Source organism: Caulobacter sp. GW821-FHT11E11 (assembly GCF_058808315.1).
The window spans coordinates 145392-260734 of sequence record NZ_JBXARO010000006.1 but is presented as its reverse complement, the minus strand read 5'-3'; the positions used below and the strand labels follow the sequence as shown (position 1 = coordinate 260734).

Below are 115343 nucleotides of genomic sequence, written 5' to 3'. Positions count from 1 at the left end.
CTCTACGAGGCCGCGACCTTGGACGAGGTCTGGCCGGCCAAGCGGCCGCTGCCGACGCAGTGGTTCGAGAACGAGGCGCCGAAGGGCCACTGAGAGGCGCGCGACAGGGTGTGGGATGCTCGTGGCGTCCTGGCCTTGTAAAATACAAGCAGGATTGACTGTATAATTTCTCCTTCTATGGTTCTGGCCATCAGAACAAGAAGGGGAGGCGTCGATGGCGCTGCAGGATTTCGATCGCCGTGCGCTGTTGATGGGCGGTGTGCTGGGCGCGGGACTGGCGGCGGCCAAGGCGACGACAGCGGCCCCCAAGGCGGCCAAGGCTCCGGCCAAGTCCGGTTTCCTGTGGGGCACGGCGGGCGCGGCCTACCAGATCGAAGGCGGCAATGTCGCCAGCGACCTCTGGGTGATGGAGCACGCCAAGCCGACCATCTTCAAGGATCCCTCCGGCGACGCCGCCGACGCCTATAACCGCGTCTGGGGCGACATCGCCCTGGCCGCCTCGCTGGGCTTCAACACCCACCGCCTGTCGATCGAGTGGTCGAGGATCGAGCCCGAGCCGGGCCAGATCTCGCTGGCGGGCATCGCCTACTACCGCCGGGTGCTCGAAGCCGTGCGCAAGGCCGGCATGACGCCGTTCGTCACCTACAACCACTTCACCACGCCGCGCTGGTTCGCGGCGGCGGGCGGGTTCGAGACGCGCGACAACATCGACGTCTTCGTCCGCTACTGCACCCTGGTCACCCAGCACCTGGGCGACCTGATCGGCGTGGCCTCGACCTTCAACGAGCCGAACCTGGGCGCGCTGATGAGCTGGTCGCCAGCCATCCGGCCGCTGCGGCCCTATATCGAGATGTCCCGGAAGGCCGCTGCCGCCTCGATCGGCGCCAGCCGCTGGGCGCCGCCGGTGCTGGGCGACTTCCGCATCCAGCAGCCGATCATGATCGAGGCGCACGAGCGGGCCTATGAGGCGATCCGCAAGGCCTCGAACGACCGCTACCTGGTCGGCGTGACCCTGTCGCTGAACGACGACCGCGCGCCCGCTTCGGGTCCCAGCGGCGTCGAGGCCAAGCAGGCCCAGGTGATGCTGCCGTGGCTGGCCGCCCAGAGCGACTTCATCGGCGTGCAGAACTACACCTGGACCGAGGTCGGCCCCGACGCCGACCTGCCGGCCCTCAAGGGCGTCGAGCTGAGCCAGATGGGCTATCCCGCCGCCCCCGAGGCGCTGGAGGCGGTGATCCGCACCGTGGCGAAACACACCAACAAGCCGATCTACGTCACCGAAAACGGCGTCGCCACCGAGGACGACGCTCGCCGCGTGGCCTTCATCGACAAGGCCGTGCCGGGGGTCTTCGCCTGCCTGCGCGATGGCATCGACGTGCGCGGCTATATCCACTGGTCGCTGCTCGACAACTGGGAATGGTTCTCGGGCTACGGGCCAAAGTTCGGCCTGGTGTCGGTCGATCGCACAACCTTCCAGCGCACCCCCAAGCCCAGCGCCCGCCACCTGGGCGCGATCGCCCGCAAGGGCCTGCCCGCTGGCCTGAAGAGCCGTTGAGGAATCCCATGTTCAAGCGTTTCGTCGGACTCCTGCTGATGACCTCGACCCTGACGACGGCCGGCGCGGCGCTGGCCCAGGCGTCGGATCCGGACACCCGCGCCAAGGCCATGGTCGACGCCATGACTCTGGACGAACAGATCGGCCTGCTGCGCACCCAGGCCGGCTTTGGCCTGCTGTCGCTGGGCATTCCGCTGCCGCCGTCGGTGCCCGAGAGCATGCGAAAGTCGACCCCGCCCGGCGCCCTGGGCTCGGCCGGCTACGTGGCCGGCGTCGAACGGGTCGGCATGCCGGCCCAGCAGATGTCGGACGCCAGCCTGGGCGTCGGCAATCTGGGCGGCTTCCTGCGTCGGGGCGACGAGGCGACCTCGCTGCCTGCGACCCTGGCCCTGGCCGCGACCTTCGACCCGGAGCTGGCCCAGAAGGCCGGCGACATGCTGGGCGCCGAGGCCCACGCCAAGGGCTTCAACATCCAGCTGGCCGGCGGGGTGAACCTGACTCGCGAACCGCGCAACGGCCGCAACTTCGAATATGCCGGCGAGGACCCGCTGCTGGCCGGCCAGATCGTCGGAGCGCAGGTGGCCGGCATCCAGGGCCGCCACGTCGTCTCGACCGTCAAGCACTTCGCCCTCAACGCTCAGGAGACCGGCCGCTTCGTGCACGACGCGCTGCTGGACGAGGCGGCGCTGCGGGAAAGCGACCTGCTGGCCTTCGAGATCGCCATCGATCGCGGCCAGCCCGGCTCGGTCATGTGCGCCTACAACAAGATCAACGGCGTCTATGCCTGCGAGCATCCGTTCCTGCTGAACGAGGTGCTGAAGGGCGACTGGAAGTATCCGGGCTGGGTGATGTCGGACTGGGGCGCCTCGCATAGCCTGGCGCCGGCGCTGAAGGCGGGCCTGGACCAGGAGTCGCCGCAGGACGATCCCTATTTCGGCGGCCTGAAGGACGCCGTCGCCAAGGGCGAGGTCTCGGCCGATCGGGTGCGCGAGGCGGCGTTCCGTATCGTCCGCAGCCTCTACGCGGTCGGCGTCATGGACGATCCGGCCAAGCCGGGCGGCGCGATCGACAAGGACGCTCACGCCGACGTGGCCGAGAAGGTCGCGCTGTCAGGCATGGTGCTGCTGAAGAACGACGGCGTCCTGCCGCTGGCTGCCACCGCCAAGACGATCGTCGTCATCGGCGGCTTCGCCGACAAGGGCGTGCTGTCGGGCGGCGGTTCCTCGCAGGTCATGCCGTATGGCGGCCACTTCGCCGACCGGCGCGGGCGCGAAGGCATCGCCGCGATCCTGGCTCCGGTCTATGGCCTGTCGTCGCCTCTGGCGGCGCTGAAGGCCCTGCGGCCCGACGCCGACATCCAGTTCGACGACGGTAGCGACCCCGCCCGCGCGGCGGCTCTGGCCAAGGGCGCCGAAGTCGCCATTGTCTTCGCCACTCGGCCGGAGGAGGAGGGCATGGACGCCCTGGCGCCCGACCTGCCGTACGGCCAGGACGCCCTGATCGCCGCCGTCGGCGCGGCCAATCCGCATACAGCGGTGGTGCTGGAGACGGGCAATCCGATCCTGATGCCGTGGCTGTCCAAGGTCGGCGCGGTGCTGCAGGCCTGGTATCCGGGCCAGCGCGGCGGGCCGGCGATCGCCAAGATCCTGACCGGCGCCGTGTCGCCCTCGGGCCGCCTGCCGATGACCTTCCCGGCCAGCGTCGCGCAGCTGCCGCGTCCGGCGATCCCCGGCTTCGATCCGGCCAACCGCAAGCCGCTGGGCCTGGGGACCAAGGTCGCGCCGTTCGCCGTGCCGTTCCCGGAAGGCGCCGACGTCGGCTACCGCTGGTTCGAGAAGAAGCGCGCCAAGCCGTTGTTCGCCTTCGGCCACGGCCTGACCTACACGCGCTTCGGCTATTCCAAGCTGGCGGCGACGGGCGGGGAGGGGCTGACCGCCACCTTCACCCTGACCAACACCGGCCAGCGCGAAGGGACCGAGGTCGCCCAGCTCTATGTCGCCCCGCCCGGCAAGACCCATCGCCTGGCCGGCTGGGCTCGCGTGACCCTGAAGCCCGGCGAGAGCCGCCAGGTGACCCTCACCGCCGATCCGCGCCTGCTGGCCTCCTACGACGTCGCCGCCAAGGGCTGGCGTCGGGCGGCCGGGACCTACGACGTCTATGTCGGCAAGGCCGCCGGGTCGCGTGACCTGGCCGGTAAGGCCAGCTTGAAGGCCGGTAGCCGATGAGCGCCGTCGCGCTGATGGCGGCGGCGGCCCTGGCCGCGCCGGTCGCCAAGGTCGAGACCGGGTCGCTACAAGGGATCACCTCGGACGGCGTCACGGCCTTCAAGGGCATTCCCTATGCCGCCGCGCCGGTCGGCGACCTGCGCTGGCGTGCGCCCAAACCGGCCGCGGCGTGGCCTGGAACGCGCGACGCCTCCAAGCTGTCGCCCGACTGCGTACAGGGCCGCATGCCCGGCTCGCCGGAACCCGCGCCGCAGACCGAGGACTGCCTGTTCGCCAATGTCTGGCGACCGGCAGGTGCGACGAAGAAGCTCCCCGTCATGGTCTGGATCCATGGCGGCGCCTTCACCAATGGCGGCTCGTCCTCGCCCGAGACCTGGGGCGACGCCATGGCCAGGCGCGGCCTGGTTTTCGTGACCTTCAACTACCGTCTGGGCCGGTTCGGCTTCTTCGGTCATCCAGCCCTGAGCGCCGAGCATCCGGACGAGGCGACGGGCGACTACGGCCTGATGGACCAGATGGCCGCCCTGGCCTGGGTCCGGCGCAACATCGCCGCGTTCGGCGGGGACTCTAAGAACCTCACCGTCGTCGGCGGCTCGGCCGGCGGCATCTCGATCAACCTGTTATTGGGCGCGCCCAGCGCCAAGGGCCTGTTCGACAAGGCGATCATCCAGTCCGGAGCGGGCCGTCGGTTCCTGACCCCCGAACGGCGCCTGGCCCAGGACCTGCCGGGCAAGCCCTCGGCACAGAGCATTGGCGTCGCCTTCGCCAAGCGCCTGGGCGTCGAGGGAACCGACGCTGCGGCCCTGGTCGCGCTGCGCGCCATGCCGGCCGACAAGATCGCCGCCAACCTCAGCATGGCCACCCTGGTCTTCCAGGGCGAGGGCGCGCTCTATTCCGGCCCCGTGGTTGACGGCAAGCTGATCGTCGAGACGCCGGAGCAGACCTTCACCCACGGCCGCCAACCCAGGATCCCGGTGATCGTCGGGGCCACCAGCGCCGACCTCAGCCTGGACTTCTCGCCCAACACCGAAGCGGCCTACGCCAAGTTCGGGCCCGACGCGGCGGCCGCGAAGGCGGCCTACGACCCTGCCGGCAAGCTGCCGCTGAAGGCGCTGACCCAGGCGATCGGTAGCGACCGCAACATGGTTGAGCCGGCTCGTTTCGTCGCCCGCGCCGTCGCCGCCAAGGGCGCGCCGGCCTACCAATATCGTTTCGGCTATGTCGCGCCGGCGGCGCTGGCGGGATCACCGCACGGCGCCAACCACTCGACCGAGGTGGCCTATGTCTTCGACCGGCTGTCGGCGGTCTATGCCAGCGTGACGCCGGCCGACCAGGCGGTGGCCGGACGACTGGCCGACTACTGGGCCAATTTCGCGCGCACGGGCAATCCGAACGGCCCCGGCCTGCCGGCCTGGCCGCGCTACGACGCCAAGGGCGACAAGCTGATGGATATCCGTCCCGACGGCGCTTTCGTGGGCGAGGCCGATCCGTTGAAGGTGCGCCTCGACGTCGCCGAGCGCGCGGCCAGACCCTAGAGCCGCAGCGCCTTGGGATCCTCCAGGGCGACGGCGATCATGTGGCGCAGCAGGCGGACCGCGCGGTCGAGATCGGCCGTGGGATCCAGGGTCTTGGCCACGGACAGGCCGCGAATAGTCCAGACGATCAAACGCAGCAGCGGCCTCGTGGACGTCGGGCCAAACAGCTGGTCGGCGTGTCGCTCGGCCCAGGCGAAGGACTCGTTCTCGATCGTGCTCTGAAGGGGCAGCAGGCGCTCGGCGAGCTCCAGGTCGCTACGCGAGCCCTGCAGAACCTCAAGAACCGCCACGCCGGACGGTCGGCTAAGCACCTCCCAGCCGACATCGATCATGGCCAGCAGGCGTTCGCGCGGGTCGCGGATATGGCGCATGCGCGCGCCGTATTCGGCCGTTTCGCGGTCATAGACGGCGCGGACCACGAACAGCATCAAATCGACCTTGGTCGGAAACTGATGCAGCATCGCGCCGCGGCTGACCCCGGCCGCCTGGGCGACCAGCAGGGTCGTGGTCGCCGCATAGCCGTGCTGGTGCAGGCAGCGGATCGTCGCCTCCAGCAGCCGGGCGCGGGTCTCGTCGCTGCGCCCGGCCTGGGTGCGACGGGGCCTGGGGGCAGGGGTCTCCATGCCTAGCGCGCCGCCGTCACGAGGGCGCGGACGCCCGGCGTGATCTTGATGATCAGGTCGGCGGGCGGCTGCTTGCCCAGGAAGCTGAAGATCGGCCGGGCAGAGGCGGCGTCGAAGGTCTCGGCGCGGGCCAGCAGGGCCTCGATCCTGGCGCGATCGGCGAGCGGCTTGCCGGCCTCTATCGCATCTAGCGCCGCGAGACCGGCGCGCGCCATCTCGGCGATGTCGGCCGAGATCGGCAGAGCGGCCTCCAGCGCTGGACGGCCCTTGGCGATGGCCTGGAAGCGGGCGTCGTTGGCCTGCCAGACCGTCAGGTCGGCGCGCAGGGCGGCGGCCTCGTCGCGGGCGCCGCCGACATAGGCCTTGGCGCGGGCTTCGAAGCGGTGGGCGACCAGGCTGTCGACCGGGGCGGCGTCGGCCAGGCCGTTCAGGTCCTGGACGATCTTCTGGCCGCGCAGCATCGCCAGGATCCGCTGGTCGTGGGCCATGTTGCGGGTCGGACCGACCAGGTCGAGCAAGGTCAGCACCGGCTCGGACGCGCCAGGCGCCAGGCGGGCGGCCATGCGCACGCGGCTGGTCTCGTCCTGCAGGCCCTGGAGGCGCAGCTGGTCCTGGAGCACCGGCAGGCGGCGATAGATGTCATCGACATCCCTCACTGCGCGCGGCGACCAGAAACGCTCGGCCAGGGCGGCGGCGCGGGGCCAGAGGCGGGCGTCCAGCACCTCGTCGGTGGCGATCTCGGCCCACATCGGCGCCTCGCCGCCCAGCACCAGCTTTTCCTGCTCCGCTGTCAGGGGCGGCAGCGGCTTGGCGACCAGGGCGTCCTTCATCACCGCCGCCATCAGCGGGCTGAGCTTGCGGCCCTTCTCGACCTCGGCCGGGGTGAGGCCGGCCGTCGACGTATCCAACGGATCGTACTGGTAGTGGAACGAGGCTGGTTCCAGGAGGTCCAGGTAGTAGCCGGCCGAGACGATCGTGCGGTGACCCTTGGCGACCGCGTCGGCGGTGGCGTTCGAGGTCTGCCAGGCCTGGATCACCACGCCCTTGGGCGCGGTCCCGTCGGCGGCGACCTCTTCCCAGCCGATCATGGTCTTGCCGTGCTTCTTGAGGATCGCGGCGACCTTGCGATGGAAGTGGCTCTCCAGCGCCTGTTTCGAGGCGAGGCCCTGGGCCTTCATGAAGGCCTGGACGTGCGGATGGTCCAGCCAGACCGCATCGCTGACCTCGTCGCCGCCGGCGTGGAAATAGGCGTCGGGGAACAGGCCGGCCATCTCGCCGAACAAGGCGTCGAGGAAGCGATAGGTCTCGGTCTTGGTCGGGTCCAGCGCTCGGTCCATCGCCGCCAGCGGATTGGCGGGCTTGGCCGGGGCCAGGGCGAACTGCGGATAGGCCTGGGCGACCGCGCGGGTGTGCCCTGGCACGTCGAACTCCGGCACGATCCGCACGCCGCGTTCGGCGGCGTAGGTCACGAGCTCGCGCACCTGGGCCTGGGTGTAGAACTGCCCGTCGCCGGTGGCCTGCAGCTTGGGATAACGCTTGCTCTCGACCCGGAAGCCCTGGTCGTCGGAGAGGTGCAGATGCAGGACGTTGAGCTTGACCCGCTCCATGGCGTCGATCTGGCGCTTGACGGTGTCCAGGCTCATGAAGTGGCGGACCGTGTCGATCATCACCCCGCGCCAGACGAAGCGCGGGGCGTCGTCGATCGCCGCGTAGGGCAGGGCGGCGCCGGGCGGGTTGGTCTCGATCAACTGGCGCAGGGTGGCCAGGCCGCGCAGCACGCCTAGCGGGCCGTCGGCGTCCAGCGTCACGCCCTCGGCGGCGATGGCCAGGCGGTAACCCTCGGCGGCCGGATCGGCGCGGCAGGCGATGGTCAGCGCCGGCCCGGCCGAGCGCGAGAGATCCATGCCGGTCAATGCCGTCGCGTCACGCTGGAAGCGAACGAGCGCCAGCGTCATACGGGCGTCATGGCAATCACGCCAGTTTACCCGGAATGCGCCCTCCAGCTTCAATGCGCCGTCCGACCACACCGCCGACTTGGGTTGCGGCGTCAGGGACGGCTGCGCGGTGGCCGGAAGCGCGGCGAGAGCCAGTAGCGTCAGCGAAGCGCCAAGGGGGGCGAGAGGGCGCATGGGGGCTCCTGCAAACTTACAAGCGATCTTGACTGCATGTTAGTCATCGCCCTATCGTTTCGGCAACCAAAAGGTCCAAGCGACCTGAGAACGGGGAGAATTGAATGCGTATCGTGACGGCCTTGGCCCTGACCCTGATGATGGCCACGCCGGTCCTGGCCCAGACGGCGGCGGCGCCCGCGCCCGCCGCCGCCGCCGCGCCGGCCTTCTCGGCGGACACGCCGCTGGAGACGGTGGTGGCCAATCCCGCCGCCAAGGCGGTGCTGGACAAGGACCTGCCCAACATCTCCAAGCACCCGGCCTTCGACCAGTTCAAGGCGATGAGCCTGCGCCAGCTGCAGCCCTATGCCGAAGGCAAGATCACCGACGAGGCCATCGCCAAGGTCGACGCCGACCTGAAGGCCCTGCCGGCGAAGTAAGCCTCCCAACCGACGTCTGAATGATCGCGCGTCATCAGCGACGTCCCCGAGCGGGGCGCCGCCGATGGCGTGCGTTCGCATGTCTGGAATCCTCTCCAAGCGACGAAAAAGACACAGGAATTTATAAACAGTCAGTCCTGCTGGAATCTTCTTGCAAGTCATAAACAATCATAATTGACTGTAAGTGGGCGTCGCGAAGCACAATGAGCGCCCGGGGAAACCAACGAGGGGACTAGGGACATGAGACTGACTGTTGGCGCTTACCGCGCCGCCCTGATGGGATCGGCCGTCGTCGGCCTGCTCTGCGCCACGAGCGTGCACGCTCAGGAGAGCGCCGCGCCAGCGGTGACCAGCCTCAGCGAGATCATCGTGACGGCGACCAAGCGGGCCCAGCGCCTGCAGGACGTGCCCGTGGCCGTCACCGCCGTGTCGGGCGAGACGCTGGAGAAGTCGAACTTCCGCGAGGCCTCGGACATCCAGTACCTGGCGCCGAACGTCACCTTTTCGTCGACCAATCCGGTCGCCAACGGCGGCGGCTACCAGATCCGCGGCGTCGGCACCCAGACCTATGACAGCGGCGTCGAGCAGACCGTCGGCCTCGTCGTCGACGGCGTGATCATCGGCCTGCCGCGTGATCCGGGCGCGACCGGCTTCGCCGATGTCGAGCGGGTGGAAGTGCTGCGCGGCCCGCAAGGCACGCTGTTTGGCAAGAACGCCTCGGCCGGCGTCATCCAGATCGTCACCAAGGCCCCGCGCCTGGAGCAGACCTCAGGCGAAGTGAACCTGTCCTATGGCGAGCGCAACGAGCAGATCGCTCGCGGCGTCGTCAACCTGCCGCTGGGGACGACCGCCGCCGTGCGCCTGTCGGGCTTCTACAACAGCCAGGACGGCGCGATCCCCTATGCGGTGCGCAAGGGCGGCCATGTCGGCGACCGCGAGAACTCGGGCGTGCGCGGCAAGCTGCTTTGGAAGCCGTCGGACAACCTGTCGGTGACCGTGGCGGCCGACTACCAGAAGGGCTTCGCCCGCGACGCGCCGATCATCCACACGCTGGGCATCAATCCGCGCTACAATAACCTGTTCGCGGCCTATGCGCAGAAGCCCGGTCCCAATACCTATGTCAGCTACCAGGACGGTGACTGGCGCGCCGACACCAAGGTGCGCGGCGTCTCGGGCCAGGTCGACTACAAGCTCGGCGAGTTCACGCTGACCTCGATCACCGCCTTCCGCAAATCGCAGATGACGCAGCTGTCGGACATCGACCACGCGCCGATCGACATCTTCAACTTCAGCGACGGCGGCCTGGACAGCGACCAGTTCACCCAGGAACTGCGCGTCACCTCGCCCTCGGGCCAGAAGCTGGAATATGTCGCCGGGCTCTACTACCTCGACACCCATGTCGACGGCTGGACGACCCAGAAGGGCGACTTTCTGAAGTTCTCGACCGGCAGCGCCCTATATCCGCCGGCGGTGCTGTACGGCGAGCGCGTCCAGAGCAACCACACCAAGAGCTACGCCGCCTACGGCCAGGCGACCTACGCCATCACCGACGTGTTCAAGCTGATCGGCGGCCTGCGCTACACCAATGACGAGGTGTCGGGCTCGCTGGTCGTCAAGCCGGTGCCCGGCTACTTCACCTACGGCACGCTGCTGCCCTATTCGGGCCAGGTGTCGGCCGACGACGTCTCGGGCCGGGTGGGCGCGCAGTTCCAGCCCAGCCGCGACCTGATGGTCTACGCCACCTACGCCACCGGCTACAAAGGCCCGGCGATCGACAGCCTGAACGGCCAGATCAAGCGCGTGAAGCCCGAGACCGTCCAGAGCTACGAGGCCGGCGTGAAGTCGACCCTGTGGGAAGGGCGGATGATCCTGAACGCCTCGATCTATCGCTCGGACTTCACCGACTTCCAGGCCCAGGCCCTGGACCTGACCTCGGCGACGCCGCGTCTGGGCCTCACCAACGCCGGCCTGATGCGGGCGCAGGGGATCGAGGTCGAGACCACGATCAAGCTGGCCGAAGGCCTGACCGTCGGCGGCAGCGTCAGCTACAACGACGCCCAGTTCAAGGACTACATCGGCGCCTGCTACACGGGCCAGCCGACCTCCACGACCGTGGGGAAGGGCTGCTACGCCCTGCCGGGCTCGCCGGGCACGTTCGTCGCCAACTACGCCGGCGCCAGCCTGACCAACTCGCCCAAGTGGAGCTACAACCTCAACGCCGCCTACGAGCGGTCGCTGAGCGCGGAGCTCAAGCTGGACGCCAGCGTCAACTGGTCGTGGCGCGACGACAGCTACGCGATCACCGCCGATCCCAAGTCGATGGTGAAGGCGTACGGCATGCTCAACGCCAATATCGGCGTCGGCCGCGACAACGGCGCCTGGCGGCTGGGGCTCTACGCCCGCAACCTGCTGGATAAGCGCTTCTACGCGCCTTACCCCTCGCTGAACCTGATCAACGCCGGCGGCTACGAGAAGGTCGTCAGCCCCGATGCGTTTCGCACGGTCGGCGCCAAGCTGAGCCTGAGTTTCTAAGGCTCTGTCAGGACGGGCGGGGCAGTCTTCCCAGCCTCGCCCGTCCGCCCCAACGTCCAAGACGGCGGCGAACCATGGTCATCGCGATGATACTGGCCCTGGCGGCCGCGACACCTGTCGGCATGGTCGACGAGCCGTGCCCGCCGCCCCTGGCGGCGCCCGAGCCGGTGCGGGCCTTCAACGCGATGTTCCTGGCGCCGGGCAAGGTCGACATGCCGCGCCTGCTGGCCCTGACCAATGACCCGGCTTTCGTCGCCTACAGCGCCGAGAAGACCGCCCGTGAGGCGTCCGACTGGGCGGGGCTTTGCCGCTATCGCCGCGACAACGACGCGCTGGTCGCGTCCGGCCGCCGGCCCAGGGCGGTGTTCTTCGGCGACTCCATCACCGAGAACTGGGTCCTGGGCGATCCGGCGCTGTTTGGCGACGCGGTGGTCGGGCGCGGGATCGGCGGCCAGACCTCGGCCCAGATGCTGGTCCGCTTCCGCCAGGACGTGATCGACCTGAAGCCGCGCGTCGTCCAGATCCTGGCCGGGACCAACGACATCGCCGGCAATCGCGGGCCGACGAGCGAACGCGACTACCAGAGCAGCATCATGTCCATGGTCGAGCTGGCCAAGGCCCACCGCATCCGCGTGGTGCTGGCCAGCATCCCGCCGGCCGCCGCCTTCTTCTGGCGGCCCGAGGTGGCGCCGGGACCCCGGATCGTGCGGCTGAACGCCTGGCTGGCCGACTACGCCCGCCGCGAAGGGCTGACCTATCTCGACTATCACGCCGTCCTGGCCGATCCCGACGGGGCGATGCGCAAGGGCTGGTCGCTGGACGGTGTCCACCCCAATCGCGACGCCTATGTCGCCCTGCGGCCCCTGGCGGAGCGGGTGCGCTGAGCCGGGCGATGAAGAGGCTGGACCCAGGCGGCGGTTCCGCTGATCTTCGCGGCATGACTCAAGGTTTGCAGACCCGTCCCAAGCGCCGCACCCAGGCCGAGCGCAGCGCCGAGACCCGGCGGATCCTGCTGGAGACGACGATCGGCTGCCTGCATCAGCGTGGCTATGCGGCGACCACGACCCTGCTGGTGGCCGAGGAGGCGGGCCTGAGCCGGGGCGCGATGCTGCACCAGTTCCCGACCCGCGTGGATTTGATGATGTTCGTCGTCCAGTCGGTGTTCGAGGACGAGGTGGCCATCTATGACGAGCGGCTGTCGGCGATCCAGGACCCAAAGGAGCGCCTCTATGCCTTCCCGGAGATCGTCTGGGAGGTGCTGAGCCGTCCGTCGGGCGTGGCGGTGCTGGAGGTCCTGCAGGGCTCGCGCAGCGACCCGGACCTAGCCGCGCGCCTGGCGCCCCTCCAGGCCCAGATCGAGGAAAGCGCGCTCGTGTCGCTCCGCCACTGGTTCGGCGACACCGGGGCCAGCGCTAAGGCCGCCATGCGCCTGGTCGTCTGGGCCGCGCGAGGTCTGTCGATCGCCAAGGTCCTGGTCCCCGATCCCGAAGGCATCGAGAAGTCGGTGACCCTGCTGCGTCGCCTGTTCGAAGTCTATGCCGAGCGCCCCCGCCAAGGCCGGGACTGAGACCGGCCAGCGCCGTGACGAACAGGTTCACGCGCGGTCGACCGTTAGGCGCCCGTCAAAGAGGCTCCGACATGAACGAACGCTCCTCCCGAACCCGCGCACCTGGCGCGACGCGTCGCCAGGTGCTGGCCCTGGCCGGGACGAGCATGGCGGCGGCGACCACGCCGGGCTCGGCCAAGGGCGCCGCGACCACCCGACCTTGCGGATCTGGCTCCGAACAGGAGTGTGGTCTGGGTGCGAACGACTGGCGTTACGCCCGCTACGCCTGGAGCCTGATGAAGCTCTATTTCCTCTACGGCGCCAGCGCCTGGACCTACTGGAACATGGTCATGCCGACCGGCGGCATGAGCGGCTGGGGCGGGCCGCAGAACTCGCTGGTGACGGTCGCCCCCAAGACTCGCGCCTATCGCCTGAACTACGAGTTCCATCTGCTGAGGCGCCTGAGCGCATTCGTGGAGCCCGGCGCAGGCCTTATCCCGACCGACAGTTTCTTCTGGCGCACGGGCGCTGCTAGAAGCCTTTCGCGCCAACTTCTTCGAGGGTGTTGGCGAAACCCAAGGCGCGCATGCGGGCTCTGAGCGACGATAGGCGTGGGGGCGCCAGGCCGGGTGTCCGCGCCAGCAGGGCGACGAACTTGCCGTCTGAGGTGCTGGCGATCATCCAGCCGTAGTCGTCGCCGTGGTCGATCACCCAGTACTGGCGGCGGATCAACCCGCCGAAGAAGCTGGCCTCGAACTTGGCGTTGGTGGCCGGATCGACGATCCGGGCGGCGGTGTCGACATGGCGGGCGGGGCCGTCCCGATCGCCGAGGTGGCAGACCTGGTCGATGTCGAAGGCTCCATTGGCCTTGCGGCTCCAGACCTGATGAGCGGCGTGGCAGTTCTTCTGTCGGTTGTTGGGGGTGCGGAGGATCTCGTACCAGCGGCCCATGAAGCGGTCGATGTCGACGGACCGCCGGGGTTCGGGCGCGGTCTCGGCGCGGACGGGCGTCGCCGAGGCGATCATGGCGGAAAGGGCCAGGACGAGAACCGGAACACGTTGGCGCATGGTCATTGGCCTCGCACGATGGCCGCGCCGGATGTGATCGGGCGGTCGGGGGCGGGAGGGCGCGGGCGAAAGCCCACCCCCTTGGCGAAGATCTTCAGGGCTTCCCAGTGGATCGCGGCCATCACGCCGAAGCTGAGAAGGGGATGGCGCAGCCAGGCCGACAGCAGGCCCGCGTCGGTGAGCGGCGACCGGCGACCGGCGAAACCCGCGCTGAGCAGCAGGCCCTCCGCGTCGTGGACGTCGATCAGCACACGAACCTCGTCGCCGGGCGGGGCGACGGTGAAGCGGTAGGTCAGGTCCATGTCCATGAACGGCGAGACGTAGAAGCGCTTGGGCGCGGTCTGGCGCACGACACCGCCATCGTCTTCGGGCGTGGCGATCAGGTAGCCATGGCGCTGGCCGAAGGTGTTGCGCACCTCATACAGGATCGCGCTCAGCCCGCCGTCGCGGTCATGGCAGAAATAGAGGCTGAGCGGATTGAAGCCGTAGCCCAGGATGCGCGGCATGCAGAGCAGTTGCACTGGCCCGCCGCCTGCGATCCCCGCTTCGGCCAGGCGTTCGGCGACGTAGGCGCGCAGGTCGCCGCCTCGGCGGTCGCCATGGTCGGCGGCGTCGAACGAGATCAGTCCCCGGCGACCGGCGCGCAGGATCCGCGAGCGGCCCAGCAGGTCCGGCAACGCGTCCAGGTCTAGCAGCAGCATGAAGATCCGGTAGCGCAGGGCGTGCTGGCGAGGGCGCGAACGCTTGTGGAAGACAGGCCCCGAATAGATGGCCGACCCGGTCATCACGCCGCCCGCGCCGCGGTCTCGACGTCGAGGACGATGCGGCCGCTCTCGTTGGCGACCGTCCAGGGACGTCGCACGCCGCCCAGCTGCTCGGCCACGGCCAGACCCGACTGCAGGCCATCCTCGTGGAAGCCCGCGCCGAAATAGGCGCCGCAGAACCAGGTGCGGCGCGCGCCCTGCAGTGACCACAGGGACTTCTGGGCCGTCAGGGCGGCGGCGTCGAAGTGGGGGTGGTCGTAGGCCTGGACACGATAGGTGAGGGCGGGATCGGGTTCGATGTGCGGGTTCAGGGTGACGAACAGCGGCGGCGTTCGGGCCAGGCCCTGCAGGTGGTTCATCCAGTAGGTCACGCAGCCGCCGGCCGGGTCGTCGCGCCGGCCCAGATGGTTCCAGCTGGCCCAAGCCAGGCGACGGCGGGGCATCAGCCTAGGATCGCTATGCAACACCGCGGTGTTGGGCGTGTAGCGGAAGGCGCCCAGCAGGACCTGCTCGTCCCCTGAGGCTTCGTCCAGCATGGCCAGGGCGCGAGGGGCGTGGGCGGCGATCACCACCTGATCGAAGGTCTCGCATCCGCCGGCGGTGTCCTCGACCACGACATGGTCCGGCAGGCGTCGCACGCGGGCAACGGGCGCGTTCTGACGGACGCGGCCGGCGAACGCCTTGGTCAGGGCCTCGACATAGACCCGGCTGCCGCCGTCCACCGTGCGCCAGCCGCGCCGACCGATGAAGCGCAGCAGATCGTGGTTGTCGAAGAAGCGGATGAAGGCCGCCGCCGGATGGTCGCCGACGCCTTCGATGCTGGCCGACCAGATGGCCGCCGCCATCGGCATGAGGTGGTCCTGGCTGAGGGCCGCGCCATAGCCGTGGTCGCGCAGGTACTGGCTGAGCGACACCACCGGATCCAGCGTCGCCAGATGTCCCGGCGCGGTGCGGTAGAAGCGGTTGAGATCGCGCAGCATCGACCAGAAGCGGGGGCGAAGCACCACGCCCGGCTGGGCGAACAGCGAGGCCAGGCTCTTGCTGCCATACTCCAGCTCGCCGTCGTCCAGGGAGACGGCCAGCGACATGTCGGCCGGCTTGGTCGGCACGTCGAGGTGCGAAAACAGCGCCGTCAGGTTGGGATAGTTGACCTCGTTATAGACGATGAAGCCGGTGTCTACGGCGACGCCGGCCGCCTCGACCGTGTTGGCGTGACCGCCCAGGCGGCCCTCGGCCTCGTACAGAGTCACATCATGCCGGGCGCTCAGCAGCCAGGCGCAGGAGAGGCCCGAGATCCCCGCGCCGATCACCGCGATGCGGGAGCGTGGCGCGGGTGAGGTGGCGGTCGAGACGCTGTGCGGCATCGCGCGGGCTCCGGCTTTTCAAGGCGCGCAGCACCGCGCCGTCCAGGGCAGCTACGAGCGCGACCGATTTTCGGATGCGCGCCGCATCCGTCGTCGGCGCGTCGCCGTAGCTCTTTTCGCCTACACTCGAGCAAGGACGCCGCGCATGAGCCTTCTGGCCGCCTCGATCAACCGGCTGCAGGATGCGCCGTTTCCGGATTTCGTCGCCCGACCGGCGATCGCCGCCCTGGTCGCCAATGCCCGCCGCCAGCTGGCGGATACGCCCGCCGACGCGGAGGCCCGTTTCGCGGCCCACATGGCCGCGCGCCCCTTGGCCGAGCACGTCGAGGCCGCCAACACCCAGCACTACGAGTTGCCGCCGCGTTTCTTCGAACTCGTGCTGGGCCCGCGCCTGAAATATTCCAGCGCCTATTACGAGACCCCCGACACGACGCTGGCGGCCGCCGAGGACGCCGCGCTGCTGCGCACCTGCCAGCATGCCGACCTGGCCGACGGGCAATCGATATTGGAGCTGGGCTGCGGCTGGGGCTCGCTGTCGCTCTGGATGGCTTGCGCCTATCCCAGTTCGCGGATCACGGCGGTGTCAAACTCGCGCGGCCAGAAGGCCTTCATCGATCGGGAGGCGCGGGCGATGGGCCTGAGCAACCTGACGGTCGTCACCGCCGACATGAACGACTTCCAGACCAGCGCGTCCTTCGATCGCATCGTCTCGGTCGAGATGTTCGAGCACATGGCCAACTGGCGGGCCCTGCTGACGCGGATGCGCGGCTGGCTGACGTCCGAGGGGCGGGCGTTCATCCACGTCTTCTCGCACCGCAGCGCGCCGTACCGGTTCGAGGTCGAGGACCGCTCGGACTTCATCGCCCAGCACTTCTTCACCGGCGGGTTGATGCCCAGTCACGGCCTGATGCGGCAGTATCCCGACCTGTTCGAAGTCGAGGTCGACTGGCGGTGGAGCGGCGAGCACTACGCGCGCACCGCCAATGACTGGTTGGCCAATTTCGACCGCCACGAGGACGAGATCATGGGGCTGATGCGCGAGGTCTACGGGGCGGACGCCCGTCTGTGGGCCCGCCGCTGGCGGCGCTTCTTCCTGGCCACCGCCGGCTTGTTCGGCGATCGCGGCGGCGCTGAATGGGGCGTCAGCCACTACCGTCTCGCGCCGGTCTGAGGAGAAAACGATGTCCTATGTCGCCGCCTATATAAGCGGGATGCTTGTCTTCGTGGGCCTGGACGCCGTCTGGCTGACGGTAATGGGCAATCGGCTCTATCGGCCGGTGCTGGGTGATCTGCTGGCGGCCAAGCCCAATGCGCTCGCCGCGATCGCCTTCTATCTCATCTACGGCCTGGGCCTGACGATCCTGGCGATCGGCCCGGGGCTGAAGGAGGGTTCAAGCGGACGCGCGGCCATGAACGGCGCCGTCCTCGGGCTTGTCGCCTACGCCACCTACGACTTGACCAACCAGGCGACCTTGCGGGTCTGGTCGACGCGCCTGACCTTGGCCGACATCGCTTGGGGCACGGCGCTGACCGCCCTGGCGGCGTTCGCGGGCTGGCATGGCGCGCGCTGGATCGCGCGGTGACGGTTGCGTGTGTTCCGCCGCCGTGTTGCCATGAGCCGACCTGAGTGAGCCCGTCGCCGACCCATGACACCCGATTCCGGCCGCCAGGCCTTGCAAGACGCCTTGGGGCGCGTGGCCGCTGGCGACAGCGTGGCCCTGAAACAAGTCTACGACGCCACGTCCGCGAAGCTTTTCGGCGTGTGCCTTCGTATCTTGAATGACAGGAGCGAGGCCGAGGACGTGCTGCAAGAGGTCTACACCACCGTCTGGGCCAAGGCTGGCCAGTTCGAGGCGGGCAGGGCCAGTCCGATCACCTGGCTGGCGGCGCTGGCGCGCAATCGCGCCATCGATCGCCTGCGTCAGGTCGGGCGGCGGTCGTTCAGTCCGATCGACGACGCCGAGGCCGTTCCTGACGAGGGCGCCTCGGCCTTCGATCAGCTGTCGGCCAGCCAGGAGGCCCTTCGCCTCGACGGCTGCCTGTCGCAGCTGGAGGAGGCGCAGCAGAAGGCCGTTCGCGTCGCCTTCTTCGAGGGGCTCACCTATGAGGAGGTCGCGACCGCCTTCGCGGTGCCGCTTGGCACCATGAAGAGCTGGATCCGGCGCTCCCTGCAGAAGCTGAAGGCTTGTCTGGAAGCATGAGCACGCCCGACCTTTCCCCCGATGACCTGATCGCCGCCGAATATGTGCTGGGAGTCCTGACCGCGTCCGAGCGCGCCGAGGTCGAGCAGCGGATGGCGTCCGAACCCGCCTTGAAGGCCGAGGTGGCCGCCTGGGAGGCGCGCCTGACGCCGCTGATCGAGGCGGTGCCTCCGGAAACGCCGCCGGCCGTGGTCTGGCGCCGGATCGCCGCCCAGGTCGGCCTGCCGCCCGCGCCGCGCCGCCAGCGAGACTTGTGGAACAGCCTGGGCTTCTGGCGCGGGGCCGCCGGAACGGCCGGCTTGGCCGCCGCGGCCAGCGTCGCCGCCCTGGTCCTGACGCCACGCGTGGCGCCGCCGGTCGCGACCCCGCCGATCGCTTCGAACCAGGCCGATTTGACCTCCGTCGCGCTGCTGAAGCCCGAAGCCGGTCCGGCGGCCTTCGCCGTCGCCTACGACCGTCAACGTCAGGTGCTGATCATCACGCCGGTCTCGGCCGAGGGGCGTGTCGACCGGTCGCTGCAGCTGTGGCTGATGCCGGATGGCACGCCGCCGGTGTCGCTGGGCCTGCTGGATCCCAGCAAGCCATTGGTGCTGCGGGTGGATCAACTGGCCGGACCCGAGGGGCCGCGGGCGACGCTCGGCGTGTCGCTCGAGCCGCTGGGCGGCGCGCCGGGCGGCCAACCGACCGGCCCCGTGGTGGCGACGGGACGTTTGGCGCCGGTCTAGGCATCCATTCGGCCCGTTCATGCGTAGCTGAAATCGAACCTGAACAAGAAGGTCCGATCACGACATGAGCGATATCTCCCTGCAGGTCCGCGCCGCGGGCGCACCCAGGCTCCCGGCGGTGTTCGAGCTGGTGGTGAGGCTGCTGGCGGCTGACTGGACCTGGGGCGAGTTGACGGTCGTGGCGCCGAACGGCGCGCGCCGATGCCTGACCGGCCGTCAGCCCGGCCCGGCGGCGACCCTCGTGGTCCGCGACGCCCGCTTCGCGGGTCGGGTCCTGGCCAATGGCGACATCGGTTTCGCCGAGGGTTTCATGGCCGGGGAGTGGGACAGCCCGGATCTGGCCGCCCTTCTGGAGGTCCTGGTCCGCAACTACGATCACATCCGCCGGCTGTTCGACGGCGGCTGGCCGATGAAGGCGGCCAACTGGATCTTCCACCGGCTGCGGCCCAACGACAAGGCGGGCGCGCGGCGGAACATCCACGCCCACTACGATCTGGGCAACGCGTTCTACGAAGCCTGGCTCGACGAGACGATGACTTACTCGTCCGCCCGGTTCGAACACGCCGGGCAGTCGCTGGAGGCCGCCCAGCGCGCCAAGTACGCCGCGCTCGCGCGCTTGATGGACCTGCGGGCCGGTCATTCGGTCGTGGAGATCGGCTGTGGCTGGGGCGGCTTCGCGCTGTTCGCCGCGGGCGAGGTGGGCGCCAAGGTGACCGGCGTGACGATCTCGCGCGAACAGCATGACTTCGCCCGCCGCCGGGTGTTCGAGGCCGGCCTGGCCGAGCGGGTCGACATCCAGCTTCGTGACTATCGCGATCTCGACGGGCAGTTCGACCGGCTGGCCTCGATCGAGATGTTCGAGGCGGTCGGGCGCGCCTACTGGGGCGTCTATTTCGACAAGGTCCGCAGCCTTCTGAAGCCTGGTGGCAAGGCTGGCTTGCAGGTCATCACCATCCAGGACGCGCTGTTCGAAGACTACGAAGCCCGGACCGACTTTATCCAGCGCTACGTGTTCCCGGGCGGCTCCCTGCCATCGGAAGCTCGCCTGGCGCCGCTGATCGCCGAGCGTGGTTTGCGCTGGGGCCAGACGGAGCGCTTCGGCGCTGACTACGCCGCCACCCTGGCTCACTGGACGCGCCGCTTCGAGTCCGCCTACGAGGCCATCGCGCAAACCGACTCGCGGTTCGACGCCCGGTTCGGTCGGTTGTGGCGGTTCTATCTCGCCTATTGCGAGGCCGGCTTTCGATCAGGTCGAACCGATGTCGTCCAGATGAGCATCGACCGGGGCGCGTAGGGGCGAGGTCCAAGCGGCGACCGGCGGCGGGGGCAAACTGTCACAAAGCCATGCTAGGCGCCGGCTATGCCTAGCATGGTTCGTCAGCGTCACAGCGTGCGAGCGGCGGCGGGAGCGGGACGATGACCGACCTGACCAGCCTGCGCGCCCAGCGGCGCGACCTCTACCAGTTCATCGTCCGCCGCACGCGCGACCCGGCGGCGGCGGAGGATCTGGTGCAGGAGACGTTCGAGCGTCTTCTGGCCTATGAGCGCGCCCGCACGATCGTCGACCGGGCCGCTCTCGGCTATCGCATCGCGCTGAACTTGGTTCGCGACCACTTCCGGCGCGCCCAACGGCGACCGGTCGAAGAACTGCACGACGAGATCCCGTGCGAGGCCCCGGCCGCGGAGCAGATCCTGATGCATCGCCAAAAGGTCGAGGTCTTCGGCAAGGTCCTCGACTCCATGCCGCCCCTGCGCCGTGAGGTGTTCATCCGTCGTCAGTTGCACGGCCAGGCATATCGGGAGATCGCCGAAGCGCTCAGCCTCAGTGAGACGGCGGCCGAAAAGCACGTGGTCCGCGCGCTGGAGCAGGTGCGTCGTGAAGTCGCCAAGGCCGAGCGTCGCACCGTCGGAGGCCGCCGATGAGCCGCCTTCGCCAGCAGGCCGCCCGCTGGGCCGCCCGTCACCGCGACGTCGACCCGCGCGAGGCCGCCGCCTTCGAGGCGTGGAAGTCGGCGGACACCGCCCACGCGGAGGCCTTCGACCAGGTCTGGCGCACCAGCCAGGACCCGGCCCTGGCCGAGGCCATGCGGTTGAGCGAGCAGCGCCGGGCGGTCCGTCCCCGCCGCGCGGGACCGATCGCGGCCCTGGCCGGCAGCTTGGTCGCCGCGAGCCTGGCGGTGGTCTTCGCCTGGCCGCAGCTGCAGTTGATGACGGTCGCGCCGATCCCGCTGGAAACCGCGCCGGGTCAGCATCGCGATGTCACCCTGGCCGACGGCACCCATGTCACCTTGGACGGGGCCACGCGGCTGGAGGTGCGACTGGGCGCTCGGCGGCGCCAGGTCGAACTGGTGCGCGGCGAAGCCTTCTTCGATGTCGCCCACGACACCCGGCGGCCGTTCCTGGTCAAGGCCGACGCCGGCTCGGCCCGCGTGCTGGGCACGGCCTTCGATCTCGAGCGCGCCGATGGTCGGCTGGAGCTGTCGGTGCATCGCGGCCGTGTGCGCCTGGCCCCGAGCGGTCTGATCCACCGCACCGTCGAGCTGACCGTCGGCCAGCGCGCCTTCGCCAAGGAAGGCCGGCTGTCGGCCGTCAAGGCGTTCGACCCGGCCGCCGAGGACTGGCGTTCGGGCTGGCTGGAGACCGACGGCCTGACGCTCGAGCGGCTGGTCGAGCGGCTAAACCGGGCCTCGCCGACGCGGATCGTCATCGCCGACCACGCCTTGGGACGCCAGCGCGTGGCCGGCCGTTTCCGCCTCGACCAACCCAAGGCCCTGGTCGAGAACCTGGCCCTGATGCACGGCTTCGAAGTTCGTCAGACATCGGACGGCTTGGTGCTGGATCGCTGACGGCGTCGCCGAAACTTCACAAATATCCCTGTCCTGGAAAGGCGGCCGCCGGCGTCTTCCCGCCGAAGCGCGACGTGGACGCCGCGCGAAATCGGGGATGACATCATGACTGCGAAGACCTGGATGTGGTGGAGCACGGCCTCGGCCGCCGCCCTGCTGGTCGCGACCTCGGCCGTGGCCGCGCCGCCGGAGAAGCCGACCCTGGCCATCCCCGCCGGTGACCTGGCCTCGGCCCTGCCGAGCTTCTCGCGCGCCACGGGCCTGCAGGTCCTGGCCGACCCGGCCCTGCTGAACGGCAAGCACACGGAGGGCGTTCGCGGCCAGTTCGACGCCGAGCGCGGCCTGGCTCAGCTGCTGCGCGGCACCGGCCTGACCTTCGTGCGCAACGGCGGCGCGGCGATCCTGCGCCCGGCCGCCCAGAAGGTCTCGACCGCGCCGCGCCCGGTCGCCGCCGCCGCCGCGCCCCGCACCGACGCCGGCCCAGCCCAGCCCGAAGAGCCGGCCACGGTCGAGGAAGTGGTCGTCACGGGCGGCTTCGCCAACTCGCTGGCCCGCGCCCTAGCCGACAAGCGCAAGGCCGCCAACGTCGTCGACGCCATCTCGGCCGAGGACATCGGCAAGTTTCCGTCCAACAACATCGCCGAAGCCCTGCAGCGCGTGCCCGGCGTGGCCATTACCCGCGATCGCGGCGAGGGCCTGTTCATCCGCGTCCGGGGACTTGGTCCCAACTTCCAGGTTGTGACCCTGAACGGCCGCAGCGCCGCGGTGAACGAGAACATGCGCGACAGCGGCCAGAGCGGCCGTCAGTTCCGCTTCGACACCCTGCCGTCAGAACTGGTCGCCGGCGTCGAGGTCAACAAGACCCCGCTGGCCTCGACCGACGAAGGCGCGATCGGCGGCGTGGTGGACATCAAGACCTTCCGCCCGCTGGACCTGGGCCGGACCACCCTGGCCCTGTCGGCCACCGCCAGCCGCCCGGAACTGGCCGGCGCGACCGACCCTCGAGTGTCGGGCCTGGCCAGCTGGACCAACGCCGCCGGCACGTTCGGGCTGCTGGCCGCGGCGGTCTACGACCAACGCACCCTGCGCCAGGACCGCATCACCGGCGTGGGCTGGAGCTATTCGGACCCGACTACGACCCTCGGCAAGACGTTGATCGCCCAGGGGATCAACCTCTATCCGAACGCGATCCGTCCGACGCTGGAGCGCGAGGACCGGGAGCGTAAGGGTCTGGTGCTGTCGGCCCAGTACCGCCCCAGCGAAGAGACCGAGATCACGCTGGACGCCAGCTATACCAAGCTGGACGACCACTATGACGAGCTGACCTATTCGGCCGACCAGACGGCCTCGACCCTGGTCGCGGGCTCGGCGGTCGTCCGGGAAGGGGTCCTGGTCGGCGGCACGGTGACCTCGACCTCGCAGATCGGGCGCGAGGTCAGCGACCTGGCGCACGACAACCTGATGGTCGCGGGCCGGATCCGCCAAAAACTGGAGGATTGGATCCTGACCGCGGACTTGGCTTATGCCCGGGCCTTTTCGGAGACCTCCAAGCCGATCACCCGCACGCGCCTGCAAGGCGCGATCGGCCAGACGACGTTCACGATGACGCGGGCCGGAGACGCCGTTCCGAGCGTCAAGCTGCTGACCACCGACTTCAACAACCCGTCGCTGCTGCCGTTCCGGCGCATCGAATGGCGTGTCAACGACGCGACGGACGACGAGACCGCCTTGCAGTTCGACGCCGAGCGTCCGGTCGCCTGGGGACCGGTCAGCCGCGTCCAGTTCGGCGTGAAATACCGAGAGCGTTCGCGTAGCTACAACCGCGCGGACATCAACTACACCACCAACCTGGCGGGAAAGTTCTTCGGGGCTGAGTACTTCGACGCGTTCCCCGTCAGCGATTTCCTGGGCGATGTCGACGGAACCCTGCCCACGACCTGGGCCATGCCCGATCCGGCCGCGTTCTGGACCCTGGCCGACAAGTCTCAGAAGGGCACGCAGCGCGCCGACCAGCGCAACTCCTACCACGTCTCCGAGGACATCGCGGCGGGCTATGGCCTAGCCGACCTCGACACCAGCCTGTTTGGCGCGCCGTTGCGCGGGCAGGTGGGCGTTCGCGTGGCCAACACCAAGCAGGTCTCCGCCGGCCATGCCGACAACGGCTCGGCGGCGCTGCCGGTCCGCTACGTGAAGACCTATACCGACGTCCTGCCGACGGCCAACTTCACCCTGGAGCTGTCGAACACCCTGCAGGCCCGCGTCGCCGCTGCCAAGGTGATCACCCGGCCGTCGCTGGCCGACCTGGCCCCGCGCCTGACGCTCAACTCCTCGGGCGTGCAGCTGACCGCGGTGGGCGGCAATCCTCAGCTGCAGCCGTTCGAGGCCTGGCAGTACGACGCGACGCTGGAGTGGTACTTCGCCCCGGGCAGCGCCTTGATCGCCGGCGCCTTCTACAAGGACATCACCAGCTTCGTTTATAGCCAGACGACGAACATCGTGGTCGACGGCCTCACCTACCAGCTGACCTCGCCGACCAACGGCGGCCAAGCCAGCATCAAGGGCGTGGAACTGGCCTATCAGCACCTGTTCAAGGGTCTGCCGGCGCCGTTCGACGGCCTCGGTTTCCTGGCCAACTACACCTACACCGACACCGAGGCGACCTATTCGCCGACGCTGAAGGACGCGATGGTCAACGTCGCCAAGAACAGCTTCAACCTGACGGGCTTCTACGAGAAGGGGCCGTTCGCGGCCCGGGCCAGCTACAGCTGGATAGACGACGTGCTGCAGGACGTGGGCGGCGCGGGTCTGTCGGCCTTGAACGACAAGGCGTTCGGCTCGCTGGACGCCAGCGTCAGCTACAAGGTCACGCCACAGATCACCGCCGTGATCGAGGGGCAGAACCTGACCAAGGCGGCCCAGTGGCAGTTCGTGAAGGGCGGCTGGTTCGGCGGCTACACCCAGTACGGCCGCACCTTGAGCTTTGGTGTCCGGGCGAAGTTCTAACGGTCGTATTGATCCTCTAGTGTGACCCGCGCGGCATCGCGCGGGTCGCCTTCTTGCTGGAATACCCCATGCGCAAGCTTCTTCCCTACGCGGCGGCCCTGGCCGTCTTCGGCCAGGTCGCGGGGAGCACGCCGACCGCATTCGCCCACCCTGGTCACGCGGTCCAACCGGTCGGGCCAAAGCAGGGCCGCGCGCGCGCGGTCAAGCCGTCGGAGCGGCGATGGCTGGCGGGGGATCACCATGTCCACAGCTGGTTCAGCGTCTCGGTGAAGCCGTCACCGGAACCCGGCCAGCCGCCCGTGCTGGTCAAGGCCGGTGACGCCAGCAATCCCATCGTCGTCAATGGGCGCATGGCCGCCAAGCACGGCCTGGCCTGGATGGTCGCCACCGACCACGGCGGGCCAAACCATTCCAAGCTGAACCGCAACGAGGCCTATCCGGAATTGCTGCGCTCGCGCCGCGAGACGCCTGGCGTGCTGCAGTTCTGGGGCATGGAGCTGGATACGCCGGCGGCGGAGCATTCCAGCCTCATCCTGCTGCGGTCGCCGGCTGAACGCGACGCGCTGTTCGGCATCGAGCGCCGCTACAATCGACGTGAGCCCTGGCCCGCCGATCCCGCCCGCGACCAGGAGGCCTTCATGCTGGACGCCCTGCGCCACATGCAGGCCTTGCCCCAACCGCCGGTGGTGATCGCCAACCATCCCTCGCGCACCGCCACGGCGACGGGGCGCTATGGCTTGGTCTCGCCGTCGGAACTTCGCGCCTGGAACGACACCGCGCCCGAGGTCGCCGTAGGCATGGAGGGCGCGCCGGGCCACCAGGCCGCCAGCCTCAAGCCGGATGGGACGATCGATCCCAAGGGCGACCGGGGCGGCTATTCGCGCGCGCCGACCCTGGGCGGCTTCGACCAGATGACCGCGCGCCTGGGCGGCTTCTGGGACTCGATGCTGGGCGAGGGGCGACGCTGGTGGATCACCTCGACCTCGGACTCGCACCGCCACTACACCGACGGCGGCGCCGACTTCTGGCCCGGCGAATATTCCAAGACCTATGTGAAGGCCGCCCGGACCTATGACGACGTGCTGGACGGCCTGCGCAACGGCCGGGTGTTCGTGACGCTCGGCGACCTGGTCTCGGAGGTCGACGTCACGGCCATCACTGCCGACGGCGCCCGCAAGGCCGAGATCGGCGGCCAGCTGACGGTTCCCGCCGGCGCCGATGTGACCGTGGTCATCCGGGTGCGCGATCCGGCCGGCGAGAACTTCGGCGGCTTCTCGCCAGCAGTCGCGCGCATCGACCTGATCCAGGGCGAGGTCGTCGGTCCGGCGAGTGACCAGACCCTGGACGTCAACCCCACCACCCGGGTGGTGCGCAGCTTCACGCCGGCGACCTGGACGCGCGAAGGGGAGGTGCTGTCCATGGTCCACGTCTTCAAGGACATCCGGACGGCCAGCTACATTCGCGTGCGCGGCACGAGTGGCGCGGAGCTCGAGCCCCAGCCCGATCCGCTCGGTGAAGACCCCTGGTCGGACCTGTGGTTCTACGCCAATCCGGTCTTTCTCTCGGTGAAGGCCGGCGCGTAGGTCTGGCAATCGTCTGGGTTCTTTGAGCGCCCACGGCATGGTGGCGCCTGCACCGATGCCCGGATCCGCGGCGGCCATGGCCGCGCAGAACCGCCACGCGTTTGGAGCGATCACCGAGATTTCGGCAGGGGATCCCACGAGCGCCTTCCCTGCACTGGCGCGGTCGGCGCCGCCTGGCCGAAAATCAGGCACGCGGGTGCTATATTCAAGGCGCTACCCCAAATTGCACTTGCCTGAACAGAATCCACAATGCAAAGGTTAATGGACTTGTCGGGGGAGTAGTCGACAAGCCTCAAGTACATGGTGTCGCTGGTGGCTCGACCATCGGCCTTTCGTATCCTCGCGTATCGCCGAGGTGGACGAGCATTCGTGCGCTCGCATAGTGCGGAATACTGCTGCGTGGCAGCTTTTGGCTGAGGGTTTCACCGCTCGGCGCTGGATCTTCATGCCTCGGCGTTTGCCTTCAATTCGCCGCTGATCGGACCTGAGGGGTGGGGACATGTCGGATCCGCAGATCGCCTTCATCGTCGTCCGCGCCGGCGCCAGGGAGGCCGGCGGTCCCTATGAGGCGGTCGTCATAGGTGCGGCCGGTCAGGCCGGCGACATATGGCGCTACGCGCGCTTCCCGCTCGACGACCTCGACCGGCTTCTCCGCGACCTTGGCGATGGCAAGGCGGTCCCGCATCCGCTCGCGGATAGGACCGACGCCAAGGTCGCCGAGGCGCTCAAGACCTATGGCGTCATCGCCCATGATTTCGGCGGTGGCGCCGACGCCCCGTTCATGCTGCGTGACGTGGTGCGCTGCACGTTCTACCGCTACGGCCACGACGCGGTTGACCATCAGATTTCGCGCCAAACGCGCGCGCCCGACACGCCCGGCGGGCCGAAGCCGGACGCCGAAGCCACCAAGCCGCTGGCGGTGTTCGATACCTGTCGATGGGCTCAGTCGGACGGCGACGCCAGCCCCGGACCGCCGTCCGATCCGGCGCAAGAGCCTCTCTGGCTGGGGTCGCGTCTCCTGATCACGCCTAAACCGGGCATGCCAGCGGAGATCACCGGCTTTGAGCTTCATCTCCAGGTCCGCACGCTGATCGGCGCTCACAGGCTGTTTAGCCATCGGCCCGACGCGCTCGACGCGCGCGCGTTGTTGACGATGAAGGCCCAGCAGGGGGGCGCGAGGAAATCCTCCAGTCTTTGGGATAGCCGCACGCTCGGTCCCAATCCCATTCCCATTCCTAATCCAAGCCCCAATCCCGCGCGCGGGGCGCTCTACGACCTGCTCCGCGTCGGGATCACCGTCGGAGCCTACGTCAATGCCGGCGAGACCCGGCGGCGCACCAAGGAATGGAAAGGGGAGGATCTCGGGTTCCTGGGGCGCAAGACTGCCGAGCGGCTGACCTGGGAGGTCGGAAACGCCGACGACGTCGCCTGGCCGCCCGGTCTCGTACCCTGGGCCGAGACCAAGGCGGACCTGCCGGCCTTGGCGGCGATCAAGGGTGAATTTGGTCTTCGAGCCGCCGCGCTCGACGGGAAAGAAGTCGTCAGCCTGATCGCCCGCTACGAACTCACCATTTCCAACACCCTGACGGGGCTGGGTAAGGCGGCCGAGGCGATCCTGCCGCTTTCGATCAAGAGCCTGGGCGAGGGCGAGGACACCCCGCTCATTGTTTCTCAAGAGCAGCGGGCCATCGCCGTCGACTGGACGCTCTCTCCACCCGCGACGGTGCGCTGGCTGCTCGCGGTGCGGACCGATCGCGTCAAGCGGTCTGACAAAGGCGGGCGGATCACCGCGGGCGTCGTCGAGCAGGTCACCGAGCTCTCTGACCGCTTGGCTGGGGACCTCAGGGGGGTGCGCGACGCCGCGCCGCTGAGCCTGGCGCCCCGGCTAACCAAGGCGGACAAGGCCTGGCCCTGGCACGCGGTCGGCTTCCTCATTGACCAGCGGCCGCGCAGCCGTCTTCTGCTCACCGCAGACGACTGGCACAATTCCAACCTCAAGGAGCGACTGGCGCGGCTCAAGCGCCGCTTCTGCGCGGAATTCTCAACCAGCCTGCTGACGTTCGAGCCGCGGGCCGTTGACGACTATTGGAAGGCTTCAGAAAAAGAGACCGCCCAAACCCTTGCCGCCAAGGTGGAATTCCCAAGGCTGCGGCTGGCGGACGATACGTGGCCGAAAGGCGCGGCCGAATTGTCGGCCTACGGCCGCATCGGCGCTGACGCGGCCAAGCCTTCATACAGTTCGGCCAAGCCGCTATTTCAGCCGGCGATCGCCGACGTAGCCAATCTCGAGGACGCGCCAATCGGGACGCTCTTCGGCCTCACCGTGAGCCTGCAAGCCGAGCGAGACGCCACTCTCGACTTCGACGTCGGCGCGCTCAGCTTCAGCCTCCAGCGAGGACCAGCCATTGGGAAGGCATCCGACTGGCAGGGATTGGTCCACATCCGACCTATGCGGCGTCAGAACGATCCTAGCGATGATCGGCTGTCACACGCCCTGGACGTGGCGATCCTTTTGCCGGTCGAGGCGGTATCCCCGGCCGGAGAGGACGATCTACTAGAGGCCCAACGCATCACAGCCCTGGACCGCATCGAGGGTCTGAGAGATCAGAGCGCCCCTTCTCCGGACGCCCCCTTGTTCCTACCAATGGGCCGCGCCGACCCCAGCGGCGCGATCTACAAGCTCGTGGCGCGTGAGACAGTCACCCGCGCAGCCAACCATACGGTTACGCTCGCGCTCGAGGCCACCCCGGTCGAAAGCCAAACCTTGCCGGGCGAGCCGCTCACGCCCCCGGTCGTTGAAAAGGACCGCCAGGTCCTGGTGATCGACCCATCGCCCTTCCGCGTCGCCTTGGTGGAATACACCGAACCTTCCAAGACGGCCTCGAACGAAAACAATCAGGTGGCGGTCTGGAACGCCGCCGGGGAGGGGGGGCTGTCGTGGCGGATCGCCGACGAGAGCCAGACCGTCAGGATCGCCTTGCCGCCACAGGTTATCGGCGAGGCAATGGAGAAGAATCCGGCGGCGGAACCGGGCGCGCCGCTGTCCGGACGGCCGCCCGATATCCAGCCCGGCCGGCCGGCCGCCGCCCGCTTCGGGAGCGCCACGCGCCTCGACTTCGACCCGACCTACTTCGACACCCGCTTTCGCGAGCCCGGCTGGAACCTCTCGCGCATCCTCGGCTTCGCCGGTCAGCGCGCGCCAGGCGCGCGCCTGCGTGATCTGCGGCTGGAGCTGATCTATGGCATGATCACACGCGTCACCCCGCGCGAGCCGGTCTTCGTCACAGAGATCAGCGGCGCGATCGGCGTTCCGGCCCCGCCGCTCAAGGAGGCCGTCGCCTCCGATCGCGCCGCCTATCCGGACTATCTGCGGCTCGCCAACCGCATGCTCCGCATCGAGCAAAGCCGTGTCGCGGTAGAGAAGCTGTGGCGTGACACGCCCGACGAGCTCCTGAGCCTGGACGTGGGGGTGCGTTTCGAACTGCGGCGCAGGACGGCGGAAGGCGGTCCGCTGACACCGCTTCGCTGGCCCGCGCCCGGCGCCTTGCCGCGCGATGCGACCCCGGAACTAACCGAGACCTTCTCCACCGGCGCTGACGACCTGGAAAGCTTCCCCGGCGGGGTCGCCTGGGCGTTCGAGAGCCCCAATATCCTGATGTCGGTTTATGGCGTCCCGGTGGCCGATGGCGGACGCGTACAGGGAATCCACCTCTCGGCCCTGGGCGGCTGGGGTGGGCAACGCGCGCTATTCGACGAGAAGAGGACCACCATCGAGACGGAGACCGCCCAGGGACGTGTCCATCGCTACGCGCTCGAGCGCATCGGACGCATCGGCGGCCTTTGGCACCGGGCCAAGCATGTGATCGTCTTTGAACGAACTGTGGTCCCCTCAGCCCAGTTCTATAACGGCCCACCGATCGGAAAAGAGCAGGACGCCCATGTCGGGCGGCCGATCCTGCGCAAGGTCGAGGAGTATGTCGAACTACTCGAGCCAACCCGGCGCTATCCCGAGGATGGCGCGTCCGTGGCGGCGGCCGGTTGCCTGGTCGGCGCCGAGTTCAGGTCCCGCCGTATCCGCGTCGACAGCCGGTGGGGCGCCGACGTGCGCCGCGAGGGCTGGAAGGTGCCTCTCTGGGACAAGGCGTTCGCCGACCTCGAACCCCTTCCGCCCAATAACCCCGACTCGCCCGCGCTGATCTACCCAAAGCCCCAAATCCGGTTGATCATGGCGGCCGAAGGCGGTGGCGAGGTCGGCCTTGAGGTCGATGAACCCGAAAAGCTCGTCTTCTACACCTCGGTCGTCCGTGGCGAGAGCGGCGACGACACGGATACGTGGCGTCCCGTCCGAGACGTCGACTTTATCGATCTCCCGCCGCCGACGGCCGCAAAGATCAAGCCGCGGTCGCAGGACCTGACCGACGCGACCTTGCCGGGCGAACCGCCGTACGCGGCCGGCTTCGAGCCCATGACCTTGAGTCTGTCGCCGACCTCGGACCGCGTGGCCATCACTCACGGCCGCGCTGAGCAAGGCCCCGCGGCGGTGCTGCGCAACATCACCATCGCCCGGGCGCGACCGCTTGTTGGCCGCCAGGAGACGGCTCCTGCGGAAGGCGCGCGCGCGCTCGCCCAGCACACCGCCGATCTGCGCGCCGAACTCGATCGCGCGGTCGGTCAGGTGCTGGCGGGCCTGTCCAAACCCGACCTGGGCGACCTGAAGGATCTGTCGCGGCTGAAGGCGCGGGCCAAGCGGGCGGTCGACGAAGCGCTCGACGCAGTCGAGACGCCTAAGGTCATCACTGAAATATTTGATCAGGCCGGCAAGATACAGGGCCTGCCGGTCCCGCGGGCCTGCGATCACCTCAAGCAGCAGGTCGACGCCCAGGTCGCGGCCCAGGCTGACCGCCTGCAGGTGGTGGCTCATGCCCTGCTCGACGATCTGGAAACGCGGCTGACGAAGCCGCTCGACGAGGGTGTGGCGTCCATCCACGACAGCCTCCTGGCGCTCAAGGCGGCCTACCAACAGGGCGAGGACCAGTTCAAGTTGGTCAAAGCCGAGGCGCTGAAGGTCATCGCTGGTCCGGGCGCGGTGATCGCGCGAGCGCGGGAGGACGCCCGCACCGTCACCGAGACGACGCGCGTGCGCCTGACCCAATTGGCCGACCAGCTCGGCGGCGGGCTCGACGATGTCTCGACCAGTCTCCGCAAACAGCTCGACGCGGTGTCGACTCGCTTGGCGACGGCCCAGGCGGCCGTGGCGGGCGGCGCGTGGGAAGACGCTCTGGCCAAGACCGCCGAGGCGGCCGCAGCCGTTCGTGACAATATCCGGATCCTGACCCGGTCTCCGCCGCCCCAACTGCGCGCCATCGTGGTTCAGTTGGGCAAGCTGATCGATGACGTCGAAGCCAGTCTCGCCGAGGTAATCTTAAAGGAGAGCGCGCCCTCCGGTCCCGTCCGCGCGGCCCTGGCTGATGCGATCGGCCGAGCGAGCGCGGCGCTGACAAGCTTGCGGACCGGGCTTGAGGGGCGGCTGCAGGGACTGGCGCTGACGATCGCGCCGATCGAGGCGGCTCTGGATGAGTTGCTGGTCACGACCCACGCAGACCTTGAGATGGTGCTTGCGCCGGCCGCTGCCTTGACCGCCCAGCTCTGCGCGGCGGTCAAGGCGGTGGAATTTTCCCACCCCGACTGGGCCCCAGTCGACAGGCTCGAGAGCCAAGTCAAGGTGGCGACCGATGAGCTGAAGGTCGGCGTGGCTGGACAGCGCGCGGCAGCGGCGACCCTGGCCAGCGCCTATGTCGGCAAGGCCCGCCAGGCGGTCGACGCGCTCACGGCCGTCCTCGAGGCCCACTGCGAGGCGCTGGAGGCGGCCTATCTCAAGTCGGGCATCACCGACGCGGCCACTTGGGTCGACACCAACCTCAACTTCAAGCGCTACAAGGCCGAATTGCGGACCGAGGCTCACGCGCTCATTGACAAGCTTAGCGGAGAAGCCGAGGCGGCGCTGGAGACGCTTCGGCGCCAGGCCACTGCTCGCACCGCGGAGATCGCCCGAGACTGGGAGAATAAGGCCCAGCAGTTCGCCGCTGCGGCGCAGGATAAGGTCCGCGAGGTCCTGGGGGTGGATCCCGTCGCCTTGGGCGACCGGGCCGAGCGCCTCTATCAACAGGGCGCCCAGACCCTGCAGGTCCTGCGCGCGCTCTCGGACGGGCCCAAGACCGATGTGAGCCAGGTCCTGAACCGGCCAGAAGTTGCGCTTGTCTACAACGAGCTCAGCCGGGTGGTGGACATGACCCCGGCCATTGCGCTGGCCAACCGGGCCGGAGACCTGGCGCGCGGCGTCGAACAGGTCAACGAGCTCCTGCAGTCCTTTGGCGTGCGCTCGCCCATCAGCCGCATCGGCGAACAGCTCATACCCGACGCCCTCAAGGGGCTGTCGGTCGCCAATCTCATTCCCGACATCGGCGGCATCGATCTAAAGGGGCTGTTGCAGCGCGCTCAATTTCCCGATCTCGACGCGGGCAAGGCGATCGACATCCGGCACGGCTTCGACAAGGGGCAGATGCGCGCCTGGCTGGAGGCGGAGATCAACATCCCCTTCAGCGAGACCACGACGCTGCTAGAGTTCGGGCCGGTGCAGATCGTCATCGACGACGCGCGGTTCTACGCTTCGGCGCGAGTCACACTGGGCAAGGACGGCGCCAAGCACACCAGCCAGGGGCGGATCGCCGGCGACTGGCGGGTGATGGCCGCTGGCCAGACGGTGCTCACCTTCCGCCAAACGGGCCTGTTGTTCGACGAGAGCGGCAAGCTCGACTTCCGCACCTCCCCGGAGAAGGTGGAGGTGGCCGAGGTTCTCCGCTTCGTCACCGACCTGATGGCCAAGGCTGGCCAGGGAGGGGGACTGAAGGTCGGCCCTCTGATGCGCGGGGCGATACCGACGGGCGTGGCGGCCACCCTCGACCTCAAGCTGCCCAACCTCCAGACGGGCGCCTTCGGCATCTCCGATCTGTGGCTGCACCTCCTGTTCGGGGTCTCGGCTATTCCGGAGTTCGAGCTGCTCTGCGACCTGTCGATCGGGTCGCGGATGGCGCCGTTCAGCCTGAACGTCTGGATCCTCAACGGCGGCGGATACCTGACCCAGCGCCTGTCCTTCCTGCCGGCGGCGCGGCCCAAGCCGGTGATGACCTATGTGCTCGACATCGCCGTGGCGGCGGGCGTGGGCCTGGGCTTCTCGTTCGGGGTCGTCTCCGGCGGCGTATGGCTCCAGGTCGGTTGCGGCGTGGCCATCACCTGGACGACCGCCGAGGGCGGCGGCTCGACGGCCGTGCGGGTGTTCATCCTGGCGCGCGGCAATGTCGACGTCGCGGGCCTGATTACCGCCTCGATCGCGCTGCTGCTCGAGGTCTCCTACGACGGCGACCTGATGCTCGGCACGGGAACCCTGTCGATCAAGGTCAAGATCAGCATGTTCTACACGCTCAACGTCAATCAGCGTGTCGAATACAAGTTCGCAGGCAAGAAAAAGCAGCAGCAGAACGGCTCCTACAGCGAAGCATACGAGTAGAGACCGACGAATGACGAAATCTCTCAAGGTCAACGTCCAGGTCGATCGCTGGCCCAGTTCTCTGGGTGACCAGGCGCTGATCGGGATGCGACTGAGCGCAGCGATCCTCGGCGAGAACGCCGCGCCGGCCCAGCCGAACGACATCGGATCGGTGACGCCGTGGACCTGGACGGCTCAGCCCCTGGACGACGGCTCGCCGGCGGACACGGCGTTCCCGCATGGCGCCGCCCATTGGCGGATCTGGCGCATCCGCGAGGGCGTCGCCGGCCTCGTCGAGGTCACGGCCGACGCGGTGCTGGCGCTCGACGCCGCGCCCAACCTTGATCCGGCCTTCGGAGGCAAACTCACTGCGCTCGCCAAGGCGATCGTCGACGAGGTCGGCGCCAGGATCGCCCTCGAGGAGCCGGCGGCCGGGCAGATCGGCGGCCGCACCGTGCCAGGCCTCGTGGACGGGCTGGGGGCGCTGCCCCATCCGGTCCCGGCGGGACTGGCGGTCTGGACGGCGTTTCACATTCCAGGCGACGAAAACGGCGACCGCTACCTCGCCGCGCCCCGCTTCAGTTGCGACCTGGCGAACGCCCAGGAACCTCAACTACCTGTGGCGTCGCCTACGGATGATCGCTTCGTCGCCGACTACGCGCCCGCAGCCGCCACCGCCCACATCACCCCATCACCGCCGGCCGCCGCGCCGCGCGCGCTGAAGGCCGACCAGCTGATCGACATCGCCACCCTGTCCATCCGGCCGGCGGAAAAGTCGGCGGTGGACGCCCCTGCGCCGCCACCGGCCAAAGTGACGCTCCGCGACGACGCCGTCGACCTTCCCAACCGGCTGGCTGAAGTGATCGATCCCTGGCCGCACATCCTGGCGGTCATGGACCGCGCCGTCATGGAATGGCTGCAACCCCCGGCGGCGGCAGGCGGCCTCGACGAGCCGCTGGCGCGTCAGCGCCGCAAAGCCCTGCGTCAAGACCTTGAGACGCCAACGGACGGCCCGACACGCCCGACCTTGACCTGGTTACTCGACACCGTCGCCTGGCCGCAGCTGCGCCGCCGGGCCTATATGACCGAGGCTGGCCCCTCACCGGCAGTGTCGCTTCTCAAACAAGGCTGGGCCTTGGCGCGTCCGGGGGCGGCGGCCCTCAACGTCCTGGTCGACATTCTCGAAGCCCAGGATGGCGCGGCGGCGCGTCTGGCCGCCCCGACCTGGTTCTCGTCGGTGGCCCCCGAGCGCCTGGCCGCGCTCGTCGATCTGGCGCCGGACCTGGTGGACAGCCCCAAACCCGGATCCGCACCGACCAGCGCCGTGGAGCCGGGTCGTCTACGCATCGCCTCCCTCGAGACCGATCCGGGTCTGAAGGCCTGGCTGGCCCTGCACTGGTCGGCGGGCGCGTACGACGCCCTGGCGACGGCGCCATCGCAGCCGGCCCGCAAGCTCGACGCGGGACAGTCACGTGTCAGTTTGCGTCTGCCGGGCCTTGGCCGTGACGGCGACTCGAAATTGCCAGGGGAGGTCACCGCATTCGACCGGCCCCTGCTTGATATCGATGACCTGCAGCGCACAGGCGGGGCCGTCATACCGGTGGGGGTCAAGGGCGTCGCCGGAGGGCGGCTGAGGATCCATGTGCGCAACGCCGGCGAACCGGTCGCGCGGTTCCTCCTGGAGCTCACGGCCGGCGCCGCGTCACTAGGCGTCGACGGGGCGGCAGGTCCGTCGGCGGACTGGGCGGATCAGCGCCTCGAAGGCGAACTGATCCTCGAACGGGCTGCGGACTCGACCGTGAGGCTCACGCTCTGGCTCGGTTGGGCGGGTCCCGGCGGACTGATCAGGGTCCAGGCCCCAACCGTGACGCTGTCGCTCCATACGCTCAGGGCCGGTTTCGACCTGGAGACGACGGCAGAGAACGCCGATTTCGATGATGTCCGCTATGGGGCCAACGCCAGCGACCAGGCCGACGTGCGGGCTTGGCTTGGCGGGCGTCGCGACGAGCCCTCGGCCGTGCGCGCCGCGATCGGGCTGGCGATGGCGGCCCCGTTCCTCGAGAAACTCGCCGAAGGCGAGTCAGGAGGGGATGACCTTCCCCAGCGACTGCGAGGCGAGGTGAAGATCTTCCTCGAGCAACGATATGAGGAGATCGAGAGGACGACGGTCGACTTGGTGAAGCCTCCGGCCGAGATGAAGGCGCTGTTCAAAGCGATCCTGGCCGCAGCCAAGGCCGCCGCGCTGGCCCGACTATCAAGCCTGTTCGGGGATGCCGACACGGCGCCGCGCACGACCGCGCGGGCGGCGCCGATCGTCATGCAGATCGATCAGTTCCAAGGTATGCCCGGCGCGGAAGACCTCTGGCGCCGCCTGGCCGGGGTCGGGGTGCTGGTCAGTCGCTCTCCTGATGGCGTCGCGCCCTCGCGATGGTGGAGCGCCAATGCCGCCGAGCTTTGCGCGCCGTCGTCCGAGAAAGGCCATCGCCAGCCCTTGAACCCCGCGCCCGGGGGAAACGGCGTCGAAACCGGGCTCTCTGCCGATCATCCCTATCGCGTGGACCCCGTGCCCCTGCAGGTCACCGAAACTGCGGGGGTTCGAGCCGCCAATCTCAGCTATGAGAACCGGTCCCTGGTGGCCGAGATGCCCGGCGAGGCGGGCCTCGACACGGCCGACGCCGACACGCCTGGCTCGGACGCGTCCCGGCGCGTCGAGGCCTACGCGTTTCCCGTCAAGGGCGGACGTGGCGGCAAGTTGCCCCAGCTCACCTTCGGCCGCCACTATCACTTCCTGCCCTATGTGATCGGGCTGGGCGGCGTCCTCCCTGTATTCCTGAGGCAGGGCAATGATCCAACCATTCCCATAGCGACCTCGAACGCCAGCTTCACGCTGACGATCGACGAGACCACCCGGCCCCTGGTGCGGAACGTCCATTACCTGCGCACGACGCCGGTGGGCGCGCCAAGGCTCGCCGACAAGGTTCCCGGCGTGCCCGAAGGCGTCGCGCCCCTGGCGGCCGAACTGCCCATCCGCCCACCGCCCGTCACCCTGCGCGAAGGCCATCCGACCTGGTTCTACCGCGATCCGCGCGAGGCTGGCGGCATCCTCACCTTCGGCGGCCTGATCCCAGGCCGATCCCGACTGGCGCGGATCGACATCGCGGCTCCGCCGCGGGTGGGCGACCTCCTCTTGCGGGTGGTGGATCTGGAAAACCCGCTCGACAAGCCGCTGCTCTCGGTCAAGGTCAGAGCCGCCGACTTGGCGGGCAGAGGGCTGCGCCTCGACGTCTCTGGCCAGAAGGCGGTGCTGCTGGCGACGGATCCTGTGGTCTGGGCCGAAGACGAACCGACCACCACGCCTATCCGCCCGCCATTCACCTGCCAGCACACTGACGCCTGGCGCAACTTCGCCGTGACCCTGACCCTCGAGGGCGCGGCGACCGACGATGTCGACCCGCCGGTGGTCTCGATCGGGCTGCGTTCGAGCGAGGTCCTGTCCGACCAGGGCGCGTCGTGGGACGAGGCGCGTGGCCTGACGCGGCAACTACCGCCGGAGACGGCGCACCAGGGGCGCGCGACCGTGCTGCTGGACGGCTTTAAAAACCCGACCGGCGGCGCGCCGACCAAGGCCACGCTGAGGTTTCGCCCGCCGGCGGTCGACTTCTGGACTTTCGACCGCTGGATCAACGAAGGCTCTCACGCGACGTCGATCAACGAAGGCGGCTATAAGACGCTGATCAACGACGCCCACACCCATGCCACGGACGTCGATCCGACACGCCCCGTCGATCGCAGTCTCGACGACCCGTGCGTCAAGAAAATTTGGGTCGAGCTCGTCGAGATCTTCCCGACCATCAGGACCATCGACGGAGTTTATCTGGCTTCTGAGTTTAAGCTTTGGCCGAAAGCAGGCCTGGCCGAGCTCGAGGTCAGGGTTGGCAAGTCCGCCAGCCTGCGAGCCGAGGGCGCGGTGCTCGAGGCAGGCAAGCTGTACGAGCTGCGCGCCTATGCCGTGGCGCCGGCCAACCAAGCCGATCTGAGCAATATTCCAACGCTCGCGCGGCTCTCCCCGGCGGTCCTTGAAGCCTTGCGCGAAAAGGACGGCGCCCTGCTTGGACAGCCGCTGGTCCTCACCTTCGAGGCTGCCACGGAAGAGTTCGGCACGGCCGAGCAGTGGTTCAAGAGCCAGATCCTGGACGCATCCACGGTGCTACGCCCTGCGCCGGTGCTCGACGGCGCGCCGATCGGACCTGCGCGCGAGGACCGGGCGATCATGAAGCTGAAGGGTGTGGAGACTGTCCTTCAGGATGGCGCCAAACAATCCCTCTATCCCGCCATCAGGTATGCCGACCGCGTCTCGCTCTATTGTCAGCGGTGGAGCTGGCGCGGCCGGCCGCTGAGCGACGAGATCACGGCCGCCGGCCTGCCTCCGGGTGGGATCGAGGGCTGGGCGGAGATCGGCGGGGAGGCCGAACAGATCGCCTTCGCTGGCCGCCGTGACGATGACGTGGGGGCGATCTCCGAACGACGCCTGACTAAGGCGCACGTCTATGCGGGCCGCGCCAGGCTTTCCGACGCTCCGGTCCTTGAGGCCGCGCCGAGCCTGTTCGAGCGCGATCTCGACTATCGGTTGGGGGCGAACCTTTGGCGCTTTGGCATGAAGGTCACCAGCCGCTACATGGCGCTGAGGCCAAGCAGCGCTCTTGAGTGCTACACCCATCGCCATCCGGCGTCGCCGGCGGCCTGGCAGGCGCGCCTCCTGGGCGACCGGCCTAAGGCGCGTGTGCTGCGTCGCCCCGGCCTTGCCCTCGTCCTGCCGTTGACCGAGCCCCTGATGGCCGCCGGCAGCGTGCCGCCCCTGCTGGCGCTCATGAACGAGTCCTCGTTCGCCAACTTCAACATAGGCGAGGGGATGGAGGCGGTCATCGACGTCGGTCGCCACCCCGCACCTGAGCCTGGTGCGCCGAAGTTCCTTCAACAGTGGGGACCCGATCCCATCCGGACTGGCGCGGGCGCACCGGCCGAGGCGATGGCCCTGCGCCTGGACGGGCCGATCGGCTATACCTTCGACGCGGAAACTGAAGCCGGGCGGTTCGATCACTCCGGCTGGCTGGTAAGCCCCGTCGGCGGCAAAGCCCCACCCTGGTCGTTGATCCGTCTTCGCTTCCGACGCTGGGAAGAGCCGCGCTTCATCGACCAAGCCCCCGCACAATCCCCGAACGCGCGGGGCGGCGTCGGGCCAGGCTCGCCGCGCCTGTCGGCGTCAATCGCCGGCGACGCCGGTTGCGGCAAGACGATCTATCGGCTCAGCAGCCCCGGGCCGACGGCCGAGCCCGCTCCATCCGGCGCCGCCTTCGTCTTCAACACTCAGTATGATGGCCTATCGCTGGACCTGGGCCAGATTCCCCGCGCCGGGGCGGTCGAGACCGTAGTGGCCTTCCTGAAGGCGACGCGGGACGACATCGAAGGCCTCGAGCACCTGAAAGTGTCCGCCGTCATCGTGAAGGACGAACGTAGCGCGGCGCTGGTGATCGAAGCGGGGAGTTCACTGGGCCAGTCCACGCCGCTGAGGCTGCCGATCGGTCTGGACGCGAGCGCTGAGCTGCGGCTCGTCGTCTCGCCGCGCGAGCCGCCCCAGTCGGGCAACAGCGCCTATCAGCCCGCGGGCGACGTCTCCGTTCGCGTGCGGATCACCCGCCGGGATGGACAAGACAGCGTCGAGCGTCCCGAAGAAGGGCGCTGGCTCAATGTGACCTGCCTGCCGCTCATGGCCGGCCCTGACCAGACCTTCCTGCCCGGCGAACCGCTGACGATCGGCGTCGGGCGAGCCCGCGCGCCATCCGAGGCGCTGATGCGGCCGATCCGACTCTCGGCGTTCACCCCGCCGATCTGGTGCCAGTTCGCCGAAGCAATGTCGGCGGTGAGGGCCACGCTTGCAGACGGAACATCGGAACCGGCGCAGGTCGAGGACCTGACCGTGACCCTGACGTCCAGCGCCGTGACCCTGGGCCTGCGCGATGGGAGGGCGCTGTCGAGACTAGCGCCGCTAGGTTTGACCGACGCCGACGCCCAGGTTGAGGAGATCCTGCTCGCCGTGGTCACGATCTACAGGACCGACGCCTTCGCGCGACTGCGCGAGCGGCCCGTGTTCGTGGGAGAGATACCAACGGCTTCCGTCGAAATGCCGCTGAACAAATGGCTGTGGCGCGACGAGCGCCTGGTTTCATCGCTTGCCCTGGCCGGGGCGCGAGGGCGCGTGCGGCTGATGCGCATGCTCAGGCTCAAGTCGCAAGTCGGCCACCGGGACGGCGAGACCCTCAAGAACACCCTTTTCGGGGCTCAGCCTATAGAGGCTCTGGATAAGCCGATGTCGATGCACCCGTTTGACACCACCGGGATGCTGTTGGGGGTGTCGCGGCCCATCGAGTGGGGTGATCGATGAGCCTGGTGCAAAATCCAGCCCGTCTCGCGGCGTGCGCGAAGCCGCTAATCAGGCTCCCGCCGCGGAGGGCTCGGCGATGATCTCGTCCGCAGGTCTAGGCGCCCTTAGCCTTGGTGCGGTCGTCGGCGTATTGATCGCCGCGCGCGGCCGTTACGCTGTCCGCGGCCCCCGCAGCGCGGCCGCGCGCCTGGCGCAGGCCGCCTGGATGGTCGTCGCGGCCGCAGGCCCCGTGGCGGCGGCCTGGATCATGGATTCGGCGGCGAGCGTTGCATGGGCCGTCGGCGGCGAGCTCGTCGGCGGATTGATCGCCTGGGCCATGCCCGCGATGATCGCCGCGCGCAGCGCGACACAGAAATTTGTCACAGGGAGGGAACTATGAGGAGCTTCGTCTTCGACTGGCAGATCGCCGGCGCTTTCGGGTTTGGTCTCCTGATCGGCTGGTATGTCTACTATGTGAACCGTTACCGGAAAGGCGATATCCAGTTCGGGGATATCCTGACCCTGCTGGGCGCGATCGGCGGAACCGCGGTCCTGACGCTCTTCCAGCGCGCGACAGACCTCTTCGGCGCGTATGGCGTTGGCTTGGCGGTCGGCTTCTTCGCCTATTTCATCGTCCTGCTCATCCTCGTGCGGATGTCGCCGAACTTCGACGTCGACTGGTTCCTGGACGGGCGCCGTAAGGACCCGCTTCCCGGCTGGGGCTATGCGGCCGACGCGCGCGCCACCGTCTCGGCGATGGCGGTCAATCCAGATGCTGGCCGAGCGCTGGTGAACTTCTACGGCGTCAACCCAGGGGAGATGAGCCAGGCGCTACGCCCCCTCGACCCGGACCTGTCGCGCTCGGGCGCCGACACCCTGTCGGCGCCAAATCCCGACGCCCTACGGATCGAGCAGATTTGCAAGGACGTCTGGAATGCCTCGGGCCCTCAGGGGCCCTACAAGAATGCCTGCAACTTCTATGTCATCGAGGTGGCCCACCGATTGGGCTTCTCGCTTTCCGGCGTCGCCGACCAGCTCATCGACAAGATCCAGACCCCGGGATGGCAGCCGCTGGCGGACGGACCGGCGGCGCGCGCCGCCGCCCAGCAGGGCAAGCTGGTGATCGCTGGCGTCAAGTCGACGGCGTATGATCCGCCGCGGTTGGAGGGTCATGTGACCATCGTCACACCGGGAAACATGAACCCCGGGGGCTGGGCGCCGGCCGGCTACTGGGGAAGCACTGAGCCGACGATCAGGGATCTTGGCGGCTCGGGATTGCCGATCAGCCGTTGCTTCACCGCTGCCGTCAAGAACGAGCTCGTCTACGCGTGCCGCGATCTGTAGGGGCCGCACCATGAGCGAGCACACACACCAATTTTGCTCGACGCTCGAGGAGGTCGACCACCAGCCCGGCGCGTCCGGCTTCACGCCGCGCGCCGCGTTGCTGAACGCCGCCTTCTGGGGGCGCGGCGTGAGGCTGCGCGTGGCGTTCCTCGAGGGCGCCCCTGAGCTTCATCGCCGGGTCGCGGACCTGGCCCGGATCTGGCTTCAGGAGACGCGCGCCAACTTCGATTTCGAGTTCTGGATCGACGATGGCCGCGACCCGGGCCAGGCCGATATCCGCGTCGCGTTCAATCCCGCCCTCGGCTCCTTCTCCAAGCTTGGCCGATATGCCCGGACGGTGGAGGTGCCTGGCCCTACCATGAACCTGGGCTGGATGACGCTGGAGCTCGCCGAAGACAAGGCGCGGGCGGTCGTGCTTCATGAGTTCGGCCACGCCCTGGGCCTGGTGCACGAGCACATGAATCCGGCCCAGCAGATCCAGTGGGACGTCAAGCGGGTGCGCGCAGATCTTCAGCGCTCCCAGGGTTGGGACAACGCCAAGATCGACGCCAACATGTTCGTGCGCTACGCGCCCGACCAGATCTTCGGCACAGACGTCGATAAGGGCTCGATCATGATGTATCCGATCCCCCCCGAATGGACGACGGACGGCTTCACCGTGGGCTTCAACACCACGCTCACCGAGGTCGACAAGTCGCTGATCCGGGCCGCCTACGGCTTACGCCCGACCTTCGGGGGCTGAGGGTGGCGGCGGGCGACCAGGCGATCGTCGTCGGTATCGGCCGCTACCCGACCTTCGGGGCCGACGGTCAAAGCTCCAACGACCTGGCCGGCGCGGTCGAGGACGCCCGGGACATGGCCGCATGGCTTGTGAAAGACGCCAGGGCGAACGTCACTCTGGTGACTTCCGCGGGCGGGCACGGTCAGGTCTGGAGCACCACGCAGCTCCGGCCCACCGAGACCGACGTCAAACACGCCTTCCGCCCCTACCTGGCGCCGAGCAGCTTCCCCGTGGCCCGCCGCCTTTATGTTTACATGGCCGGGCACGGCTTCGCGCCCGAACCCAGGTCGCGATGCCTAATCCTGGCCGATGCGCTGGGGACGACAGATGTTCCTAACTTCGAGGCTCCGGCCTGGATCGACTGGTTCGCCCAGCAGTATCACTTCGATGAACTGGTGCTGTGGATGGATTGCTGCGCCATCCAGACCTATGACTACGCGCCGGGAAGGCCCACCCTGGTCAAGCAGGTTGCCAGGGCCGGAGACCCAGCCAAGGTGGTGATGGCGTTCGGGTCGGCGGCGAACCGCGCGGCCTATGAGGGCCCGGTGGGGCCCGCCGGGGAGATCCGTGGCCTGTTCACCGAAAAACTGCTGCGCGGCCTTCGGGGCGCAGCGGCCGATGAGAAGGGCGAAGTCCGCACCGCCTCCCTAAAGCGGTTCCTGCTGAACGGCAGTGAAAGCCTGGAGAAGGGGCCCCGTGCGGCCGAAGCGTCGGGCGCGATGTTTCCCCAGGAAGACGACCTGCTATTCGCCACGGTGGCGAGCGCGCGATTGCCGACCTACAGGATTCGCGCTGAGGCCGATGACGGAGGCAAGCTCGCCGAAGGTCTCAGCGTCCAGTTGCTCGACGGCTCGCTCCAGCTGCGGGCCTCGGCGCTGGTGACGAACGGCTGGCTGTCCTTCCGGTTGGGCCTTGGCCTCTACAAGCTGTCGGCGCCGGGGCTGAGCCGGTTCGTCGAGATCGGCGCGGCCACACCGTCTGACATCGGTTAGGAGGCGACCATGCCCATGATCACGGTCTCCACCCATGGCGACGCTGAGATCTTCCTCCTCGACGGCGCCCTGGGGCTCGTGCAACGGGAGGTCGGCGCGCTTAACGGCAACTTTCCCGCAGGGCTCTACAAGATACGCGTCGAGCGTGGCGGCGCTGTGCGCGAACAGATCGTGATGCTCGACAAGGACCTTCCCTCGATCGACCTGCGCGTGCCGGTGTATCCCGCCGTCGCGCCCACCGGCTCGATGTTCCCCGACACCGCTCAAGATCTCGAGGACCTCGCGCGCGAGGTCCTCGACGACCTGGACGGCGGGCATGATGACCACAAGTTGCTGGTGATGAGCCATTGGCCGGTCGAGGGCCGGCCGACCAGCCATCCGTTCGCCGGGGTGCGCCTGATCCCTTGGCGCGAGGCGGCCCGTGGCGTGGATCTGGGCAAACGCGGTTGCCGCTCCCGTATCATCAACGATCGAGCGTGGGCGGCGGTCGCCATCCGGGTCGGTCCGGGCCTTGGCGCCCACATCCTAGAAACGCGGGCAGGGCGCGTGGTGACGCGGCAATCGATCCTGCTGGCCGCGGGCTGGCAGACTCGGATCTTCATCCGCGGCGAGCCGTGCGCGAGCGAGGTGGCCGGGGAAGCGCCATCCACGTCTCCGCATCCAAATGGGCCAGACGCTTTGAGCCGATCGGAACGGCGCGCGCCGTCGACCAGTCCCGCGACCGTAGACGTCTCCGTGCAGATGGCCCTCCCGTCGCGCCCGATCGTTTATCACGGTCATCTGGAGACGGTAGAAACTGCCCGTATCGCTCTCGGGAAGGGGCGAGCGATCTTTGTCACCACGGATCTGATCAACAACCTGCTGACGAACAAGTTCGACAATCCCATCGCGGGACTGATTGGGCTGCATCTGTTTCTCGACGCCGTCGAGCGTCGCGACGGCAGAGATCGGTCCTCAGGCGCCCCCCAGATTACCGATGAGCGCGACCCGAAGGCCATCGCGCGCGATGTACTCAAAAACCTGTCAGGTCTCCTGTCTCTTTCCCGCTCGCTCGCGCCGCCCGCCGACATTCTGGCGCTGCAGGCCCGCGCGGGCCTCCTGCGCGGCGCGCGCCAACGGGTCCGGGCCCCGCCGATGTTCTGGGCGAGCTGGGACGCCCTGCGCGCCGCCGCCGGTCCACAAGGCAAGGTCACCCTTGGCCGCGACCTGTGGCAGAGCGCCGGTGACGGCGCGCCCGCCGGCCCCTATCTGGCCTGGTCGCCGCGGCGCCAATCGGTAGAGCGCACGTTGGAAAAGGCAATGTCGAGGGGCGAGGGCCTGGTGGCCGAATGGCTCGGCGGGGACGCGCCGAATCGCGAACAACTAGCCGAGGCGCTGGGCGTGCCCTATTCAGCCGCGTGGCCCAACCGGCTGAGGCGCTCTGATCGACCGGCCAACGCGCGCCGGCCTGCCGCACCAAAGGCGCCGCTGCGCCGGTCCGACGGATGATCGCGGCGGCCGCGCGTGTCAGTCACATCTGGCCCTGATCAAACTGACGCGAACATCCTTTCACGATCAAGCGCTCCTCGGCCTCGTCGCTCATCGCATAGCGCCATCGGCGCAAGGACCTCGCCGGAAGGATAAAAAGGCTCGGGTGCAATAGGCCGTCTCGTCCGTCACTCCGCTCGGACCTGCGCCTGGAAAGGTCGGACGCCAGCCGATCGAAGAGGCGCGCAAGGCCTGGCCGGAAGACCTCAGCTCCTATGTCGACAGCGGGCGACTACTGGTCGAGCCGCTGGCGAGCGCGAACGGGGGCGGCCGCTAGGCGGCGCCCGATTGTACGGACAGCTTGAAGCGGTCGCGGTGCTGTAGCGCCTTCCTGCGCAATTGTACGATCGCTTCGGTTTCTTCCGCTGCGAGCATGGCTTCGAAGAGGCGGCTGAAGTGTTCCCGCATCGCCAAGCGGGCCGCGTTCGGATCGCGATTGCGGATGGCGTCGTACACGGCTCGGTGTTCCTCGATCCGGTCCTCGAAACCGCTCTTGCACACATTGCTGTAGACTTGGACGACGCGCGGCGCCTCGTTGCGCATCCGCCAGAGGGTGCGCACGAAATGCTCGATGATCGGGCTGCCGCTGTGCTCGGCGATGATGAGGTGGAAGCGTTCGTCGGCCTCTTCGGCCGCATCGTCGTTGCCGGCCATCACCCGCATGGTGTCTTCCAGCAGGGCCAGGGCTTCGGAGCCCATGTTGAGCGCCGCCAGGGCCGCGGATTCGGCTTCGACGACCGCGCGGACGGTCGTCAGCTCGAAGGCGTCGACCTCGGTCAGCGGCGACAGGCCAGCTGGTGGGCGGGGGCGGATATAGACGCCCGAGCCGGTCTTGACGGCGATATAGCCCTGCGCCTCGAGCGCGATCTCGGCTTCCCGCACGGTGACGCGCGAGACGCCCAGCCGTTCGGCCAGTTCGCGCTCGCCGGGCAGGCGGCTGCCAGGCGCGAACTCACCCGACTCGATCAGCTCGATGATCTGCTTTGCGACCTGCTGGTAGCGCCTATCCATGGTCATCCGCCGCTGCTCTGCTGCCTCTCGTCCGGATCGCCATGAGACGACTCGGCGTCCCACCTCAGTCTGATGAGATCTAACGTGTTCTATCAGGGGTACACCAAAGTGGTATACCCCTGACGAACAAGCCTAGTTTCTGAACCGGAAGCCGATCGTGAACTGCCGGCCGGGCGAGCCGTAGAGCGCCGCCACCGGATTGTCGGCGTAGTAGTATCGGCTGGTGGCCTGGTTGGTCATGTTCAGGCCCTCGATCGAGAACGAGGCCCGGTCCGAGATCTTGTAGCTGAAGGCGAAGTCGACGTTCAGCGTGTCCTTGGATCCGCCGAAGTCGTTGATCAGCGGCGTATCGCACGCCACGCCGCCGACGACGCCCGGCGCGCAAGCGCCGGCCACCAGCGGGTAGGTGGTATAGTAGCCGTCGCGCTGAGCCAGGGAGACGCGCGTGTTGATGCGCTTGTCTTCGTAATAGAGCGTCAGGTTGACCGCGTTGGGTGACGCGCCCAGCCACGGCGCCTTGCCCATGACCGCCGGCGTCGTCTCCGAGCCCGGATCCAGGATGTAGGTGAGTTCGGACTCGATGTGGGTGGCGTTGAGCTGGATGCCCGTGTTCTTCAGCAGGCCCGGTAGGAAGGTGAAGGCCTGCTGATAGTTGATCTCCCAGCCTTTCAGCTCGCCACCGGGGGCGTCGCGGAACTGGCGGGCGGTCGCATCGTAGTCGCCGCGGATATAGGCGGCCTGGTCACTGCTTGTGCCGTACTGTTCGATCAGGCTTTGCAGCCCCTCGGCGTCGAGGAAGGTCGACAGCGGCGCGGCGAAGCGCACCGTCTGCGGATAGGAGCCGATCTTCTTCTTGAACGCGGCGATCGAGATAAGACCGCCTTCGGCGTAGTACCATTCCACGGCGGCGTCGAAATTGTTGGCGCGGAACGGCGAGAGCTTGGGGTTGCCGATCGTCAGGGTGGCGCCGGACGTCATGCCGCCCTCCGGGATCGTCAGCTGGGTAATGGTCGGGGCCAGCTGCTGCAGAGTCGGGCGCGACATGGTCTGGGCCGCGCCGAAGCGGAAGTAGAGATTGTCACGCGGACGAATGGCGATGTTGAATGAGGGCAGGACGTCCGAATAGGAGTTCTCGCCCTTCACGCTGCGGCCGCCGGTCGAGCGACCGGTCGAGTCGACATCGGTCGTGGCGTAGCGGACGCCGAGATTGCCGAAGGTGTTCCAACCGTCCAGGAAGTCATAGTTGAAGTTGACCTGGCCGTAGGCGCCGGCGGTCTTCTCGCTCACGTTAAAGGTCTCGCGACCCTGCTGGCGGAACTGGGTCAGGCGCCAGTCGCCCCACTTGTTGATGCACTCGCAGGTGAAGCCGAACAGGGCATCGAACTTCTCGATGTCCGGGCCGAACCACGACGTCGTGGTGCCGGCGGGCACGTCCAAGCCCTGGCCGAAGTTGATGACCTTGCCGAGGCTGGCGATCGAGACACCCGCTTCCTTTTCGGTCGGGTTGATCTGGACGTTCTGGCGCTCGGTCTGCGAGGTCGAGAAGCGATAGTCGCGCTGGGTGCCGCCGAACTTCAGGGTCAGGTTGTCGTTGAGCTCCCAGGTGAAGTCGGCCTTCCACGAGTTGTAGCGATTTTCGACGACCTTCTTGTGGTAGCGCAGGAACGAGACGCCCTTGAGGATCGTCCACTGGGTGGGATCGGCGGCGTTGAAGCCGGCGTCGAACAGGGGCATGTCGCCGCCGCCGCGCTCGTCATAGGTGAAGGTGGCCGGCTGATCGAACTGACCCCACTCGGCCATCTTGCCGTAGGAGTTCAGCTTTGAGCGCGACGCGCCATAGGTGAAGTCGGCCTTGAAGCGGTCGCTGAACTCGTGGGTCAGGTTGAAGGACAGCTGGTCGAAGGTGGTGTTGTAGCTGCCCTGGTCGGCGCGAGCGGCCCAGTCCAGGTTGCGCAGCTTCAGATAGTCGGCGACCCCGTTGGTGACGTTGGCGGCCAGCACGTCCGTCGCCGGGCGACCGATCTGTTGGGCGCGCATGGCCAGGCCGTCCGCCGACGGGACATAGCCGGGCGAGACGGGCGAATTGTAGTAGTCGTAAACGTCCAGATTGTTGGGGTTGTACGAGAAGCTCGTACCGGCCACGAGCGCGCCGCCATAGGTCGCTTGGCCGCAGTCGATCGGCGAGGCATAGGCGCCGCCGGCCGTATATGTGCAGGTCCCCGGATACAGCCCGCGCTTGGAGTTCAGCGCGGTGGCGGCGTTAGCCGTGGCGTAGGTCGCGTTGGTGTTGTTGCGGTTCAGGCCGAACGGCAACAGCTGGTTCAGCGTCGAGGTGCTCTTCTGGTTCGAGTGCAGCCCGTCGATCGTGAGGCGCGTGCGGGATGAGATATCCCACTGATAGGACGAGGTGATGCCCAGGCGCTTCTGGTGCAGATCCTGCTGCTCGGGACCGGCCAGGGCCGGGAAGATGATCTGCGAGCCGTCCAGCGACGGGTGGAGCAGGGCGTAGGCGGCGGGATCCGAGCCGGTCACCGCATCGATATAGGACGGGTTGGTGATGGCGGCCGTGGACGACACCGTGCCGCCGGGGTTGGTCGCGGTCGGATTGGAGACGCGGTTGGTGAACAGCGTGCCGACGGGCGCGGAGAAGCCGGCGCGGCGCGGGTTCTCCAGCGTCGCCCAGGTGGCCGAGCGATAGACATATTCGCCCGTCACGATCTGACGGCGGTATTGGTCGGTCTCGGAGTCCTTCTCCGAATAGGCGACCGAGGCCAGGAAGCCCATCTTGCCGTCGGCGAAGCGCTTGGAGAACAGGCCCGCCAGGCGCGGATTGTGGTGCTTGCCGTTCTGGTAATAGGCGTCCTCGACCGAGATCGCGTAGCGGTCCTTGCGATAGTCGAACGGACGGCCCGTCTGCAGGTCGACCGTGGCGCCCAGCGAGCCTTCGTCGGTCTCGGCCGAGGCGGTCTTGCGGACCTTCAGGCTGTTGAACAGCTCCGAGGCGAAGACGTTGAAGTCGAAGGTCCGGGTCGAGTTGATCGCGGTCGAGTTGGTATCGTTGGTGCCCGCCGTCGACAGCGCCTCGAGATTGTTGATGCGCACGCGGGTGAAGTCGCCGCCCAGGCCGCGCACTGTAATCGTGCGGCCTTCGCCGTTGTCGCGGTCGATCGAGATGCCGGGGATGCGCTGCAGCGACTCGGCGAGGTTGGCGTCGGGGAAGTCGGCGATGTCTTCGGCGTTGATGGCGTCGACCATCACGTCGGACTGGCGCTTCACGTTCAGTGCGCTTTGCAGCGAGGCGCGGTAGCCGGTGACGACCACGGCTTCGACCGTCTCGCTATCGGCCGCATCCTTCGCGGCGGGCGTTTCCTGCGCCACAGCCTGGCCAAAGCCAAGGCCGAAGACCAAGCAGGTCGACGCCAACAGCATGGTGCGCACATCACGGCGCTCAGGACGTTTGTCCATGTTTCTAGCCTCCCCAGTACCAATTTTCTAAATTTGGCTTACCTATTTGGTTGACCCCTAACGAGCGGATGTCAACACCCTGGTGCGATTAAATCGCATCTCAGGCGGCGACTCTGACGTGGATTCTCACGTTTTCATGGCCCCCTAGGGCCTTGCAGTGGGGCGATTGCGACGCGTCCTGCGTGTCTAGCCAACGATCTGCGACGATGAGGCGGTATTTATTGTTGGCCTAAAATTGGTCGACAAATTGGTTGACACCTTTGTGCCCGGGTGGTCCGATCGGGGTGTTCTCGCGTCGTCAGATGGCGTTCGGGGCATGAGGAAGCGGTCACAGCTTCGCGGGGAGAGCGTCAATTGAGAGGCCTGCGCGTTTCGAGCATTGCCGCCCTGTGGGCGTTCGGCGCGATGGCGGGCTCGGTTCACGCTTATGCGGCCGACCGCCTGGTCAGCACGCCCGACGCCTACAGCGTGGCGGTGCGCGCCTCGATCGCCGGCGACACGGTCATCCTGGCCGATGGCGTCTGGCGCGACTTCGAGATTCTGTTCACGGGCGAGGGGACAGCGGCCAAACCGATCACCCTGCGCGCCCAGACGCCCGGCAAGGTCGTCCTCTCGGGCAAGTCCAACCTGCGCCTGGCCGGTCGCCACCTGATCGTCTCGGGCCTGACCTTCAAGGACGGCTACAGCCCGTCGCCCGAGGTCATCGCGTTCCGAAAAGACAGCAAGACCCTGGCGTTCGACTCGCGTGTCACCGAGACGGTGATCGACGGTTTCAACAAGCCCGAGCGCGCCGCCGCCGACTATTGGATCGGCCTCTACGGCCAGAACAACCGCGTTGATCACAGCCACCTGCAGGGCAAGCTGAACCAGGGTGTGACCCTGGCCGTGGTGCTGAGCGGGGCCGAGAGCCAGCAGAACCATCACCGCATCGACCACAACTATTTCGGCCCGCGCCCGCCGCTGGGCTCGAACGGCGGTGAGACCATCCGGGTCGGCACCAGCGAGTTCTCGCTGACCAATTCCCTGACCGTGGTCGAGGACAACTATTTCGAGGAATGCAGCGGCGAGGTCGAGATCATCTCGAACAAGTCGGGCGGCAACATCTATCGCCGGAACGTCTTCGTCCGCTCGCAGGGCGCGCTGGTGCTGCGCCACGGCAATGGCAATCTGGTCGAGGACAATGTCTTCCTGGGTGGCAGCGTCCCGCACACCGGCGGCGTGCGGGTGATCAACGCCGACCAGACGGTGCGCAACAACTACTTCCAGGGCCTGGGCGGCGACGACTTCACCAGCGCCCTGGTGCTGATGAACGGCGTGCCGAACTCGCCGCTCAACCGCTACAATCAGGTGCTCAACGCCCGCATCGAGAACAACGTCTTCGTCGATGTGAAGCAGGTGCTGTTCGGCGCCGGCGCGGACCAGGAGCGCACCCTGGCGCCGGCCCACAGCACGCTGTCCGGCAATGTCTTCCTCGGCTCTGGCGGCAAGACTGTCTTTAAGGCCACAGCGCCGACCGACGGCCTGACCTTTACGGCCAATGTGGTCGACGGCGTCGCGCCGCTGGACGGCGTCTCTGGCTTTGAAGCCACGACTATTGGTCGCGAGACCCTGCCGGACGGCCGTGTCTATCCGGACGCCGCAGCGCGCAAGGCGCTGGGCCTGAAGGCACCGGTCAAGCTGCTGGCTCGCGAGGAGACCGGCGTGGCCTGGTACCCGAAGGGCGATCAGACCGTCGCCTTCGACTCCGGCCGGGTCCTGAAGATCAAGCCGGGCAAGGACCAGCTGTCGACCGCCGCCGCCAAGGCCGGGGCCGGCGACGTCATCGAACTGGCCGCCGGCGACTACGCCGAGGGGCGGGTCGTCGAGATCCGCCAGCCTCTGACCTTTCGCGCCGAGACGGGCGCGAAGCCGGTCGTGACCTTCGATCGGTCGACGCTGTTTAGCCTGACGGGACGCGGCTCTCTGAAGCTGCAGGGCCTCAAACTATCGGGCTCCAAGGCTCCAGAGGAGGCCGACAACGCCCTGATCCGCGCCAGCGCCGGTTCTCCGCTGCACAACTACGCCGTCGAGCTGATCGACAGCGAGGTCGCTGACCTGAAGGGCGGCGCGCTGAAGGGCGAGAAGGGGACCTTCGCCGATCATGTGACGATCCGGGGTTCTAGCTTCACGGGGATCAGCGGCGCGGTGCTGCGGATCGCGGGTGAGACGGAGTCGGGCGTCTATGGCGTCGAGCGGCTCGACGTGACCGCCAGCCAATTCGCCCAGCTTGGCTCGCCCATCTTCGACATCCTGCGAGGTGGGACCGACGAAAGCACCTTCGGCCCGCAGGCCCGCGTCAGCGGCTCGACCTTTCGCGACGTCGCGCTGGGGCAGCCGTCGATGAAGCTGGACGGCGTGCAGGTCGTAAAGCTCGACGCCAACGTCTTCGAGCGCGCGGCTCCGCCCCGCGTCACCATCCATGTCGGCAAGCCCGATCTCAGCCCGGCGCTCGAGATCATCGACCAGCGCAAATAGGCCAGTCATGTCCAAGTTTCGCCTTCACCTCTGCGCCGGCCTTGCGGTCCTGGCCCTGGCCGGCCAGGCCGCCGCCGCGACGCCGCCCAAGGTCTCTCCGGCCTCCGCCGCTCAGGTCCCGCCGCTGTTCGCCGCCACCCTGGCCAAGAGCCACGCCTTCGTCGATCCGCAACTGCGCAAGACCATCGACGTGCCGGTCCCGGCCGACGCCGGCGGCGGCTACACGCACGAGCGGCACAAGGACAACTATCGCCTGATCTACGAGGCGGGGATGCTGTACCGGCAGACCGGCGACCAAGCCTATGCCGATCTCGTGAAACGGGTGCTTCTGGACTACGCCAAGCTCTACCCGTCGCTGCCGCCGCATCCCAAACGCGCCAACCAGAAGCCGGGCCGGCTGTTCTGGCAGGTGCTGAACGACAGTGTCTGGCTGGTCAATTCGATCCAGGGCTACGAGGCGGTCAAGGACGCCATTCCCGCCGCCGACCGCGCGACGATCGAGGCGGGCGTGTTCCGACCGATGGCCGCATTCCTATCGACCGGCTCGGCCTCGACCTTCGACAGCATCCACAACCACGGCACCTGGGCGCTCGCGGCGGTCGGCATGACGGGCTACGCGATCGGCGACCAGGGGCTGGTCAAGCAGGCGCTGTACGGCTTGGACGTCTCGGGCAAGTCGGGCTTCTACAAGCAGCTGGACGAGCTGTTCTCGCCCGACGGCTACTATGCAGAGGGGCCATACTACCAGCGCTACGCCCTGTCGCCGTTCCTGCTGTTCGCCCAATCGATCCAGAGCCACGAGCCGTCGCGCAAGATCCTCGACTACCGCGATGGCGTGCTGCGCAAGGCCGTCTACGCCAACATCCAGCAGAGCTATGCCGGCCTGCTGTTTCCGATCAACGACGCCATGAGGGACAAGGGCATCGACACGCCCGAGCTGGTCCATGGCGTGGCGGTGACCTACGCCGCGACCCACGACCCGGCGCTGTTGTCGATCGCAATCCAGCAGGACGCTGTCGTTCTGAGCCCCGAAGGCCTGGAGGTCGCCGCCGCCATCGCCCGAGGAGAGGCAAAGCCGTTCCCGTTCGCCTCGATGAAGCTGCGCGACGGGGCCAAGGGCGATAAGGGCGCGCTGGTCGTCCTGCGTTCAGGCCCGAAGGCCAAGGACCAGGCGCTGGTGTTTAAGGCCACGTCCCAGGGCATGGGCCACGGCCATTTCGACAAGCTGTCCTGGCAGTTCTACGACGCCGGACGCGAGGTGCTGACCGATTACGGCGCGGCCCGCTTCCTGAACGTCGAGGCCAAGGCGGGCGGGCGCTATCTGCCGGAGAACGACAGCTGGGCCCAGCAGACGGTGGCCCACAACACCCTGGTGGTCGACGAGAAGAGCCAGTTCGGCGCCGACGCCGATGTCGGCGAGGCGCACTGGCCGACCATCCTGGCGTTCGACGCCAAGGACGGGATCCAGATGACCGCCGCGACCATCGACGACGCCTGGCCCGGCGTTCGCTACCGCCGCGCCATGGCCCTGATCAATCGACCGGAGACCGGACGGCCGATCGTGCTGGACCTTGTCCGCGCCGAAGGCGGTGGCAAGCATCGCTTCGACTTGCCGCTGCACTATGCCGGTCAGCTCGTCGACTCCGGCCTGAAGTTCCAGGGCGGGACCAGCGAGCTGAAGCCGCTGGGCAAGGCCTACGGCTACCAGCACCTGTGGGACCGCGGCCGGGCGCCGGTGAAAGGGACAGGGCGCGTGGCCTGGTTCAACGAGGGCCGGTTCTACGACTACGTCTTCGCCTCGGCCGATGTCGATCAGGCGGTGCTGACCGAGCTGGGCGCCAACGACCCGGACTACAACCTCCGCAACGAGCGGGCCGTCATCCTGCGCGGGGACGACCGCGACGGCTTCGTGCTGGCCGGGGTCCTGGAGGCGCACGGTTCGTACAGCGCCGCCGAGGAATACGCCCGCGACACAATCGCCGCCGTGAAGGGTGTGGAGCGCGCGTCCGAGAACGGCGCCGATCTCGTCACCATCCGCCTGTCGTCGGGCAAGACCCTGACCATCGGCGTCTCCTGGGATCCCGATGCCGCCAAGCGTCACCGGGTCACCACCCCGACCGGCGCCTATGCCTGGACCGGCTTCTCCGGCCTGGCCGTTCGCGAACAATGAGGCGCGCCGTGAAGATCAAGGGACTTCGCTGGCTGATCGTCGGGCTAGTCGGGCTGGCCACGGTGATCAACTACATCGATCGCAACGCGCTGGCCGTGATGTGGCCGCAGATTTCCAAGGACATGGGCGTCGGCAAGGAAGAGTACGCGCTCATCCTGACCTGCTTCATGCTGTCGTACGCCGCCGGCCAGACCATCTTCGGCAAGATCTTCGACGCCTTGGGCACGCGGCTTGGCTTCATGCTGTCGATCCTGGCCTGGTCGGCCTCGATCGCGCTGCATTCGGTGGCGCGATCGGTGCTGACCCTGGGCGTCCTGCGCGCGGCGCTGGGCGTCAGCGAGGCGGGCAACTGGCCCGGCGCGGCCAAGGCCAATGCCGAGTGGTTCCCGGTGCGTGAGCGCGCCTTTGCCCAAGGCATCTTCAACGCCGGCGCCTCGGTCGGGGCGATCATCTCGGCGCCGCTGATCGCCTGGCTTTTCCTGACCTTCGGCTGGCGGGCGACCTTCCTGGTCATCGGCGTGCTGGGCGTGCTCTGGGTCGTGCCGTGGGCCATCGTCTGCCGCGCCGCGCCCGAGGATCATCCTTGGCTGTCGGACGAGGAGCGCCAGCACATCCTGACGGGCCAACGTCCGACGGCGGGCGAGGCCGAGGTCGAGTACAAGCCGACGTGGTCGGGTCTGCTGCGCCATCGCGAGGCCTGGGGCCTGATCCTGGCGCGCTTCTTCATCGATCCGGTCTGGTGGCTGTTCGTCTCGTGGCTGCCGATCTATCTGGCCGAGCGCTTCGGCTTCGACATCAAGCAGATCGGCCTGTTCGGCTGGGTGCCCTATGTCGGGGCGGCGGCGGGCAGCCTGTTCGGCGGCTGGATCTCCGGCTGGCTGATCGGTCGCGGCTGGCGCCCGGTCAAGGCGCGCAAGTGGGCGATCACCCTGGGCGGCGTCTTCATGTTGCCGGCCTTGCTGCTGACCATCGGCGCCTCCACGCCGCTGCACGCGGTGCTGCTGATCGCCGTGATCCTGTTCGGCTTCCAGATCGCCATCAACAACATACAGACCCTGCCCAGCGACTACCTGCCCCGATCGGTCGGTTCGCTGGCCGGGATCAGCGGCACCGCCGCCGTGGCCGGGGTGCTGATCACCACCTGGATCGTCCCGGTCGCCACCAAGGTCAGCTACGCCCCCGTCTTCATCATGGGCGCCAGCCTGGTTCCTCTTTCCATCCTGTCCATCTGGCTCTTGGGCGGCCGGGGCGAACGCCTCGTCGATCCCGCCCTCGCGGCCCGCGCTACCAACGGAGTGAATTCCTGATGCCCCTCACCAACAAGACCGTCATCGTCACCGGCGGCGCGCGCGATATCGGCAAGGCCGTCTCGCTGAAGCTGGCGGCGGAAGGGGCCAATGTCGCCATCAACTATTTCGGCAGCGAGGAGGGCGCCAAGGCGACCCTGGCCGAGATCGAGGCGGCCGGCGGCCGGGCGCTCATCCTGAAGGGGGACATGACCTCCGCCGCCGACGTCCAGGCGTTGGTCGATGCGGCTTTGTCGACCTTCGGCGGCCCCATCGGCGCGCTGGTCAACGTCGCCGGCGGCATGGTCGCCCGCAAGACGCTGGGCGAGATGGACGAGACCTTCTTCGACCACGTCCTGCGGCTGAACCTGAGCTCGGTATTCCTGGCGACCAAGGCGGTTGTGCCGCACATGGCCGAGGGCTCGGCGATCGTGAACCTGTCCTCCCAGGCCGGCAAGGACGGCGGTGGTCCGGGGGCCACGGCCTACGCCACGGCCAAGGGCGCGATCATGACCTTCACCAAGGCCATGGCCAAGGAACTGGGCCCGCAGGGGATCCGCGTGAACGCCCTGTGTCCGGGCATGATCGGCACCAGCTTCCACGACACCTTCTCCAAGGACGAGGTCCGCGCCCGCGTCGCCGCCAGCACCCCGCTGCGCCGAGAGGGCCGCGCGCCCGAGATCGCCGACGCCGTGGCCTATCTGGCCAGCGACGCGTCCAGCTTCCTGACCGGGGTCAATCTGGACATCAACGGCGGCCTGTTGATGAGCTGACGGGAGAGACGTGATGATCGCCAAGACCCTCGCCGCCGTCCTGCTGCTGGGCGCGACTCCCGTCGCCGCCCAGACCTGGACCGATCCCGCCGCCTGGGCGTCCGTGAAGACGCCCGAGACCACCAAGGACGTGGTCTACCTCCAGGCCAGCGGCAAGGATCTGCATCTGGACGTCTATCGCAACACGGCCTTCGAAGGGCCGCGCCCGGTGCTGGTCTACATCCACGGCGGCGCCTGGTGGAAAGGCGAGAAGCCCGCCGGCTGGGGCGGTTTCCGCGCCTATCTGGCGGCGGGCTTCTCGGTCGTCACCGTCGAGTACCGCCTGACCGACGTCGCGCCCGCCCCGGCGGCGGTACAGGACGTCCGCTGCGCCCTGTCGTGGGTGAAGGCCAACGCCAAGACCTACGGCTTCGACGCCAAGCGGGTCGTGCCCTACGGCACCTCGGCGGGCGGGCACCTGGCCTTGATGGCCGGCATGCTACCCAAGACGAACGACATCGATCTGCCGGCCTGCCGCGACCAGCCGAAGGTGGCGGCGATCCTCGACTTCTACGGCCCCTATCACCTTCGAGCCGATCTGCCGGGCGCCTTCAAGAGCCCGTCGACGGCGCGCTGGATCGCTGGCGGTCCCGAGGCGCTGTGGACCTCGATGTCGCCGGCCGCCTATGTCCGCAAGGGCCAGCCGCCGGTGTTCATCGTCCATGGCGACGCCGATCCAACGGTGCCCTACGAAGCCTCGACGTCGCTCAAGGCCGATCTCGACAAGGCAGGTGTCCTCAATCGCTTCCACCCTGTCTCGGGCGGCGTGCACGGCAAGTTCCCGAAGGAGGAGCAGATCAAGGTCGAGCAAGATGCGCTGCAGTTCTTGACGACGACCGCCGTGCTCAGCGCTCGCTAGGCTTACCGCAAGCTCGGCGGCTCGGGTCGTTTACGCGCTTTCGAACCACAGGAACGACCAGTCGGTCATCATCTCGGGGAAGTCCGGCTTGATGACTAAGACCCCGGGCGCGATGCCGCCGGGAATGAAGCCGTAGTCGGCCCGGTTGTGACCATAGCCGTTCAGCTTCGAGCGCGTCCCCACGGTCGAGACCAGGGACAGGTTGTTGGCCGGGTGGCGGCCCAGCAGCGATGTTCGCCGGCAAGGACTGCGCGCTCTGCGCTTGTTCCGGCTGGCGCGTCGAAAGCAAGGGCGTGAACTAGGGCGTCTCGCCCAGTTCGGCCATGACTTCGGAGGCTTCTGTGAAGGCGGTGTTGGCGGCGGGTACCCCCGCGTAGATCGCCGTCTGCATCAGCACCTCCTTCAGCTCGTCGACCGTGAAGCCGCCTTGCTCTAGCCCCGCCCGGACGTGCAGGCGGAACTCCTCCCAGCGCGCGAGGCTGGCGCAGATGGCCAGCACCAGCAGGCGCCGGGTGCGGTGGTCCAGGCCCGGCCGACCCCAGACTTCGTTCCAGGCGTAGCGGGTGATCATGGCCTGGTAGTCGGCGGTGAAGGCCGTGCGCCTGGCCAGGGACTTGTCGACCCAGGCGTCGCCCAGGACCTTGCGGCGGGTCGTCAGGCCGGCCTCGAACAGCGCATCCTTGGCGTCGCGGACGGCGGTCCCGCGCAGGACCTCGCCGACGAAGTCGCCGATGGCGCCGGCGAAGGCGGTCGGGGCTTCCAGGCTGGGCAGGTGGGCGCCGTCGATCTCCAGATGGCGCGCGCCGGGCACGGCGGCGACGATGCGCTCCGCATGGCCCTCGAACGGCGTGGCGACGTCCTTGGCGCCGGTCAGCACCAGGGTCGGGGCGGTGATGCCGGGCAGGCCTTCCAGCAGGGCCATGTCACGGATCGCCGCGCCGCAGCCGCAATAACCGTTGGGGTTCTGGGCCAGCATGCCGGCGCTCACCGTCTCGACGACCTCGGGGTGTTGAGCGCGGAAGCCTTCCGAGAAGAACCGGCCCATCACCGGCTCGACCAGTGACGCCATGCCTTCGGCCCGGATCAGGGCCAGGCGCTGGTCCCAGGTCGACGGATCCATGGCCGGCGAGGTGCAGGCCAGGATCAGGGCGGTGACGCGCTCAGGAGCCTTCGGCGCGAGCGCCATGGCGATCATGCCGCCCAGCGAGGTGCCGGCGATGCTGGCCGTCTGGGCGCCCGCCGCGTCCATCACCGCCAGCACGTCGTCGGCCAGCAGGTCGAGACTATAGTCGCCCGCCGGCGCGTCCGAGGCGCCGTGGCCGCGCGTGTCCATCCGCAACACCCGGAAGTCCGGCGTCAGCAGCGGCACGACGGGATCGTACAGTGACAGGTCCGTGCCAATCGAGGTCAGCAACACCAAGGCCGGCCTGTCGGCCGCGCCGTCTGCGCGCCAGTAGATCCTGGCGCCGTGCGAGGTCGCGAAGGGCATCAGCGGTCCTTTCGGTAGGCGGCGAGGGCGCGCGAGGTCAGGGCTTCGGACTCGCCGATATCGGCGCCGACCTGGGCGGCCGCAAGATTGGCGGCCATGCGGTCGGTGTCGACCTCCAGGCCTTCGATCACCGGCGCCATGGCGGCCAGGGCGCCGTGGGTCAGCTGGAACAGATCGGCCAGCACCGGCGCCTCGGCCTGCCAGCCGCCCAGGCCGCGCTCGTGCTGCTGGGGCAGGGCGGCGGTAATCGTGGCGGCCAGGTGCGGTGCGCGGATCGCGGCGGAGAGGGCGACCTGGCAGCTGGTCGGGTTGCGCTTGTGGGCCATGGCCGAGGAGCCGCCCCGACCCTCGACGCGCGGTTCGAAGGTCTCGGCGACCTCGCCTTGGGCCAGCAGGGCGATGTCGCCGGCGATCTTGCCGACCGCGCCGGTCAGGATGGCGAGGCTGGAGGCCAGACCGGCCAGACCTTCGCGGCGGGCGTGCCAAGGCGTGTCGGCGGCGGGGAGGTCGAGCAGTTCGGCGAGACGTTCGACAACCGCCTGCGCCTGGCCATCGAGCCCGGCGAGCGAGCCCGCGGCGCCGCCCAGTTGCAGCTGGATGGCGCTGGTCTCGCGCTCGAACCGGGCCAGGGCGCCCGCGACGCCTTGCAGCCAGCCGGCGACCTTGAGGCCGAAGGTGATCGGCAGGGCGCCTTGCAGCAGGGTGCGGCCGAGCATCGGCGTGGCCGCGTGCGTCTCGGCCAGACGCGCCAGGGCGTCGGCGAGGCGACGGGCGTCCTTGACCACCAGAGCCGCGCCGGCCTTGGCCTGCAGCATCAGAGCGGTGTCGGCCAGGTCCTGGCTGGTCGCGGCCTTGTGGACGAGTTTGGCAATGGCCGGGTCGGTGATCCGTTTGCGGATGATCTCGACCAGGGGGATGGCCAGGGTTCCGGCGTGGGCCGCGGCCTCGGCCAGAAGATCGACGTCGGGGCGTTCGACGCAGGCCGCGCGGATGCAAGCGGCGCTGGCCTGGTCGATCACCCCGACGTCCGCCTGCGCCTGAGCCAGGGAGGCCTCGAAGCGCAGGGCCGCGTCCAGCAGGGCCTCGTCGCCGAAGACGGCAAGCATGGCGGCGGAGGAGGCCGAGCGGTCGCGGATCAGGGAAGGCAAGGGCGACTCCGTCTTCGTCAGATGTCGAAGAAGACGGTTTCGCGCTCGCCTTGCAAGACGATGTCGAAGCGCCAGGCGCCGTCCTGCTGGCGGGCGATCAGGGTGTCGCGGCGTTCGGGCGGAACCAGGGCCAGGATCGGGTCGGCGGCGTTCTGAGGCGCGCCCTCGAAATAGACGCGGGTGGCCAGGCGCTTGATCACACCACGGCCGAAGACGCTGACGGCGATATGCGGGGCCTGCTGGGTGTTTCCGGGACCGGGCGCCGGACCAGGACGCACGGTCTTGAAGCGATAGAGGCCGTCTTCGCTGGTCGAGGCGCGGCCAAAGCCGATGAAGCCGTCGTCGGGGCTGGCGTAGCGGCCAGCGGCGTTGGCCTGCCAGATCTCGATCATGGCGTCAGGCACGGGCTTGCCGTCGGCGTCGGTGACGAGGCCTTCCAGGATGATCATCTCACCACTGACCGCGCCGCGCGGCGGCGAGACGTTCAGCACGTAGTGCTCTTCGGAGAAGAGTTCCGGGCGGGCGCCCATGTCCGATTGGCCGACCAGGTCCGCGCCGCCTTTCCAGGGCAGGCCGTAGTGGAAGAATGGGCCGACGGTCTGGGACGGAGTCTGGCCGAACAGGGCCGGGTCCTGGTTGTCGAGACGCGGGGCCGGATTGACCTGGTCAGTCATGATGATCGTCCTCGAAAGGCGTCTCGTCGCGGCCGCGCAGCACCACGTCGAACAGGTAGCCCAGCGCCCAGTTGGGCCGGGTGGTCTCGATGTCGAACCGCGAGACCATGCGCTGGCGGTAGGGCAGGGGCACGGCGTTGGCGATCGGGTCGATCTCGATCAGCGGATCGTCCGGGAAGTACATCTGGGTGACCAGGCGCGTGGCGAAGGCCGGGCCCAGCAGCGACAGGTGGATGTGCGACGGCCGCCAAGCGTTGTGGTGGTTGCCCCACGGATAGGCGCCGGGGCGCACCGTGACATAGCTGTAGCGGCCCTCGGTGTCGGTGATCACCCGGCCCGCGCCAGTGAAGTTCGGGTCGTGCGGGGCGTCCCACTGGTCCTTGGAATGGATGTAGCGGCCGGCGGCGTTGGCCTGCCAGATCTCCATCACGGTGTTGGGGACGGGGCGGCCGTTCTCGTCCAGCACGCGGCCGGAGACGACGATGCGCTGGCCTTGCGGCGCGCCCTTGTGCTGGGTGGTCAAGTCGGCCAGCGACGCGCCCATCAGGTTTTCCCAGCCGCTGGCCGGGCCGGTGGTCTCGGTCAGGGTGTGGGGGATCTTGACCAGCGGCTGGCGCGGCGAGCGCGCGACGGTCGAGCCATAGGCCGGACAGAGTGACGGCGGTTGGCCGGCGTCTTCGCGGGCATAGGGCAGGATCAGGCTCATGGCGGTCTCCTAGACGCGTTCGAAGGCCAGAGCGGCGCCCTGGCCGACGCCGATGCACAGTGTGGCCAGGCCGCGCTTGCCGCCAGTGGCTTCCAACTGGCGCAAGGCGGTCAGCACAAGCCGTGCGCCGGACGCGCCGAGCGGGTGGCCTAGCGCAATCGCGCCGCCGTTCGGGTTCACGTGCGCGCCGTCGTCGGGCAGGCCGAGCTGGCGGAGGACGGCGAGGCCCTGGGCGGCGAAGGCCTCGTTCAGCTCGACCGTGTCGAAGTCGCCGATGGCGAGGCCGGTCCTGGCGAGGAGCTTCTGAACCGCCGGGACCGGACCGATGCCCATCACGCGCGGCGGCACGCCGGCCGTGGCGTAGCCGGTGATGCGGGCGCGGGGCGTCAGGCCGTGGCGCTTCACGGCGTCCTCCGAGGCGACGATCAGGGTCACCGCGCCGTCATTGACGCCGGAGGCGTTGCCGGCGGTGACCGTGCCGCCTTCGCGGACGACCGGCTTTAGCTTCGTGAGCGCTTCGATCGTGGTCTCGCGCGGATGTTCGTCGCGGTCGACGATCGTCGGGCCGGTCTTGCCAGGGATCTCGACCGGGGTGATCTCGCCAGCCAGGAAGCCGTTGGCTTGGGCTGCGGCCGCCCGCTGCTGGCTACGCAGGGCGAAGGCGTCCTGATCCTCGCGGTTCACATCGTAGTCGGCAGCGACGTTCTCGGCAGTCTCCGGCATCGAGTCGACGCCGTAAGCCTTGCGCATCGCCGGATTGACGAAGCGCCAGCCGATGGTGGTGTCGAAGATCTCGGCGTTGCGGGCGAAGGCGCTGTCGGCCTTGCCCATCACGAAAGGGGCGCGGCTCATGCTCTCGACACCGCCGGCGATGACCAGGTCGTTGTGGCCCGACAGGATGGCGCGGGCGGCGTAGCCGATGGCCTCCAGGCCCGAGGCGCACAGGCGGTTGACGGTGACGCCCGGGACCTCGACCGGGAAGCCGGCCAGCAGCAGGCCCATGCGCGCGACGTTGCGGTTGTCCTCGCCAGCTTGGTTGGCGCAGCCGAGAACGACTTCGTCGATGGCCGACAGGTCGAGGCCGGCGTTGCGCGCGGCTAGGGCCTTCAGCGGGATCGCCGCCAGGTCGTCCGCGCGGACCTTGGATAGCGCGCCGCCATAGCGGCCGATCGGCGTGCGGATCCCGTCACACAGATAGGCCGCGCTCATGCGAAGGCCCCCGCATCGAAGTCGGCTTCGGTCTTGGCCTTGACCTCGTCCAGCGTGACGCCCGGCGCCAGCTCGACCAGCGTCAGGCCGCCGCCTTTGCGATCCAGGTCGAAGACGCAGAGGTCGGTGATCACCATGTCGACGCAGGCCGCGCCGGTCACGGGCAGGGCGCAGCGCTTGAGCACCTTGCTCTGGCCGGCCTTGTTGGCGTGATCCATGACTACGATCACCCGCTTGACGCCGGCCACCAGGTCCATGGCCCCGCCCATGCCCTTCACCATCTTGCCGGGGATGGTCCAGTTGGCGATGTCGCCGTTCTGGGCCACTTCCATCGCGCCCAGCACCGTCAGGTCGATGTGGCCGCCCCGGATCATCGCGAAGCTCTGGGCGCTGTCGAAGAAGCTGGAGGTCGGCAGCTTGGTGATCGTCTGCTTGCCGGCGTTGATCAGGTCCGGATCGGCCTCGCCCTCGTAGGGGAAGGGGCCCATGCCCAGCATGCCGTTCTCGGACTGCAGGGTGACGTGCACGCCGTCGGGGATGTGGTTGGCCACCAGGGTCGGGATGCCGATGCCCAGGTTGACGTAGAAGCCATCCTTCAGCTCACGGGCGGCGCGGGCCGCCATCTCGTCGCGGGTCCAGGCCATTACGCTTGCTCCTTCGGACGCGTCGTCAGTTTCTCGATGCGCTTCTCGTTGATCGTGCTGAGGATGATGCGATCGACATAGATGCCCGGCGTATGGATGCTGTTGGCGTCCAATTCGCCGGCCTCGACGATCTCCTCGACCTCGACGATCGTCACCTTGCCGGCCGTAGCCATCACCGGGTTGAAGTTGCGGGCGGTCATCCGAAACATCAGATTGCCTTCCGGATCGGCCTTCCATGCCTTCACGATGGCCAGGTCGGCGCGCAGCCAGGTCTCGCGGACGTAAGGCTCGCCCTCGAAGGTCTCGACCGGCTTGCCCTCGGCCACCACCGTGCCGACGCCGGTCTTGGTGTAGAAGGCCGGGATGCCCGCGCCGCCGGCCCGGATGCGTTCGGCCAGGGTGCCTTGCGGGTTCAGTTCCAGCTCCAGCTCGCCCGACAGATAGAGCTGCTCGAACAGCTTGTTCTCGCCGACGTAGCTGGAGATCATCTTCTTGATCTGGCCGTTGTTGAGCAGCATCCACAACCCGAAGCCGTCGGCTCCGCAGTTGTTGCTGATCACGGTCAGGCCCTTGACGCCCGTGTCCTTCAGGGCCGGGATCAGGGTCTCGGGATTGCCCGAGAGGCCAAAGCCGCCGGACATCAGGGTCATGCCGTCGAAGGCGACGCCTTCCAGCGCCGCGGCGGCGCTCTCGTAGATCTTGCTCTTCACGGAATGCTCCTAGACCAGCGGGAGGCCGACATAGTTCTCGGCGAGAGTGACCTGGGCGGCGCGGGAGCCGCGGATGTAGGCGAGCTCGGCCACCTGCATCTTGCGGTCGAAGCCGTCGCGGTCGGGGAAGCGGTGGGTGAGGCCGGTGAACCACCACGAGAAACGCTCGGCCTTCCAGACCCTGGCCAGGGCGCGGGCCGAGTAGCCATCGATGCCGGCGCTGGAGCGCTCGCCGTAGTATTCGGTCAGGGCCTCGGACAGCATGATCACGTCCGATACGGCCAGGTTCATGCCCTTGGCGCCGGTGGGCGGCACGATGTGGGCCGCGTCGCCGGCCAGGAATAGACGGCCATGGCGCATGGGCTCGGTGACGAAGCTGCGCAGCGGGGCGATCGACTTCTCGAACGACGGGCCACGGGTGATCCGCGCGGCGGCTTCCGGGCCCAGGCGGATCGAAAGCTCATCCCAGAAGCGCGCGTCGTCCCAGTCCTCGATCCGCTCGTCCAGGGCGCACTGGATGTAGTAACGGCTGCGGGTGGGCGAGCGCATCGAGGCCAGGGCGAAGCCGCGCTCATGGTTGGAATAGATCAGCTCGTGATCGCACGGCGGCACGTCCGCCAGGATGCCCAGCCAGCCGAACGGGTAGACCCGCTCGAAGGTCTTGAGCACGGCCTCCGGGATCGCGGCGCGGCTGACGCCATGATAGCCGTCGCATCCCATGATGAAGTCGCAGTCGATCCGGCGCTCCACACCGTATTGGCGGAAGGTCACGCTGGGCGCGTCGGTGTCGATGTCGTGCGGGGCGACCTCGTCGGCGTCGAAGATAATCGACAGGCCGCGCGGCTCGGCCGCGTCGAACAGGTCCTTCATCACCTCCTGCTGGCCATAAACCATCACGGTGGAGCCGCCGGTCAGTTCGGCCATGTCGACGCGGAACAGCTCGCCGTCGGCGGCGAGGTTGGCGCCGCCGTGCACCAGGCCCTCGCGGCGCATCCGCTGGCCAAGGCCCAGGCGGTCCATCAGGTCGACGGTGATCTGCTCCAGCACGCCGGCGCGGACACGGCCTTCGACATAGGCCCGGTCACGGCGCTCCAGAACGACGGCGTCGATGCCGGCGGCGGCCAGGAGGTGCGCCAGGAACATGCCCGCCGGGCCCGCGCCGATGATGGCGATCTGAGTGCGCATGGGCGTCATGTCCTCCCGCCGCAGTGTCTGCGATCTTGGAAGCAGACTAGACCTCGCCCAGCCGGTGGCGATGGATGTGTCGGGGGAATAGTTGGACTTTTCGTGGATGGGGTGAGACGGTCCTGTCGCGCCAGGAGGGCGCGCGCGTGGCCTCACAATCCAAAATTCCCAGCTTTTTCCTGTTCGGCGAGCCGCCTCGGGTGGCCGAGGGCAAGTTCCTGCATCTGGAGGCCTTGGACGATCGCTCGCGGCCCAATGACTGGAACATCCGGCCGCACGCCCACGCCGACCTCAACCACGTCTTCCACATCGCCCAGGGAGGCGGCCGCATGTCGGCGGACGGCAAGGCGGTGGAGTTTGCCGCGCCCTGCCTGCTGATCGCCCCGGCGCGCGTGGTGCATGGCTTCGTCTTCGAGGCCGAGACCACAGGCTCGGTGCTGACGATCGCCGACAGCTATCTGCGCGAGCTGGTTGGACGCGAGCCGGCTTTCGAGGTTGTCTTCCAGCAGGCTGTCGCCCTGGCGCTAAGCCCTGAACATGGCGCGGCCCAGAGCCTGAAGCGCCTGGCCAAGGAGTTGACCTGGGCGGCGCCCGGCCACGGGGCGGCGGTCGAGGCGCATCTGCTGACCATCCTGGTGGACGTGCTGCGCTTGCGCGCCCACGTCGATGCGCCGGAGAATGCGCGGCCCAACACTCATGCCGCCCTGGTCGCTAGGTTCCGCGAGCGGGTCGAGGCCGGCTATCGCACCAACCGCGCACTGGAGGCCTATGCCTCCGACCTGGGCGTATCGGTCTGGACCCTGGGGGCGGCGTGTCGAAGCGTCGCCTCGGCCTCGCCGCTCAGCCTGGTGCAGGATCGCAAGATGCTCGAGGCCCGGCGGGCCTTGCTCTATTCCAACATGACGGTGGCTGAGATCGCCTACTACCTCGGCTTCGACGACCCAGCCTATTTCACGCGGGTCTTCACCAAGCACGCGGGGGTCTCGCCGCGAGGCTTCCGCGACGGCGCTCCATAACAAAATCGCCGCCGACATCGCCCGGGGGAGGGACGATCTCGGCGGCGACACCCTGGCGCCGGTGGCCAATGCGACGCGGCTGCGCGAGGCGCTGCTGACCTGAGGCTTGCACTCTTGGTTCTCGATGACCGGAACTATACGAACCGCGAAGATTGATCCGTGCGTTCGTCCAGATCGCGCCACCGCGACGGCAAGGCGCCGAAGGCGCCCGCACTGTATGGCGGCCCGGTGGACGCTTTGAGGGGGCTGTGGTTCGCCTCGAAGCAAGTTTCTCGCTCAGCGCGCGGCTTTTAAGAGCGATGACGGCTCAACATCCATGCGAGTGCGACATTTTCAGTAAAATGTCACACGCCGAACCTCGCTGCCGGACCAGACAGGCGGATGATCGTTTCGAGGCCTCGACCTGGGGATAACCGCCGCAGGCGGTGGGCGCGATGGCCTCGAAAGAGGACCGCATGTCGACCTATCGACTTTTGATGGCGGGTTGTTCCGCCCTAGTCCTGCTGGCGCACTCGCAGGCTGCTTTTGCTGACGAAACCACCACGCCGGCCGATACCGTCGACGAGGTCATCGTCAAGGCGCGCGACAAGGCCGGGCTGATCGAGAAACAGCCCAACAACACCGTCTTCGGCATCGACAAGCCGCTGCTGGAGACGCCGCGTTCGGCAAGCTTCGTCAGCGACGTGACGCTGCAACGCTACGGCATCGAGACGATCGACGGCCTGACCGCCGTCTCGCCCGGCACCTACACCGCCAGCTTCTACGGCGTGCCCGGGGCACTGAACATTCGTGGCACCCTGGCCGAGAACTACTTCCGCGGCTTCAAGCGCATCGAGAACCGGGGGACCTACTCGACCCCGATCGGCGCGGCCGACCAGATCCAGATCGTGCGCGGTCCGCCGACCCCGATCTACGGCTCGGGCAAGGTGGGCGGCATGCTCAACTTCATTCCGAAGTCGGGCAAGAACGAGGGCGGCTATCTTACCGAGCCCACCGGCGAGGTCACCCTGACCTACGGCTCGTACAACAAGAAGAACGCCACGGCCCAACTGGGCCTGCCGGCCAACTTCGGTTCGGTCACCGGCGGGGTCTACCTCTATGGCGAGGTCGAGGATTCCCACAGCTACTACAAGGGGATCTACCCGCGCCGGCAGACCGGCGAGGTCTCGGCCGATTTCGACCTGGGCAACGGCTGGACGACGGCCTTCGGCGGCATGCTGTACCACTCGGACGGCGATGTTCAGACGCCGGGCTGGAACCGCCTGACCCAGAACCTGATCGACAACCAGACCTATTTCACCGGCCGCGACACGACGCTGAAGGACACCGACGGCAACGGCCGCCTGACGCCGAACGAGATCGGCTTCTATCCGTATTCCAGCGCCATGTACCAGGCGTACTACGGGTTCCCGTCGACGGACGCTCTGCACACGCTGGACGTTGGCGTCGGCACGACCAAGCTGGACCCGCGCACCGTCTATATCAGCGGGGCCGACTTCTCGAAGACCAACACCAACACCTTCTATTTCGACCTGGCCAAGGCGCTGACACCCGACAGCGCCCTGAAGCTGCAGCTGTTCTATGACGACCAGGAGAACAAGCGCTTCGTCAGCTACGGCTATCCGGCTTGGTTCGACAGCAAGGTGTGGGAGGCGCGCGCCACCTACAACTTCGCCTACGACGCGGGGATCATCACCTCCAAGTCATTCGTCGGCGCGTCCTACCGCAGCTTCGAGGGCCGTCGTCGCGAGAGCTACAACAGCGGCCTGATCGCCCTGGACCGTCGCGACATCAGCTTCGGCGCCACGCCGACCGACATCATCGACAGCCCGTTCTCGACTGAGACCGCCGCTGGCGTGCAGGGCCTGCAGTGGGAGAACGACAACAAGAGCACGTGGCAGCAGGCCGGCGTCTTCGCGATGACCGACATCATGGTCGGCGAGAAGCTGAACCTGATGCTGGGCGGCCGCTACGACGACTACGACGTCAAGTCCAAGGACTCGGGCTTCCTCAGCTACCAGATCGCCGGCCAGCAGAAGGCCAGCAAGGGCAAGTTCACCTACAGCGCCAGCGCTACCTACAAGGCGCCGGCCGGGATCATGCCCTACATCACCTATGCCAAGGCCTCGGCCCTGGAGATGAGCCAGGCGGGCGACATCGCGCCGGGCCTGGTGGCCGACGCCAGCGACGCCTGGCTGTCAAACAGCGACCTAGCCGAGGCGGGTCTCAAGTTCCAGTGGCTGAAGGGTACGCTGGTCGGCTCGATAGCGGGCTACCGCCAGAACCGCACGCAGCTGACCGGCATCACCGGCACGCCGACGGGCACCCGCGCCAAGGGCGTGGAACTGGAAGTCCGCTGGCTGGCCAGTGAGAACTTCAGCTTCACCTTCTCGGGCAACACCCAGCACACGACCGTGAAGGGTCCCGACAACTCGTTCCAGTACATTCCGGCCTATACCGCCGGCGTGCCGGGCGCCCAGGCCTATGGCGGCACCTATGTGGTGTGGGCGTTCAGCAGCCTGCCAGGCCGCGCGGGCGACTACGACTACACCCTGATCCCCAAGTCGGTGGTCAGCCTGTACGGCGCCTATACCAGCGACGAGCATGAGTGGGGCAAGGCCGGCGGCACGCTGGGCGTGACCCACGTGACCAAGACCGCGGGCACCGTCCAGAACGCCGTGACCTATCCCGCCTATTGGGTGGCCAGCGGCAGCGTCTACTACGAGTACGGTCCGTACACGGCCACGCTCAACGTCGATAACCTGTTCGACAAGCTCTACTTCACGCCCGACGCCGACAGCTACGCCAACCTCGGTGCGCTGCCCAGCAAGGGCCGCGAGTGGCGCCTGACCCTGTCCCGTAAATTCTAGTTCCCCCGCGCGGCGCGCCCCGCGAGGGACGCGTCGCGAGCTTGCATGGAGGCTCGATGGCGATGTCGACGATCCAATGGCGCTCCTGGACCCTCCTGGGCGCTCTTTCCCTTCTGTTGTTCCTGATCACGGCCTCGACCTTCTCGTCGCTGGGCGTGGTCCTGCCGGCCATGATCAAGGACCAGCAGTGGAGCTTCGCCTCGGCCTTCCTGGGCTTCACCCTGCTGGGCGCGTTCTGTGGCGGCTCGTCGTGGCTGCCGGCCCTGTTGATCCGCAAGATCGGCGTACGGGCCACGATCATCGCCGGCTCGGCCGTGATGATCGCCGGCTTCCTCTGCCTGACGATGGCCCACGGGCTGCCGGTCTATCTGACTGGCACGGCCCTGTTGGGCGTCGGCTACCAGATGATGGCGCTGATCCCGGGCACGCACCTGCTGTCGATGCTGTTCAAGAAGCGGGCCCTGCCGTTCGGGATCTACTTCACGATCGGTTCGCTGGGCGGGGTCGTCGGCCCCTGGATGGCGCTGGTCGGCATGGAGATGGCCGGCGGCGCCTGGCGCCCGTACTGGGCCTGGCAGGCTGTCGCTTCGGCGGTGGTCGGCGCCCTGGCCGCGTCCCTGGTGGGCGGCAAGGCTTGGCTGGAGAGCGCGGCGGTCGAGACCGACAAGGCCGTGGCCGAGGACGCCGCCGCCCAGCCGGCCGGCGCTCGCGTCTATCGCACCCAGGTCGACTGGACGATCAAGGAAGCGATCCGCACGCCGCAGTTCTACGTCATCGTCGCGGCCTATTTCGCCCACCTGCTGGGCGGGGTGACCGCCGTCAGCCTGGCGCCCAGCCACTTCAGCGAAATGGGCGTGGCCTCGGCCGTGGCGGTTGCGGCGCTGAGCCTGGAATCCCTGATGCAGGTCGTGGCCCGGATGAGCGGGGGGCTGCTGGGCGATCGTATCGACCCGCGCTGGCTGCTGGCCGGCGCGCAAGGGATGATGGCCGCCGGCCTGCTGGCCCTGGCCAATGCCGCGACCTGGCCGATGATGGTGATCTTCGCCCTCGGCGTAGGCGTCGGCTTCGGCATGACCGTGCTGGCCGTCAGCATCCTGCTGCTCAACTACTACGGCCGGAAGAACAATCTCGAGCTCTTCTCGATGGTCTGCCTGGTCGGCGCCGTCTCGGCCCTGGGCCCGGTGATCGGCGGGTTCATGCGTGACCGCATGGGCGGCTTCGCGCCCACCTTCCAGGTCTTCGCCGCCGTGATCGGCGTGATCTTCGTGGCGGCGCTGTTCATGCGTCCGCCGCGCAAGAGCACCGAGGAAAGCACGCTCGCGCCGGTCCCGGCGCCCACGCCCGTCCTGCTGCGCGACGCGGCCTAAGACAGTTCAGGGAGTACCGCCATGTTCCACCGTCCTTCCCAGCACAAGGATTTCGGGGTCTTCCTGCCGGTCGCCAACGGCGGCTGGATCATCTCCAAGACCGCCCCGGTCCTCGACGGCCTCTACGAAACGAACCGCGCGGCGGCCGTGAAGGCCGACGAGGTCGGCATGGACTTCGTCATGTCGATGGGCAAGTTCCGCGGCTTCGGCGGCGAGACCGACCACTGGGGCACGGCGCTGGAGTCCGTCACCATGATGGCCGGCATCGCCGAGGCCACCAAGAACGTGAAGATCTGGGCGACCATCCACCCGCTGCTGCAGAACCCGGCCGTGGCGGCCAAGATGATCGCCACCCTGGACCATATCAGCGGCGGTCGCGCGGGCCTCAACATCGTGGCCGGCGCCTATCGCGGCGAGTTCGACCAGATGGGCGCGTGGGACGACAGCCTGTCCCACGACGACCGCTACGCCCTGACCGAGGAATGGACCACGATCGTCAAGCGGCTGTGGGCCGAGGACAGCGTCGACTTCGACGGCAAGTACTTCCAGATGAAGGACTGCCAGTCCAAGCCCAAGCCGCTGTCCAAGCCGCGTCCGGACCTGGTCTGCGCCGGCATGAGCGACCGGGGCTTCCAGTTCTCGGTGCGCGAGGCCGACATCTGCTTCATCGGCGGCCGCACGCCCGATGAGCGCCGCGACGCTTCCGTGCGCGCCAAGCAGGCCGCCGAAGGCATGGGCAAGACCATCAAGACCTTCGCCATGTGCACGGTCGTGCATGGCGATACCGACGCGGACGCCGAGGCCAAGGTCGAGCACTACAAGGACGGCGCCGACATGGGCGCGATCCTGGCCATGCTGGAAAGCTGGGGCGTGCCGGCCGAGAAGCTCTCGACCGTCGCCAAGGCCCAGGGCGCGTTCATGACCCACACCGTGGTCGGCTCGCCCAAGACCTGCAGCGCGCAGATCGAGGAATATCTGCGCTACTGCGAACTGGACGGCCTGATGATGATCTTCCCCGACTATGTCGAGGGGCTGACCATGTTCGGGGCCGAGATCCTGCCGGGTCTACGGGCGGTGTTCTCGTGAATGCGATGACCGTGGAGCGTGATGGCCTGGCGGCCTGGATCGCACCCGCGCGGACGGCGGTGGTGGTGATCGACATCCAGGTCGACTTCGCCTCACCGGAGGGGGCGCTGGGGGCCTATGTCGACATGGCCGTCGTCCAGCCGGCGGTCGTCGCCGCCGAGCGCCTGGTCGAGGCCGCGCGCGGGGCAGGGGTCCCGGTGGTCTTCGTGGGTCTCTTCACCGCGCCGGAGACGGACTCGCCCAGCTGGAAGGAGCGCATGCGCCGTCGTGGCGGGGATCCCGACAACGAGAGCGCCCTTTGCCGTGAGGGCGAGGTCGGTTCGGACTTCTACGGACCCACGCCGCTGCCCGACGACCTGGTGGTGAAGAAGGCCCGCTACAGCGGCTTCGTCGGCACCAATCTCGACGCGCGCTTGAACGCGCTGGGCGTCGACACCCTGGTAGTGGCGGGCCTGACCACCGAGTGCTGCGTCGACAGCACCGTCCGCGACGCCTTCAGCCTGGACTACCACGTGTTCGTCGCCGCCGACGCCTGCGCCGCCTACGAGCCCGAGATCCACGCCGCCTCGCTGAAGGTGATGGAACTGAACAGCGCGATCCTGACCGACACGGCCGCGATCGCCCACGCCTGGAGCGCCTGACCATGGCAGACGGATTCGCCAATCTCGGCGCGACCGCGCCCTACACCGTCACCGAGGCCGACCGCGCGGCGATCGCCGCCGCGATCAGCGAGGACGAGATCGTCGAGCTGGCCCTGACCCTGGGCAACATTCCCGCGCCGTCCGGCAAGGAACTGGAGGTCGCCAACTACGTCCATGACTGGATGGCGCGCGAAGGTTTCTCGCCGCGCAAGGTTGGGGCCACGCCCGAGCGGCCCAACATCATCGGCACGCACGGCGGCAAGGGCGTCGGCAAGAACCTGCTGTTCACCGCCCACCTCGACACCGAGGCGCCGACCTGGAACCCTGACCTCGACGCGTACAAGTACAGCCCCGAGACCCTGGCCAATCCCGAATGGGAGAAGTGCTGGCTGGAGGACGGCAAGCTCTACGGCTACCCGATCGCCAACGATCGCGGGCCGATGAGCTGCTTCCTGATCGCGGCCAAGGCGCTGAAGAAGGCCGGCTACGAGCTGGCCGGCAAGATGTACCTGACCGCCTGTCCCGGCGAGATCGGCCCCGAGCCGATCGAGGAGCACCGAGGTGTGGCCTATATGGGCAAGGACATCGGGGCCCACTACCTGTTCCACCACGGCGGCGTCGCCCCCGACTACGCCATCGCCGCCGAGGGCTGCGACTTCGGCCTGACCTGGGTCGGCTGCGGCTATGCGGTGTTCCGCTTCCAGGTCTGGGGGGAGGGTGTCTTCACCCCGCTGCTGGAGCATCCGGCGACGTCGGCCCAGCACCCGAACCCGATCTACAAGCTGGGCAAGCTGACCGACGCCATCCACGCCTGGAGCGGTGAGTGGGAGAAGAAGAGCCGCTACGTCAGCCCGGGCGGGATCGCCAACCCGAAGTCGCAGATCGGTTCGGTGCGCGGCGGCATCCCCTACGCCTTCGGGGCGGGGACCGAGCTGGTGAACCTCTATCTGGAAGTGGGTCTCAGCCCCAAGCAGCGCGTGGCCGACATCCAGCACGCGCTGGAGGCCATGGTCCGCGAGGCGGGCCTGGGTCGGATCGACATCGAGCCGGTCGTGGTGCGCCACGGCTTCGAGGCCGACGCCGCCGAGGTCGCGCCGTTGGTCGGGGCCGTGGACGTCGCCACCCAGCTGGGTCTCGGCCATCCCGTCGCCCTGGCCAACCCGGTCTATTCCAGCATGTGGCGCGACCACAACGTCTTCAACATGCACCGGATTCCGGCCATCACCACCGGCTTCCGCCGCTGGCGGCCGACGCCGAAGGACCTGGTTGACAGCGCCCTGATCTACGCCCTGACGGCCCTGGCCATATGCGGTCGCGCCAGCCCCGAGGAGGGCGCCAAGCGTCCGGCCTCGGCGGTCTATCCCGACAATCCGTTCGGGAACGAGTGATGGGCGCCGCCGCTCAACATCACGCCCCGGAGCCGGCGGATTTCCGCAAGGCCATGGGCAGTTTCGCGGCCGGCGTGACGGTGGTCACCGCCTGTCATGACGGCCGGCTGGTCGGCACGACGGTCAGCGCCTTCAGCTCGGTGTCAATGGATCCGCCGCTGGTCATGGTCTGCCTCAAGCGTGACAGCCGCACGCTGGCGGCGCTGAGCCAGGCCAAGACCTTCTGCGTCAACATCCTAGCGCAAGAGCAGGGCGACCTGGCCTACCGCTTCGCCAAGAGCGGGGCCGACGATCGCTTCGCCCTGACGGCCGTCGAGGCCGGGGTCTGCGGCGCGCCGCTGCTGGCCGGCTGTGTGGCGGCGGTCGAGTGCGAACTTCGCGCCGCCCATGACGGCGGCGATCACGAGATCCTGGTCGGACGCGTCCTGCGCGTCGTGACCGACGAAACCAAGACGCCGCTCGTCTATGTGCGCGGCGCTTTTCTGAACGCTTAGGGAAACGGCCAGATGAGCTACGACGTGCTCGACGTGAAGCCCATGACCCGCCGGATCGGCGCGGAGATCTTCGGCGTCGACCTGGGCAAGCCACTTTCGAACCGGCAGTTCGAGGAGATCCACCAGGCCCTGACCCAGCATCAGGTGATCTTCTTCCGCGACCAGGAGATGTCGCACGACGCCCACAAGGACTTCGGCCGCAAGTTCGGCAACCTGGCCATCCACTCGGGCGTGCCGGGCCTGGCCGACCATCCCGAGATCGTGGCCATCCACGCCGACGCCAATTCCAAGTTCGTGGCCGGCGAGAACTGGCATTCGGACCTGACCTGCGATCCCGAGCCGCCGCTGGGCAGCATCCTCTACATGAAGGTCCTGCCCGACGACGGCGGCGACACCTGCTTTGCCAGCATGTACTGGGCCTATGACACCCTGTCGGACCGGATGAAGGCCTATCTGGAAGGCCTGCACGCGGTGCACGACGCCAACCCGGTCTACAAGGCGATCTTCCCGGACATCGACCGAAAGTACAATTGCTCGACCCATCCGATCGTGCGCACCCACCCGGTCAGCGGTCGCAAGAGCCTGTTCGTCAATCCGTCCTACACGACCCACATCGCGGGCGTGTCCAAGGCCGAGAGCACGGCGATCCTGAACTTCCTCTACCAGCACGCTCAGAACCCCGACTTCCAGGTGCGCTTCCGCTGGAAGCAGAACTCGGTGGCCTTCTGGGACAACCGCTGCACCTGGCACCAGGCGATCTGGGACTATTTCCCCGACACCCGCACGGGCTATCGGGTGACGGTCGCCGGCGACAAGCCGGTTTGAAAGTCCTCCTGCTGGGCGCGGCCGGCGGCATCGGCTCGGCGATCCGCGAGGGGCTAGCCGGCCGTTACGCCCTGGTGCGCTTGGCCGACATCGCGCCGCTGACGCCGGCGGGGCAGGGCGAGGAGTGCGTCCGCGTCGACCTGCTGGACATGGCCTCGCTGGCGGCGGCGATGGACGGGATCGACTGCGTCGTCCACATGGCCGGCGTGCCGGTCGAGCCGGAGGCCAACGCCTGGGAACAGGTGCTGCCGGCCAATATCGTCGGCGTCCACAACCTGTTCGAGGCCGCGCGGATCGCCGGGGTGAAGCGGGTGCTGTTCGCCTCGTCGCATCACGCCGCCGGCTTCCATCGGCGCGAGGCGCCGACGCTTGAGACCCTGGTCCCGCGTCCCGACAGCTACTACGGCGTCAGCAAGGTGTTCGGTGAAGCGATGGGCCGGATGTACGCCGACAAGTTCGGCCTGCAGGTGCTCAGCTTGCGCATTGGCGCGTATCGCGAGCGGCCGTCGGACCGGCGGCAGCTGGCCGTCTGGATCAGTCCGCGCGACATGGTCGAGCTAGTGCGATGCGGGATCGAGGCGCCGGATTTCGGCTACGCGACCGTGTACGGAGTTTCTGCCAACACGCGGAACTTCTGGGACAATTCGGCCGCTGCTTTTCTGGGCTACGCGCCGCGCGACAATGCCGAGGATTGGGCGGCCGAGGTGTTGGCCGGGCCGCCCGAGGATCCCATCGCCGCCCCGTTCCAGGGCGGCTGGTACTGCGCCAAGGACTTCGTCGGCGAGCCCTCGCGCGTCGACTGACTACTCCCGCGTGAAGTCCGCCGGGACCTGGGGATCGGCGCCGGCCTTGCCCCACAGCACGATCTCGTTGCCCCAAGGGTCGCGGAAGGCGTGGTTGTAGCCGTTGAATTCCTTCCAGTAGTGGTCCTTCCAGAGGACCGTGGCGCCCAGCTCTTCGGCCGCCCCGAGGATGCGCTCGGCGCTGTCGTCGTCGCTGATCAGCACCCAGATGCGCGGCTTGCGGCCGTCGGTGCTGAGCGCGCGCGGCTCGACGCCCTCGGGCTCAGGATGAGGGCGGGCGTTGGCAGCCTTGAAGATCCCCAGGTGCAGGTTGCCGATCTGGCTGTCGGTCCCGTCGGGCTGCTTGAAGAAGCCGCCCGGCACCATGCGGTGATAGACGCCCTCGGGGCGGGCGTCGTTCTGCCAGCCGAACACCTTGGCGTAGAAGTCACCGGCCTTGGACGGGTCTTCGGAGGCCAGGTCGACGAAGATCAGGGTGTTGGTCACGGATGTCGCTCGCGGTTCAAAAGCCGATGGAGAGGGAGAGGTCTTTCCAGGCGTCGATGTCGGCCGACAGGCCCTGGGCGGCGTAGCCGGCGTACTTCAGGGCGTCCTCGCCCAGCAGCAGATGCATCGGCGGGTTCTCGGCATCGGCGATGGTCAGGATCGCCTGGGCTGCCTTGGCCGGATCGCCGGGCTCCTGGCCGGCGTGGTCGGCCATGATCCGCTCAGCGTCGCGCGCCAGGCCGTCGTAGTCGGACAGCTTGTCGGCCACGATGGCCTTGGAGCCGGCAGCGAAGTCGGTGCGCAGCCCGCCGGGGGCGACGTTGACGACCTTGATCCCGAGCTCGGCGACCTCCTGGGCCAGGGTCTGGGTCAGGCCCTCCAGCGCCCATTTGCTAGCGCAATAGACGCCGGTGCCGGCCCAGACGGCGAGGCCCGAGACCGAGGTGATGTTGATGATCCGGCCCGCGCGACGGGCGCGCATGGCTGGCAGGACAGCCTTCAAGACCGCCAGTGGGCCAAAGACATTGACCTCGAACTGCTTGCGAACCTCGTCCATCGAAGCCTCCTCGACCGCGCCGACCAGGCCGTAGCCGGCGTTGTTGACCAGGACGTCGACCTGGCCGGTCACGGTTTCGGCCTTGGCCACGGCTGCTTTCACCGCCGCCTCATCGGTGACGTCAAGAATGAGGGCGTGACCGCCCAGGGCCTCGAGCGCGGCCGCGGCCTCGGGCTTGCGCACCGTGCCGACGACGGTGTCGCCGCGCGCCAGGGCGGCGCGGGCGATATCGCGGCCCAGGCCGCCGGAGACGCCGGTGATCATCCAGGTCTTGGTCATGAAGAACCTCAGTAGGGCTTGTCGCCCTTCACCCACAGGCGGTGCATGGTCCGCGTGTACTTGGTGTCGTCGTACAGCGTGCCGGTGTGCAGGGTGCAGCGGTTGTCCCACATCAGGAGGTCGCCGACCTTCCACTTGTGGCGATAGACGAACCGCTCCTCGGTCATGAACTCGACCAGCTCGTCCAGCAGCGCCAGGCCCGCCGGACCCGGCATGCCGATCACCTCGGTCACCGTGCCGGTCGAGGGCCACAGCGCCTTGCGGCCGTCGGCGGGGTGAGTGCGGATCAACGGGTGCTCGACGTCGGGATTGGCCGCTTCCAGCTCGGGCGACAGGTTCTGCTGCTGGCCGAACTGCCGAGTGGCCATGAAGTGCTTGTAGCTGTGGTGCAGCCGCAGGCTCTCCAGCATGGCCTGTTTGTCGGCGGGCAGGGCATTCCAAGCCGCGCAGCCATCGGCCAGCAGGGTGTCGGAACCCTCGTCCGGGACCTCGACCGCATAGAGCATGGTCAGCATGACCGGCTCGGGCTTGTAGCTGTAGTCGGTGTGCCAGCCCACGCCGTCGTTGTGGGCGCCGATCGGCTTGCCGTCCACGACGCGGTTGCTGAGGATGAAGATCTTCGGATAGCCCGGCAGGGTGAAGCGGGTCTGGGTGTGGTCCTCCGGATCGCCGAACCGGCCGATAAAGCGCATCAGGTCGTCGGGCGTCATCTTCTGGTCGCGCAGGGCGATGGCGCCGTGGCGGTGGAAGGTGTCGACCACCTGGTCCAGGGCCGCGTCCGAGGCCGAGGCCAGGTCGATGCCGGAGATCTCGGCCCCGAAGCCCGGCTTCAGATCCTTGATGGCGATGTCTGCGGTCAGCGTCATGGCGTCCTCCGTGGCACGACATGACCCTAGGCGCGGCGACCGCCTCGGTCTTGTCTCAGCGCGCACGACAGCTTTCTCGTCGGCGCGGACTGTGATCTCGGATTGGGCGCCGGACGCGTCGCCAGGGCGCCCAGCGCCTGCAAATCCGGCGTCGCGCTCTCGGAAGCAGTTGCTGACCAACTCTTCGTGCGCGCTGAGGCAAGACCGGCTCACGGTGCGGTCCTAGCGTGATGGTCGACTTCCGCCCTTGCAGAGCGCTTCCCGATGAACCCGCGCCCGCCCTTCCTCAGTGACGTCTTCTTCGAGGGCCTCTCGCGCTCGATGGAGAACGTCGAGACCGCGCAGACCCTGCCGCCGTCCTGCTATGTCGACGCCGACTTCTACGAATTCGAGAAGGAGGCGCTGTTCAATCACGAATGGCTGTGCGTGGGCCGGACGGACTGGGTCAAGGAGCCCGGCGACTACTTCACCACCCGCATCATCGGCGAGCCGATCGTGGTGGCCCGCAACCGCGACAACCAGATCAAGGCGATGTCGGCGGTCTGCCAGCACCGCGCCATGCTGGTGGCCGAGGGCAGGGGCAATACGCGCGGCTTCGTCTGCCCCTATCACCACTGGGTCTATTCTCTGAACGGCGACCTGGTGAACGCCCCGGCCATGGAGCGCACCTGCGAGTTCGACAAGAAGGCCATCAAGCTGCCGACCTTCAAGGTCGAGGTCTGGCTGGGCTTCATCTTCATCAATTTCGACGCCGAGGCCCCGCCACTGGCGCCGCGCCTCACCGCCGTCGAAGCGGCCGTGGCCAACTACGACCTCAGCAATGCCGACGGTCTGTCCCCGCCGATGACCGGCCAGTTCGCCTGGAACTGGAAGGTGATGTTCGAGAACAACAACGACGGGTACCACGCCAGCAAGCTGCATCGCGGTCCGCTGCACGACTTCATTCCCAGCGAGCTGTGCAGCTTCCCGGAAGCCGAGCCGGGCGACGCCGGCTTTCTGCGCTACAACGGCACCCTGCACGCCGACGCCAGCTTCAATCCGACCCAGAAGGCGGTGCTGCCGCTGTTCCCGAACCTGACGGACGAAGACCGCAACCGCGCCACCTTCGCCAACATCCCGCCGACGCTGTCGCTGGTGATGACCAGCGACATGGTCATCTACCTGATCCTGCGCCCCACCGGTCCCGAGACCATGGAGCAGGACACCGGCATCCTGGTCGCGCCCGGCGCCATCGAGAGCCCAGGTTTCGAGGAGCGCCTCGAGATGATCATGACCTCGGCCGGCAAGATCATCGCCCAGGACATGCATGTCGACGAGCTGGTGCAGCAGGGCCTGCGCTCGCGCTTCGCCATCCGTGGCCGCTACTCCTGGCAGGAGGGCGCGCAGGTGCAGTTCAACCGCTGGCTGGCGCCGCGCTACCAGCAGGCCTGGGCGGCGATGAAGCCGGCCGGAACGCCGGCGCCCGCCAACGAGGAGGCCGCCGCATGAGCCGTCTGCCCGTCATCTTCTTTGGTCACGGCAGCCCGATGATCGCGCTGGAGAGCAACGACACCACGCGCGCCTGGAAGGCCATGGGCGACGCGGTCGGCAAGCCCAAGGCCATCCTCTGCGTCTCGGCGCACTGGCTGACGCGTGGCGTCGCCGTGACGGCCATGACCAAGCCGAGGACGATCCATGACTTTGGAGCTTCGTTTCCCAAGGCCCTGTTCGATCAGCAGTATCCGGCGCCGGGTTCGCCCGAACTGGCCGCGCGGGTAGGGGAGATCCTGTCGCCGACGCCGGTGACGATGGATAAGCAAGCCTGGGGTCTGGACCACGGGACCTGGTCGGTGCTGGGCAAGGCCTTCCCGGATGCCGACGTGCCGGTCGTTCAGTTGAGCATGGACGCGAGCAAGCCGCCGGCCTGGCACTTCGAGATCGGCCAGCGCCTGGCGCCCCTGCGCGACGAGGGCGTGCTGATCGTCGGCACCGGCAACATCGTCCACAACCTGCCGGCCATGGACTGGGGCGACCGCCACTGCGCGCCCTATGACTGGTCGCAACGGTTCAACGAACACATCAAGACCGCCATCGCCGAGGACGTCCCGCAACGCGCCGTCGACTTCGAAAGCCAGGGCCAGGACGCGACGCGCGCGGTCCCAACGCCCGAGCACTACTGGCCGCTGCTCTACGTGCTGGGCGCGCGCTTGCCCGGCGACGTCGCTGCCTTCGCCCCCGACCACATCGAGCACGGCTCGCTGAGCATGACCTCGGTCACGCTCTCTACGCCCCATTTGGCCAGCGCCTGAGGACCCCGATGCCCTTCATCTGCGAACCCGGCCAGACCCGTCCGGACGTCATCCCCGGCGCCCTGCACACCCTTAAGGCCACGCCCCAGACCGTGCATTGGGGCTATTTCGATCCCTCGACCCCGCCGTCGCTGCGCATCAAGAGCGGCGACCTGGTCCAGGCCGAGGCCATCACCCACCACGCCGGCGACGCGCCCGAGCTGATGATGGACGAGGGCGTCACGCGGATCTTCAAGGAGATCCCCGAGGACGACCGCAACCCCGGCGTCCACATCATGACCGGCCCGATCTATGTCGAGGACGCCAAGCCCGGCGACGTGCTGGAGGTGCGCTATCTGCGCATGGTCCCGCGCAACAACTACGGCTCCAACCTCGCGGCCAACTGGGGATATCTCTACAAGGAGTTCGGCGAGAAGGAGCGGGTGACGATCTACGAGCTGGATCAGAACACCAACACCGCCAGCGCCCTCTATGCCTATGACTTCGAGGGCAAGTACCTGATCCCGGGCACGATCACCAACTGCCCCGAATGCGACCGCCAGCCGGCCCTGAAGGGGATCCGGATACCGGCCCGCCCACACCTGGGCACCGCTGGCGTCGCGCCCGCCGTCGACGGCCGCGTCAGCACCATCCCGCCCGGCGAGCACGGTGGCAACATCGACAACTGGCGCATCGGGGCGGGGGCCACGATGTACTACACGGTGCAGGTCGAAGGCGGCCTGTTCTCGATCGGCGATCCCCACGTCAGCCAGGGCGACGGCGAGCTGTCGGGCACGGCCATCGAGAGCTCATTGAACGTCCTGATGCAGATCGTGCTGCGCAAGGACATCCAGACCCCCGGACCGCTGCTGGAGACCCCCAAGTGGTGGATCGTCCACGGCTTCAACGAGGATCTCAACCTGGCCATGCGCGACGCCTCGACCAAGATGTTGAGCCTGCTCAGCGATCAGGTCGGCCTGTCGAAGAACGACGCCTACTCATTGATGAGCGTGGCGGCCGACTTCGGCGTCACCCAGGTGGTCGACGGCACCCAGGGCTGCCACGTGCGCATCCCGCGCGACATCTTTCCCAAGCTCAAGGTGTGATCCATGAAGGCCTGGTCGTTCAGCACCGAAAGCCACCCTCGCGCCGAACGCGCCGAGGCCTGGCGCGAAGCGATGAGCCGCCTGGGCCTGCCGATCGAGGGGCTTTCGGACCACGAGCCGGCCGCCGCCTCGGTGGCCTGCCTGACCTCGCCGCTCGGGATCGAGTTCGCCCTGGTCGAGGCCGGGGCCCAGACGATCGCCGGCCGCCTTACGTCGCAGCCGGCGGCGATCTGGCTGGCGGTCCTGCTGCACGGCGAGGCGACCTTGGTCACCGACGACCTGGCGGTCAGCGTCGGCGCGGGCGACATCGCCTTCGGTCCCACGGGTCAGGCGGCGGCCCTGCGGCTCGACACCCGTTCGCGTCTGCTGTTCGTGCGCGCCCCGCGCGTGGCGCTGGATCACCGCCTGATCCGGCCCTTCAACCTCCGGGTTGGCTGGCTGGATGGCTCCAAGGGCGTGCCACGCATTCTCTCCGACCTCCTGCGCGCCACGGCGGAGGAGTTGGAGAACCTGTCCGTCGATCAACTGCGTCCCGTCGACCTGGCCTTCACTGAATTCCTGGCTCAATGCCTGCTCGAGCAGGGGGCGGCGATCTCCGACGCTCTCGATACGTCGACGCCGACGGCGCACTTGCAGCGCCTTTGCCAGACCATCGAGACCCTGTTGCCCGACGCGGAGCTGTCGCTGCGGCGTGTCGCCAACGAAGAAGGGGTCTCGCCCCGCTACGTTCAGAAGCTGTTCGCCTCGGCCAACGAGACCTTCAGCCACTATCTGCGGTCCCGCCGGCTGGAGCGCTGCCGGATCGACCTCGCCAGCCCCCAGCACGCCCGCCTATCGATCTCGGAAATCTGCTTTCGTTGGGGCTTCAATGGCTCGGCGCACTTCAGCAGGGCCTTTCGCGAGCAATACGGCCTGTCCCCCCGCGAATTCAGACAGGGTCGCGAGCCCGCGGGCGGCGGGGTCTTGAACTGAGATCGCCTATGCACGGCGTCTGCACCGGATGGTGGTCATTTCGTACGAAGCGGCGACTGTCCAGGTCCTGAAGGTGCGCCAATGGCCAACGCATAGCTTCAGGCCATGATGGTCTCCTGTCTCTGGCAGGACCAAGTCGGCGCGATCACCTACAGGCTGTTCGTCCAACCCGCTTCGGAGGCTTTGCACTGAACTTAGCCTTGGCTTTGGCGTTGAACCGCTGTGCGCCGCCTTAGGGGGCCGGCGCGTCCTCCGCGGAGCAAGCATGTCCGAAGCCAAGGTCGAGAACCGCGTCAGTACCGGAGTGCCAGGGCTCGACGATATCCTGGGCGGCGGCCTGACGCGCGATCGCATCTACCTGGTCGAGGGCACGCCGGGCTCGGGCAAGACCACCCTGGCGCTGCAATTCCTGCTCAAGGGCCGCGAGTTGGGCGAGAGCGGGCTCTACATCACCTTGTCGGAGACCGAGCCCGAGCTGAAGGCCGCGGCCGCCAGTCACGGCTGGTCGCTGGACGGCATCGACCTGTTCGAACTGGTCAGCGAAGAGGGCCTGGACCCTGACAGCGAGCAGTCGGTGCTGCACCCGTCCGACGTCGAGCTGGGCGAGACCACGCGCGGAGTGATGAAGCAGGTCGAGGAAACCAAGCCGCTCCGCGTTGTGTTCGACAGCCTGTCGGAGATGCGGCTGTTGGCCCAGAACCCGCTGCGCCACCGTCGCCAGATCCTGGCGCTGAAGCACTTCTTCGCCACCCGCCGATGCACGGTCCTGCTGCTGGACGACCAGACCGCCGAGGACGGCGACCTGCAGCTGCACAGCATCGCCCACGGGGTGATCAGCCTGCGGCGGATGACCCAGGAATACGGCGCCCAGCGGCGCCAGCTGGAGGTCGTCAAGATGCGGGGTATCAAGTTCCGTGGCGGCTTCCACGACTTCTCGCTCGACACCGGCGGCATCCAGGTCTTCGAGCGCCTGGTGGCGGCCCACCATCCGGCGACCTTTGCTCAGGAAATGGTGTCGACCGGCGCGCCGGGCATCGACGCGCTGATGGGCGGCGGTCTCTCGCGAGGCACCAACACCCTGATCAGCGGCCCGTCCGGCGTGGGCAAGACAACCACCTCGGTGCGCTGCGCCCTGACCGCCCTCGAGCGCGGCGAGACCGTCGCCTACTATCTGTTCGACGAAGGCCTGACGACCCTGATGACGCGCTCGAAAGCGATGGGCATGGATCTCGCGCCCTACATCGACAGCGGCCGCTTGATCGTGCGCGCAGTCGACCCGGCTGAGCTGTCGCCAGGCGAGTTCGCCTTCCATGTCCGCGACGCGGTGGAGCGCCTGGGCGCGCGGACCATCGTCATCGACAGTCTCAACGCCTACCTGCAGGCCATGCCCGGGCAGAAGTTCCTGCTGCTGCAGATGCACGAGTTGCTGACCTATCTCAATCAGCAGGGCGTGGTGACTCTGCTGATCCTGGGCCAGCACGGCTTCATCGGCGAGGTCCGCAGCGACATCGACCTCAGCTATCTCAGCGACGGCATCCTGCTATTCCGCTTCTTCGAGGCCGCCGGTTCGGTGCTGACGGCGATCTCGGCGGTCAAGAGTCGCACGGCCGCCCACGAGAAGACCATCCGCGAGATCCGCCTGACCGAGCACGGCATCGAGGTCGGCCAGGCGCTGACCGATTTCCAGGGCGTGATGTCCGGCCTGCCGTCCTACCAGGGCAAGATCGACATGCTCGGCGAGGAGAATGCTCGGCCGGTTGATGCCTAAGCCGATCCTCATCCTGGCGCCGAGAGGGCGCGACGCAGCGGTGATCGCCGAGACGTTGGCCAATGTCGGTCACGCCTCGCGGATCTGCGCCGACCTCGAGACGCTGACGCGGATGTTGGGCGACGAGGCTGGCGCGGCGATCCTGACCGAGGAGGCGCTGGCTCAAGGCGTCACCGACGCTCTGACCGGATGGTTGGCTGGCCAGCCCGCCTGGTCGGACTTCCCATTCATCGTCCTGGTCACCAAGCAACCTGGAAAGCGGGCCCACGCTGACGCGGAACGTCTTAAGGCTATCGGCAACATCGTGCTGCTGGAGCGGCCGATCAACGCCGAGACCCTGATCAGCGCCGCGCATTCGGCGATCCGCGCCCGCCATCGCCAGTACGTCGCCCGCGATCATCTGTACGCCCAGTCCAAGGCCGAGGAGCAACTGCGTTTCGCCTTGGAGGCGGGCAAGCTGGGCGAGTGGGATCTGGATGTCGACAGCGGCGCTCTGACAACTTCGGTGGCGACACGCGCGCATTTCGGACACGAACCGGATCAGCCGCTGACCATGGCCGGTATCGAGGCCGCCGTGCATCCGGAAGACGAGGCTCTGCGCGCGGGCGCTGTGAACGCGTCCATCGCGCGTGGTGAGGACTACGACGTCGAGTATCGGATCTTCTGGCCGGACGGCTCGCTGCACTGGGTGCAGGTGCGCGGCCGACTTAACCGACTTCAGACCGGCGAGCCGCGCCGGATATCGGGGGTCAGCCTCGACATTACCGCCCGCAAGACCGCCGAGGCGGAGCTGCGGCTGCTTAACGAGACGCTTGAAGAGCGCATCGCCGACAGCGTTCGCGACCTCCAGCGCGCCAACGAGCGCCTGCTGGCCGAAATCAGCGAGCGTGAGCAGGCCCAGGCCGCGCTGGTCCAGGCCCAGAAGATGGACGCCATCGGCCAACTGACCGGCGGCATCGCCCACGACTTCAACAACCTGCTGACCGCCATCGTCGGCAATATCGACATGATCGAGCGGCGCAGCGATGACGAGCGGGTCAAGCGCATGGCCGCCAACGCTCGCGAAGGCGTCGAGCGCGCCACCAAGCTGACCGCGCAGCTCCTGGCCTTCTCGCGCAGCCAGCAGCTGGATCTGCAGCCGGTGGAGGTCGACGTGCTCATCGCCGGCATGGACGACCTGCTGACCAGGACCTTGGGCCACACCGTCGAGGTCCGCACGGCGCTGGCCGCCGGCGCGGCGCGGGCCAAGGCCGACGCCAACCAGCTGGAACTGGCGGTGCTGAACCTGGCCATCAACGCCCGCGACGCCATGGACGACGGCGGGACGGTGACCATCTCCAGCCGGGTCTCCGACGAGTGGCACGAGGGTCTGCAGCCCGGCGACCACATCGTGATCGCCGTAAGCGACACCGGCCACGGCATCCCCGAGGCGCTACTGCAGAAGGTGTTCGACCCCTTCTTCACGACCAAGAGCGTGGGCAAGGGCACGGGCCTGGGGCTCAGCCAGGTCTATGGCATCGCCACTCAGTCGGGCGGCACGGTGCGGATCGACAGCACCGTCGGCGTCGGCACGACAATCGAGATTTGGCTGCCGATCACCGAGGCCGGCGATCGCATCCGACCCAGCGACATCCCGCCCAACGAAACCCCGCTCAGCGAAGGCGAGCGCGTCCTGGTGATCGACGACGATCCCAGCGTCCGCCGGTTCCTGGTGCAGTGTCTGCGCTCTTTGGGCTATCGCGTCACCGAGGCCTCGGGCGGGCAGGAGGGGCTGGCGCGCCTGGTCGAGGATCGGCCCGACCTGATGGTCGTCGACTTCGCCATGCCCGGCATGGACGGCGCCCAGGTCGCCAAACGCGCCCGGCAGGTCATTCCGTCCCTCGGCATGCTGCTGATCACCGGCTATGCCGACGCTGGCGCGATCCGCGAGCTCGTCAATTCCGAAGCTGTTCTCCGCAAACCCTTCAAGGTCAGCGATCTAGCGGTGGCTGTTCGGAAGGCGCTGGGCGAGCGCGCTGTCGTCGTGGGTTAGAAGACGCTGCACAAGATCGCATGGATCTCCTCCTTTTGCGGCTGGGTGCGACAGTTGGGTCTGTGGCGCATATTGGCCACGTGACCCAATTGAGATCGTGCTCGATGCCCACTTGAGTGCACGCACCATGTGTAACAGCATCCGAATGTGGGCTGGCGGTGAGCCAATGTCCGCTTTTGGCGCCATCGACGTTTACGAGTTTCGGTCTTCGCGCGCGGGGAAGCTCAGCATTGCGACCCGCGCCACGGTCTCCAGCTCCTCCCGCGTCGCTCCGTCCCGCGCCAGGATCGACATCCCGCTCTGGACTGTCTGAACAAAGCGGGCGAGGGCGTGAACGTCGGTTCCGGCCTGAAGCTCGCCGTCCGCGACACCTTGGCTCAATCGCGCCTTGAGCCTCTCAAGACTGCCGAGGCGCGCTGCGCGAACTCTCTCGCCCAGATCAGCGTGGCCCTCGTCGCCGACCATCGACAAGGTCACCATGCAGCCCCGGGGCATGTCGCACAGCGACCCGGTCAAAGCGGCGGCGGAGTCCAGCAGCCATGTCGCCACCGCCTCCCGCGCCGTTGCGCCGGCCCGAAACCCGCCCCAGCCCATCTCGTCGTAAGTTCGGCGATAGTAGTCGAGCGCTGCGCCATACAGCGCTTCCTTCGAGCCGAATGCGGCGTACAGGCTGGGCGCACCGATCCCCATCGCTGCGGTCAGGTCGGAGATGGACGTGGCCTCATAGCCTTTTTCCCAGAACAGCCGCGTCGCCTGGGCCAGCGCTGCGTCGCGGTCGAACGCACGCGGTCGACCCCGCCCGCGCCCTGCGGACATCGCGCCACTTTCCGGATCTCGTCCTGAATTCTGCATCGATCGTTAGATAAGTCCCTTGAACCGGCCCGGCAACCTTCCCAACTATTTGTGTATCGATCACTCTAAAAATGGACTGCGGACTGATATGACGAATTTGGCTGGCAAGCGCGCCCTGGTGACGGGCGCTTCACGCGGCATCGGGGCCGCAATCGCCCTGGAACTGGCCGAACAAGGCGCGGACGTCGCTATCACCTACGAACGCGCCGCCGACAGGGCTGCCGATGTGGTGAGAGCCATAGAGGCCAAGGGCCGCAAAGCCGTCGCCATCCAGGCCGACAGCGCCGACGTCGCGGCGGTGAAGCGGTCGGTGGAAGAGGCGGTCGCTGCGCTCGGCGGTCTCGACATTCTGGTCAACAACGCCGCTATCGCCCGTTACGCCCCATTCGCCGAGATCAGCCAGGAGGACGTTGACGCCTTGCTGGCCGTGAACGTGCGCTCGCCGATCTTCGCGGCCCAGGCGGCGATCCCGCACCTGAAAGCCGGCGGTCGCGTCATCACCATCGGCTCGGCGGGGGCCGACCGCATCGTGGGCGATGCGGGCGCGGCCTACTACATGACCAAGTCGGCGCTGCAGTCGTTCAACAGGGGCCTCGCCCGTGAGCTTGGTCCGCGCGACATCACCGTGAACCTGGTCCAGCCGGGCTCGACCGACACCGACATGAACCCAGCCGATGGTGAGTTCTCCGATTTCCAGCGCTCGCTGATCCCGCTTGGCCGCTATGGCAAGCCTGAGGACGTGGCCTCCGCGGTCGCGTTCCTGGCCTCGCCTGCCGCCCGTCATATCACCGGGACGATCCTGAATGTCGACGGCGGCGCGTTGACCTAAACCACTCAGTCCGTGCCTCGAGTTCGCTCGGTTCTCGCGTACTTTGAGGGATCCATATCAACTGGCCCGGCTTGCGCCGGGCCAGTTTTAGCAATCAACGGGGCGTGATGCTGGCGCTACAGCGCATATTTGCGTCCTTCCTCCACGATCACGAAGTTGAAGAAGCCGATCTTTTTGAGTTGCCGTTTGACGGTCTTGGGAGCCGATCCCGGCGGACCCGAAGGCTTTATGTGCGTGACCAGGATGGGCAGCGCGCGCATGCGGGCGTCGTCCTGGGTCAGGTCGCGCAAGGCCTGAAGCTCGGTGTTCAGCCACATCGGGGTCAAGTGTCCGTAGAGTCGGGTGTCCGGGACGGGGTCGGGATAAGAGACCTCGATCAGCATTCCCCGCAGCCGTCCTTGCCGCACCAGCGGGGCCACGGCGCGCCAGAGATCCGCAAGGCTGCTGGCGTGCTCGACCGCGTCGGGTCCGGTGTCGCCCAGGCAAAGGAAGGCGTCCGCGCCGCTGCGGAGCAGGAACGCGGTCGACGTCACCCCTCCGTGTGACAGCGGGTAGGCCGTGACGGTCATGCCGGTCCCGGGGATCGGCGCGGGCGGGCCGCCCGGCTGCAGGTCCTTGTAATGATACTTGGCGATGCGCGGCGGCGGACCGCGGTCGCCCATGTTGGGCCAGGTGATCCAGTTGAAATAGTGGTCCGCCAGCGCCTGGTTCACCTGCGGCAGGGCCATGATGTCCTTCTTGCTGTCGTCGGGAGACGCCAGCACCAGGCCAGCGACATGGTCGAGGTGAGCGTGGGTGATCAGATAGGCCGCGATCGAGTCCATCACCGGTCCGCGTGAGGTCTTGCCGGGATAGCTGCCCCTGCGCACCGCCAGGTCGAGGCCCGAGGCGAGCGTGCCGGCGTCGCACATGACGCCGGATCGGGCTCCGCGGGCGGTGATGTGATAGGCGCTGGTCGGCTCTTCCACGCCGCCCTTGACGCCCAGCGTCACCAAATCGAAGGCGGGCGGCGCCGGCGCGGCCGCCGACAGCAGGAGCAGCGCCGGAATCAGCGCTCTTGGAAAACCTCGACCCTGCATTGCTCAGCCCTCGGACAGATTCGCAGCTTGTCGCGCGCGGCCCGCGATGGCGAGGCATGGGGAGGAGGGGATGTCACGGCCCGTGCGTTTTCGGCGCTCCTGGCGCTGTCCGAAGCGGCAGGGCGAGCAGCAGGCGCCCGGTCCGGCGTCACCCTGAAGTAAGATTTTATTTCCCGCCCGGGGTTCGCTTGACCGCCGTCCGCGCGACGCCGTTGCATCCGATTGAAACAAAGGTTTCAGCGCCCCGGCTTCCGCCGCGAGGCCGGAACCTCTGCGTAGCGTTACGGGCTGAGTTGGGGAATTTGCGATCATGTTGAACTTGTCCGTCTGGACACGCCGCGTTCTGGTGGCCGCAGCCCTCGGAGGCGCGATGGCGACTTCGGCGTTGGCGCAGGCGCCCATGTCGCCACCTGCCACGGCGACGGCCGCCGCGCCTATCCCGATCCGTGTCGTCGTCGTCACCGCCTATGCGCTGGAGGACAAGGCCTGGATGGCCGAGGCGCCCCAGACGCTGGACTTCCCCAACGGGGTCGCGCCGCTGGGCTACGATGCCGCGAAGGGCGTCCTGATCCTACGGACCGGCGTGGGCACCAACCATGCGGCCATCACCACCTTCGCCCTCGCGACCGATCCGCGCTTCGACCTTTCGAAGGCCTATTGGGTGATCGCCGCGATCGCAGGGGTCAATCCGGACGAGGCTTCGCCGGGTTCGGCCGCATGGATCGGCAATGTCATCGACGTCGACTTCGGCAAGTGGGTCGACCCGCGCGAGGCGCCGCCTGAGTGGACGGGCGGCTATCCGCCGTTCCAGCCGCCGCGCGCCGACCGCCCCAACAGCGTCTACTATCCGCTCAATATCGGCCTGCGCGACTGGGCCTATGGGCTGACGAAAGACATCCAGCTTCCGGACACCGAAGCGCTGAAGACGGCGCGAGCGCGGTTCTCCAGCTATCCGAACGGCGCCAAGCCGCCCTTCGTGCTGACCGGCGACGAGATCTCCGGCCAGGCCTACTGGCATGGCGCGATGCTGACCAAGCGCTACGCCAAGCTGACCACCGACTACAGCGGCGGCAAGAGCCGGTTCGTGATGACGGCCATGGAGGACACTGGCGTCGCCAACGCCTTGCGTCGGCTCACCACCGTGGGCAAGGCCGACTACAATCGCCTGATCGTCCTGCGCACGGCCAGCAACTATTCGCAGCAGGCCCCGGGGGAGGGGCCGGTCGACAGTATGAACCGTCCTTATGCCGGCGTTGGCGACGCCGCCGCCTATGCCGCGCATGTCGTGGCCGGGAAGGTCGTCGACGAGCTGTCGGGCCACTGGACCGTCTACCGCGACAAGGTTCCCGGCGACGGGAAGTAGCGACCTGAAACGGCGGACCGATCCTTTGCGGTCGGTCCAGCCGCGAGGACGCGCAAAGCGTCCCGACCCCGGGGGAAACCACCAGAGACCCTGACCTCGTGGTCCGCCGCGCGCCTCGTCGCGCATCGGCGTGACCAGGGCGTGGTCAGGGCGAAGTGGGCGTAACGGCTTCAGTTCGGTGTCGCACGGGGGGAACCGGGGCGCACCACCTTCAGAGGGGACACACATGCGACATCTCTACGCCGCGAGCGCCATCGCGCTCGCCTTGTCGGCCACCGCGACAGCGGTTGTCGCTCAGGAAACGACCTCCGCGATCCGCGGTTCGGTGACCGCCGGCGGCGCCGCTGCCGTGAAGGCCAGCGTCACCGCCGTGCACGAACCTTCGGGCACGACCGCCAGCGCCACCACCAACAGCGCCGGCGCCTTCAACCTGACCGGCCTGCGTCCAGGTGGTCCCTATACCGTGACGGTGACCGTGCCGGGCTTCGCGCCGGTGACCTCGCAGAACCTGTTCCTGAGCGTTGGCCAGCCCTACCTCCTGCCGGTCGCCGTCGGCGACACCCAGGTCGACGAACTGGTAGTCACCGCTTCGCGCGCGGAAAAGAGCGGGCCCCTGGTCACGGTGTTCGACCGCGACAGCATCGCCAGCGTCGCTTCGGTCTCCCGCGATATCCGCGACATCGCCCGTCGTGATCCGTTCGCGTCGTTCAACCCCAGCACGCGCGGCGTCTCGATCGCGGGCCAGAACGGCCGGACCAACCGCTTCTCGGTCGACGGCGTGCGCTTCTCGGACAACTTCGGCCTGAACCAGGGCGGCCTGCCCAGCGCGCGCGGCCCCATCCCTCTGGACGCCGTCGAGCAGCTGTCGGTCAAGATCGCGCCCTACGACGTGTCCGAAGGCGACTTCCAGGGCGGCTCGATCAACGTGGTCCTGCGGTCGGGCGGCAATCGGTTCACCGGCGCGGGGACCTACACCTACTCGAACGACGACCTGATGGGCACGAAGTCCAAGGGCGCGGCCTTCGCGCAGGAGATGACCTCCAAGACCTACGGCGGCTTCCTCTCGGGTCCGATCATCAAGGACAAGCTGTTCTTCGCCTTCGCCTACGAGAAGCTTGACGAGACGGTGCCGTCCGTCTTCGGCCCGCCCGGTTCGGGCAACGCCGTGCCCAACCTGACCCAGGCCCAGATCGACCAGGTTAGCTCGATCGCCAAGAGCGTCTACGGCTACGACACGCTGGGCGTACTCACCAGCCGTCCGGAGACGGACAAGAAGTGGACGCTGAAGCTCGACTGGAACATCACCGACAATCAGCGCCTGTCGTACTCGACCATCCAGAACAAGGGCGAGACGGTGGCGCTCAGCGGCGGCAGCTCGTCGGCGACCTCGCCGGGTCTGGGCCTGGGCTCCTACGCCACCCACGAGCCCGAGCGGGTCGAGACCCACTCCCTGCAGCTCAACTCCACCTGGAGCAACGCCTTCAGCACCGAGCTGCGGGCCAACTATCGCGACTCGATGAAAGCCCCGATTTCGTTCGGCTCGCCGGGTTATAGCGATATCACCGTCTGCCTCGACCCGGTCGCGGTCGGGTCGTTGAACCAGTGCACCCAGACCGGCACGCCGCGCCTGGTCTTCGGCACCGAAGCCTTCAGCCACGCCGACATCGTCGGGCAGAAGCAGTACGGCGCCGAGTTCATCGCCCGCTACAATCTCGGCGACCACGCCTTCAAGGTGCACGCCGCCTATAGCCGGCTGAAGATCACCAACACCTTCGTCGCCAACTCGCTGGGCACCTACTATTTCGACTCCCTGGCCGACTTCCAGGCGCGCCAGGCCGGCCAGCTGCTGTTCCAGTATTCGATCACCGGGTCGCTGGCGGATGTCAGCGCCAGCTTCGACTATGACCAGCTGACCTTCGGCGCCCAGGATAGTTGGGACATCACGCCGGACCTGAACGTCACTGCTGGCGTGCGTTTCGACGGCTACGAGATGAAGGACAAGGCGCCGCTCAAGACGTCGTTCGTCAATCGCTACGGCTTTGCCAACAACGCCAATATCGACGGCAACATCGTCGTGCAGCCGCGTGTGGGCGTGACCTGGCGGGCGACCGACCGTCTGACGGTCCGCGGGGGCTTTGGCCTGTTCAACGGTGGTTCGCCGGACGTCTTCGTCGGCAACAGCTTCTCGAACGCGGGCGTGTTCACCAACACGGTCACGATCGGGCGCGCCGTCGGCGCCACCGGCTGCACCATTCCGGTGACGGTGACCAACGCCGCGGCGATCTGCGCGGCGGCTCTGAACAATGTGCAGGGCAACAAGGTCGATCCGCTGGTGCTGGGCTACCTGCAGACCAACACCGCGGCTCTGGGAGCCTCGCCGACGTCGTTCTTCCTGCCCAGCTTCAAGCTCCCAGCGCAATGGAAGACCAACCTGTCGGTCGACTACGTGGCGGATCTGGGCGAGCGCCTGGGCGACGGCTGGCGCTTTGGCGGCGACCTGTTCTACGGGCGCGCCGACTCCGCGGCCTACTACACCGACCTGCGCCTGACCCGCGTGGGGACGGCGCCCGACGGTCGCCCGATCTACGCCGACACCTACACCAACACGGCCAACAGCGACCTGGCCATGCTGAGCACCGACAAGGGCAAGTCGATCATCGCCGTCGCCCGCGCCAGCAAGTCCTTCGACTTCGGCCTGGACACCGGCATCAGCTATACCTACTCGGACGTGAAGTCGCTGTCGGACATGGGCAGCTATGCCTCGGGCGGCTCGACCGCCAGCGGCACCTACGGCGGCCAGCCGATGGGCGATCCGAACCAGCCCGCCTATGGCACCTCCAGCTATGAGGTGCGGGATAACTGGAAGTTCAACGTCGACTACGAGCACGCCTTCTTCGGCGACTACAAGACGCGCTTCAACCTGTTCGGCGAGCTGCGCTCAGGCTCGCCCTACAGCCTGACGATGAACACCACCTCGTCCAACAGCCGCTCGACCCTGTTCGGCACGACCGGCGGCACCAACCGCTACCTGCTGTATGTGCCGGACGTGTCGAGCATGACCGCCGACTCCAAGGTCAGCTACGCATCGACGGCGGTCTACGAGGCGTTCCGCGACTTCGTGCGGGCCAACGACCTGAGCCAGGGCATCATCGGCAAGAACACCGAGAAGTCCCCCGACTACTTCAAGGTCGACCTGCACGTCGAACAGGAACTGCCCGCGCCGTTCCTCGGCTCGGCGCGCTTCAAGCTGTTTGGCGACGTTGAGAACCTGCTGAACCTGATCAACAGCGACTGGGGTTCGTACCGGACCTACAACCCGCTGACCTCGGTGGTGAACGTCGCCTGCGCTCAGCAGGCCGGCTCCAGCTGCAATCAATACTCCTACACGGCCTTCACGGCGCCGACCCTGCAGGCCAACGCGCAACTGGGCGTCTGGCGGGTACGCCTGGGAGCCCGCTTCGAATTCTAGGTTTTACAGCTTAAGCATCGGCCTCGGCGTTCGCGCCGAGGCCGTTTTCGTATGAGGGGGAGCGTGTGATGTCCGCATGCATGAAGGGTCTTACGGCCATGTTCGTCGCCAGCTGCCTGGCGTCGGCCGGTCCGGTCATGGCCGCGACGCCTGCGGATGCTCAGCTTGACGCGATCTTCGCCAAGGCCGCCGCGTCGCCGCCGTTGCTGCGCATTCTGCTGACCAAGATGCCTAAGGGCGCGGACCTGCATAACCACGCAGGCGGCGGCACCTATGCCGAGGACTTCATCACCTGGGCGGCGGCGGCCGACGGATGCTTTTCCAAGGCCAGCCAATCTCTAGTCCCGGCGCCGTGCGGCGACTCCGGCTCCGATCTGGTCGCCTTGAAGGGCTTGCCCGAGCGTGATCCCGACCTCTACAGCGACATCGTCGATGCGCTTTCCACCCGCCGCTTCGAGCAGGGCGTGGGCGAGCCCGACATCTCCGGTCACCGGCGCTTCTTCCGCACCTTCGGTCGTTTCGGCAGGGGTGGGGGCGTGGATCGCGGCGTGAATATTCAGGCCGAGGCCCTGCGTCAGGCCGCGCTCGACAACACGCTGTATCTTGAGCTGATGGCCGGCTCCAGCGCCTCGCGCGCGGTGGTCGAGGCCTCGGTCGCCATCCCCTGGGCCGATCCGTGGATACGGACCGCCGACGGCGCACCGCCCGAGCGCCTGGATCCCAAGATCCTGCAAGCGCGTCTTGATCAGCTGAAGCTGACGATCGCCAGGGCCTTGCCGGCGGCGACAGCCGTGGCGGACGCCAACGACAAGGCCATCGCCGCCCTCAATCGCTGCGGAACCGCAAAGCCCGAGCCGGCGTGCGATGTCACGCTGCGCTATTTGCTGTCGATCTCGCGCCAACGTCCGCCGGAGGTGGTGTTCGGCCAGATGGCCGCCGCCTTCGCTTTGGTGAAGGCTGATCCCCGCTATGTCGGCATCAACATCCTGGAGCCCGAGGATGGCCCGGTGTCGTTGCGGGACTACCGGCTGCACATGCGCCTCTTCGCCTTCTTCAAGGCGCTCTATCCCGATGTGCCCTTGACCTTGCATGCCGGCGAGCTGGCGATGGGCCTGACGCCGCCGCGCGACCTGCGCTTCCACATCGCCGAGGCGGTCGAGATCGCCGGCGCACGGCGCATCGGCCATGGCGTCGACATCGCCTACGAGGATGACGCCGAAAAGCTGCTGTCGCGCATGGCCCGCGACAAGGTCGCCGTCGAGATCAACCTGACCAGCAACGACGTCATCCTGGGCGTGAAGGGCAAGGACCATCCGTTGGCGCTGTATCTGGCGGCTGGTGTGCCGGTGACCTTGTCCACCGACGACATGGGCGTCGCACGAAGCGATCTGACCCAGGAATACATGCGCGCGGCGCTGGAGCAGGGCGTGAGCTATGGCCGACTGAAACAGATGTCTCGCGACAGCCTGACCTATTCGTTCCTGCAGGGCGTGAGCCTGTGGGATGGACCGTGCCTGGGCGTCAGTGGCCCGACGCCGCCAGCGGCCTGCGCGGCCGTGCTGAAAGCCAGCCCCAAGGCGCGCGACCAGTGGCGCCTGGAACGAGCCTTCGATGGCTTCGAGATCAAGATGAAGGCCATCGTATCGGAACTCGCTCCATAGGCGCGAGGCGGCCCTACCTGTTGAAGCGTGAATTTCCAGAGCTACCTATCAGCGCTTTTCGGCGTGGCCGCGCACGGGACGTCCTCGGCTGTCCAATCGAAGTCATAGGTAGCCGGCACGGTCTCTCCGTTGCCAACGGACGCTTTTCGCCCGGTTGGCGCGTAGGCGATCCAACCCATGCTGTTGTCGAACCCGGCGATGCGGGAATTGTCATGCTGGGCCGTCGCGGCGTCGATCTCCGCCTGCTCAATCCTTGATCCACGGACCATACGAATGGCCCCGTCGCGCAGCTCCCACGCGCGGTAGTAGTTTCGACCAAACAGACGCGCGTCATAGCTTGCCGTCGACGACCATTGCCTTGCTTGTGTCGAGGTGGGCAACCGCACCGTCGTTACGTGGCAGGTGTATTCAGGCGTGGTGTAGAAGGGGGCGTCCTTGTTCCGATCAGCCGCCCGAACACGTCGCTCGGGCGGGCTGAAGCCGCCGCCAGGCAGCGACAGCGATTTCGCGCCGCCGCCGTCGTCATCCCAGTCGACTGCGCCGACCCCGCTGATGGTCAGGATGCTGGCCTCGGCCTTCTCGTCATAACGCCATTGGACGTCATCGATCGTCTGCCACGTCTCTCCCACGGCGCGTTGACGAAACACTTCCAGCAACTGTCCCGAGGTCACGGTCGAAAACTGCAACTGCTCCTGAAGTCCTGGCACACCCCGGACAATACGCGTCGAAACGATGCGTGCCGGCTTGTCAAAGCCGGCCCGTGCGTCGATCTCGAACAGATTGATCTCGTCGGGCGTTGTCAGGGTCCTTGGCGGCAGCCTTTCCAAGGCGCTGCCTTCAGTCGTCAACGGCAGCCCCCAACTCAACGGGAAAACCGGACGTGCACTTGGCTGCGCCACGGGGGGCAGCGTTCCATCCAGCCAATAGGTCGCGCCGTCTATGCGCGCGCGCACCAGGACGTGATCGAAAAGCTGCGGGATGGGCAAGCGCTGGTCCAGACCATCGTCGCCTTCCGAGCTGACGAGCACCGGCTCGGCCTCTATCCCAAGCTCTCGCAACAGCGCCAACAGGAGCGAGGTCTTGCCCTTGCAGTCGCCGTACCGGCGCTGCCAGGTCTCGTCGGCGGAAGCCGGGGTGAGATTGCCGCTATTGAGGCCTACATAGACGTACCTTACGTCCTGCTGGACCAGCTTCAGCGCGGCGCGCGCACGGTCTAGAGGCTGTGCCTGAGACGCCGCGATGCGCGTTGCCTCGCGCTTGACGGCTGAGTCGGCGGCCAGGGTCGCCGCCTTCGCATAGAGCGGTGCGAAGTGACGCGAAATCGACGCCCAATCGCCAAAATCAGTGAACTCCACCACACGCTGCCACTGATAGCGAGGCGGCGCATCCTTCGGCGCGGAGACGGTCGCCGGATTGTCGATCCGGAAGTCGACCGCGCGCTCGCCCTTGACCATGACCGCAGACATGTCGGGGGTCATCTTCAGCTTGGGCTCGCGCCCCGGATCCCAGCTGAGCCCAAGGTGATAGCGGCCCGGCGAAGGGCTTGGTGCGATCATGAGGAGCCCGGCCTGCCGCCGTTTCAGCGTGGGATCGCTGATGAAGGTCGTGAATTCGATCTCGAGCTCGTCCCCGACCCTTAGGTCAGGGACACGAAGAACGGCCGTTAAGATGCCGTCGAGCCGAGCCTCTTCAAGTTGTCCCTCGCGCCGTAGAACCTCGAATGAGGCTTGGCTCAAAATATCGGTTACTTGGCCATCGCGGATAATACCGATCTTATGGACGATCGGCGCGCCCGCCTGGGGGTTCCAGGCAATCGAGATGTTGCCGAGCGACAATGCGGCCGATTGCAAGATCTTGATGCGAGAGGCGAGAAACTGCGCCTGTCCCTGATCGCTGAGATGAATCTCTGCATCCTGGCGGCGGATGAACACAGGACCATCGACCGTGTTCGGTACAGGCAAGAGCTCGGACTGCGTGGCCCAATCAGGGGCTGGGCCTCGGCGGACCTGATCCGATTGTGCATACGCCGACGTTCCGACGAAGACGGACGTCAGCATCAATAGCAGTACGCGCACTCAGCTTCTCCCCAGCCTTCGGCCATTGTGGCATCGACAACCTACGGTTCAAGGCACTTTTCCTTATCGACCTCTGGCCGTGAGGGGGCGGCGCCGGTTTTCTCGACCTAGGTGCTGAATGTCGAGTTCCTGGAAGAGCGCCAACGGCCGGGCCGGCCTGATGTTCGCGCAGGGCTTTAGTCTCTTCGTGGTCGCTTGCTGCATGGCGGCCGGTTCGCTGCTGGCCGCGCTGGCGGTCCTGGCCTTGCCAAGCAGGCCGACCCGCGTCCAATAGGTCGTCCTGCACACCCTTGCTACTTCGCGCGCCATCGCGCCAAAAAGGGGGATGGGCGGAGTTTCGATGCGGGCATGACCCAGACACGTTTGAAGGGGGCGGAACGACGCGAACGCTTCCTGGATGCGGCGGCGCAGATCGTCATCGAGCAGGGCGTCGCGGCCGTCACCATGGATGGCGTGGCCGCGCTCACGGGTGTCACCAAGGCGCTGGGCTATCGCTACTTCAGCGATCGTGACGACCTGCTGACCGCGTTGTTCGACCGCGAGACCCAGATCTATGTCGAGCGCCTGGCGACCGAGGTCGGCCCGGCCTCCACCTTCGAGGAGTGGGTGCGCGGCGCCTTGAAATACTGGTGCCGCCGGGCGGATGAGCGCGGCGAGCTGTTCCTGCGGCTGGTCCGGGACTGCGGTCCCCTGGCCGAACGCGCGCGCGCCAACCGAAAGGCCGACGCCGACGCCTGGGCGCTGGGCCTGCAGAGAGCCTTCGGACTGCCCGCGCGGCAGGCCAAGCAATATGCCTGGTTCATGGTCGCCGGCACGGCGGGCGCGCTGGACGCCCGCGATGGCGATGACGAGGCCATGATCGACGCGATCACCCTGGCGGTGGTCGCCGGCGCCAAGGCCCTGGCCCAGAAGTACGGCGAGCCTCGCCCCGCCAAGACCGCCTGAAGCCTTCCGGCGCAGACGACGGTTGCTCCCGCAGTTAAGTGACGATACCGTTACTTAACTGCGGGGCGTCGAGACCCCGCGCACGGCGTAAAGCCGAAGGGGAGGCGACCACACGTGAAGCTCTATGGCGAAGACAATCCCGCGCCCAATCCGCGCCGGGTCCGCATCTTTCTGGCCGAGAAGGGCCTGGCCCTGGAGCAGGAGCGCGTGCCGCTGGGCGAGCGCGCCCACAAGGCCGCCGGGTTCCTGGAAAAGAACTCGTTGGGTCAGGTGCCCGTCCTGGAGCTGGACGACGGTACGTTCCTGAGCGAGAGCGTCAGTATCTGCCGCTATCTGGAAGGCCTGCACCCGCAATCGCCGCTGTTCGGCGAGACCGCCCTGGAGCAGGCGACCATCGACATGTGGATCCGGCGTATCGAGTTCCAGCTGATGGCGCCGATTGCCCACATCTGGCGGCACACCCATCCGCTGACCGCCGGCCTGCTGACCCAGTACAAGGATTTCGGCGAGTCCAACCGGGCCCATGCCGACCGGATCTACCGCTGGCTGGATGGCGAGCTGGCCGACAAGGCTTTCATCGCCGGCCCCGCCTACAGCATGGCCGACATCGTCGCCCAGACCACGGTGGACTTCGGGCGGATGATCGGCGTCGCCATCCCCGAGGATTGCGGCCACGTCCTCGCCTGGCTCGACCGCGTCACCCAGAGGCCCAGCGCGGCAGCCTGACGAACAATCGTTCGAAAGCGGTTGTCAGGTTCACTAAGTGACGATAGCGTTACTTAAGCGTTTGGGGCCCGGACGCTGATCCACACCCCGGCGAGCCGCACGGTTCGCCCCGCCTTCAACGGCCGTCTGCGGACGGGCGGCGAGGGCGTGCGCCCGACAGATCACAAAAGAAGCCGCGCAGCGGCTCAAGGAGGAATGCGCCATGCCCTTCCAACCCCGCTCTTCGCGAGTTCTGAGGACGGATCTGCTGATGGGGGCGTCGGTCGGCGTCGCCGTGATGTTCGCCGCCGGCGGCGCCTTGGCCGACGATGCGTCGCCGCGCGCCGCCACACCTGTCGTCACGGTCGACGAGATCACGGTCACCGCCCAGAAGCGGGCCGAGAACGTCCAGGACGTGCCGCTGGCCATCACCGCCGTGCGCGGCGAGGCGCTGGCCTCCATGAACATCACCCAGCCCCAGCAACTGTCGCTGATCGACCCCAGCGTCCGCTTCAAGCAGAGCCTCAGCAGCAGCGCCTCGGGCCTGACGATCCGTGGGGTCGGCACCAGCAGCTTCTCGGCGGGGATCGAGCAGAGCATCTCCACCGTCGTCGACGGCGTGGTGCTGGCCGATCCCGCCAGCCTCGCCACCCTGGCCGATGTCGAGCGCGTCGAGATCCTGCGTGGCCCGCAAGGCATGCTGTTCGGCAAGAACGCCTCGGCGGGCCTGGTCCACTTCATCACCAACCGGCCCAAGCTGAACGAGAACAGCGGCCAGCTGCACCTGCAGTACGGTGAGCGCGGCGAACAGGTCCTGCAGGCGATCGGCAATCTGGCTGTCAGCGACACCCTGGCCCTGCGCCTGGTGGCCACGCACAACCAGCGCGACGGTCTGATCCGCAACCTCGCCAAGGACAACGTCTTCACCGACCCCCAGGACGTCAGCACCCTGACCCTGAAGGCGCTGTGGCGGCCGAGCGACGACCTGACCGTCTATTTCTCGGCGGACCGCACCGACAACGACGCCTTCTGCTGCTCATCGACCTGGCGCAAGGTCACGCCGGGCTACGCGCCGGCGGTGACCAACGCCCGCTACGGCATCGTCGCGGGTCCCAAGAACCTGCAGGTCGCCGCCAACGGCCCGTCGCAAGGCAAGTCGACGGCCCAGGGCGGCACGCTGCAGGTCGATTACGGGCTGGGCGACCTGACCCTGACCTCGATCAGCGCCTATCGCTCGGTCAAGCGCGAGGCCTTCTATGACGGCGACCTGACGCCGGTCAGCTATGTCGACACCAACGGCGGGGCAGGGAAGACCGACTGGCTCAGCCAGGAACTGCGCCTGACGTCGCCGATCGGCGAGCGGCTCGACTATGTCGCCGGCCTTTATCTCTACCATTCCAAGGCTTCGTCGCTGATCCGCCAGCGGGGACAGCTCAGCTGGATCACGCCCGCGACCAATGGCGTGGTCGTGCCGATCATTCCCGGCGCGCCGCTGGGCACGATCTTCGAGACCTCGACGGTCAACGACATCAACTCGACCAGCTTCGCGGGCTTTGGCCAGGTCGGCCTGCACATCACGTCCAAGCTCGATCTGATCGCCGGAGCGCGGATCACACGCGACGAGATCACCCTGGACTATCACCGCGCCCCGACGCCCGGCGCGGTCTACATCCCCGGCTCGATCACGCTGGATCTGCACCAGGAGGTGGAGAACACCAACACCTCGTGGCGGATTGGGCCGCGCTACAACTTCAGCGACGACATCATGGCCTATGCGACCGTGTCGCGGGGCTACAAGGGCCCGGGCTTCAGCGGCCTGAGCGCGGCCAACAGCCTGGCCGACCAGCGCGTGCAGCCCGAGATCCCGACCAGCTACGAGGCCGGCGTGAAGGCCGCCTTCCTGGATCGCCGCCTGATCGTCAACGCCAATGTCTACGCCACCACGGTCAAGAACTTCCAAGCCCAGGTCTCGGACCTGACCAGCGCCACCTACTCCTCGCGGATCACCAACGCCGGCGAGATCAAGACGCGAGGCTTCGAGGCCAACCTGATGGCGCGGCCGGCGAGCGGTCTCAGCCTGACGGCGGGTCTCGCCTATACTCACGCTCGCTATGCCGACTTCAACGGCGTGCAGTGCTATTTCGGCCAACCCAAGATCGCCCAGGGCGGGCCGTGCAGCGCGCCGCCGGCCACCCCGACTTCGCTGGACGGCTTCTTCAACGCCAAGGGCCTGAGCCTGGCGGGCGTGCCCGAGTGGGTCTACGGCGTCAGCGCAGTCTATGAGCGGTCCTTGACCCCAGGCCTTCGCGGTTTCCTCCAGGCCAACTGGAACTGGCAGAGCGACATCAACTACTCGATCAGCGGTGACCCGGGGACGATCCAGAAGGCCTATGGCCTGCTCGGCGGCCGCATCGGCGTTTCGGCGCCGGACAAGGCCTGGAGCGTGGCGCTGTACGCCAGCAACCTGCTGGACAAGCGCTACGCCGCCCAGATCACGCCGTCGCCGGTGACCGCCCTGAACCCCGGTGGCTACGTCCAGTACTTCAGCCCGGACTCCGTGCGCCGGGCCGGGATCAGCCTGGACGTCGCCTTCTAGAACCCGCTCGCGCAGCGTTCTTGCCGGCGCTGCGTAAGGGGCGGGACGACCAGCGCGGGCGCCGCGGCTGCAGACGTCTCGCCCCGCCTTCCTCAATTACGTCATCTCTCTGGGAGAGCCCTATGAAACAGTCCATGGGACGCCGCGCCTCGCTGGGCGCTCTGGCCGGCCTGGCGGCCGCGCCGCTGATCGCCTCGAGCGCCAACGCCAAGCCGGGCAAGCCGCTGCCGCCGATCACGATCTACCATCTGGAGGGCCGCCGTTCGGAGCGGATCGTCTGGCTGATGGAAGAGCTGGGCTTTCCCTATGAGCTCAAGTTCAAGCGGGGCGACCTGGCTGGCTCCATGGCCCTGATCCGCGAATTCAGCCCCGTCGTGCCGATGGCCCCGACCGTGAAGTACGGCGACCAGGTGCTGGTCGAGTCCGGCGCGATCATCGAACTGATCCTGGGCCGCCATGCTCCCGGACGCCTGCAGCCGGCGCTGGATAGCCGGGACTACCCCGACCACCTGATGTGGATGCACTACGCCGAGGGCAGCCTGGCCGCGCGGCTGTTCTCCGACTATCGCGCCTGGACTGCCCAGCCGCCCAAGCAGCGCTCTCGCCTGGTGGACTCCGAGGCCGTCGTGCAGTTCGCCGAGAACTTCCTCGCCCAGCATCCCTGGTTCGGCGGCGCGGCCTTCTCCGGCGCCGACATCATGATGATGTTCCCGCTGAACGCCGCGACCGGCCTGAACCTGGTCGAGGCGTCGCAGTTCCCAAACGTGGCGGCCTGGAAAGCGAAGATCGAGGCGCGTCCCGCCTACCAGCGCATGCTGGCCAAGGCGCGCCCGGACGGCATGATCGGCGGCCTGCCGCGCTTGCCGCAGCATGCGCCAGCGGGCCCTCGTGAGACCCCGAAAGCGCCCGGGTAGATAAGCTGGGAGGTGTCTGCGGTGTGTTGGTTCGTCCCCGGAAATGGCCTCCGCAGCCGAATGTCCGTTTTATGGAGGCAAACCACTCTCGGATCTTCAAGCCTGGGCGGTCGCCGGGGCCAAGCGCTCAACCGCCGAGCCAGGCGGCCATGCAGCGCCCTCGCACTGGCGGAAATAGCCAGTCTCGTCGGCAGGCTGCACACACCGGTCGTTCGTGTGCAGCCGGGCCCGAAATTCGGCATGTAATTGCACACGAAAGTCCTCTAAGTGATTGAAATCACACGCCAGTCGGTCCGTCCGTCACGGCGTGATTTTTGAAAAACTTATTCAATAAATCAAAGACTTATGACGAAGTTCTCCGTAGCCCCAATGATGGACTGGACCGATCGGCATTGCCGGTCGCTGCACCGCGTGCTGTCCAGCCGTGCGTTGCTCTATACCGAGATGGTGACCAGCGGCGCGGTGGTGCACGGGGATCGCGAGAAGCTGCTGGGCTATGACCCCGGTCAGCACCCGGTGGCGCTGCAGCTGGGCGGGTCGGATCCGGCCGAGCTGGCGCAGGCGGCGCGGATCGCGCAGGACTATGGCTATGACGAGGTCAATCTGAACGTCGGCTGTCCGTCCGATCGGGTGCAGAGCGGCCGGTTCGGGGCGTGCCTGATGCGCGAGCCGGATCTGGTGGCCGAGTGCATGGCCGCGATCAAGGACGCGGTGACGATCCCGGCGACGGTGAAGTGCCGGATCGGCGTCGACGACCAGGATCCGGAAGAGGCGCTGTTCACCCTGGTCGACGCCAGCGCGGCGGCGGGGATCACGGGCTTCGTGGTCCATGCCCGCAAGGCCTGGCTGCAGGGGTTGTCGCCGAAGGAGAACCGGGACATCCCGCCGCTGGATTACGAGCTGGTCTATCGGCTCAAGCGCGAGCGGCCGCACCTGTTCATCGGCATCAATGGTGGCGTGCCCGACATCGACGCGACGTTGGAGCACCTGGCGCGGGGCGTCGACAGCGTGATGCTGGGCCGCGCGGCCTATCACGAGGCCGGCCTGCTGGGCGAAGTCGATCGGCGGGTGTTCGGCATGGATGTCGCCGATGTCGACAGCTTCGAGGCGGTCGAGCGCTACAAGCCGTACCTGGCGCGCCAGCTGGCGGCGGGCGTGCACCTGGCGGCGATGAGCCGGCACATGCTGGGCCTGTTCCACGGCCTGCCGGGCGCGCGGGCATGGCGGCGCATCCTGACGGTCGAGGGCGTCAAGGCGGGCGCGGGGCTGGATGTGGTGGATCGGGCGCTGGACGCCGTGCGCGCGGCCTTGGCGGCGCGCGAAGAGCGGGCTGAAGCGCCCGCCGCCTAAGGCTACGGGTGCAGGATCAGCGAGTTCGGGGTGGCCTCGAACCGCGACAGGCGGCCCAGATAGCTCATGCCCAGCAGCGAGTTCTCGAGGCCCTTCTCGATGACCAGGGCGTCGACGTTACGGACCTTGGCGCCGGCGATGGCGACGCTGGCCAAGTGCACCGAGGCGGCGCGGGTGCGGCCGTCGGCGGTGATGACGTTGTAGTCGTAGGTCAGCTTGCTGGTGTCGATGCCCAGGCGCTGGGCGTCGGCCATGCTGAGCGAGACGGCGGTGGCGCCGGTGTCGACGAGGAAGCGCACGGCCTTGCCGTCGACGGCGCCCTGGGCCCAGAAGTGGCCGTCACGATCCTTGGTGATCTGGGCCGCGCCGCCTTCGGCGCCGCCCAGGGTGGCCGAGGCGGCGTTGGGGGCGCGAAGCTCCGGATGGCGCAGGTCGTCGAGCGAGACGACGGCCTTGGCCGCGCCTACCGCCGACAGGGCGCCCACGAAAGCGATCGCCGCGAACCTCAACATAGAAGACACCCTCGCCATACCGGCTTTGAGACCGCTTCTGCGGCCGTTACCTAAATCATTAGCAGGGAGGCGTTTTCAAGGCGTGAATCGGCAATGCGATTTTCACACCATGGTTACCAATATCATAACAAATATAGTTCTGTACTGAACGGTGTTCATATTACACCGATTTAACATTACGCATTACATGGATGTAATGCTTTTCATGTCTTGGAATTAACTTCGGAAAACTTTGGAGCGGCGTTATCTCTCCCGTCGACAATAAAGTGGCTTATCGAGGGAAAACGCCATGAAAACGCTGATCATCGCGACTGTCGCCGTCGCGTCGTTCGCCAGCGCCGCCAACGCCGGCTCGGTCACCAATTTCCAGTTCCTGGAAGCCGCGCGCTGCCGTGGTCTGGCCGGTTCGGAGAACCTGGGCAAGCTGGACACCGCCGCCCTGGACACCTTCCTGCGCACCGAGGGCAGCGCGCGCGAACTGGCCGTTCGCACGTCGGCCCAGAAGAAGATCCTGTCGGCCGCCAAGGAAGCCGACGGCGCCGACGGCGAGAAGAAGGCCAAGCTGCTGGCCGAACGTGACGGCGCCTGCGCGGCCTATCTGGGCGGCGGCGCGAAGTAAGCGGGCTCTAGCCCCCGGTGGCCGCCATCAATGCGGCCATCGGATCGGGGCGATCGGGGAGGGCGGCCATGATCGCGGCCCGCTCCTCGTCGGTCAGCCTGGCCCAGCCGGCGATCTCCGGCAGGGTCCGGCGACAGCCCAGGCAGTAGCCCGTCGTTCCGTCGACCGCGCAGACCTTCACGCAAGGCGTGACGATCGGGCGGGGTGGGGCGGCGGGGGCAGTCATCAAGAACAGTTTTGAGCGTCCAAACGCCCGAGCGCAAGCATCGGCGGCGAAAGCCTCCTCGCGCCCGGATCACACCAGAGAGGGAGACCTTCCATGCGCAAGTTCATCGCCATCGTCCTGACCGGCGCGGCTCTGTCGGCCGCCGCGGCGCCGGCCTTCGCCGCCGACCGCTGGAGCGACGCCGAATATCTGAAGGCCAACCGCTGCCTGGGTCTGGCCATGTCGGCCGACCTGGGCGCTCTCGACGCCTCGGCCCTGAAGGCCCAGATCAAGGACCAGGGCAAGGGGCGCGACATCGTGATGCGCGATCGCGGCGACGGCATGCGTGACGACGCTCGCCAAGCCGGCAAGACCCGCAACGAGACCGTGAAGGCCAAGTTGCTGGCCGAGCGCGACGGCGGCTGCAAGACCTTCATCGGCACGTCGGTCGCCACGTCGGGCGCTTCGTCCTAAGGCCTTGTCGTCCTGAAGGCTTGCCCTTCTGGAGCCGTTCTGGGGTTGCTTTGAGCGCGGACGGGTTTAAGTCCGCGCTCATGACCGCTTCCCCGTTCGCCGACATCCGCCAGCTCGCCGTCTCGCCGCCCGCGCCGGGCCCATCTCCGACGCTGGAGCAGGGCGGACGCCTGGCCGAGATCGCCGCCTGGCTGACCGCCTGGAGCGGCAAGAGCCCGCCGGCCGTCAACCGTCCGGTCGTGGCCCTGTATGCTGGGGCGCGCCAGGGCGTCGGGCCGCGCGGCTATGCCCGCGACCGCCTGGAGGCCATCGCCTCGGGCGGGGCCACCGTCTCGCGCCTGGCCGGCGTGCAGGGCGCAGGCCTGGAGGCCTTCGACCTGGCCATCGACCGTCCGTCGCCGGACTTCGTCGGCCAGGCCTCGATGAGCGAAAAGGAAGCCGCCGCCACCATGGCGTTCGGCATGGAGGCCCTGGCCAAGCAGCCCGACCTGCTGATCCCCGGCGTCATCGTCGCCGAGGCCGCCCGTACGGCGGCCGCCGTGTGCCTGGCCCTGTTCGGCGGCGAGGCTTCGGACTGGTCGGATGATCCCGAGCCCGTGGCCGCCGCCGTGGCGCGCGCCAAGGCCGAGGGCATGGGCGACGACCCGCTGGAGATTCTCCGCCAGCTGGGCGGCCGCGAGACCGCCGCCGTCGTCGGCGCCATCCTGGCGGCCCGCACCCAGAAGATCCCTGTGCTGCTGGACGGCTATGCCGCCTGCGCGGCCGCCGCCGTGGTGCGTGCCGTCGAGCCCAGCGCCATCGACCACTGTCTGGCCGCCCATGTCAGCCCTGCCAAGGGCCATGCCCGGCTGCTCGAAATCCTCGACAAGCGTCCGCTTCTGGCGCTCGATACGGTCGACGAGGAAGGGGTTGGCGGCGCCTCGGCCCTGGCCCTCGTCAAGCTGGCCTGCGAGGTCCGCTAGGGCTTTAGGGGGCGGGTATAAGTGAACGCGGATAACATTCGCTTCCGTTGACGCTAACGTCATCTTTCCAAACGCTCGTTCGACATCTATCGTGGCGCCGAAACTCAAATAACGGCCTCCCGCAGAGGGGCCGATTGAACGGGAGCCCGCCATGAATCTGGACTTCTCGCCCGATGACCTCGCCTTCCGCGACGAGGTCCGCGCCTTCATCGCCGAGAACTATCCGGCGGGCCTGCGGGAGAAGCAGGAAGAGGGCGAGGAGATGGCCAAGCACGATTTCCTGTCGTGGCACCGCACCCTCGCCAAGAAGGGCTGGGTCGCCCCGGCCTGGCCGGAAAAGTACGGCGGTCCGGGCTGGACCTCGGTGCAGCGCTACATCTGGTCGGAAGAGACCGCCCGTGCCGACTGCGTGCCGATCCTGCCGTTCGGCATCAACATGGTCGGCCCGGTGATCTACACCTTCGGGACTCCTGAGCAGAAGGAACGCTTCCTGCCGCCGACCCTGTCGGGCGACATCTGGTGGTCGCAAGGCTACAGCGAGCCGGGCGCCGGTTCGGACCTAGCCAGCCTGAAGACCAAGGCCGAGCGCTTCACCGGCGACGACGGCAAGGAATATTACCTGGTCAACGGCCAGAAGACCTGGACCACCCTGGCCCAGCACGGCGACTGGATCTTCTGCCTGGTCCGCACCGACCCGACCGCCAAGATCCAGGAAGGCATCTCGTTCCTGCTGATCGACATGAAGTCGCCCGGCGTGACCGTGCGTCCGATCATCACCCTGGGCGGCGAGCACGAGGTCAACGAGGTCTGGCTCGAGAACGTCAAGGTGCCGGTCGAGAACCGCATCTTCGACGAGAACAAGGGGTGGACCTGCGCCAAGTTCCTGCTGGCACACGAGCGTAGCGGCATCGCCGGCGTGGCGCGCTCCAAGCGCGGCATCGAGCGCATCCGCCAGATCGCCTCGACCGAGCTGTCGGACGACGGCGACGCGCTGATCAAGGATCCGATGTTCAAGCGCAAGGTCGCCGAACTGGAGATCGACCTGACGGCATTGGAATATACCGAGTTGCGCACCCTGGCGGGGGAGGCGGCGGGCAAGGGTCCCGGTCCGGAATCGAGCGTCCTCAAGATCAAGGGCACCGAGATCCAGCAGCGGATCACCGAGCTGGTTCTGGAAGCGGCCGGCCACTACGGCGCGCCGTACTTCCGCGGCTTCCCGAAGGACGGCGACAACGCCCACCCGATCGGTCCCGACTTCGCGCACCGCGCCGCGCCGACCTATTTCAACGTCCGCAAGACGTCGATCTACGGCGGCTCCAACGAGATCCAGCGCAACATCATCGCCAAGATGGTGCTGGGGCTCTAGCGCCCGCGACCCAACCGGGCCGCCGCGCGGCCCGGACTTCGCTCTCTCATGATTTCAACGACCCGGCCTTGATGCTGGGCGACAGAAGAACGGAAACCCAGGGATGGATTTCAACTTCACCGAAGAGCAGTCGATGGTCCGCGACACGGTCGCGAGCTTCCTGCAGGACAAGTACGACTTCGAGACCCGCCGCAAGATCGTCAATTCGGACGCCGGTTGGAGCGCCGACTACTGGAAGGCCTTCGCCGAGGAGCTGGGCATCCTGGGCGCCTCGTTCAGCGAAGAGCTGGGCGGCCTGGGCGGCGGCGCCATCGACAACATGATCATCATGGAAGAGTTCGGTAAGGCGCTGGTCATCGAGCCCTATCTCGGCTCGGTCGTCATCGGTGGCGGCTTCATGAAGCACTCGGGTTATGCGGGCGCGGCCTCGGTGATCGAGGGCATCGTCGGCGGCACGACCACCGTCGCCTTCGCCTATGCCGAGCCGCAGGGCCGCTACACCTGGCAGGACCTGAAGACGACCGCCAAGAAGGACGGCTCGGGCTGGGTCCTGAACGGCCACAAGGCCGTCGTGGTCGGCGCGCCGTTCGCCAGCCACCTGATCGTCACGGCCCGCACGGGCGGCGCCCAGCGCGACGCCGGCGGCGTCGGCGTGTTCCTGATCGACAAGAGCCTGCCGGGCGTCGTGACCCGCGACTATCCCACCGTCGACGGCAACCGCGCCTCGGAAGTCTATTTCGAGAACGTCTCGGTCCCGGCCGACGCGCTGATCTCGGAAGACGGCCTGGCCCTGGTCAACCAGGTGATCGACGAGGCCACCGCCGCCGTCGGCGCCGAGGCCGTGGGCGTGCTGCGCAAGCTGCACGAAGGCACGCTGGACTACGCCAAGCAGCGCAAGCAGTTCGGCACCTCGATCGCCAACTTCCAGGTGCTGCAGCACCGGATGGTCGACATGTTCATCGAGGTCGAGCAGTCGGTGTCGATGATCTACATGGCCACCATCAAGGTCGACGAGAGCGCCGCCGAGCGCGCCAAGGCCGTCTCGGCCATGAAGGTCCGCATCGGTCGCGCCTGCAAGTTCGTGGGCCAGAACGCCATCCAGATCCACGGCGGCATGGGCATGACCGACGAGCTGTCGATCGGCCACTATTTCAAGCGCGCCAGCCTGATCGAGGGCCTGTTCGGTTCGGTCGATCACCACCTGAAGCGCTACGAATCGCTGTCGTTCGACGCTGCTGCATAGGCGCGATAGCCGAAAGCGGCCGCCGGTTTCGGCGGCCATCGCGCCTCAAGTGTAGAGCAGCGTACGGACCAACTGGTCTAAACCAGACGAGCCGCCTGCGTCATGCCGACGCGGGCGGCTTTTTTGTGCGCGGTCGGCGGGAGCGGAAACGTGGAGGGCGCTTGGTGGTTGCAATATCAAGGCCAGGTCCCGCAAAGCCTTGCTATGCTTCGGATAGCGCCAAAATGCACCGTGTACTGAGTAAAAAATTGAGCCAAATCAGTGGGCTGCGACCGGATCGTCCGCAGGCTGATATGCTCCTTATACGGATTATTTTTGCTTGCAGAGCGCGGCAATGGGCGCATCCTAGGCTCTGACGCGCTGACGACTAGGAGGGTGAAAACCCCTGTAAGCCGCGCGCGTCTCCTGGTCCTAACGGCTATGTCTGGGAGACGCCGCCATGAACGTATCGAAGATGAACCACGCCATGTTCTCGTTCGCCCTGCTGGGCGGGATGCTGGTGGGAGGTCGGCCGAGTTCGAAGCCGCCCAAGTCGCCGTCCACGAAGTCCGGACGCAAGTAAGCGCGTAAAGGGTCCCACACCCTCAAGAAAAAGGCCTCCGCCAGTCCTTGGCGGAGGCCTTTGCTTTTTTCACCCTTGAGAGCCTCAGCTCTTCTTGGCGGCCGTGTTGCAGTCGGCGATGCCGGCTTCGTCCAGCGACTTGCCGCGATAGTTGAACGCGGTCACTTCACCCACCTGGCCCGCCACGCGGCGGCAGGCGCGGCCGATCGGCAGGGACGGAACGGTGAGCGCGCTGCAGGCGTCTTCCTTGCAGCGCCACACCGAACCTTCGTGGATGAACTGTTCGGTCGTGGTGGCGGTCTTCAGTTTCAGCGAGGCGCTCTGGGTGTCGGCGGCGTTGGCCGAACCCGCGAACATCAGGGCGCAGGCCGTCAGGCCCGCGAAGATAGCGGTACGCATTTTCCTTAGTCTCCTATCCCCGCGCCGAATGGGAGATCCGGCGCATGAGTCCGCGAGGCCTTGCATGCCGGCGAGCTCATGCGGATAGTGCGTTTCTTTTGAAAACTAAGTCAATGGGCGAAGCGTTGCCGGAGCGCCTGCTTGGTAGATTTCTTCGTCCCAGGCCAGCAGGGTGGGGGTGACGTCCTCCGCCTTCTCGACCGCGCGCCAGGCGTTGGCCAGGCTGGGCGGGGTCAGGCGCGCGTCGATCGTGTGGCGGATCAGCTCGAACAGCGGATCCCAGAAGCCGCCGGGGTTATGGAACACAATCGGCTTCTGGTGAAGATCTAAACGGCGCCAAGATAACAATTCCACGATCTCTTCCAGGGTGCCGATTCCGCCGGGCAGCACGACGAAGGCGTCCGAGCGCTCGAACATCATCATCTTCCGCTCATGCATGTTGTCGACGACGACGGTCTCCACGTCGTCGAACGGCTGCTCGCGGCCGCGCAGGAAGGTCGGGATGATGCCCAGCACCTTGCCGCCAGCCGAGTGCGCCCCGCGCGCGGTGGCGCCCATCAGGCCCACGCCGCCGCCGCCATAGATCAGTTCCAGGCCCGCTTGGGCGAAGCTTTCACCGATCGCGAAGGCGTCCGAGATGTAGCTGGGGTCGGCGTCGTTGGACGAACCGCAATAGACGCAGACCGATCCCAGGCGGCTAGACTCGTCGGTCATCGTCGTCCACTCCACACAAGACGAAGGCGCGCGGGCTCGCGCGCCTTCGATACGTTCCTATTTGAGGCCACATGATCAGGATTCGCTTCCGGGCATTCAAGCCGCAGATCCTCGCCATGGGCCTCGTCGCTGGATTGGCCGCCTGCGGACCCAGCACGCCCGTCGCGCCGGCCAAGGGCGACCGGCTCGACAGCGCCGAGGCGGGCTATGTGGCCCCGCCGACCGTGGAGTCCGCGCGCCAGGCGGCGAACGGCCTCTCGCTGGCGGGCAAGGGCGCGCCGGACTCCGACCTGCGGATGGGCTCGCCGACCGGCGAGGTGGTGATAGGCCGGGTCGACGCCGTGGGGCAGTGGACCGTCACGGTGCCCAACGCGCCCGGCGTGCGCCTGTTCGGCGTCTCGACCACCCACGAGGGCCGCACGGTCCAGGCCGAGGGTTATGTGATGGTCGCCGAGGGTGGCGAGGTCGCCCTGCTGCGGGCCGGCGCGGGCGCGTTGCGCCTGGCGGAAGCCTCGTCGTCGCCGCGCATCCTGACCGTCGACGTCGATCGCGGCGGCGGCGCCGTGGTGTCGGGCGTAGCCGCGCCCGGGGCAGGCCTGAATGTCCGCGTCGACCGCATCACCCAGGGCGGCGCCCGCACCGACGACAGCGGACGGTTCTTCATCTCGCTGCGGGGCTTGCTGGCGCCCGGCGTCCATGACATCCAGGTGGCGGGCGAGGGCGGCGAGAACGCGGTCTCGGTCGTCATCACCCCGGCGGGCGCGCTGTCCTATGGCCCGGTCCGCGCCGAGCGCGCCGCCAATGGCTGGCGCGTCGACTGGATGACGCCCGGCGGCGGCGTGCAGTCCACCTATCTGATCGGCGCGGCGCGATGAGAGGCATGGGCGGCCCGCAAGCCCGCGGGGCCACGCCGGGCGCGATCGCCAGTCCCGACCAGCCGGTCCGCTTCTGGCGGGCGATGGGGGACCTCTTCCAGCTCGTTCTGCGCTCCAAGGCCCCCGGCCTGCGCTGGCGGGTGACGGTGGCGCTGTTGCTGACCCTGGCCGGCAAGGTGCTGGGCGTGGTGGCCCCGCTGATGCTGGGCAAGGCGGTCAACCAGCTGTCGGCCGGGCAGGGGGCGGCGGCTGCCGTCACCTGGGCCTTCGCGGGCCTGGCCATCGGCTGGGCGCTGATCCGCTTCGTCTCCGCCGCCGCGCCGCAGGCGCGCGACACCGTCTTCACGCCGGTGGCCCAGGCGGCCCAGACACGGGCGGCGGTCGAGACCTTCTCGCACGCCCTGTCGCTGTCGATTGACTTCCACCAGTCCAAGCGCACCGGCGCGCTGTCGCGAACGATCGATCGTGGCGCCCGGTCGATGGACTTCCTGCTGCGCAGCCTGGTCTTCAACCTGGCCCCGACCGGCATCGAGCTGGTGCTGGCCGCGATCGTCCTGGCCAAGGCCTATGACTGGCGGTTCGCGGCCGTCGCCCTGGCGACGGTGGGGGTCTACGGCTACCTGACCTTCGCCATCTCCGACTGGCGGATCGGCCACCGCCGGGCCCTGAACGAGGCCGACGCGGAAGCGGCGGGCCGGGCGGTCGACGCCCTGCTGAACTACGAGACCGTCAAGTCGTTCGGAGGCGAGGGCCGGGCGGTCGGTGGCTATGAGCACGCGCTGGACGTCTATGGCGAGGCGCAGATCAAGGCGACCAACTCGCTGAACCTGCTGAACCTGATCCAGTCGGCGGTGATGAGCCTGGGCCTTGGGGCCATGGCCGTGCTGGCCGGCGCCGAGGCCGCCGCCGGCAAGATCGGACCCGGCGACGTCACCGCCGCCGTGCTGATCCTGATCAATCTGTATGCCCCGCTGAACATCCTGGGCTTTGCCTATCGCGAGATCCGCCAGTCGCTGATCGACATGGAGGCGATGCTGGAGCTGCGCCGCCAGACCGCCGACGTGGCCGACGCCCCGGACGCCCGTGACCTGCCGCCCTGCGCCGACCAGCGCGGCGGCGCGGTGGCCTTCGAGCAGGTCTCGTTCCGTCATGGGGCGCGGTCGGAGGGGCTGTCGGACGTCACGCTGAGCGTCGCGCCGGGGACCACCGTAGCCATCGTCGGCCCCTCGGGCGCGGGCAAGACCACCCTGGTGCGCCTGGCGCTGCGGATGATCGATCCTCAGGCGGGGCGCGTGACCCTGGATGGCCATGACCTGCGCGACCTGAAACAGGCCTCGCTACGCCGGGCCGTCGCCCTGGTGCCGCAGGACGTGGCGCTGTTCAACGACACCCTGGCCGCCAACATCGCCTTCGCCCGTCCGGAGGCCTCCGAAGCCGAGGTCTGGGCGGCGGCCGAGGCGGCGGAGTTGGGCGAGTTCATCCGCAACCTGCCCGAGGGCATGGCGACCAAGGTCGGCGAGCGGGGCCTGAAGCTCTCCGGCGGCGAGCGTCAGCGGGTCGGCATCGCCCGGGCCCTGCTGGCCGAACCGCGCGTGCTGATCCTGGACGAGGCCACCAGCGCCCTGGACAGTCGCACCGAGGCGGCGATCCAGGCGACCCTGCGCAAGGCCAGGGCAGGGCGCACGACCCTGGTCGTGGCCCACCGCCTGTCGACCATCGCCGACGCCGACGAGATCGTGGTCCTGCGCCGAGGCAAGATTGTCGAGCGCGGCCGCCACGAGGTCCTGCTGGACGCCGGCGGCGAGTACGCGGCCCTGTGGCGTCGCCAGACCCGCGAGCGCGAGCCGGCCGTTTAGTGGATTTCGCGGGGTAAGGCTGAGGTCTATATCCAGCCCTCGACGATCTAGAGGGAGTTTCGTCTTGCGCTATCAGCACAGCATGGTCCGCGTCCGCGATCTGGACGCCTCGTTGCGGTTCTTCTGCGAGGGTCTGGGCCTTCGCGAAATGCGCCGCATGGAAAGCGAGAAGGGGCGTTTCACCCTGGTCTTCCTGGCCGCACCCGGCGACGTCGAGCTGGCCGAGGACCGCGACGGCCCGATGGTCGAGCTGACCTACAACTGGGATGACGAGGACTACGGCGGCGCCCGCAACTTCGGCCACCTGGCCTATCGTGTCGACGACATCTACGCCGCCTGCCAGCGCCTGATGGACATGGGCGTGACGATCAACCGTCCGCCGCGCGACGGCCACATGGCCTTCGTCCGTTCGCCGGACGGCATCTCGATCGAACTGCTGCAGGAAGGCCATCTGCCGCCGACCGAGCCTTGGGTCTCGATGCCGAACATCGGCGCCTGGTAAGGACTAGGCGCGGGGGCGGGCCAGGTCCTCAAGTCGCCGGCGCGGGGCGTCGGCGATGCCGATCCACAGGATGCGGGCCAGCTCGAGCCGATAGGCGGTGGCGTAGCCCGTGACGAACATGCTGGCGACGCCGTCCATCAGGGCGCGTGACAGGTCCTTGCGGGCCAGGATCGCCTTGCGGTCGACCGGCGCCTCGCTGTCCGAGGCGGCCACGCGCCTGTCGACCTGGATCGCCGCCCGGATGGCCAGGCCGATCAGGGCCGGCATCTGGCTGATGTCGCCGCGAATCTTGGCCTGGACCTCGGACTTGCCCGGGCCGACGGGCGCCAGATTGAAGTCCAGCGCGCCCATCACGCGTTCCAGCGTGGCGGGCCAGTGGTCGTCGGCGGTTGTCATGGTGAAGTCTGGCCCCCCCGAGCCTTATGTCAGGCTATCCGGATAGCGATGTTCGCGGACGGATCAAATGGCGCGAATTGTCCTCTCCTCGTTTTGGGTCGGCTCTGGAAAAACGGCGGTCGGCTCTCCAAATGCAACCGGCGCCGTTGCGAGCATCAAAAGAGGTTCCCCGCATGTCGGATCTGTCCGCCTTCCCGATCACGAAACGCTGGCCGGCCCAGCATCCCGACCAGATCCAGCTCTATTCGCTGCCGACGCCCAACGGGGTGAAGGTCTCGATCATGCTGGAAGAGACCGGCCTGGCCTACGAACCGCACACCATCGACATCGGCAAGGACGAGACCTGGGGTCCGGAGTTCCTGTCGCTGAACCCGAACGGCAAGATCCCTGCGATCATCGATCCCGACGGTCCGGGGGGCAAGCCGCTGGGCCTGTTCGAGAGCGGCGCCATCCTTGTCTACCTCGCCGAGAAGACCGGCAAGTTCCTGCCCGCCGATCCGGCCGCGCGCTACGAGACCCTGCAGTGGGTGTTCTTCCAGATGGCCGCCATCGGCCCGATGTTCGGCCAGGTCGGCTTCTTCCACAAGTTCGCGGGCCGCGAGTACGAGGACAAGCGTCCGCTGCAGCGCTACGCCACCGAGTCCAAGCGCCTGCTGGGCGTGCTGGAAAGCCGTCTGGCCGACCGCCAGTGGATCATGGGCGACGACTACACCATCGCCGACATCGCCACCCTGGGCTGGGTGCGCAACATCAACGGCTTCTACGGGGCCGGCGAGCTGGTCGACTGGGCGTCGCTGAAGCACGTCCCGCGCTGGCTGGAAGCGGGCCTGGCCCGTCCGGCTGTGCAGCGCGGTCTCGAGATTCCCAAGCGCCCTTAGCCTGGGGGCGCGCGCCCCTGCGACCAAATGGCCATGGCGTTAAGAATTAAGGTCTCGTTAACCATAAATCGCTGATTTTAAGCGTGTCTTCTTTGAAGGCGCCCACATCACTGACTTCTACAGCCCGGCCGCAAAGCCGGGCTGTTTTTTTGAAATTAGGCGCTTGCGTTGGCGCGGTGAGGCGGCTATCACCCGGCTTCTTCAAAAGAGCGACCTGTTCCGCGGTAGCTCAGTGGTAGAGCAGCCGGCTGTTAACCGGCTGGTCGTAGGTTCGAGTCCTACCCGCGGAGCCACTCTTCTTCCTTGCTCGGTCGAAGATCCCCCACATTCAAAACCGCATCGTCTCGCCGGTTTTCGCCGTGCGTTTTTGATCGAAGCGTCAGTGATTTCGCCGCTTGCGCCGACTCGGCGAGGCGGCTATCAACCCACCTCTTCTTGAGAGCGACCTGTTCCGCGGTAGCTCAGTGGTAGAGCAGCCGGCTGTTAACCGGCTGGTCGTAGGTTCGAGTCCTACC

The 115343-nt window shown here is 67.7% G+C and carries 92 protein-coding genes and 1 tRNA gene (1 of these 93 only partly in view); 66 read left to right on the top strand and 27 right to left on the bottom strand.

Features of this window, described 5'->3' with window-relative positions; all coding sequences use genetic code 11:
* The 4 genes from AC1RR5_RS16695 to AC1RR5_RS16680 all read left to right on the top strand — a co-directional run.
* Positions 1 to 93 carry the 3' end of an amidohydrolase family protein gene (locus AC1RR5_RS16695; protein WP_492923081.1) on the top strand. It extends 3069 nt beyond the left edge of the window, so only the last 93 of its 3162 coding nucleotides appear in the window; its start codon lies beyond the left edge, outside the window; it ends in the stop codon at positions 91 to 93.
* Positions 94 to 214: 121 nt separating this feature from the next.
* The gene (locus AC1RR5_RS16690; RefSeq protein WP_492923079.1) at positions 215 to 1555 is read left to right on the top strand and encodes a glycoside hydrolase family 1 protein; all 1341 of its coding nucleotides are present in this window, start codon (positions 215 to 217) and stop codon (positions 1553 to 1555) included.
* Positions 1556 to 1563: 8 nt separating this feature from the next.
* Positions 1564 to 3780: a glycoside hydrolase family 3 protein gene (locus tag AC1RR5_RS16685; protein ID WP_492923078.1), complete on the top strand. Its 2217-nt coding sequence runs from the start codon at positions 1564 to 1566 to the stop codon at positions 3778 to 3780.
* On the top strand, positions 3777 to 5315 hold the full coding sequence (locus AC1RR5_RS16680; protein WP_492923076.1) for a carboxylesterase/lipase family protein: 1539 nt from the start codon (positions 3777 to 3779) through the stop codon (positions 5313 to 5315). Before AC1RR5_RS16685 ends, AC1RR5_RS16680 begins: the two co-directional genes overlap by 4 nt.
* On the opposite strand, the gene AC1RR5_RS16675 is transcribed toward AC1RR5_RS16680, so the two are convergent.
* On the bottom strand, positions 5312 to 5938 hold the full coding sequence (locus AC1RR5_RS16675; protein WP_492923074.1) for a TetR/AcrR family transcriptional regulator: 627 nt from the start codon (positions 5936 to 5938) through the stop codon (positions 5312 to 5314). The two genes, AC1RR5_RS16680 and AC1RR5_RS16675, sit on opposite strands and share 4 nt — an antisense overlap.
* Positions 5939 to 5940: 2 nt before the next feature.
* A complete protein-coding gene (locus tag AC1RR5_RS16670) occupies positions 5941 to 8067 on the bottom strand; it encodes a beta-N-acetylhexosaminidase (protein ID WP_492923072.1) in 2127 nt (708 codons plus the stop codon).
* Positions 8068 to 8171: 104 nt separating this feature from the next.
* Between AC1RR5_RS16670 and AC1RR5_RS16665 the strand changes: the two genes are divergently transcribed.
* The 5 genes from AC1RR5_RS16665 to AC1RR5_RS16645 all read left to right on the top strand — a co-directional run bounded on the left by AC1RR5_RS16665 (position 8172) and on the right by AC1RR5_RS16645 (position 13163).
* Entirely contained in the window at positions 8172 to 8486 is a 315-nt protein-coding gene (locus AC1RR5_RS16665; protein WP_492923070.1) for a hypothetical protein, read from the top strand.
* A gap of 240 nt (positions 8487 to 8726) precedes the next feature.
* On the top strand, positions 8727 to 11018 hold the full coding sequence (locus tag AC1RR5_RS16660) for a TonB-dependent receptor (RefSeq protein ID WP_492923068.1): 2292 nt from the start codon (positions 8727 to 8729) through the stop codon (positions 11016 to 11018).
* 74 nt (positions 11019 to 11092) lie between these two features.
* Positions 11093 to 11902 carry a GDSL-type esterase/lipase family protein gene (locus AC1RR5_RS16655; protein WP_492923066.1) on the top strand — a complete coding sequence of 270 codons (810 nt, stop codon included), beginning with the start codon at positions 11093 to 11095 and terminating at the stop codon, positions 11900 to 11902.
* A 53-nt stretch (positions 11903 to 11955) separates the two neighbouring features.
* Positions 11956 to 12585: a TetR/AcrR family transcriptional regulator gene (locus AC1RR5_RS16650; RefSeq protein WP_492923064.1), complete on the top strand. Its 630-nt coding sequence runs from the start codon at positions 11956 to 11958 to the stop codon at positions 12583 to 12585.
* A gap of 71 nt (positions 12586 to 12656) precedes the next feature.
* Positions 12657 to 13163 (top strand): hypothetical protein, encoded by a 507-nt coding sequence (locus AC1RR5_RS16645; protein WP_492923062.1) that lies wholly within the window; start codon positions 12657 to 12659, stop codon positions 13161 to 13163.
* Here the strand turns inward: AC1RR5_RS16645 and AC1RR5_RS16640 are convergent.
* From AC1RR5_RS16640 to AC1RR5_RS16630, 3 genes are read right to left on the bottom strand one after another with little or no spacing between them, the layout of a single operon-like run.
* Positions 13096 to 13632 (bottom strand): lipocalin family protein, encoded by a 537-nt coding sequence (locus AC1RR5_RS16640; protein WP_492923060.1) that lies wholly within the window; start codon positions 13630 to 13632, stop codon positions 13096 to 13098. The two genes, AC1RR5_RS16645 and AC1RR5_RS16640, sit on opposite strands and share 68 nt — an antisense overlap.
* A gap of 2 nt (positions 13633 to 13634) precedes the next feature.
* Positions 13635 to 14417, bottom strand: coding sequence for a DUF1365 domain-containing protein (locus AC1RR5_RS16635; protein WP_492923058.1), 783 nt, complete (start codon positions 14415 to 14417; stop codon positions 13635 to 13637).
* A complete protein-coding gene (locus tag AC1RR5_RS16630) occupies positions 14417 to 15760 on the bottom strand; it encodes an NAD(P)/FAD-dependent oxidoreductase (RefSeq protein ID WP_492923056.1) in 1344 nt (447 codons plus the stop codon). The genes AC1RR5_RS16635 and AC1RR5_RS16630 overlap by 1 nt, the downstream gene beginning before the upstream one ends.
* A gap of 145 nt (positions 15761 to 15905) precedes the next feature.
* Here AC1RR5_RS16630 and AC1RR5_RS16625 point away from each other — a divergent pair, with 145 nt between their 5' ends.
* The 16 genes from AC1RR5_RS16625 to AC1RR5_RS16550 all read left to right on the top strand — a co-directional run bounded on the left by AC1RR5_RS16625 (position 15906) and on the right by AC1RR5_RS16550 (position 44684).
* A complete protein-coding gene (locus AC1RR5_RS16625) occupies positions 15906 to 16931 on the top strand; it encodes an SAM-dependent methyltransferase (protein WP_492923054.1) in 1026 nt (341 codons plus the stop codon).
* A gap of 10 nt (positions 16932 to 16941) precedes the next feature.
* Positions 16942 to 17343, top strand: coding sequence for a DUF2177 family protein (locus AC1RR5_RS16620; protein WP_492923052.1), 402 nt, complete (start codon positions 16942 to 16944; stop codon positions 17341 to 17343).
* 63 nt (positions 17344 to 17406) lie between these two features.
* A complete protein-coding gene (locus AC1RR5_RS16615) occupies positions 17407 to 17961 on the top strand; it encodes a sigma-70 family RNA polymerase sigma factor (protein ID WP_492923050.1) in 555 nt (184 codons plus the stop codon).
* Positions 17958 to 18686: an anti-sigma factor gene (locus tag AC1RR5_RS16610; RefSeq protein WP_492923048.1), complete on the top strand. Its 729-nt coding sequence runs from the start codon at positions 17958 to 17960 to the stop codon at positions 18684 to 18686. Before AC1RR5_RS16615 ends, AC1RR5_RS16610 begins: the two co-directional genes overlap by 4 nt.
* A gap of 64 nt (positions 18687 to 18750) precedes the next feature.
* Positions 18751 to 19980 (top strand): class I SAM-dependent methyltransferase, encoded by a 1230-nt coding sequence (locus tag AC1RR5_RS16605; protein ID WP_492923046.1) that lies wholly within the window; start codon positions 18751 to 18753, stop codon positions 19978 to 19980.
* 122 nt (positions 19981 to 20102) lie between these two features.
* Positions 20103 to 20609, top strand: a complete 507-nt coding sequence (locus AC1RR5_RS16600) for an RNA polymerase sigma factor (RefSeq protein WP_492923044.1) — start codon at positions 20103 to 20105, stop codon at positions 20607 to 20609.
* A complete protein-coding gene (locus AC1RR5_RS16595; RefSeq protein WP_492923042.1) occupies positions 20606 to 21532 on the top strand; it encodes a FecR family protein in 927 nt (308 codons plus the stop codon). The genes AC1RR5_RS16600 and AC1RR5_RS16595 overlap by 4 nt, the downstream gene beginning before the upstream one ends.
* Before the next feature lie 105 nt (positions 21533 to 21637).
* Positions 21638 to 24535, top strand: a complete 2898-nt coding sequence (locus AC1RR5_RS16590; RefSeq protein ID WP_492923040.1) for a TonB-dependent receptor — start codon at positions 21638 to 21640, stop codon at positions 24533 to 24535.
* Between the two features lie 68 nt (positions 24536 to 24603).
* Entirely contained in the window at positions 24604 to 26118 is a 1515-nt protein-coding gene (locus AC1RR5_RS16585; protein ID WP_492923038.1) for a CehA/McbA family metallohydrolase domain-containing protein, read from the top strand.
* Positions 26119 to 26617: 499 nt separating this feature from the next.
* Positions 26618 to 33682, top strand: coding sequence for a hypothetical protein (locus AC1RR5_RS16580; RefSeq protein ID WP_492923036.1), 7065 nt, complete (start codon positions 26618 to 26620; stop codon positions 33680 to 33682).
* 10 nt (positions 33683 to 33692) lie between these two features.
* Positions 33693 to 40100: a hypothetical protein gene (locus tag AC1RR5_RS16575; protein ID WP_492923034.1), complete on the top strand. Its 6408-nt coding sequence runs from the start codon at positions 33693 to 33695 to the stop codon at positions 40098 to 40100.
* A 76-nt stretch (positions 40101 to 40176) separates the two neighbouring features.
* On the top strand, positions 40177 to 40479 hold the full coding sequence (locus AC1RR5_RS16570; RefSeq protein ID WP_492923032.1) for a hypothetical protein: 303 nt from the start codon (positions 40177 to 40179) through the stop codon (positions 40477 to 40479).
* Positions 40476 to 41423, top strand: coding sequence for a hypothetical protein (locus AC1RR5_RS16565; protein ID WP_492923030.1), 948 nt, complete (start codon positions 40476 to 40478; stop codon positions 41421 to 41423). Before AC1RR5_RS16570 ends, AC1RR5_RS16565 begins: the two co-directional genes overlap by 4 nt.
* A 10-nt stretch (positions 41424 to 41433) precedes the next feature.
* The gene (locus AC1RR5_RS16560) at positions 41434 to 42165 is read left to right on the top strand and encodes a zinc metalloprotease (protein WP_492923028.1); all 732 of its coding nucleotides are present in this window, start codon (positions 41434 to 41436) and stop codon (positions 42163 to 42165) included.
* Positions 42166 to 42167: 2 nt separating this feature from the next.
* On the top strand, positions 42168 to 43196 hold the full coding sequence (locus tag AC1RR5_RS16555) for a caspase family protein (protein WP_492923026.1): 1029 nt from the start codon (positions 42168 to 42170) through the stop codon (positions 43194 to 43196).
* A 9-nt stretch (positions 43197 to 43205) separates the two neighbouring features.
* Entirely contained in the window at positions 43206 to 44684 is a 1479-nt protein-coding gene (locus AC1RR5_RS16550; RefSeq protein WP_492923024.1) for a hypothetical protein, read from the top strand.
* 312 nt (positions 44685 to 44996) lie between these two features.
* On the opposite strand, the gene AC1RR5_RS16545 is transcribed toward AC1RR5_RS16550, so the two are convergent.
* The gene (locus AC1RR5_RS16545) at positions 44997 to 45740 is read right to left on the bottom strand and encodes a FadR/GntR family transcriptional regulator (protein WP_492923022.1); all 744 of its coding nucleotides are present in this window, start codon (positions 45738 to 45740) and stop codon (positions 44997 to 44999) included.
* Positions 45741 to 45866: 126 nt separating this feature from the next.
* Positions 45867 to 49199, bottom strand: coding sequence for a TonB-dependent receptor domain-containing protein (locus AC1RR5_RS16540; RefSeq protein ID WP_492923020.1), 3333 nt, complete (start codon positions 49197 to 49199; stop codon positions 45867 to 45869).
* A 354-nt stretch (positions 49200 to 49553) separates the two neighbouring features.
* On the opposite strand from AC1RR5_RS16540, the gene AC1RR5_RS16535 reads away from it, so the two are divergent.
* From AC1RR5_RS16535 to AC1RR5_RS16515, 5 genes are read left to right on the top strand one after another with little or no spacing between them, the layout of a single operon-like run.
* Positions 49554 to 51713, top strand: coding sequence for a chondroitinase-B domain-containing protein (locus AC1RR5_RS16535; protein ID WP_492923018.1), 2160 nt, complete (start codon positions 49554 to 49556; stop codon positions 51711 to 51713).
* Between the two features lie 7 nt (positions 51714 to 51720).
* Complete coding sequence (locus AC1RR5_RS16530) at positions 51721 to 53883, top strand: alginate lyase family protein (protein WP_492923016.1); 2163 nt, start codon at positions 51721 to 51723, stop codon at positions 53881 to 53883.
* An 8-nt stretch (positions 53884 to 53891) separates the two neighbouring features.
* A complete protein-coding gene (locus AC1RR5_RS16525) occupies positions 53892 to 55190 on the top strand; it encodes an MFS transporter (protein WP_492923014.1) in 1299 nt (432 codons plus the stop codon).
* On the top strand, positions 55190 to 55942 hold the full coding sequence (locus AC1RR5_RS16520; RefSeq protein WP_492923012.1) for an SDR family NAD(P)-dependent oxidoreductase: 753 nt from the start codon (positions 55190 to 55192) through the stop codon (positions 55940 to 55942). The genes AC1RR5_RS16525 and AC1RR5_RS16520 overlap by 1 nt, the downstream gene beginning before the upstream one ends.
* Before the next feature lie 13 nt (positions 55943 to 55955).
* Entirely contained in the window at positions 55956 to 56840 is an 885-nt protein-coding gene (locus AC1RR5_RS16515) for an alpha/beta hydrolase fold domain-containing protein (protein WP_492923010.1), read from the top strand.
* A 30-nt stretch (positions 56841 to 56870) separates the two neighbouring features.
* Here the strand turns inward: AC1RR5_RS16515 and AC1RR5_RS16510 are convergent, their stop codons facing one another.
* From AC1RR5_RS16510 to pobA, 9 genes are all read right to left on the bottom strand, one after another.
* Entirely contained in the window at positions 56871 to 57023 is a 153-nt protein-coding gene (locus AC1RR5_RS16510; RefSeq protein WP_492923008.1) for a hypothetical protein, read from the bottom strand.
* Positions 57024 to 57138: 115 nt separating this feature from the next.
* Positions 57139 to 58329, bottom strand: coding sequence for a bifunctional 3-oxoadipate enol-lactonase/4-carboxymuconolactone decarboxylase PcaDC (pcaDC, locus tag AC1RR5_RS16505; protein WP_492923006.1), 1191 nt, complete (start codon positions 58327 to 58329; stop codon positions 57139 to 57141).
* Complete coding sequence (gene pcaB / locus AC1RR5_RS16500) at positions 58329 to 59477, bottom strand: 3-carboxy-cis,cis-muconate cycloisomerase (protein WP_492923004.1); 1149 nt, start codon at positions 59475 to 59477, stop codon at positions 58329 to 58331. The genes pcaDC and pcaB overlap by 1 nt, the downstream gene beginning before the upstream one ends.
* Positions 59478 to 59494: 17 nt before the next feature.
* Positions 59495 to 60151, bottom strand: coding sequence for a protocatechuate 3,4-dioxygenase subunit alpha (gene pcaG, locus AC1RR5_RS16495; protein ID WP_492923002.1), 657 nt, complete (start codon positions 60149 to 60151; stop codon positions 59495 to 59497).
* On the bottom strand, positions 60144 to 60857 hold the full coding sequence (pcaH, locus tag AC1RR5_RS16490) for a protocatechuate 3,4-dioxygenase subunit beta (protein WP_492923000.1): 714 nt from the start codon (positions 60855 to 60857) through the stop codon (positions 60144 to 60146). The genes pcaG and pcaH overlap by 8 nt, the downstream gene beginning before the upstream one ends.
* Before the next feature lie 9 nt (positions 60858 to 60866).
* Positions 60867 to 62066, bottom strand: coding sequence for a 3-oxoadipyl-CoA thiolase (gene pcaF / locus AC1RR5_RS16485; RefSeq protein WP_492922998.1), 1200 nt, complete (start codon positions 62064 to 62066; stop codon positions 60867 to 60869).
* On the bottom strand, positions 62063 to 62710 hold the full coding sequence (locus AC1RR5_RS16480) for a CoA transferase subunit B (protein ID WP_492922996.1): 648 nt from the start codon (positions 62708 to 62710) through the stop codon (positions 62063 to 62065). Before AC1RR5_RS16480 ends, pcaF begins: the two co-directional genes overlap by 4 nt.
* Positions 62710 to 63420 carry a CoA transferase subunit A gene (locus AC1RR5_RS16475; RefSeq protein ID WP_492922994.1) on the bottom strand — a complete coding sequence of 237 codons (711 nt, stop codon included), beginning with the start codon at positions 63418 to 63420 and terminating at the stop codon, positions 62710 to 62712. The genes AC1RR5_RS16480 and AC1RR5_RS16475 overlap by 1 nt, the downstream gene beginning before the upstream one ends.
* 9 nt (positions 63421 to 63429) lie before the next feature.
* Positions 63430 to 64605 carry a 4-hydroxybenzoate 3-monooxygenase gene (gene pobA, locus AC1RR5_RS16470; protein ID WP_492922992.1) on the bottom strand — a complete coding sequence of 392 codons (1176 nt, stop codon included), beginning with the start codon at positions 64603 to 64605 and terminating at the stop codon, positions 63430 to 63432.
* Positions 64606 to 64751: 146 nt separating this feature from the next.
* On the opposite strand from pobA, the gene AC1RR5_RS16465 reads away from it, so the two are divergent.
* The 9 genes from AC1RR5_RS16465 (at position 64752) to AC1RR5_RS16425 (ending at position 75095) form a co-directional block, all read left to right on the top strand.
* A complete protein-coding gene (locus AC1RR5_RS16465; RefSeq protein ID WP_492922990.1) occupies positions 64752 to 65621 on the top strand; it encodes a helix-turn-helix domain-containing protein in 870 nt (289 codons plus the stop codon).
* A gap of 455 nt (positions 65622 to 66076) precedes the next feature.
* A complete protein-coding gene (locus tag AC1RR5_RS16460) occupies positions 66077 to 68491 on the top strand; it encodes a TonB-dependent siderophore receptor (protein ID WP_492922989.1) in 2415 nt (804 codons plus the stop codon).
* Positions 68492 to 68553: 62 nt separating this feature from the next.
* Positions 68554 to 69858 carry an MFS transporter gene (locus tag AC1RR5_RS16455; protein ID WP_492922987.1) on the top strand — a complete coding sequence of 435 codons (1305 nt, stop codon included), beginning with the start codon at positions 68554 to 68556 and terminating at the stop codon, positions 69856 to 69858.
* 21 nt (positions 69859 to 69879) lie between these two features.
* Positions 69880 to 70944, top strand: coding sequence for an LLM class flavin-dependent oxidoreductase (locus tag AC1RR5_RS16450; protein ID WP_492922985.1), 1065 nt, complete (start codon positions 69880 to 69882; stop codon positions 70942 to 70944).
* Positions 70945 to 70949: 5 nt separating this feature from the next.
* The gene (locus AC1RR5_RS16445) at positions 70950 to 71585 is read left to right on the top strand and encodes a cysteine hydrolase family protein (RefSeq protein ID WP_492922983.1); all 636 of its coding nucleotides are present in this window, start codon (positions 70950 to 70952) and stop codon (positions 71583 to 71585) included.
* A gap of 2 nt (positions 71586 to 71587) precedes the next feature.
* Positions 71588 to 72973, top strand: a complete 1386-nt coding sequence (locus tag AC1RR5_RS16440; protein WP_492922981.1) for a zinc-binding metallopeptidase family protein — start codon at positions 71588 to 71590, stop codon at positions 72971 to 72973.
* Entirely contained in the window at positions 72973 to 73467 is a 495-nt protein-coding gene (locus tag AC1RR5_RS16435) for a flavin reductase family protein (RefSeq protein ID WP_492922979.1), read from the top strand. The genes AC1RR5_RS16440 and AC1RR5_RS16435 overlap by 1 nt, the downstream gene beginning before the upstream one ends.
* Before the next feature lie 12 nt (positions 73468 to 73479).
* Entirely contained in the window at positions 73480 to 74292 is an 813-nt protein-coding gene (locus AC1RR5_RS16430) for a TauD/TfdA dioxygenase family protein (protein WP_492922977.1), read from the top strand.
* The gene (locus AC1RR5_RS16425; protein WP_492922975.1) at positions 74289 to 75095 is read left to right on the top strand and encodes an NAD-dependent epimerase/dehydratase family protein; all 807 of its coding nucleotides are present in this window, start codon (positions 74289 to 74291) and stop codon (positions 75093 to 75095) included. The genes AC1RR5_RS16430 and AC1RR5_RS16425 overlap by 4 nt, the downstream gene beginning before the upstream one ends.
* On the opposite strand, the gene AC1RR5_RS16420 is transcribed toward AC1RR5_RS16425, so the two are convergent.
* From AC1RR5_RS16420 to AC1RR5_RS16410, 3 genes are read right to left on the bottom strand one after another with little or no spacing between them, the layout of a single operon-like run.
* A complete protein-coding gene (locus AC1RR5_RS16420) occupies positions 75096 to 75581 on the bottom strand; it encodes a VOC family protein (protein ID WP_492922973.1) in 486 nt (161 codons plus the stop codon).
* 16 nt (positions 75582 to 75597) lie between these two features.
* The gene (locus AC1RR5_RS16415; RefSeq protein WP_492922971.1) at positions 75598 to 76416 is read right to left on the bottom strand and encodes an oxidoreductase; all 819 of its coding nucleotides are present in this window, start codon (positions 76414 to 76416) and stop codon (positions 75598 to 75600) included.
* Positions 76417 to 76424: 8 nt separating this feature from the next.
* Entirely contained in the window at positions 76425 to 77282 is an 858-nt protein-coding gene (locus AC1RR5_RS16410) for a TauD/TfdA dioxygenase family protein (protein WP_492922969.1), read from the bottom strand.
* 264 nt (positions 77283 to 77546) lie between these two features.
* Here AC1RR5_RS16410 and AC1RR5_RS16405 point away from each other — a divergent pair, with 264 nt between their 5' ends.
* The 6 genes from AC1RR5_RS16405 to AC1RR5_RS16380 all read left to right on the top strand — a co-directional run bounded on the left by AC1RR5_RS16405 (position 77547) and on the right by AC1RR5_RS16380 (position 85427).
* Entirely contained in the window at positions 77547 to 78770 is a 1224-nt protein-coding gene (locus tag AC1RR5_RS16405; protein WP_492922967.1) for an aromatic ring-hydroxylating oxygenase subunit alpha, read from the top strand.
* Entirely contained in the window at positions 78767 to 79570 is an 804-nt protein-coding gene (ygiD, locus tag AC1RR5_RS16400; RefSeq protein WP_492922965.1) for a 4,5-DOPA-extradiol-dioxygenase, read from the top strand. Before AC1RR5_RS16405 ends, ygiD begins: the two co-directional genes overlap by 4 nt.
* A gap of 8 nt (positions 79571 to 79578) precedes the next feature.
* Positions 79579 to 80655, top strand: coding sequence for an acetamidase/formamidase family protein (locus AC1RR5_RS16395; protein WP_492922963.1), 1077 nt, complete (start codon positions 79579 to 79581; stop codon positions 80653 to 80655).
* Between the two features lie 3 nt (positions 80656 to 80658).
* The gene (locus AC1RR5_RS16390) at positions 80659 to 81627 is read left to right on the top strand and encodes an AraC family transcriptional regulator (protein ID WP_492922961.1); all 969 of its coding nucleotides are present in this window, start codon (positions 80659 to 80661) and stop codon (positions 81625 to 81627) included.
* 265 nt (positions 81628 to 81892) lie between these two features.
* Positions 81893 to 83395, top strand: a complete 1503-nt coding sequence (locus tag AC1RR5_RS16385; RefSeq protein ID WP_492922959.1) for an ATPase domain-containing protein — start codon at positions 81893 to 81895, stop codon at positions 83393 to 83395.
* Positions 83388 to 85427, top strand: coding sequence for a hybrid sensor histidine kinase/response regulator (locus AC1RR5_RS16380; RefSeq protein ID WP_492922957.1), 2040 nt, complete (start codon positions 83388 to 83390; stop codon positions 85425 to 85427). Before AC1RR5_RS16385 ends, AC1RR5_RS16380 begins: the two co-directional genes overlap by 8 nt.
* A 192-nt stretch (positions 85428 to 85619) precedes the next feature.
* Here the strand turns inward: AC1RR5_RS16380 and AC1RR5_RS16375 are convergent, their stop codons facing one another.
* Positions 85620 to 86243, bottom strand: coding sequence for a TetR/AcrR family transcriptional regulator (locus tag AC1RR5_RS16375; protein WP_492922955.1), 624 nt, complete (start codon positions 86241 to 86243; stop codon positions 85620 to 85622).
* A gap of 55 nt (positions 86244 to 86298) precedes the next feature.
* On the opposite strand from AC1RR5_RS16375, the gene AC1RR5_RS16370 reads away from it, so the two are divergent.
* Positions 86299 to 87108, top strand: coding sequence for an SDR family NAD(P)-dependent oxidoreductase (locus tag AC1RR5_RS16370; protein WP_492922953.1), 810 nt, complete (start codon positions 86299 to 86301; stop codon positions 87106 to 87108).
* A gap of 116 nt (positions 87109 to 87224) precedes the next feature.
* On the opposite strand, the gene AC1RR5_RS16365 is transcribed toward AC1RR5_RS16370, so the two are convergent.
* A complete protein-coding gene (locus tag AC1RR5_RS16365) occupies positions 87225 to 88187 on the bottom strand; it encodes an MBL fold metallo-hydrolase (protein ID WP_492922951.1) in 963 nt (320 codons plus the stop codon).
* A 400-nt stretch (positions 88188 to 88587) separates the two neighbouring features.
* Between AC1RR5_RS16365 and AC1RR5_RS16360 the strand changes: the two genes are divergently transcribed.
* The 3 genes from AC1RR5_RS16360 to AC1RR5_RS16350 all read left to right on the top strand — a co-directional run bounded on the left by AC1RR5_RS16360 (position 88588) and on the right by AC1RR5_RS16350 (position 94680).
* Positions 88588 to 89550, top strand: coding sequence for a hypothetical protein (locus tag AC1RR5_RS16360; RefSeq protein ID WP_492922949.1), 963 nt, complete (start codon positions 88588 to 88590; stop codon positions 89548 to 89550).
* Positions 89551 to 89776: 226 nt separating this feature from the next.
* Complete coding sequence (locus AC1RR5_RS16355) at positions 89777 to 93019, top strand: TonB-dependent receptor (protein WP_492922947.1); 3243 nt, start codon at positions 89777 to 89779, stop codon at positions 93017 to 93019.
* Positions 93020 to 93087: 68 nt separating this feature from the next.
* Positions 93088 to 94680 carry an adenosine deaminase family protein gene (locus AC1RR5_RS16350; RefSeq protein WP_492922945.1) on the top strand — a complete coding sequence of 531 codons (1593 nt, stop codon included), beginning with the start codon at positions 93088 to 93090 and terminating at the stop codon, positions 94678 to 94680.
* Between the two features lie 41 nt (positions 94681 to 94721).
* Here AC1RR5_RS16350 and AC1RR5_RS16345 read toward each other — a convergent pair whose 3' ends face one another.
* Positions 94722 to 96755: a DUF3857 domain-containing protein gene (locus AC1RR5_RS16345; RefSeq protein ID WP_492922943.1), complete on the bottom strand. Its 2034-nt coding sequence runs from the start codon at positions 96753 to 96755 to the stop codon at positions 94722 to 94724.
* 118 nt (positions 96756 to 96873) lie between these two features.
* On the opposite strand from AC1RR5_RS16345, the gene AC1RR5_RS16340 reads away from it, so the two are divergent.
* The 6 genes from AC1RR5_RS16340 (at position 96874) to dusA (ending at position 103265) form a co-directional block, all read left to right on the top strand.
* On the top strand, positions 96874 to 97029 hold the full coding sequence (locus AC1RR5_RS16340; RefSeq protein ID WP_492922941.1) for a hypothetical protein: 156 nt from the start codon (positions 96874 to 96876) through the stop codon (positions 97027 to 97029).
* Positions 97030 to 97103: 74 nt separating this feature from the next.
* Complete coding sequence (locus tag AC1RR5_RS16335) at positions 97104 to 97700, top strand: TetR/AcrR family transcriptional regulator (RefSeq protein WP_492922939.1); 597 nt, start codon at positions 97104 to 97106, stop codon at positions 97698 to 97700.
* Between the two features lie 114 nt (positions 97701 to 97814).
* The gene (locus AC1RR5_RS16330; RefSeq protein WP_492922937.1) at positions 97815 to 98426 is read left to right on the top strand and encodes a glutathione S-transferase family protein; all 612 of its coding nucleotides are present in this window, start codon (positions 97815 to 97817) and stop codon (positions 98424 to 98426) included.
* A gap of 250 nt (positions 98427 to 98676) precedes the next feature.
* Entirely contained in the window at positions 98677 to 101001 is a 2325-nt protein-coding gene (locus tag AC1RR5_RS16325) for a TonB-dependent receptor (protein ID WP_492922935.1), read from the top strand.
* A gap of 122 nt (positions 101002 to 101123) precedes the next feature.
* On the top strand, positions 101124 to 101915 hold the full coding sequence (locus AC1RR5_RS16320) for a glutathione S-transferase family protein (RefSeq protein ID WP_492922933.1): 792 nt from the start codon (positions 101124 to 101126) through the stop codon (positions 101913 to 101915).
* Between the two features lie 345 nt (positions 101916 to 102260).
* The gene (gene dusA, locus AC1RR5_RS16315) at positions 102261 to 103265 is read left to right on the top strand and encodes a tRNA dihydrouridine(20/20a) synthase DusA (protein WP_492922931.1); all 1005 of its coding nucleotides are present in this window, start codon (positions 102261 to 102263) and stop codon (positions 103263 to 103265) included.
* A gap of 2 nt (positions 103266 to 103267) precedes the next feature.
* On the opposite strand, the gene AC1RR5_RS16310 is transcribed toward dusA, so the two are convergent.
* Positions 103268 to 103786 carry a TIGR02281 family clan AA aspartic protease gene (locus AC1RR5_RS16310; protein WP_492922929.1) on the bottom strand — a complete coding sequence of 173 codons (519 nt, stop codon included), beginning with the start codon at positions 103784 to 103786 and terminating at the stop codon, positions 103268 to 103270.
* 280 nt (positions 103787 to 104066) lie between these two features.
* Between AC1RR5_RS16310 and AC1RR5_RS16305 the strand changes: the two genes are divergently transcribed.
* Positions 104067 to 104396: a hypothetical protein gene (locus AC1RR5_RS16305; RefSeq protein WP_492922927.1), complete on the top strand. Its 330-nt coding sequence runs from the start codon at positions 104067 to 104069 to the stop codon at positions 104394 to 104396.
* Between the two features lie 7 nt (positions 104397 to 104403).
* On the opposite strand, the gene AC1RR5_RS16300 is transcribed toward AC1RR5_RS16305, so the two are convergent.
* Positions 104404 to 104622 carry a DUF1289 domain-containing protein gene (locus AC1RR5_RS16300; RefSeq protein WP_492809996.1) on the bottom strand — a complete coding sequence of 73 codons (219 nt, stop codon included), beginning with the start codon at positions 104620 to 104622 and terminating at the stop codon, positions 104404 to 104406.
* 93 nt (positions 104623 to 104715) lie between these two features.
* On the opposite strand from AC1RR5_RS16300, the gene AC1RR5_RS16295 reads away from it, so the two are divergent.
* The 5 genes from AC1RR5_RS16295 to AC1RR5_RS16275 all read left to right on the top strand — a co-directional run bounded on the left by AC1RR5_RS16295 (position 104716) and on the right by AC1RR5_RS16275 (position 109208).
* Positions 104716 to 105075, top strand: coding sequence for a hypothetical protein (locus AC1RR5_RS16295; RefSeq protein ID WP_492922925.1), 360 nt, complete (start codon positions 104716 to 104718; stop codon positions 105073 to 105075).
* Between the two features lie 80 nt (positions 105076 to 105155).
* Positions 105156 to 106037 (top strand): nicotinate-nucleotide--dimethylbenzimidazole phosphoribosyltransferase, encoded by an 882-nt coding sequence (locus tag AC1RR5_RS16290; RefSeq protein ID WP_492922923.1) that lies wholly within the window; start codon positions 105156 to 105158, stop codon positions 106035 to 106037.
* A gap of 151 nt (positions 106038 to 106188) precedes the next feature.
* A complete protein-coding gene (locus AC1RR5_RS16285) occupies positions 106189 to 107403 on the top strand; it encodes an acyl-CoA dehydrogenase family protein (protein ID WP_492922921.1) in 1215 nt (404 codons plus the stop codon).
* Positions 107404 to 107506: 103 nt separating this feature from the next.
* On the top strand, positions 107507 to 108646 hold the full coding sequence (locus tag AC1RR5_RS16280; RefSeq protein WP_492922919.1) for an acyl-CoA dehydrogenase family protein: 1140 nt from the start codon (positions 107507 to 107509) through the stop codon (positions 108644 to 108646).
* Between the two features lie 424 nt (positions 108647 to 109070).
* A complete protein-coding gene (locus tag AC1RR5_RS16275; protein ID WP_454718656.1) occupies positions 109071 to 109208 on the top strand; it encodes a hypothetical protein in 138 nt (45 codons plus the stop codon).
* Positions 109209 to 109292: 84 nt separating this feature from the next.
* Here AC1RR5_RS16275 and AC1RR5_RS16270 read toward each other — a convergent pair whose 3' ends face one another.
* On the bottom strand, positions 109293 to 109607 hold the full coding sequence (locus tag AC1RR5_RS16270) for a DUF8200 family protein (protein WP_492922917.1): 315 nt from the start codon (positions 109605 to 109607) through the stop codon (positions 109293 to 109295).
* A 105-nt stretch (positions 109608 to 109712) separates the two neighbouring features.
* Positions 109713 to 110321, bottom strand: coding sequence for an LOG family protein (locus tag AC1RR5_RS16265; RefSeq protein WP_492922915.1), 609 nt, complete (start codon positions 110319 to 110321; stop codon positions 109713 to 109715).
* Between the two features lie 71 nt (positions 110322 to 110392).
* Between AC1RR5_RS16265 and AC1RR5_RS16260 the strand changes: the two genes are divergently transcribed.
* From AC1RR5_RS16260 to AC1RR5_RS16250, 3 genes are all read left to right on the top strand, one after another.
* Entirely contained in the window at positions 110393 to 111196 is an 804-nt protein-coding gene (locus AC1RR5_RS16260; protein ID WP_492922913.1) for a hypothetical protein, read from the top strand.
* A complete protein-coding gene (locus AC1RR5_RS16255) occupies positions 111127 to 113052 on the top strand; it encodes an ABCB family ABC transporter ATP-binding protein/permease (RefSeq protein WP_492923389.1) in 1926 nt (641 codons plus the stop codon). The genes AC1RR5_RS16260 and AC1RR5_RS16255 overlap by 70 nt, the downstream gene beginning before the upstream one ends.
* 64 nt (positions 113053 to 113116) lie before the next feature.
* Positions 113117 to 113554 carry a VOC family protein gene (locus AC1RR5_RS16250; RefSeq protein ID WP_492922911.1) on the top strand — a complete coding sequence of 146 codons (438 nt, stop codon included), beginning with the start codon at positions 113117 to 113119 and terminating at the stop codon, positions 113552 to 113554.
* Positions 113555 to 113557: 3 nt separating this feature from the next.
* On the opposite strand, the gene AC1RR5_RS16245 is transcribed toward AC1RR5_RS16250, so the two are convergent.
* Positions 113558 to 113950, bottom strand: coding sequence for a hypothetical protein (locus AC1RR5_RS16245; protein WP_492922910.1), 393 nt, complete (start codon positions 113948 to 113950; stop codon positions 113558 to 113560).
* 173 nt (positions 113951 to 114123) lie between these two features.
* On the opposite strand from AC1RR5_RS16245, the gene AC1RR5_RS16240 reads away from it, so the two are divergent.
* Both AC1RR5_RS16240 and AC1RR5_RS16235 read left to right on the top strand, forming a co-directional pair.
* A complete protein-coding gene (locus AC1RR5_RS16240; protein WP_492922908.1) occupies positions 114124 to 114828 on the top strand; it encodes a glutathione S-transferase N-terminal domain-containing protein in 705 nt (234 codons plus the stop codon).
* Between the two features lie 218 nt (positions 114829 to 115046).
* Positions 115047 to 115121: transfer RNA gene (locus AC1RR5_RS16235), tRNA-Asn, on the top strand.
* Positions 115122 to 115343 lie beyond the last annotated feature (222 nt).

Bases quoted from the DNA above. Each gene is read 5' to 3' on its own strand.
- AC1RR5_RS16690 (WP_492923079.1), top strand. From the start codon at position 215: ATGGCGCTGCAGGATTTCGATCGCCGTGCGCTGTTGATGGGCGGTGTG.
- AC1RR5_RS16685 (WP_492923078.1), top strand. From the start codon at position 1,564: ATGTTCAAGCGTTTCGTCGGACTCCTGCTGATGACCTCGACCCTGACG.
- AC1RR5_RS16680 (WP_492923076.1), top strand. From the start codon at position 3,777: ATGAGCGCCGTCGCGCTGATGGCGGCGGCGGCCCTGGCCGCGCCGGTC.
- AC1RR5_RS16675 (WP_492923074.1), bottom strand. From the start codon at position 5,938: ATGGAGACCCCTGCCCCCAGGCCCCGTCGCACCCAGGCCGGGCGCAGC.
- AC1RR5_RS16670 (WP_492923072.1), bottom strand. From the start codon at position 8,067: ATGCGCCCTCTCGCCCCCCTTGGCGCTTCGCTGACGCTACTGGCTCTC.
- AC1RR5_RS16665 (WP_492923070.1), top strand. From the start codon at position 8,172: ATGCGTATCGTGACGGCCTTGGCCCTGACCCTGATGATGGCCACGCCG.
- AC1RR5_RS16660 (WP_492923068.1), top strand. From the start codon at position 8,727: ATGAGACTGACTGTTGGCGCTTACCGCGCCGCCCTGATGGGATCGGCC.
- AC1RR5_RS16655 (WP_492923066.1), top strand. From the start codon at position 11,093: ATGGTCATCGCGATGATACTGGCCCTGGCGGCCGCGACACCTGTCGGC.
- AC1RR5_RS16650 (WP_492923064.1), top strand. From the start codon at position 11,956: ATGACTCAAGGTTTGCAGACCCGTCCCAAGCGCCGCACCCAGGCCGAG.
- AC1RR5_RS16645 (WP_492923062.1), top strand. From the start codon at position 12,657: ATGAACGAACGCTCCTCCCGAACCCGCGCACCTGGCGCGACGCGTCGC.
- AC1RR5_RS16640 (WP_492923060.1), bottom strand. From the start codon at position 13,632: ATGCGCCAACGTGTTCCGGTTCTCGTCCTGGCCCTTTCCGCCATGATC.
- AC1RR5_RS16635 (WP_492923058.1), bottom strand. From the start codon at position 14,417: ATGACCGGGTCGGCCATCTATTCGGGGCCTGTCTTCCACAAGCGTTCG.
- AC1RR5_RS16630 (WP_492923056.1), bottom strand. From the start codon at position 15,760: ATGCCGCACAGCGTCTCGACCGCCACCTCACCCGCGCCACGCTCCCGC.
- AC1RR5_RS16625 (WP_492923054.1), top strand. From the start codon at position 15,906: ATGAGCCTTCTGGCCGCCTCGATCAACCGGCTGCAGGATGCGCCGTTT.
- AC1RR5_RS16620 (WP_492923052.1), top strand. From the start codon at position 16,942: ATGTCCTATGTCGCCGCCTATATAAGCGGGATGCTTGTCTTCGTGGGC.
- AC1RR5_RS16615 (WP_492923050.1), top strand. From the start codon at position 17,407: ATGACACCCGATTCCGGCCGCCAGGCCTTGCAAGACGCCTTGGGGCGC.
- AC1RR5_RS16610 (WP_492923048.1), top strand. From the start codon at position 17,958: ATGAGCACGCCCGACCTTTCCCCCGATGACCTGATCGCCGCCGAATAT.
- AC1RR5_RS16605 (WP_492923046.1), top strand. From the start codon at position 18,751: ATGAGCGATATCTCCCTGCAGGTCCGCGCCGCGGGCGCACCCAGGCTC.
- AC1RR5_RS16600 (WP_492923044.1), top strand. From the start codon at position 20,103: ATGACCGACCTGACCAGCCTGCGCGCCCAGCGGCGCGACCTCTACCAG.
- AC1RR5_RS16595 (WP_492923042.1), top strand. From the start codon at position 20,606: ATGAGCCGCCTTCGCCAGCAGGCCGCCCGCTGGGCCGCCCGTCACCGC.
- AC1RR5_RS16590 (WP_492923040.1), top strand. From the start codon at position 21,638: ATGACTGCGAAGACCTGGATGTGGTGGAGCACGGCCTCGGCCGCCGCC.
- AC1RR5_RS16585 (WP_492923038.1), top strand. From the start codon at position 24,604: ATGCGCAAGCTTCTTCCCTACGCGGCGGCCCTGGCCGTCTTCGGCCAG.
- AC1RR5_RS16580 (WP_492923036.1), top strand. From the start codon at position 26,618: ATGTCGGATCCGCAGATCGCCTTCATCGTCGTCCGCGCCGGCGCCAGG.
- AC1RR5_RS16575 (WP_492923034.1), top strand. From the start codon at position 33,693: ATGACGAAATCTCTCAAGGTCAACGTCCAGGTCGATCGCTGGCCCAGT.
- AC1RR5_RS16570 (WP_492923032.1), top strand. From the start codon at position 40,177: ATGATCTCGTCCGCAGGTCTAGGCGCCCTTAGCCTTGGTGCGGTCGTC.
- AC1RR5_RS16565 (WP_492923030.1), top strand. From the start codon at position 40,476: ATGAGGAGCTTCGTCTTCGACTGGCAGATCGCCGGCGCTTTCGGGTTT.
- AC1RR5_RS16560 (WP_492923028.1), top strand. From the start codon at position 41,434: ATGAGCGAGCACACACACCAATTTTGCTCGACGCTCGAGGAGGTCGAC.
- AC1RR5_RS16550 (WP_492923024.1), top strand. From the start codon at position 43,206: ATGCCCATGATCACGGTCTCCACCCATGGCGACGCTGAGATCTTCCTC.
- AC1RR5_RS16545 (WP_492923022.1), bottom strand. From the start codon at position 45,740: ATGACCATGGATAGGCGCTACCAGCAGGTCGCAAAGCAGATCATCGAG.
- AC1RR5_RS16540 (WP_492923020.1), bottom strand. From the start codon at position 49,199: ATGGACAAACGTCCTGAGCGCCGTGATGTGCGCACCATGCTGTTGGCG.
- AC1RR5_RS16530 (WP_492923016.1), top strand. From the start codon at position 51,721: ATGTCCAAGTTTCGCCTTCACCTCTGCGCCGGCCTTGCGGTCCTGGCC.
- AC1RR5_RS16520 (WP_492923012.1), top strand. From the start codon at position 55,190: ATGCCCCTCACCAACAAGACCGTCATCGTCACCGGCGGCGCGCGCGAT.
- AC1RR5_RS16515 (WP_492923010.1), top strand. From the start codon at position 55,956: ATGATCGCCAAGACCCTCGCCGCCGTCCTGCTGCTGGGCGCGACTCCC.
- pcaDC (WP_492923006.1), bottom strand. From the start codon at position 58,329: ATGCCCTTCGCGACCTCGCACGGCGCCAGGATCTACTGGCGCGCAGAC.
- pcaG (WP_492923002.1), bottom strand. From the start codon at position 60,151: ATGACTGACCAGGTCAATCCGGCCCCGCGTCTCGACAACCAGGACCCG.
- pcaH (WP_492923000.1), bottom strand. From the start codon at position 60,857: ATGAGCCTGATCCTGCCCTATGCCCGCGAAGACGCCGGCCAACCGCCG.
- pcaF (WP_492922998.1), bottom strand. From the start codon at position 62,066: ATGAGCGCGGCCTATCTGTGTGACGGGATCCGCACGCCGATCGGCCGC.
- AC1RR5_RS16480 (WP_492922996.1), bottom strand. From the start codon at position 62,710: ATGGCCTGGACCCGCGACGAGATGGCGGCCCGCGCCGCCCGTGAGCTG.
- pobA (WP_492922992.1), bottom strand. From the start codon at position 64,605: ATGCGCACTCAGATCGCCATCATCGGCGCGGGCCCGGCGGGCATGTTC.
- AC1RR5_RS16460 (WP_492922989.1), top strand. From the start codon at position 66,077: ATGTCGACCTATCGACTTTTGATGGCGGGTTGTTCCGCCCTAGTCCTG.
- AC1RR5_RS16455 (WP_492922987.1), top strand. From the start codon at position 68,554: ATGTCGACGATCCAATGGCGCTCCTGGACCCTCCTGGGCGCTCTTTCC.
- AC1RR5_RS16450 (WP_492922985.1), top strand. From the start codon at position 69,880: ATGTTCCACCGTCCTTCCCAGCACAAGGATTTCGGGGTCTTCCTGCCG.
- AC1RR5_RS16445 (WP_492922983.1), top strand. From the start codon at position 70,950: ATGACCGTGGAGCGTGATGGCCTGGCGGCCTGGATCGCACCCGCGCGG.
- AC1RR5_RS16440 (WP_492922981.1), top strand. From the start codon at position 71,588: ATGGCAGACGGATTCGCCAATCTCGGCGCGACCGCGCCCTACACCGTC.
- AC1RR5_RS16435 (WP_492922979.1), top strand. From the start codon at position 72,973: ATGGGCGCCGCCGCTCAACATCACGCCCCGGAGCCGGCGGATTTCCGC.
- AC1RR5_RS16430 (WP_492922977.1), top strand. From the start codon at position 73,480: ATGAGCTACGACGTGCTCGACGTGAAGCCCATGACCCGCCGGATCGGC.
- AC1RR5_RS16415 (WP_492922971.1), bottom strand. From the start codon at position 76,416: ATGACCAAGACCTGGATGATCACCGGCGTCTCCGGCGGCCTGGGCCGC.
- AC1RR5_RS16410 (WP_492922969.1), bottom strand. From the start codon at position 77,282: ATGACGCTGACCGCAGACATCGCCATCAAGGATCTGAAGCCGGGCTTC.
- AC1RR5_RS16405 (WP_492922967.1), top strand. From the start codon at position 77,547: ATGAACCCGCGCCCGCCCTTCCTCAGTGACGTCTTCTTCGAGGGCCTC.
- ygiD (WP_492922965.1), top strand. From the start codon at position 78,767: ATGAGCCGTCTGCCCGTCATCTTCTTTGGTCACGGCAGCCCGATGATC.
- AC1RR5_RS16395 (WP_492922963.1), top strand. From the start codon at position 79,579: ATGCCCTTCATCTGCGAACCCGGCCAGACCCGTCCGGACGTCATCCCC.
- AC1RR5_RS16390 (WP_492922961.1), top strand. From the start codon at position 80,659: ATGAAGGCCTGGTCGTTCAGCACCGAAAGCCACCCTCGCGCCGAACGC.
- AC1RR5_RS16385 (WP_492922959.1), top strand. From the start codon at position 81,893: ATGTCCGAAGCCAAGGTCGAGAACCGCGTCAGTACCGGAGTGCCAGGG.
- AC1RR5_RS16380 (WP_492922957.1), top strand. From the start codon at position 83,388: ATGCCTAAGCCGATCCTCATCCTGGCGCCGAGAGGGCGCGACGCAGCG.
- AC1RR5_RS16375 (WP_492922955.1), bottom strand. From the start codon at position 86,243: ATGTCCGCAGGGCGCGGGCGGGGTCGACCGCGTGCGTTCGACCGCGAC.
- AC1RR5_RS16365 (WP_492922951.1), bottom strand. From the start codon at position 88,187: ATGCAGGGTCGAGGTTTTCCAAGAGCGCTGATTCCGGCGCTGCTCCTG.
- AC1RR5_RS16360 (WP_492922949.1), top strand. From the start codon at position 88,588: ATGTCGCCACCTGCCACGGCGACGGCCGCCGCGCCTATCCCGATCCGT.
- AC1RR5_RS16355 (WP_492922947.1), top strand. From the start codon at position 89,777: ATGCGACATCTCTACGCCGCGAGCGCCATCGCGCTCGCCTTGTCGGCC.
- AC1RR5_RS16350 (WP_492922945.1), top strand. From the start codon at position 93,088: ATGTCCGCATGCATGAAGGGTCTTACGGCCATGTTCGTCGCCAGCTGC.
- AC1RR5_RS16340 (WP_492922941.1), top strand. From the start codon at position 96,874: ATGTCGAGTTCCTGGAAGAGCGCCAACGGCCGGGCCGGCCTGATGTTC.
- AC1RR5_RS16335 (WP_492922939.1), top strand. From the start codon at position 97,104: ATGACCCAGACACGTTTGAAGGGGGCGGAACGACGCGAACGCTTCCTG.
- AC1RR5_RS16325 (WP_492922935.1), top strand. From the start codon at position 98,677: ATGGGGGCGTCGGTCGGCGTCGCCGTGATGTTCGCCGCCGGCGGCGCC.
- AC1RR5_RS16320 (WP_492922933.1), top strand. From the start codon at position 101,124: ATGAAACAGTCCATGGGACGCCGCGCCTCGCTGGGCGCTCTGGCCGGC.
- dusA (WP_492922931.1), top strand. From the start codon at position 102,261: ATGACGAAGTTCTCCGTAGCCCCAATGATGGACTGGACCGATCGGCAT.
- AC1RR5_RS16305 (WP_492922927.1), top strand. From the start codon at position 104,067: ATGAAAACGCTGATCATCGCGACTGTCGCCGTCGCGTCGTTCGCCAGC.
- AC1RR5_RS16300 (WP_492809996.1), bottom strand. From the start codon at position 104,622: ATGACTGCCCCCGCCGCCCCACCCCGCCCGATCGTCACGCCTTGCGTG.
- AC1RR5_RS16295 (WP_492922925.1), top strand. From the start codon at position 104,716: ATGCGCAAGTTCATCGCCATCGTCCTGACCGGCGCGGCTCTGTCGGCC.
- AC1RR5_RS16290 (WP_492922923.1), top strand. From the start codon at position 105,156: ATGACCGCTTCCCCGTTCGCCGACATCCGCCAGCTCGCCGTCTCGCCG.
- AC1RR5_RS16285 (WP_492922921.1), top strand. From the start codon at position 106,189: ATGAATCTGGACTTCTCGCCCGATGACCTCGCCTTCCGCGACGAGGTC.
- AC1RR5_RS16280 (WP_492922919.1), top strand. From the start codon at position 107,507: ATGGATTTCAACTTCACCGAAGAGCAGTCGATGGTCCGCGACACGGTC.
- AC1RR5_RS16270 (WP_492922917.1), bottom strand. From the start codon at position 109,607: ATGCGTACCGCTATCTTCGCGGGCCTGACGGCCTGCGCCCTGATGTTC.
- AC1RR5_RS16265 (WP_492922915.1), bottom strand. From the start codon at position 110,321: ATGACCGACGAGTCTAGCCGCCTGGGATCGGTCTGCGTCTATTGCGGT.
- AC1RR5_RS16260 (WP_492922913.1), top strand. From the start codon at position 110,393: ATGATCAGGATTCGCTTCCGGGCATTCAAGCCGCAGATCCTCGCCATG.
- AC1RR5_RS16245 (WP_492922910.1), bottom strand. From the start codon at position 113,950: ATGACAACCGCCGACGACCACTGGCCCGCCACGCTGGAACGCGTGATG.
- AC1RR5_RS16240 (WP_492922908.1), top strand. From the start codon at position 114,124: ATGTCGGATCTGTCCGCCTTCCCGATCACGAAACGCTGGCCGGCCCAG.